Source organism: Actinomadura macra NBRC 14102 (assembly GCF_001552215.1).
Lineage (GTDB): Bacteria > Actinomycetota > Actinomycetes > Streptosporangiales > Streptosporangiaceae > Spirillospora > Spirillospora macra.
Genome location: NZ_BCQT01000005.1, coordinates 115144 through 229695, shown reverse-complemented (window position 1 = coordinate 229695; position 114552 = coordinate 115144). Strand labels below are relative to the sequence as shown.

Sequence of the window (114552 nt, the reverse complement as noted above, 5' to 3'; positions counted from 1 at the left end):
CCGCCGGGCTTGCCTTGATCGCCCGGATAACCCATGGCTTGGACCTTACCGTTCCTCATTCAGGGCTCTGGACCTTCGGAACACCCACCATGACATGGGGGCGAACCGGGCGTCCGCGGTTCGCTGAAGGTCAGAGGCCCGTGTCACTTCCAGCCGAAGTCCTGTGTCCACAACGGGCCGCCCGCCCCGGCGGCCATCCCGACGCCGATGGCGCGCAGGTCGCAGTTCAGGATGTTGGCGCGGTGACCTGGACTCTTCATCCAGCCCGCGACCACGGCCGCAGCGGTCGCGTAGCCCTTGGCGATGTTCTCCGCCCCAGGGCTCGGATACCCGGCGTCCTCCATCCGCTTCCACGGGCTGTCGCCGTTGCGCGAGGTGTGGTCGAAGTAACCGTTCGCCGCCATGTCGGCCGAATGCCTACCGGCGGCCGTCGCGAGCCGCTCGTCCACCCTCAGCGCCTTGCACCCCGCCTTGGCGCGCTCGGCGTTGGTCAGCTCAGTGACGGTCGCCTCGGGCCCCGAGCCCCCCACGCTCTCCCCGGGCGGCTTGTCCTTGGCCTTCGGCTTCTTCGTCTCGGACGGCCGCACCGAGGGACGCGCCCGCGGGGGCATCGACTTCAACGGCGGTGCCTGCTCGGTGTCCGTGGGCGCCGGCTTGCCGGCGGGATCCCTGCGCGGCTCGGTGCCGCTGTCCGGCACGTCAGACGACTCGGCCGCCTGGGGACTCGTGGTGAGCCCGGCCGCGGCGGTCTGCTCGGACCGCAACTCCGGCAGCACGAGCCGGTCGAGCGCGACCCCCGTCCCGATGGCGAGGGTGACGGCGGTGGCCGTCACCCCGACGGCGAGCACCGTCCTGGAGCCGGAGCGCCTGCGCTTCGGTGGAAGGCCGGGACGGGAGTGCCGGCCACCGCCAAGGGTGTCGGTGGCCTCGGGAAAAGCGGTGCCACGGCCGCCGGGTTGATGGCGTCCGGCCGGTGGGCCGGGTCTGCGGGGAGAAGACAGCGGGGGCTCCCGGGTGCGGGCCGGAACATGCCGGCGTGGACCGGACGGCCGCACCTTATCCATATATAAGCCCGAAATCCTGAACATTCCCCCAAAATGATCGTCCCCACCCACCCCCACCAGCCGAGGAGAGATCCAAGCCCCAGTCCGGCGGCCGTTGAACCCCGATCGCCGGTCACGGGAGCCGAGCGAGGAGACGGCGAGTCACGCAGCCGGGGGGTTCGGGGGGCGCCCCCACGGCAAAATTTGACCCCCTGCCAGGCGGCTGGGTATTCTGCGGGTTTGTTGTGTGTGCCGTCGCGTGCCTGCTTGGGCGGGGGCGGATCGCCATGACGAGCCGGTGTGCCTCCGTGTGTTCGCGCGGGTCCCGGCGTCCCGGAGCGCCAGGTCGGATGCAGACCTCTGATCGGCGCGAGCAGGATATCCGCTGAGAAGTCGACGAGAAACGAAGGTCTACGACCGTGCGCACGTACACCCCTAAGCCCGCTGACGTTCAGCGTCAGTGGTACGTCATCGACGCGACCGATGTCGTGCTGGGCCGTCTTGCCAGTCAGGTCGCGCAGCTGCTTCGGGGCAAGCACAAGCCGATCTATGCGCCGCACCTCGACACCGGTGACTTCGTCATCATCGTGAACGCCGGGAAGGTGGCTCTGTCCGGCAACAAGCTGGAGCAGAAGAAGGCCTACCGGCACTCCGGTTACCCGGGGGGTCTGCGCTCGGTGGCCTACGGCGACCTGCTGGCCAAGCACCCCGAGCGGGCCGTCGAGAAGGCGATCAAGGGCATGCTGCCCAAGAACACCCTCGGCCGGCAGATGTTCGGCAAGGTGAAGGTCTACGCCGGTCCGGAGCACCCGCACCAGGCGCAGAAGCCGGTGCCGTTCGAGATCACGCAGGTCAGCCAGATCGTCAAGTGACACCCGCGCACGCGAGTGCGCGACCCTGAGGCCGCCGGGGCACCCGATGATCGGGCCAGCCGCCCTGGCTAGAACACCGAGGAGAACAGTGGACGACACCACCGGCACGGAAGCGCCCGCGGAGGGCGCCGAGCTCGACTCGTACGAGGACGCGCCGTCCGAGTACAGCACCGAGACCCCCGAGACCGCGGGCGAGAATCTTCTCGGCCAGCCGGTCGCGACGGGCCCGGCGGCGGGCACCGGCCGCCGCAAGCAGGCCATCGCGCGGGTCCGCATCGTTCCCGGTTCGGGCCAGTGGAAGATCAACGGCCGGACCCTGGACCAGTACTTCCCCAACAAGGTCCACCAGCAGATCGTGAACGAGCCGTTCGTGCTGCTGGGCCTGGAGGGCCAGTTCGACGTGCTCGCGCGGGTGAACGGCGGCGGCACCACCGGCCAGGCCGGTGCGCTGCGCCTCGGGATCTCCCGCGCGCTGCAGTTCGCGAACATCGAGCACCGTCCGGCGCTGAAGAAGGCCGGGTTCCTCACCCGTGACGCGCGGGTGCCGGAGCGCAAGAAGGCCGGTCTCAAGAAGGCCCGCAAGGCGCCGCAGTACAGCAAGCGTTGATCGTCGGTACGAGCCGTCGCACCCGCTCCGGCGGGCGCGGCGGCTCGTACGCGTTTCCGGAGGCCAGGTGCGGCCTTTGCGTGCCGCTCCGGCCTGGCATGCCCGTTAGATTTGACCGCACGGCGCGTCCGCGCGGTCTTTCGTCTTTTCTGGGGAGAGTTGAACTGTGGGTCGTCTGTTCGGCACCGATGGCGTCCGCGGGCTCGCCAACCGCGATCTGACCGCTCCTCTCGCGATGGACCTGTCCGTGGCGGCGGCGCGGGTGCTGGGCGAGGAGGGCGCCTTCAAGGGACATCGGCCGCTCGCGGTGGTCGGACGTGACCCGCGGGCGTCGGGTGAGTTCTTGGAGGCCGCCGTCGTGGCGGGCCTGGCGAGTGCGGGTGTGGAGGTGCTGCGGCTCGGTGTTCTGCCGACGCCGGCGGTGGCGTACCTGACGCACGCGTTGGACGCGGACCTCGGCGTGATGCTGTCGGCGTCGCACAACCCGGCCCCCGACAACGGGATCAAGTTCTTCGACCGCAGCGGCTACAAGCTGGCGGACGCGATCGAGGACCGGATCGAGGCAAGTCTTGGCGCGGAGTGGGAGCCGCCGACGGGTGCCGGGGTCGGCCGGGTCCGGGAGGCGCACGGCGCCGTCGAGCAGTACGTGGCGCACCTGATGACGACGTTGCCGGTGTCGCTGGACGGGCTGCGCGTCGTGGTGGACTGTGCGAACGGCGCGTCCAGCGATGTGGCACCCGAGGCGATGCGCCGCGCGGGTGCCGAGGTGATCACGATCGGGACGGCGCCGGACGGGTTGAACATCAACTCCGGCTGCGGGTCCACGCATCTGGAGGCGTTGCAGCGGGCCGTCCGGGAGCACGGCGCGGACGCGGGGATCGCGAACGACGGTGACGCCGACCGCTGCCTGGCGGTGACGGCCTCGGGTGAGATCGTGGACGGCGATCAGATCATGGCGATCCTGGCGCTGGACCTGCGGGAGGCGGGTGCGCTGCCCGCCGACACGGTGGTCGCGACCGTGATGTCCAATCTCGGGTTCAAGCTGGCGATGCGGGAGGCCGGCATCACCGTGGTGGAGACCGCGGTCGGCGACCGTTACGTGCTGGAGGCGATGAAGGACGGCGGGTTCGGTTTCGGCGGCGAGCAGTCCGGCCACGTGATCATGCTGGACCATGCGACGACCGGGGACGGTGTGCTGACGGGCCTGCATCTGCTGGCGGCGATGGCGCGGCGGGGCCGTCCGCTGGACGAACTGGCGAAGGTGATGCACCGGCTGCCCCAGGTGCTGATCAACGTTCGGGACGTGGACCGTGCGCGTGCGAAGACCTCGCCGGAGCTGGCGGAGGCCGTCGCGGTGGCCGAGGCGGAGCTCGGTGACACCGGCCGGGTGTTGATCCGGCCGAGCGGTACCGAGCCGATGGTGCGGGTGATGGTGGAGGCGGCGTCGCACGACCGGGCCCGGTCGGTCGCCGAGCACCTGGTCGGCGTCGTCCGGACGACCCTGGGCTAGACCTGCGGCCCCGGCCGTCACGCGAGGTCGCTACCTGTGCGGTGGGGCGAGGCCGAGGGCGAGCATCCGGGCCGGGATGGGAATCAGCTCGCGTCGATGTCCAGGCGGCCGACCTTGAGGTGCTTGATCTCCACGGTGCCGGCCTGGAGATGTTCGATGACGGCGCGCTTGACCACGAGCTTGCCGATGGCGACGGCGCCGATGGCGAGGGCGCCGAGCGCCATGGATCCGAGGGCGAGGGAGCCGAGGCCGTTGCCGAGGCGCAGGGTGAGGCCGGTCGCGGACGCGCCGGTGACCTCGGCGCCCGTCGCTCGGGCGCCGACGCCGCGTTCGGTGCGGACGCGGGGACGCTCGGCCGCCGCGCCGGTGACTTCGCCGTTGGGTGACTGCTCGTGGGATTCCTTGCTCATGCGTCGAGCATATGGGGCGCGTGCGGCCGGAGAGGCTCAGCAGCGTGCGAGGAAGTCCTGGAGGGCGTTGTGGTCGGCGCGGGTCACGGGTAGTTCGTACTTCTTAGCTACAGCGACGTACTTGACCGCGTAGGTGCACTGGAAGCCTTTTTGCGGCTTCCACTCGCCGGGCCCGGAGTCGCTTTTCTGCCGGTTGGGGACGCCCCACACGGCGAGCAGGTTGATGTGGTCGTTGGCGAAGCGCTCGCGCCGGTCCTCGTCCCAGCGCGAGGCGCCCATGCGCCAGGCGAGGGCGAGCGGGTAGACGTGGTCGATCTGCACCTCGGCGGCGTCGGACTTGGCGAAGGTGATGTCCTTGCCGCTGTAGGGGTCGTGCAGGTGGCCGGACGTGACGACGCATCTGCCCTTCTTGTCCACGCGGGTGAGGTCGCGGGCGAGGACGTCGTTGCGCTGGTCGCAGCCGTTGTGGTCGGTGTCCTTCCACCGCGTCCCGAACTGGTCGCGCTTGTAGCCGCCACCGCTGCCCTCCGACGCGACGCGGAGTCCGGAGAGGTCTTTGCGCGCCCGTCCCGACTCGCCGGCGCCGGGACGGGAGCCGGACGCTCCCGGGGAGCCGGTGTCGGACAGGCCCACGCTGCCGTCGCAGCCGCCGGCCAGCGGTACTACCAGCGCGAGCCCCACCGCCACCACGCGATTGCGCCACGTCATCACGTCACCACCCGGAGTTTATGTGGGGTTTCGCCGACTTCGCCGGAGTTAAACGATCACACTGTACGACCTGCGGTGGCGCCCGGGCGGCCCCGCCACTCATGCGGCACGATGTACGGCGTGCTGCACCTCAGAGTGATCGTCCCAGCCGACCGCACCGAAGCCGTCTGCACGATGCTGACCGCAAGCCACGGCGCGACGAATCTCGTCGTCATCCCGGACGCGGCGCGCTCACCACGCGGTGATCTGGTGACCAGCGACATCGCCCGGGAGGCCGCCAACGAAGTGCTCGCAGACCTGCGGGCGCTCGGGCTGGAGCGCGACGGCTCCATCGCGATCGAGAAGATCGACCTCTCGCTGTCGGACGCCGCGGAGATCGCCGAGGAACGGGCCCCCGGACACGGCGACGACGCCGTGGTCTGGGCGGAGCTCGACCGGCAGGTCAGCGAGGGTACGGCGCTGACCTGGACGTTCGTGACGTTCCTGGTGCTGTCGACCCAGCTGGCGGCCATCGCCGCGCTGATCGACTCGCCGGTCCTGCTGGTCGGCGCGATGGTGCTCGGCCCGGAGTTCGCCGCCATCGCCGCCATCTGCTACGGGCTGACGCGCCGCCAGCCGTGGCGGATCGCCCAGGCGACGCGGACGCTGGTCATCGGATTCCTCATCGCCATCGCGATCACTTATGTGTGCGCTCTGGTCAGCCACTGGATCGGGGTGATCGAGATGTCACGGCTCCCCGACGAGCGTCCGCTGACCGCCTTCATCTACACCCCGGATCGCTGGTCGTTCATCGTCGCGCTGCTCGCGGGCGGCGCCGGGGTGCTCTCGCTGACCGCCGGGAAGTCGTCCGCGCTGGTGGGGGTCTTCATCTCCGTCACCACCCTGCCCGCCGCGGGCAACCTCGCGGTCGCGCTCGCCCTCCGGCACGTCAGCGAGATCAACGGCTCGCTGCTCCAGCTCGCCGTGAACTTCGCCGGGATGATCATCGCCGGGACGGCGACGCTGCTCGTCCAGCGCGCGATGTGGGGTGTCGTCATGGGCCGAAAGGGCCGGACGGCCTCTGGGCAGCGAACTTAGGTCGATCGGACATCGGCCATAAGGCTGTCCTCGCTTAGCACCTGAGGGGGACGCCGGAGGCCGGGCCAGGGACTAGGTTCGGAATATGCCGATCATCGCCACCCAGGGGCTGACGATGAGGTTCCCCCGGGTGACCGCCCTGGACGACCTCTCGGTGGCCGTCGAACCCGGGGTCGTCGGGCTCGTGGGCGCCAACGGCGCCGGCAAGTCGACGCTCATCAAGATCCTGCTGGGACTCCAGCCGCCGAGCGCCGGGACGGCGTCCGTGCTGGGCATGGACATCGCCCGCGAGGGCGTCCGGATCCGCGAGAGCGTCGGGTTCATGCCGGAGTACGAGTGCCTGCCGCCCGACGTGTCCGCGACCGAGTTCGTCGTCCACATGGCCCGCATGTGCGGACTGCCCCCCACGGCCGCCCGCGAGCGCGCGGCCGACACTCTCCGTCACGTCGGGTTGTACGAGGAGCGCTACCGTCCCATCGGCGGTTACTCCACCGGCATGCGGCAGCGCGTGAAGCTGGCCCAGGCGCTCGTCCACGACCCGAAGCTCGTGTTCCTGGACGAGCCCACCAACGGCCTCGACCCGGCCGGACGCGACGAGATGCTCGACCTCATCCGCCGTATCGGCGCCGAGTTCGGGATCAGCGTCCTCGTCACCTCCCACCTGCTGGGAGAGTTGGAGCGCGTCTGCGACCACGTCGTCATCATCGACGGCGGAAAGCTGCTGCGCTCCCAGGCGGTCGAGGCGTACACCACCGAGAGCGGCGTGCTCACCGTCGAGGTGGACGAGGGACGCGACGAGCTCGGCCGGCACCTCTACGACCAGGGCGTCACCGTCCACCCCGAGGGACGGTTCCTCATCGTCACCATCGCGGACGAGACGACCTACGACCGCGTCCGGGACGGCGTCGTCGACCTCGGACTGCGGCTGATCCGGATGGAGCAGCGCCGCCACCACATCGAAGAGGTCTTCCAGGAGGCGCCGGCCGCGCAGCAGGCGCCCACCGGGACCGTCCCGCAGGGAGCGCCCCGATGAGCACCAGCACGATCCACGACATCGGCTACCGGCACTATGACGGCCGCCGCAGTGGCCGCGCCTACGTGCTGCGGTCCCTGTTCGTGCACAACCTGCGCGCCGCGTACGGCCTCGGCCGCCCCGCCCGCGCCAAGGTGATGCCGTTCCTGCTGGCGGCGATCATGCTGCTGCCCGCCGCGGGTTCGGTCGCGGTCTTCGCCGTCACCAAGCAGGAGGACGCGCTGATGCGCTACTCCTCCTACGCGCCGCTCCTCCAGGTCATCATCGCGATCTTCCTGGCCACCCAGGCGCCCGTGCTGGCCTCGCGGGAACTGCGCTTCCACGTCGTCCCGCTGTACTTCTCGCGCCCGGTCGGCCACCTGGACTTCGTGCTGGCCAAGATCGCGGCCATGACCTCCGCCCTGTTCGCGCTCATGGCCGTGCCCGTCACCGTCCTGTACGTCGGCGGGCTGGTGACCAAGGCCCCCGACTCGGCGGACCAGCTCGGCCGCTACCTCGCCGCCATCGTCGGCTGCGCGCTGTTCGCGCTCGTCCTCGGCGCCATCGGGATGGTGGTCGCGGCGTTCACCCCCCGGCGCGGCTTCGGGGTCGCGGCGGTGATCGCGGTCTTCATGCTCAGCAGCACCTTCGTCCTGATCGTCCAGGGCATCGCCGAGGAGCAGACCAACTTCACCCTCTCCGGCTGGGCCGGGTTGTTCGCCCCGTTCAACCTGGTCGACATCGTGCAGGTCAGGCTGCTCGGCGCGGAGAAGTCCTCGGTGCAGGTGGCGCCCGGCGTCGCCGGCGGCGCGGTCGCGCTCGCCCTGTGCGCCGTGATCGTCCTCGGCTCGGTCGCGGTCCTGTACCGCCGGTTCAGGAAGGCGGGCCTGTCATGAGCGAGCTGAAGCTGGACGGGGTGTCCCGCTGGTACGGCAACGTCGTCGCCGTCAACGGGATCTCCATGACGGTCGGCCCCGGCGTCACCGGGCTGCTCGGCCCGAACGGCGCCGGCAAGTCCACACTGATCCACATGATGGGCGGCTTCCTCGCCCCCTCGGCCGGGTCGGTCACGCTGGACGGCGCGCCGATCTGGCAGAACCCCGAGATCTACCGCAGCCTCGGGCTCGTCCCCGAGCGCGAGTCGGCGTACGACTTCCTCACCGGCGAGCAGTTCATCCTGTCGATGGCCAGGCTCCACAAGCTGTCCGATCCGGGCGCCGCCGCCCGCCGCGCCATCGCGCAGGTCGAGATGGGGTACGCCGCCGACCGCACGATCGGCAACTACTCCAAGGGCATGAAGCAGCGCATCAAGATGGCGTCCGCGCTGGTGCACGATCCGCCCGTCCTCCTGCTGGACGAGCCGTTCAACGGCATGGACCCCCGGCAGCGGCTCCAGCTCATGGACCTGATCCGCCGCATGGCCGCCGAGGGCCGCACCATCCTGTTCAGCTCGCACATCCTGGAAGAGGTCGAGCGGCTCGCCAGCCACATCGAGGTCATCGTGGCCGGCCGGCACGCCGCGTCCGGCGACTTCCGCAAGATCCGCCGGCTGATGACCGACCGCCCGCACATCTTCCTCGTCCGCTCGTCCGACGACCGCCGCCTCGCCGCCTCGATCATCGCGGACGGCTCGGCCAGCAGCGTCCAGCTCACCGACAAGGGCCTGCAGGTCGAGGCGGTCGACTTCCAGCGCTTCACCTGGCTTCTCCCGAAGCTCGCCCGCGACGCGGACGTGCGGCTCTGGGAGGTCTCCCCGGCGGACGAGTCCCTGGAAAGCGTCTTCTCCTACCTGGTGGCCCGATGAACCCGACCATTGCCATGATCACGTTCCGGGCGATGCTCGGCCGCCGCCGCGCGCTGCTCCTGCTGGTGCTGCCGCTGGTCCTGCTCGTCCTGGCGGTCGTCCTGCGCTCCACCGGCAACAACGACCTCGACGTCTCCGCGGACGTCCTGCAGAAGTTCGGCCTCGCGACCCTGCTGCCGCTGCTGGCCCTGATCGCCGGCACCGGCGTGATCGGCCCGGAGATCGACGATGGCCAGATCATGTACGTGCTGACCAAGCCCATCCCGCGCCAGGTCATCGTGCTGACCAAGCTCGCGGTGGCGATCGTCCTGGTGACCGCGTTCGCGGTGGTGCCGACGCTGCTGGCGGGACTGATCCTGACCGGCACGACCGCCCAGATGGCACCGGCGTTCACGATCGGCGTCCTCGTGGGCGGCGTCACCTACAGCGCCGTGTTCGTCGCCCTCGCGGTGATGAGCCGCAACGCCGTCACGATCGGTCTCCTGTACGCCCTGGTCTGGGAGAGCCTCCTGGGCAACTTCGCCCCCGGCGCGAAGTCGGCGTCCATCCAGCAGTGGGCCCTCTCCGTCGCCGACGCCCTCACCTCGGCCAGTCCGGTCAAGGCGTCGGTCGACCTCCCGGTCGCGGTTCTGCTGCTGATAGCGGTGACGCTGGCCGGCACCCTCCTGTCCGCCTACCGGCTGCGCTCACTGGCCGTCGCCAGCGCCGACTGACCGTCCGTCGAAATGCGGTTGTCCGGTGTTCCGGTGCGGCGTTAGCTTGCCGGGGTGGACCTCTTCTCACACTCCTGGACGGCGTTGCGCACGGCGGTTGACGAGCTCTCCGACCAGGACTGGGAACGCCCGTCCGGCTGCACCGGCTGGCTCGTGCGAGACCTGGTGTGCCATCTGATCATCGACGCCCAGGACGTCCTGATCACGCTGGTCACACCCGCCGAGACCGAACCGACCGTGGACGCGGTCACCTACTGGGACCTCGTCGATCCGCCGACCGGCGAGGACCCGCTCGACGCGCTGATCCCCCGGCTGGCCGCCGCCTACGGCGAGCCGAGGTGGCTCAAGTTCCACTTCGACGACGTCGGCTCCGCCGCCGGGCGCGCCGCCGAACTCGCGGATCGGAGCGCCCGCGTCGCCACCCAGGACAAGGTGCTGACCGCCGGCGACTACCTGACCGCGTACCTCATGGAATGGACGTTGCATCACCTCGACCTGATCGCGCACCTGCCCTCCGCAGCCGGACCGCCCGCCGAGACCCTCGCGGCCGCCCGGGCGTCGCTGGAGAAGATCGCCGGGGCGCCGTTCCCGGCGGCGTTCTCCGACACGGACGCGCTGCTGATCGGCACCGGACGCCGCGCCCCGACGGACGCCGACAGGGACGCGCTGGGCGGGCTGGCCGCGAAGATCCCGCTCGTCCTCGGCTGAACGGGGCACCCGGACGGACGGTTCAGGACGAGACTGGGCCCCGCCTCCCGAGATCGGAGGGCGGGGCCCGGTGCATCGCATGGCTAGCCTAGACCGGCTCGGCCCCGTGTCCGGCCGCAATCGCGTCGATGTGGCCGGCGAGTTCGAAGTCCCTCACCGTCAACCTGTGGCCGGCGTCGTGTGTGGTGATCGCGAAGCGGATCCGCTGCCAGGTGATGTGAATGACGGGATGATGCCCGACCTCGCGGGCCTAGGCCGCGACGTACATCGCCAGGTGCACCGTCTCGTGATACGAAGTGCGTGAACGTCCGGGTGATCGAATTGCCGTCACGCTCCCAACCCGGCCGCGTGGCCAGCCGCTCGGTGACCTGGTCGTCCGTCAGGGGCTCAGGGATGGGCACGGCAACCGGCCGGTCTCTGGTCGTGGCCGGGTGTCAGGAGGTGGTGAGGGTGGTCAGGGTGGCCAAGAGCTCGGACACCGTCACCGGGTCCAGGTCGCTGAAGGGGCGTTCGCCGCGGCCGTAGGACGTGGTGGAGAGCGTGACGCGGCGCAGTTCCTGGGTGGCGAACTCGTCGGGGGAGATGACGCGGACGCCGGGGTCGAGGTCGATGACCAGGTGGCGTTCCTCGGCGAGTCGCAGGGAGATGTGGCGGTGGAAGCCGCCGGTCTCCTTGTCGCCCAGCTTCCAGCCGCGGTCGGCGAGCCCGAGGATCTTACCGAAGTGGACGGTGCCGCCCTCGAAGCGTTCCAGCCGCGCCGCGTCCCGCTCCTTGTCGGTGAGGGTGTGGACGGTCCGGCCGAGCTGGGGGAAGGGTTGCAGGATCTCGTAGTCGGCGAACAGCTCCGACCAGGTGTCCAGGGCGTCCAGGCGCAGGGGGTGCGGCAGTTCGACGGGGGCGGCGAGGGCGAGGGCGTCGTCGTGGACGTCGGCGAGGGTGCGGTCCTCGGCGACACGGAACTCGGTCGGGCCGGACTTCCAGACGAGCCGCCGGGCGATGTGCCAGAGGAGGGGATGGTCGAGGAAGACGGTCCGGAACTCCTCGGGCGTCCATCTGCGTCCGGCCACCATCGCCGATTCGAGGCGGCTGACCTGGTCGGCGGCGACCGTCCGGACCTCCTTCTTCAGGGCCGTGAAACGCTGGTGAGCCAGGGGCGCGAGGTCGGCGTCGTCCCTGACGCCGGGCTTGGGAAGGGACGTGCGGCGGTTGCCGTCCTCGTCCGCGACGTAGGGCTTGAGGTGCTCGTCGAAGCCGACGATGAAGCGGCGGGGGCCGTAGTCGAGGGTCAGGCTGCCGTCGGGGTCGAGCCCTAGATCGGGGACGAGGCGGTCGGCGAGCTGCGCGGCGCTCAGCCCCTGCTCGCGGGCGATGCGGTCGAGGGCGGACTGGGCGTAGGGGCGGATGCGCTTCTTGTCCTTCGCCTTCTGCGCCAGCCGGTGGAGCTGGCGCAGCGCGCCGTCGGTCCCGATCGAGGTGAGCACCCCCAAGGCGCTCGTGCCGCCGTTGTACCAGGACGTCGCCTTGTCCCAGCGGGCGATGATCGGGCCGAGGCGGGCGGCGGTCCCGTCGTCGCCGAGGCGGCGCAGCGCGTACTCGATGCCCGGCGGCGTCCAGCGCGGACGGGATTCGTCGGCCACGTACAGTGCCCAGGCGAATTCGGCCAGGGAGCCCGGGTCGCATGCGGCGACGACGGGCTCGACTCCGGCGTACGGCTCGGTGGGCGTCGAGATGAGCAGCATCGTGACCAGGTGGCGGACGGCGGGCTCGGGCAACCTGTGCGTCCGGTCCCGCAGCAGGACGGGCGGGAGCGAGGCGAGGTCGAAGTCGATCTCCGGGAGCGGGATGGGGTACCGGTCGAGGGGGTCGATGCCCAGGGCGGCGATGGCCTGTACCGCCTCTTCGCCGTAAGGACGGACGGCCTCCAGCACGGCCGCGCCGCCGTGCGCGTCCGCGACGGCGCGGATGTGGTCTTCGGCCCGCGCGCGCTTGGGGCCGGGGCGGCGCAGGGCGTCCGGGACGATCAGAGCGATGGCGGCGGGGCCGTGCTTGACGAACCAGTCCTTCGCGGGGTGGCTGAACGAGTTGTCCTTGTGTTTCAGGAGATACTGCGCCATCTGGGCGTCCAGGAAGGGGCTAACGGTCCACTGGTTGTCCTGGTGGAGGACCAGGGGCAGCGCGGCGAGTTCGTGGCGGGCCACCACACCGCGCAGGACGAACGTGCCGGAAAGGTCGTTGCGGTAGCGCTCGTCCGCGAGCAGGGCCCGGCCGTGCTCCTCCGGCCCGTACAGGAGGAGGTCGAAGGCCAGTTGCCTGCGGCGCCGGATCTCCTCGGCCTGGATCGTTCCGTTGGCGAACGCCTCGGCGCGGGCGTCCCAGTCGGTGTCGCCGAGTGGCGGATACTCCTCGCGCGCCTTCGCCGTCCACTCCTCCCGTTCGCCCGGTGCCCAGAAGACAGCCGTCGGGATCACGGGCGCCTTCAGGCCCTTGAGGACGACCGGCTCGGGATCGCGCGGCGCCTTGATCCACGGCGGAGCCGCCAGCAGGGGCGGCAGGGAGTCTTGGGGCGCTTCGGGGGGTGTGTGCGACATCGCTCCTGTTTCCTGGGTGCTCTCCGGCCGGATGATCGCGGATTCGACCTGCGGACGGCCGGGACGGTTCCCCGGAAAGCGTGTCAGATACGGCGCAACCGCACGCGCTGGACGGCGTGCTCCCGGTTCTTGTGCAGGACGAGCGTCGCGCGGGCCCGGGTCGGGAGGATGTTGGAGACGAGGTTGATCTCGTTGACGTCCCGCCAGACGCGCTGGGCGAACGCGGCGGTCTCGTCCTCGTCCAGCTCGTGGGCGTACTTGTGGAAATAGGAGCGCGGGTCGGTGAAGGCGGTGCGCCGCAGCGCGAACAGCCGGTCGACGTACCACTGCCGGATGTCCTCGACCCGCGCGTCCACGTAGATGGAGAAGTCAAAGAAGTCGGACACGCCGAGGGAGCCGGCGGGCGGGGCCTGGAGGACGTTCAGGCCCTCGACGATCAGGATGTCGGGCCGCCGGACGGTCTGCGCCGCGTCCGGGACGATGTCGTACTCCAGATGGGAGTAGACGGGGATCGCGTGCTCGTCTGCACCCGCCTTGATGGCGGAGACGAAACGGACGAGGGCGCGCCGGTCGTAGGACTCCGGGAACCCTTTTCGGTCCATGATCCCGCGCTCGGTCAGGACGGAGTTCGGGTGCAGGAAGCTGTCGGTGGTGACCAGTTCCACGCTCGGGTGCTCGGGCCAGCGGGCCAGCAGCGTGCGCAGCAGGCGGGACGTCGTGGACTTGCCGACCGCGACGCTGCCCGCGACCCCGATGATGAACGGGGTGGGCTGGACCTCGCCGCCGAGGAACCCGCTGACGGTGTCGCGCAGCCGTCCGTCCGACAGGAAGAAAAGGTTCAGCAACCGGGAAAGCGGCAGGTAGACCTCCTCGACCTCGGTGATGTCGATCGGGTCCCGCAGCCCGCGCAGGGCGTCGAGCTCGCCGGGCGTTAAGGGCAGCGGGGTGTTCTCGCGCAGTGCCCGCCAGGCGTCACGGGAGAGTTCCACGTAGGGGCTCGGCACGCTGTCCCATCCGCTAGTCATGGGTCGAACAGTAACCACCCGTTCAAGTGGGCTTCCCGGTTTTCACCGTGCGTACACGCTAGTGCCACCCTCGACCCGGCCCGTGGGTAGGCCTTACGGCATGCATTGAATAGGCTTGCCGTCATGTGCGGAATCGTGGGTTACGTCGGCGGCAGGCCGGCGCTCGACGTGGTGATCGAGGGTCTGGCGCGGCTGGAGTACCGCGGCTACGACTCGGCCGGGGTGGCCCTGCTCGCTGAGGGGCGACTCGCGACGGCCAAGCGCGCCGGCAAGCTCGTCAACCTGCGCGGCGCGCTGGAGGAGGAACCGCCGCCCGCGGGGACGCTCGGCATGGGCCACACGCGCTGGGCGACGCATGGCCCGCCGAACGACCGCAACGCGCACCCGCACGTGGACTGCACGGGCACCGTGGCGGTGATCCACAACGGGATCATCGAGAACTTCGCCGCGCTGCGCGGTGAGCTGGAGGAGGCCGGGCACAAGCTCGGGTCCGACACCGACACCGAGGCCGTCGCCCACCTGCTGGAGGACGAGCTGAAGTCCGGCGGCGACCTCGCCGCGGCGATGCGCCGCGTGTGCCGCCGCCTGGAGGGCGCGTTCACGCTGGTCGCCGTCCACACCGGCGACCCCGACCTGGTGGTGGGCGCACGCCGCAACTCCCCGCTGGTCGTGGGCGTCGGGGACGGGGAGAACTTCCTCGCCAGCGACGTCGCCGCGTTCATCGCCCACACCCGGGACGCGATCGAGCTGGGCCAGGACCAGATCGTCGAGCTGCGCGCCGGCGGGGTGACCGTCACCGACTTCGAGGGCCGTCCCGCCGAGGTGAAGGAGTACCACGTCGACTGGGACGTCTCCGCCGCCGAGAAGGGCGGTTACGACTACTTCATGCTCAAGGAGATCGCCGAGCAGCCGCGCGCCGTCGCCGACACGCTGCTCGGCCGGATCGGCACCGACGGGCGGCTCACGCTGGACGAGATGCGGATCTCCGACCAGGAGCTCCGCGAGGTCGACAAGATCATCATCGTGGCCTGTGGGACGTCGTTCCATGCCGGGCTGATCGCCAAGTACGCGATCGAGCACTGGGCCGGGCTGCCCTGCGAGGTGGAGCTGGCCAGCGAGTTCCGCTACCGGGACGCGATCCTGTCGCCGACGACGCTGGTCATCGCGATCTCCCAGTCCGGCGAGACGATGGACGCGCTGATGGCCGTCCGGCACGCCCGCGAGCAGAAGGCCAAGCTCCTCGGCATCTGTAACGTCAACGGCTCGACGCTGCCGCGCGAGTGCGACGGCGTCCTGTACACCCATGCCGGGCCCGAGATCGCCGTCGCGTCCACCAAGGCGTTCCTCACCCAGCTCGTCGCCGTCTACCTGATCGCGCTGTACATCGCGCAGGTGCGGGGCACCAAGTGGGGCGACGAGGTGTTCGCCATGGTGCAGCTCCTGGAGCGGATGCCGGAGAAGGTGGAGAAGGTCCTGGAGACGATGGAGCCCGTCCGGGAGCTGGCCCGGTCGCTGGCGGGGGAGCGGTGCGTGCTGTTCCTCGGACGGCATGTGGGCTTCCCCGTGGCGCTCGAAGGCGCGCTGAAGCTCAAGGAGCTGGCGTACATGCACGCCGAGGGTTTCGCGGCGGGCGAGCTGAAGCACGGGCCGATCGCGCTGATCGAGTCCGGGCTGCCGGTCGTGGTGGTCGTCCCGCCGCGCGCGCGGGACGTGCTGCACGACAAGATCGTCTCCAATATCCAGGAGATCCGTGCCCGCGGCGCCCGGACGATCGTGATCGCCGAGGAGGGGGACGCGTCGGTGGAGCCGTACGCCGACACGCTGATCGGCGTCCCGGCCGTCCCGACGCTGCTCCAGCCGCTGGTCACGACCGTCCCGCTCCAGGTGTTCGCGTGCGAGCTGGCCACCGCGAAGGGCCACGACGTCGACCAGCCGCGCAACCTCGCCAAGTCCGTCACCGTCGAGTAAGAAGGCCGTTTCGCCGGAATAGTCCGGAACCATCCGCCATCCGGGTGCGTCGCACGGGGAGACCCCGGCGTTGCGGGAGGTGGCGGGTGGGAGCCCCTGAAGGACTCGGGATCGAGGCGCGCGGCGTGACGCGGCGCTTCGGCACGGTACAAGCCCTGCGCGGGCTCGACCTGACCGTCCCGTACGGTCAGGTCACCGCGCTGGTCGGACCCAACGGCGCGGGGAAGACGACCCTGCTGCTCATCCTCGCGACCCTGCTCGGGGCGGACGAGGGCCTCGTCCGGATCGCCGGGCACGACGTCCGCACGCGTCCCGGCGAGGCCCGCGACGCGCTCGGCTGGATGCCCGACACCTTCGGCGTCTACGACCAGCTCACGGTCGACGAGTACCTCGCGTTCTTCGCCGACGCCTACGGGCTGCCCAAGGACGAGCGGTCGCGCCGCCTCCGCGCGCTGCTGACCCTCGTCCACCTGGAGGACCACCTCGGGCAGCCCGTCCACGCGCTGTCGCGCGGGCAGAAGCAGCGGCTCGGCGTCGCCCGCGCGCTGGTGCACCGGCCGCGCGTCCTGCTGCTGGACGAGCCGGCCTCCGGCCTCGACCCCCGCTCCCGCATCGAGCTGCGCGACCTGCTGCGCTCCCTCGCGGCGGACGGTGTGGCGGTGCTGGTGTCCAGTCACATCCTCAGCGAGCTGGAGGAGATCGCCGACCGGGTCGTCCTGGTCGATCACGGGCGGACGGTCGGCGAGCACTCCATGGCCGATCTCGCGGACGCCTCGGCCGCCCGGGTCCGGTGGCGGCTCCGGTCCCTCGACCCGGGCCTGCTGGCCGAGGCGCTGGCGACGGAGCTGTCGGGACGCTCCGGCCTCGATCCCGTCCGGGACCTGCCGGGCGGCGCCGAGGCCGGCCCGCTCACCGAGACCGAGGCCGCCGGGCTGCTGGCAGCGCTCGTCACCCGGGGCGTGCCGGTCACCGGGCTCGCCCCCGCGGGCAGCGCGCTGGAGACGGCGTACCTGGCGATGACCGAGAACCGGAGGTGACGCCGTGACGGCGCGCGGTGCCGCCCTCGTGGCGCGGCAGGAGATCAGGACCCGGTTGCGGACGGGCCGCTGGCGGGTGCTGCTGGCGGTCTGGTTCGTGCTCGTGAACGGCCTCGGGCTGGCGTTCCGGCTGGCGCTGGAGGCCGACTACGACCCGGGCGACGGGCATCCCGGCGTCCCCATGTTCGGTGGCGTGCTGCTCGGGGTGCTGGTGCTGACGCTGCTGGTGACCCCGGCGTTCGGCGCGCAGTCGATCAACGGCGACCGGGAGCGCGGGACGCTCGCGACCCTCCAGGTCACCCGGCTCACCCCCGGCGACATCGCGGTCGGCAAGCTCGCCGCCGCGTGGGGGGCGGGCCTGGTCGTGCTGCTGCTGACCGCACCGTGCCTGCTGTGGCCGGTCGCCGAGGGCGCGATCGGAGCCGGACGGGCCGCCGTCGTGCTGCTCGTCACCGCGCTGCTGATCGGCGTGGTCTGCGCCCTCTCACAGGGCTGGTCGGCGCTGCTGGCGCGCAGCATCACCTCCGTCCTGATGTCGTACCTGACGGTGTTCGGGCTGATCGTCGGGACCCTGCTGCTGTTCATGATCGCGATCCCGTTCACCGCCGAGCGCCACGTGGACGGCTACAACGAGCAGCACGAGGAACGGATCTGGTGGCTGCTCGCCCCGAACCCCGCCGTCGTGCTGGCCGACGCCGCGCCGAGCCTCCCCAAGCGTCGGGTCGTCGCCGGAGACCAGGTCCTGCTCGTGTCGCCGCCGGGAGACCCGCTCGGCGAGATCAGTCGCGACGTGCGCGGGCTGCGCATGGAGGACGACCACCTCTACGGTTCCCGCGAGAACCGGCCCCCCGTATGGCCGTACGGGCTGGCGTTCGACCTCGCCCTCGGAGCAGGCGCGGTCTGGGTCAGCGCGGCCCGGTTGCGGACGCCACTCCACCGTGTACCCAAAGGCGTCCGCATTGCCTGAGCGCGCGTTTCATCCCGTCCGGACGCGCTTTTCGACTTTCGCCTGCTCGGCTCTGGTCACGGACGATAACGGTGTGATGGCGTCCGCCGTCCGGGCCTCGGGCGGCGCGGCTCGTTCTCGGTTTTCGGGCTGGTTCAGATCTCAATTCTCGATGGAATTGAGATTCTCACTTCCAGTGTAATTCTCAAGGGCGGTCGAATCGACCGCCCTTGGCATCGTCTGCGAACCGGCGCCATTCTCCCACATCGAACACCAGCCAGGCCGCGGTGTTCTCCTCAGTGCACGTGCTGTCGCGTACGCAGATCATGCCGGTGGTCGGCCGTGCGATCTCAACACATCCATTGCTGGCGCCGCATCGGGCGCTCCTTCGCCATCGGGCGGGCGGTGTCACGTCGAAACTCATTCCGGCTCCTGCCTCGAAAGTAGCTGTGCCCGCGGCCGCGCTGCCGGTGCTCAAGCACAAGGTAACAAGATCGCCGAAAACGGGTGATCGAGGACGGCCGGATGGTGTCCGAGGGGCCGGAGGGACGAGGTAGGGCCACTGTTTCCGCTGGTACATCGACGAGCCGGGCTCGGCGGGACATTCCCCCACCGGACCCGGCCCGTCCGTCGCGGTGCCCTGCCCCGTGCCCTCACGGGGCAGGGCACCCGCCACCTGCCATCAGCCCAGGTCGAACTCGCCCTTCTTGGCTCGCTCGACAAAGCCCCGCCACTCTCCCTGAGAGAACGACAGGACCGGGCTCTGCGATCCGTGCTTCGCGTCCCGTGCCCCGATGAGAAGGGACGGACCGGCCAATGTGGCGACCTCGACGCACGTGTTGCTCGCCCCGCAGTGGGCGCTTCTCCGCCATTGCGGAGCAGGAGTGGCGAAAGGGGACACTAGGTGCCTTTCACATAGTGAAGGCCACTCCGCGGTGGCCCGTCACCAAGCATCCCTGGCCTCGATGAGGCGTCGTCGTGATTCGTCGGTGCCCCATGCCTGACCAGCAAGATTTGTATAGGCGAGCCTGTACATATAAGTAACGGTCTCATCCGCAAAGTGGCTGATTGTCAGCGATTCGGTGTGCACGATATCAGGAAAAACGATGTCGTGCACCGGCTTGAATTCCAGCAGGATAAATGTCTCCGCCAACACCGAGTGCGCGATGTCGAGAGGAAGTATGTGCACGGTCACGTTCGGAAGCTCGGTCATCCCACAGAGATGTTCGAGCTGCTCGCGCATGACCTTACGGTCGCCGATCCGGCGTTGCAGTACCGCCTCGTCCATGACCACCGAGAGCTCCAGCGGATTCGCCCGCCGCAGGAGTTCCTGCCGGCGCATCCGCACCTCGACCCTGCGCTCCAGTTCCTGGGGCGGCAGCGTGGCGAGGGCACTCCAGCCACCGATCACATGGCGTGCGTAGCTCTCGGTCTGTAGCAGCCCGGGGAAGACCGTGCTGCCCCACTCCCGGACGGCGGACGCCTCGGACTCCAGTGCGATGAAGTCCGCGAGCGGGCTTGGCAGGTCGCGGTAGTCCTCCCACCAGTCCCGCTCGGCGGCGTCGTGCGCCAGGGAGATGAGATCCCCGCGGCGTCCGTCGTCGATCTCGTACAGGTCGAGCAGGCGGTGCACGTCGCTGATCTTGGCGCCGGTGCGCGCGTTCTCGATCCGGCTGACCTTGGCTGTGGACCAGGTCAACCGTTCGGCGACCTCGTCTCCGGTAAGGCCCATGCGTTCGCGGAGCCTGCGGAGTTCGGCGGCCAGCCGACGTTGTCGGACGGAGGGACCTCGGGAAGTGCTCATTGCCGGAGCCTCTCCAGTCCTCAACGGACTGTTCAGGCCGCATTCTGCCGCACGGGGGCACGGCAGTGCGAACACATCGGACCGATGAACTTGATTCTACGACCCAAGATTCTTATGCGCACATCACGCCGCAACTTGCAGAGCAATTTCCTGGTGCCTGTCCGGGGGTTGCGAACGTCACCTCCGTGGCACCCTAAGTATGTGATCGGCGAGACGGCGCGGGTGGGGGGCTGCTGGTGAGGTACGCGCACGAGGTCGGCAAGGTGCGGACGGCCGAACAGGCCCTCATGGCGCGCCTGCCGGACGGCGTCCTGATGCAGCGCGCCGCCGCCGGGCTGGCGTCGGTGTGCGCCGGCCTGCTGCCTGCCGTGTACGGGTCACGCGTGGTCCTCCTCGTCGGCGGCGGCGACAACGGCGGCGACGCCCTCTACGCCGGAGCCCGGCTGGCCCGGCGCGGCGCCCGGGTCTCCGCCGTCCAGGCCGGCTCCACGATCCACCAGGAGGGCCTCGCCGCGCTGCGCACCGCCGGCGGCCGCCTCCTGGACGACGGCGCCGCGGCCATCGAGGCCGCCGACCTGATCATCGACGGGCTGACCGGCATCGGCGGTTCCGGTGGGCTGCGCGAGCCCCACGCCGCCCTGGCCGCCCTCGCGTCCGGCGCGACCGGCACGGTGGTCGCCTGCGACGTGCCGAGCGGCGTCGACGCGAGCACCGGACAGGTCGCCGGCACGGCCGTCCACGCCGACGTGACCGTCACCTTCGGCACCTACAAGCCGGGCCTGCTGATCGACCCCGGCGCGTCCCACTGCGGCGTGGTCGAACTGGTCGACATCGGCCTCGGCGCCGATCTCCCCGACCCGGACGTGGTGGCCGCCCGCATGGCGGACATCCAGCCGCCCGAGCCGCGCCCCGAGTCCGACAAGTACCGGCGCGGGGTCGTCGGCATCCTCGCGGGCGGCGACGAGTTCACCGGCGCCGCCGTGCTCAGCACCGGCGGCGCGGTGCGCGGCGGCGCCGGCATGGTCCGCTTCGCCTCGGTCGCCCACCCGGTCGAACTCGTCCGGCACCGCTGGCCCGAGGCCGTCACCACGGTGATCGAGCCGGGCCGGCACGGAGCCAAGGTCGTCGAACGCGTCGGCCGCGTTCAGGCCTGGGTCGTCGGCCCCGGCCTCGGCACCGGCGCCGCCGCCGAGTCACTGCTGGAGGCCGCCCTCGCCACCGACCTGCCCGTCCTCGTGGACGCCGACGGCCTCACCGTCCTCGCCCGCCGCCGCGACCTGCTCCGCCGCGCGGCCCCGACCGTCCTCACCCCCCACGCGGGCGAACTGTCCCGCCTGATCGACGCCGACCGCGACACCATCGAGGCGGCCCGCCTCCAACACGTCCGGCAAGCCGCCGCCGAACTGTCTGCCACAGTCCTGCTCAAGGGCTCCACGACCCTGATCGCCGAGCAGGACCGTCCCGTCCGCGTGAACCCCACCGGCACTCCGCGCCTCGCCACCGCCGGCACAGGCGACGTCCTCTCCGGCCTGATCGGCGCCCTCCTGGCAGGCGGAATGCCGGCGCTGGACGCGGCCACCGCGGGCGCCTACCTCCACGGCCTGGCCGCCCGCCTAGCCGCCACCGCCTCACAAACCCCAGAGACCCCCTGGCGCGCCGAAACCCCCATCTGCGCCGAAGACGTCATCAACGCGCTCCCCAAGGCCTTCGCCACCTGCACAGCCACCCACCCCACCCCCTCCCGATAACCCCACCTCGCAGGTAAGAACCTCAGCCACAGCCTGAACCGCACCCCGGCAGGGTTGACCCCAAACTGGCGGTTACGGGGAGGCACGCGGAGCGAGCGCCAGCGAGCGCAGCGGGTATCCGCGGCGCGCCGCGCCCTCGGAGCGAGCGCTGGCGAGTGAGGAGGTGGCGAGCCGCGCAGCCGGGGGTCTGGAGGTCGCCCCCCAGGTAAATACGGTCGCCCCCAATGGGTACCAACTCCCCAACAAATACGAGAGAGACAGCGTCATACAGGGGTAGAGAGGACGGGGTGCGGGGGCCGTGAGCAGGGGCAGGGTGCCCCGAGCAGGGGTTCCGGGACGGCACACTGGGTGACCATGAGGGTTCCAGCGGAGGCACGCGTCGATCTGGACGCGATCAGCGACAACGTCGCCCGGGTGCGTGAGCACGCGGGCGGCGCCGAGGTCATGGCCATGGTGAAGGCCGAAGCGTACGGGCACGGGCTGGTGGAGGCCGGTCGTGCCGCGGTGGCGGGTGGGGCGTCCTGGCTCGGCGTGGCGAAGCTGGATGAGGCGTTGCGGTTGCGTGAGGCCGGGGTCGAGGTCCGGACGCTGGTGGGTGTCGGGGTACCCGGCGAGCCTTACGAGGAGGCCGTGGCGCGGGACGTCGATCTGACGGTCGGGGCTCTGTGGATGGTGGAGGAGGTCGTCCAGGCGGCGGAGCGCGCCGGGCGTCCGGGGCGGGTGCACCTGAAGGCCGACACGGGCATGAGCCGGGGCGGCGCGGGGGAGCGGGACTGGCCGATGCTGGTGGACGCGGCGTTGAAGGCGGAGGCGTCCGGGCATCTGCGGGTGGCGGGGGTCATGTCGCATTTCGCCTGCGCGGACGAGCCGGGGCATCCTTCGATCGCGGCGCAGCTGGGCGCGTTCACCGCGATGGTGGAACACGCGGAGAGGGCCGGGGCGCGCTTCGAGGTGCGGCACCTGTCGAACTCGGCGGCGGCGCTGACGTTGCCGGAGGCCCGGTTCGATCTCGTCCGGCCGGGCATCGCCACCTACGGTTTGACGCCGGTCCCGCAGCTGGGGACGTTCGGCCTGCGCCCCGCGATGACGCTCGTCGCGGACGCGGCGCTGGTCAAGCGTGTCCCTGCGGGGAGCGGCGTGTCGTATGGGCACATCTACCACACCGAGCGTGCGACCACGCTGGCCCTGGTGCCCGCCGGGTACGCGGACGGGATCCCGCGGCACGGCTCCAATCTGCTGGAGGTCTTCGCGGCGGGACGGCGGCGGACGATCGCCGGGCGTGTTTGCATGGACCAGTTCGTTATCGACCTGGGGGACGACGAGATGTCCGCCGGGGACGAGATCGTCTTGTTCGGTCCGGGTGATCGAGGCGAGCCGACGGCTCAGGAGTGGGCGGACGTCCTTGGAACGATCTCGTATGAGATCGTCACCCGCATCGGATCCCGGGTGCCGAGGGTGTACTCGGGCGGGGCGCTGTAGGGGGCGCGCGTGGACAGCAGGAACAAGCGCAGGATCGGCATCGTCGGGGCCGTCGCGGGCGTCGGTGCGGCCGGGGTGGGCGCGGCCGTAGGGCTACGGCACCTGGCGGTCGGGCGGGTGCGGCTGCGCCCCGACCCCGACGCCGGGGAGCCGTTCGGCGGGTTGCGGGGACGCGAGCTGACCGTCGAGGCCGATGACGGCCTGTCGCTGCACGTCGAGGTGGACGGATCCGACGACGCGGGGCTGACGATCGTGTTCTGCCACGGCTACACCCTCACCCAGGACTCCTGGCACTATCAGCGCCGTGATCTGCGGGGGTTCCGGACGGTGTTCTGGGATCAGCGCAGCCACGGACGCAGCGAACGCAGCAAGCCCACGCACGCGACCATCGGCCAGACCGGTGAGGACCTGTATGCGGTGCTGCGGGCGACCGTCCGGCCGGGCGAGCGGGTGGTTCTCGTCGGCCACTCGATGGGCGGCATGTCGATCATGGCGCTGGCCGGCCGGCATCCCGAGCTGTTCGGTGACCAGGTGGTCGGGGTGGCGTTGATCAACACGTCCTGCGGGAATCTGGCGGAGATGACGCTGGGCCTGCCGCTGGTGCTGGCGAAGCTCGTCCGTCCGCTGGCGCCCCGGACGCTGCGGGGCCTGGGCCGCCGCGCCGACCTGGTGGACCGCGCCCGCGGGCTGAGCGCCGACCTGGCGTTCGTGGTCACCCGGAAGATGGCGTTCGCCGACAAGCACGTCAGTCCCTCGGTGGTCGACTTCCTGGAGCAGATGATCAGGGCGACGCCGATCGACGTGATCGCCGAGTTCTACCCGGCGCTGGTCGCGCATGAGGAGTCCGCGGCGCTGGACGTGATAGGCAAGGTGCCCGTGCTGGTGCTGGCGGGCGGCCAGGACCGGCTGACCCCGGCCGCGCACGGCCGCCGCATCGCCGAGGCGCTGCCGGACGCCGAGCTGGTCGAGGTGGACGAGGCCGGGCATGTCCTGCCGCTGGAGTATCCGGGCGTGGTCACCGGCGGGCTGCGGCGGCTCGTCGAGCGGGTCCGGCCCGGGTACGAGGAGGAGCGCAGCGCGTGAAGGAGATCACGGTCGTCGTCCCCACGGCCGAGGACATGCGGGAGCTCGGGCTACGGCTCGCGGGCCTGCTCCAGCCGGGAGACCTGCTCGTCCTGACGGGTGGCCTGGGCGCGGGCAAGACGACGCTCACGCAGGGCATCGGCGAGGGCTTGAAGGTGCGGGGGCCGATCACGTCCCCGACGTTCGTCATCGCGCGGGTGCACCCCTCGCTCGCGGGCGGACCCCCGCTGGTGCATGTGGACGCCTACCGGCTGGGCGGTTTCGCGGAACTGGACGATCTCGACCTGGACGCCTCCGTCGACGAATCGGTGACGGTCGTGGAATGGGGGGAAGGGCTCGCCGAGGGCCTTGCCGAGGACCGTCTAGAAATGATCATTTCCCGTGGGGACGGGCCCGGCGAGGAGCGGCGGGTAAGGATCGTCGGCGTCGGTGATCGCTGGGCCGACCTGGAGCTTGACCGCGGCTGAGAGTCGGAAGATCGTCCTGGTTTTAGTAAGTCTGGGATGAACTACTTCGCTGGTCCATGTCGTACTCTTTGCGCGAACGAACCTCACCTTCGCGACAAATGAGAATTTCTCCAGCAGGAGTGGGATCCGGTGAGTGGCAGCCATCGCAGCGGTGGGAACGACCGCGAATACGGGCCTTACTACGGTCGCGGCCCCTCGGGGCACGGCGGCCCTGAAGCAGGTAGCGGCGGCTATCGCCTGGCCGGCGGCTTCGAGGCGGGCAGCGGAGGCCATCGGGCCGGTAGTGGCCACCGCTCGGGATCTGGCAGCCACCGCGTCGTCCGGGACCGGCACACCGGACGCCGTGTAGCGATCATGCTGGCCGGTGTCGGGGTCGGCACCGTCGCCTGCGTGCTCGCCGCGGTCGCCATCCTGGGCGGCGCCGGCAAGAGCAGAGACGGGGGGTCCGGCCAGGTCGTCGGTTCCAGCGCGGCCGAGAGCACGCCGATGGCCAAGGCCGAGCGCTCCCTCGTCCCGGACTCCTGCACGACGCTGGGCGACGACGTCGCCGCCCGGCTCGCGCCCGGCGCCACCCGCACCCCGGCCGACAGCTACCAGGGCAACGACCGCCAGAACCAGTGCGTCTGGGGTGCCTACACGGGCGACCGTAAGCGTCAGCTCACCGTGGAGCTGCGCGCTGTCGGCGGTACCGGCGACCAGACCGCGACCGATGCCGCGCACTCCACCTTCGCGTCCGAGCGCAGGGACGACGAGTCCGGCAAGGCCCTTCTGGCCAACCAGGAGCTGACCGAGAAGCGCGGCCTGAACGACGTCGGCGACGAGGGTTACGCCGTCTACAGCGTCGATGAAGGCCAGGGGTCAGGCGAGGCGATCGCCAACATCCGCACCGCCAACGTCCTGGTGACCGTCCACTACTCCGGGTCCGACCGAGGCGACCCCCTGGCGAGCAGAACCGCCATAAACGGCGCCGTAGGAGCCGCCAAGGCCGTCCTCCAGTACCTGGACTGACAAGCCGACCCCAGCCGCTCCGGTCTGAGCCGCACTTCGCCGGGGGTGAATCCCGGGCGCCGTCCCCCCAATAAACTACTACCGTGCTGGTCTTGGCTTTCGACACCGCGACCGCCGCGATCACCGTGGCGCTGTACGAGTGGACGCCCGGCGAGGGCGCCGTGCCCCGGGGGGCGGCCGAGGCCGTCGACCGGCGCCGGCACACCGAGCTGCTGACCCCGTCCATCGCGCAGGTGATGGCGGACGCGGGGGCGGCGCCGGAGGATCTGAGCGCGATCGCCGTCGGGGTGGGGCCGGGCCCGTACACCGGGCTGCGGGTCGGCCTGGTCACTGCACGTGCCATGGGGGACGCCCTCAACGTGCCCGTGCACGGCGTCTGCACGCTGGACGTGATCGCCTGGGCCACCGGACGGGACCAGCCTTTCGCCGTGGCCACCGATGCCCGGCGCAAGGAGGTGTACTGGGCACGGTACGCCTCGCACCGCACGCGCCTCACCGGGCCTGCCGTGGGCCCGCCGCCCGACGTCCTGGAAGGGGCGCCGCAGGGCCTGCCCGTGGTCGGAGAGGGCGCGGCCCTCTATCCGGAGGTTCTCGGTGCTTTCGGGCATGAGCCGCAGCTGCCCACGGCCACCGCCCTCGCGGAGCTGGCCATCGCGCGTCTGGCCGGCCTCAAGGTCCCGGCGCTGCTGCCGCCCGAGCCGCTCTACCTGCGCAGGCCGGACGCGAAGGAGCCGGGCCCGCGCAAGAAGGTGACGCCGTCGTGAGCGAGGTCGTCCTGCGGGCCATGACCGGCGCGGACCTGCCCGCCGTCCATCGGCTGGAGTCGGTGCTGTTCCCCGAGGACGCCTGGAGCGAGGGGATGCTCCGGGACGAACTGGCCGAGCAACCCCGCACCCGGCACTACGTCGTGGCCGAGGAGCAGAAGGAGATCATCGGTTATGCCGGCCTCGCCGCCGCGGGCGGGCAGGCCGATGTGCAGACCATCGGGGTGCGGGCGGACCGGCGCGGGGCCGGCATCGGCGCCGCGCTGCTGACCGAGCTGATGGACGAGGCGGTCCGCCGCGAGAGCGAGGCGGTGTTCCTGGAGGTCCGTGCCGACAACACGGGGGCGCGCCGGCTCTACGAGCGGTTCGGATTCGGCCAGGTCGGCATTCGCAAACGCTACTACCAGCCCTCGAACGTGGACGCGATCGTGATGCGGCGCGTGCTGCGCCGCCGTCCCGTGGGCTTTTCCCGGGAGACGTGATGATTCGCGACGAGCCACTGGTGCTCGGCATCGAGACCTCGTGTGACGAGACGGGCATCGGCATCGTGCGGGGCCACACCCTGCTCGCCGACGCCATCGCCTCCAGCGTCGATCAGCACGCCCGGTTCGGCGGCGTCGTGCCCGAGGTCGCTTCGCGCGCCCATCTGGAGGCGATGACACCGACCGTGGAGCGGGCGCTGGCCGACGCGGGCGTGTCGTTCACCGACGTGGACGCGTTCGCGGTGACGGCGGGGCCGGGGCTGCCGGGCGCCCTGATGGTCGGCGTGGCCGCCGCGAAGGCGTACGCCCTGTCGCTCGGCAAGCCGCTGTACGGCGTCAACCACCTCGCCGCGCACGTGTGCGTCGATCAGCTCGAACATGGGCCGCTGCCCAAGCCGTGCGTGGCGATGCTCGTCTCGGGCGGGCATTCCTCGCTGCTGCTGGTGCCGGACGTGGCGAGCGACGTCCGCTCCCTGGGCAGCACGGTGGACGACGCGGCCGGAGAGGCGTTCGACAAGGTCGCGCGGGTCCTGGACCTCGGGTTCCCTGGCGGGCCGGTGATCGACCGGATGGCGCGCGACGGTGACCCGTCCGCCATCGCGTTCCCGCGGGGGAAGTACAACGACGGCACCTACGACTTCTCGTTCTCCGGCCTGAAGACGGCGGTGTCCCGCTGGGTGGAGGCGAAGGAGCGCGCCGGGGAGCCGGTGCCCGTCGCGGACGTCGCGGCGTCGTTCCAGGAGGCCGTGGTGGACGTCCTCACGCAGAAGGCGCTCAAGGTCTGCAAGGACAACGGCGTCGGTCACCTGCTGATCGGCGGCGGCGTCGCGGCGAACTCGCGGTTGCGGGCCCTCGCGGCGGAGCGCTGCGAGGCCGCCGGAGTCCGGCTGCGGGTGCCGCGCCCGAAGCTGTGCACCGACAACGGCGCGATGGTCGCCGCGCTCGGTTCGGAGCTGGTCGCCTCGGGGCTCGCCCCGTCCGACCTGGAACTGCCGGCCGACTCCAGCCTGCCGATCGAGTCGGTCACCGTGTGAGCTCGGCCAGCAGGCCGGCGAGGTAGTCCTCCAGGAGCGGGACCTTCGCCTCGTCGAGGAGGCGGTCGTCCTCTTCGGGCAGCAGGTCGAGGACGCTGCGCACGTCCCAGTACGGATGGTGCGGGTAGCCACCGGACACCTGGTCGAAGGACGACAGGAACCGGTCGGCGACGCCCCGCCCGTAGCGCAGCACCAGCCCGCGCCGCATCCGCGCGATGTCGACCGCGATGGGGCCGGACGAGGCGTCCGACCAGTCGACCACGCCGGTGAGCTTCCCGTACGACCACAGCGTGTTGTCGGGATGGTAGTCGCGGTGGATGAACCGGGCGGGCGCCTCGGGCGGCGGTCTCGCCGCGACCTCGAAAGCCCGCTCCCATATCGCCGGGCGCAGCGCGTGCTTGGGTGGCAGCCGCACGTCGAGCCGGTTGTAGGGGACGTACGGGGGCATCGTGGACGCGCCGTTGAGTGCGTGCACCGCCAGCAGCGCCGCGGCGAGCTGGATCAGGTACTCGGGCAGGTCGTCCGGTGCCGGTCGCGGTGGATGGCCGACCAGCCGCGTGATCAGCAGCGCGGGGACGTCGCAGTACGCGCCGGACGGGTCGGCGGCGACGAGCGATGGAGTCGGGATCTCGCAGCCCGCGAGCAGCGCGAGCGCGGCGATCTCTCTTTCGGGTGAGAACTCGGTATCGACGTAGCACCGGCGGGCGGCCGCCACCGGGTCGGTCGCGGGCGTGGTGTCGCGCGGCGTCCAGCGGCGCAGGACGAGCCGGTGGGCGCTGCCCGCCGGGGTCTCCACCAGCAGTGCGTGGTTGGCGTGGGCGGAGCCGCCCGCCAACGGCCGGATCATCCGCACCTCGGCGCCCTTGCCCAGACAGCCCTCCACCCAGCGCAGGGTGGTAGGGCTGAGCTGGGCGCCGACGGGAAGGGTGGGAGCCGGTGTGTGGGTCACGAGATCCATGAAAACGGATTCCGAAGGGTATTGGGAGTGATTTTGCGAAGACGGAACGTAACAAATTGCACGTCATCGACGTGTCTTGATGGAACCCCTTCGGTCGTCGCGTCGGTTTACCGGACAAACGCCGCGGATTCCGATGAGTATCCGAGGGGTCGAATCGGGCGGGGCCGGCGCGGCCCCACCCGATCGCGGCTCGGGAGCCTTTCCTTCTGGTAAGGACCTCTCGGGGCCCGATCAGAACAGTCCATTCCGGGGTAATCCCCAGGTCCTCGATCAAACCTTTCCTTTTGTGCGGTCCTTGGTGGCCTGCGGTTTCAGTCCTTGCCCTCGCGGCGCGGGCGCAGCAGCGCCTCGGCCAGCGCGAGCATCGTCTCCTCCAAGGTGGACAGCCGCTTCAGCACGTCCTCGTGCACCGCGTTCACCTGCTTGGAGACGTCGTCGTGGACGCCGTCGACCTTCTTGCCGACCTCGTCCTCGACATGGGAGAAGCGCTTGGCGAACTCGGCCTGCGCGGCGTCCGCGCGCCGTCCGGCCTCGTCCTGCATGCCCTCGACGCGCCGGGCGAACTCCTCCTGCACGCCGCCCACCTGCCGGGCGACGTCCTCCTGCATGTTGCCGACCTGCTTGGCGACGTTCTCGTGGATGCTGCCGACCTGCCGGGTGACGTCCTCGTGGATGTCGCCGATGCGCTTGCCGAAGTCGTCGTGCACCCCGTTGACCTGGCGGGCCACCTCGGTGTGCACCGATTCGACCTGCTTGGTCACGTCGATGTGCACCGACTCCACCCGGCGGGAGACGATGTCGACCTGCGCGGTGAACTCCTCCAGAGCGCCGTCGACCCTCTTGGTGACCTCCTCGTGGATCCCCTCGATGCGCTTGCGGATGTCCTCGTGCACGTCCGTGAACCGGCGGGAGAACTCGTCCATGCGCTTGGCGACGTCGCTGTAGGCCGTCTCGGCGATCTGGGACATGGTCGCCTTGACCTCGTCGCGGTCCGGCCGGGCGCGCAACTCCTCGATCAGCGGGTCGACCGCGTCGGCGAGGTGCTTCTCCAGCGCGTCGAACCGGTCGCTGTGGTCGGTCATCGGACGCTGCGCCAACTCGGTGAGCAGCCGGTGCAGCTCGGCGATCTCCAGCGTGGCCGGCAGGCGCCCGATCCGCTCGCCCACGCCGTCGATGCGCCCTTCGATGCTCTCGAACCGGCCGTCCAGCCCCTCCAGCTTCCCCGACAGGCCCTCCAGCCGCCCGTCGACGCCGTCGAGCCGCCCGTCCAGCCCGTCCAGCCGGCCGCCGACGCCCTCGACCCGGCCGTTGACCGCCTCAAGCCCCTGTTCCATCCGCTCGGCCATCTCGCCGAGCGCCTGGTCGACCCGCGCCGTGACGCCGTTGATCGAGTGTTCGAGCCGCTCGGACCGGTGGCCGAGCTCGGCGAGGGACTTGTCCAGCCGGTTGAAGCGGACGGACGCGGCCTCCATGCTGCCCTGGAGCTTGTCCAGCCGCTTGGTCATCTCCTCCATGCGCTGCGCGGCCAGCTGCGTGGCCTCGGTGATGTGCTGCGCGGAGTCGAGGACGGCCTGGATGCGGGTCAGGCCCTCGTCGACGTTCTCGGCGACGACGCCCACGTCGGCCCACAGCGCGGGCAGTTCGGCGACGGGCTTGACCCGCTCACCGAACGCCTCGATGTGCTCGGCAAGCCCCTCGGCCCACTCCGGGGGTTTGCTGGACAGGTCGTCGACCTGCCCGCGAACACTGTCGATCTGCCCCGTCAGCCCGCTGAGCTCGCGCTCGCGGACCTCGCGCAGCAGCCACTCCATACCCTCCAGCCGCTGGCGGATCTCGTCCAGGACCTGACCCTGTGAGCGCTGTTCATAGACGTGGTCCTGCGCTGCACGGGCGAGCAACTCCCGCATCCGATCCGAGACCGGTTGACCCCCTGTCTGCAGGAAGTTGTGATTCGTTTCCACCCGATGCCCCTTCGTGTGCCGACGCACGAAATGGCGCACGGCAATGAATCGTGAAGTGGCCACTGTAGTGCGTGTACAGCGTCGCTATAACGGGTAGCAGGGAACATTGCGAGTTCTGTGGAATGCGCCGGTTATCCCACTAGGGTGAGTTGCTGAAGATTGTGGGATGTAGGGGGAATTTCCGGTTCACCGGTCATCGGATTGTCGAGTGGCTGGTGTCCGGTACCGGGGAGGGCATGTGCGCGCTCTGGCGGCGTCGCGCGGCGGTGTTCTGTCCGTACATCTCGTCCAACATCGGGAGTTCGCGTCCGCGCTCGTGGACGGACGGCCGGACGCGCTTCAGACGGGCGGCCCGGAGGCCCGGCGGCCGGAGAGCCAATTCGGGGTCGTTTTCGGACGCACCGCAGACCCGGTTGCTGAACCTGCCTTGGTGTTTCTTCGCCTGAGGATCTCGATACGCCGATTCCCGTAACACGTCGCGGTCTTGCCGGTGACGAGCAATCCCTGGTCAACGCAATGCCGGAAAGCGTCGATGATTTGCGCTGCCGTGGCGCGTTCCCCGGAACGGCTTGGCGTTGCCTGTCCGGGCGGAAGATCTTTGGCCCGATTAGCGGCGCCACGCCGCGCCCGGGCGGGTCACCGCGGTACCGGCGCCGCCGGCGGGGCACCGGCGCGCCACCGGGATGGTCAGCGCGGCGCCGGTGAGGTCAGCAGGGCCACCGGGTCGCGTCCGACCCTGGTCACCACCAGCGTCAGCGCGGCGCCGCCCCCGCCGCCCCGTCCGCCGCCCCTTCTGCCGAAACCGAGGTCGCGCCGCAGCCGGTCCACATCGACCGCCGAACCGCGCTTCTTGACGGTCAGCACGCTCACCTCGCGGCGCCGCAGTTCGGCGCGCAGCCGCTTCACCGAGAACGGCAGCACGTCCTCGATCTCGTACGCGGACGCGAACGGGGTCGGGTGCAGCCGGTCGGAGGTGACATAGGCGATCCGTGGATCGGCCAGCCCGCCGCCGACCAGATCCGCGACCTCCGCGACGAGGTGCGCGCGGATCACCGCGCCGTCCGGCTCGTAGAGGTAGCGGCCCCACGGGCGCACGTCCGGGTCGTCCAGCCCGCGCGGCGTCAACGTCCAAGCCCCACGCCCCGCCCTGAACGGGTCCGTGCTGAACGGGTCTGTGCCGAGCGAGTCTGTGCCGAGCGAGTCTGTGCCGCATGGGTCTGTGCCGGCCGGAGCCGCGCCGTCCGACGGGAGGAGCGTGGCGCGGCGGCCCACGTCCCCCGCGAGGTCGCCCAGCCAGATCGCGGCCTCCTTCACGTCCCCGCCCACCGACACCCACTCCGCCTCGGCGGTGTCCGGGACGGCCTCGTGCGGGATGCCGGGCGCGACTTTGACGCAGGCGGCGCGAACCCGTCCGGCCAGATCCAGGACGGTGTCGAGCGGCGGTTCGTAGGAACGGGGATCGAAGACGCGCCCTCGCGTTGTACGGCGCCCTGGGTCGGCGAAGACAGCCGCATATCCGGTGGGATCATCTTCGGTCGCGTCACCCACACGAACGGATGCCAGACCCTCCAACCCGAGCGTCGCCAGGTTGGCCCGCGCCACCTCGGCGGTCACCGGGTCGATCTCTACGCCGACCCCTGGAAGCCCGGCGCGCGCGCGTGCGATCAAGTCCGCGCCGATCCCGCATCCCAGCTCCAGCGTTTCACCGGATAGCGAACACTCGGCGAACCGGCGGGCACGATGCGCCGCCACGCTCGCGCGCGTGGACTGTTCGAGCCCCGCCTGCGTGAAGTACATGCGGCGGGCGTCCGGTCCGAACTTGGCCACCGCGCGTTCGCGCAGGCGCACCTGGGTGAGCGCCGCCGCGACCAGCGCCGGATCGTGGCGTTCGCGCAGGCGGGACGCGGTGGCGAGCAGTCCGCCCTCGCTCACGTCCGCCGCGGACGCCTCGTCCAGGACGGCCCGACCGGCGGGGGTCAGCAGATCCCGGAACGACGCGATGTCCATACGCTGGAAGTTATCGGGCGGTGAACGGTGCGCGACCGAGTCGGGCCCCTGGTCCGCGAGGAAGACCTCCCAGACTCTCCGGCAAGGGAGGGGAGGTCGTGTCCGTGTTGACGGGCTTCCGGGCACGGCATAGTCTCCGACTGGCACTCTCCCCGCGAGAGTGCCAAACACAGCGACAAAGGTCGGTCTGGCACCCGCGACGACAGGCCGGTCCAGGGTCGCCTCTTCTGTCACATGTGCCGGTCGGCCAGCCATGGTCGGCCGAGGACCAATCGAAGGGGAGGTCAGATCGTGACGACCGCCACCAAGGTTGTTCTCAAGCCGCTCGAGGACCGCATCGTCGTCCAGCCGCTTGAGGCCGAGACCACCACCGCGTCGGGCCTTGTGATCCCGGACACGGCCAAGGAGAAGCCCCAGGAGGGCACCGTCCTTGCCGTTGGCCCGGGTCGCGTCGACGACAAGGGCGAGCGCGTCCCCGTCGACGTCAAGGTCGGCGAGGTCGTGCTCTACAGCAAGTACGGCGGCACCGAGGTCAAGTACAACAACGAGGACTACCTCGTTCTCTCGGCCCGCGACGTGCTCGCGGTCATCGAGAAGTAATCACCGAGACGTGATGCCCCCGCCCCGGCCGGCGCCGCCCTTCGGCGGGGCTGCCGGGGCGGATCGCGTGAAAGAGGAGTATCCGCATGGCGAAGATCCTGGAGTTCGAGGAGGACGCTCGCCGGGCTCTTGAGCGCGGCGTCAACGCTCTCGCGGACGCCGTCAAGGTGACGATCGGCCCGCGCGGCCGCAACGTCGTCATCGACAAGAAGTTCGGCGCGCCGACGATCACCAACGACGGCGTCACCATCGCCCGCGAGGTGGAGCTGGAGGACCCGTACGAGAATCTCGGGGCCCAGCTCGCCAAGGAAGTGGCGACCAAGACCAACGACATCGCGGGCGACGGCACCACCACGGCGACCGTCCTCGCGCAGGCGCTGGTCCGCGAGGGCACCCGCAACGTGGCCGCCGGCGCCTCGCCGCTCGGCCTCAAGCGCGGTATCGACGCGGCCGCCCAGTACGTGTCCGACCAGCTCCTCAAGTCGGCCCGTGAGGTCGAGGCGAAGGAGGACATCGCACACGTCGCGACCATCTCCGCACAGGACGCGCAGATCGGCGAGCTGATCGCCGAGGCGTTCGAGAAGGTCGGCAAGGACGGTGTCATCACCGTCGAGGAGGCCCACACGATGGGCCTGGAGCTGGAGTTCACCGAGGGGCTCCAGTTCGACAAGGGCTACCTGTCGCCGCACATGGTGACCGACGCCGAGCGCATGGAGGCCGTCCTGGAGGACGCCTACGTGCTGATCGTGGACGGCAAGATCTCCAACGTGCAGGAGTTCCTGCCGCTGGCGGAGAAGGTCGCCCAGACCAAGAAGCCGCTGCTCGTGGTGGCCGAGGACGTCGAGGGCGAGGCCCTGGCGCTGCTCGTCGCCAACAAGATCCGCGGCACGTTCACCTCCGTCGCCGTCAAGGCGCCGGGGTTCGGCGACCGCCGCAAGGCGATGCTGGGCGACATGGCCACCCTGACCGGCGGCCAGGTCGTCAGCGAGGCCATCGGCCTCAAGCTCGACTCCATCGGCCTGGAGGACCTCGGCCGCGCCCGCCGCATCACCGTCACCAAGGACGCCACCACCATCGTCGACGGTGAGGGCGCTGCGGACGACATCACGGCGCGGATCAACCAGATCAAGGTCGAGATCGAGAACTCCGACTCCGACTGGGACCGCGAGAAGCTGCAGGAACGGCTGGCCAAGCTGGCCGGCGGCGTCTGCGTGCTGCGCGTCGGCGCCGCCACCGAGGTGGAGCTGAAGGAGAAGAAGCACCGCCTGGAGGACGCCATCTCGGCGACCCGTGCGGCGATCGAGGAGGGCATCGTGTCCGGCGGCGGCAGCGCCCTGGTGCACGTGGCCAAGGAGGGCTTCGACACCCTCGGCCTGTCCGGCGACGAGGCCACCGGCGCGGAGGCCGTGCGCCGCGCGCTGGTGGAGCCGCTGCGCTGGATCTCCGAGAACGCCGGCCAGGAGGGCTACGTCGTCGTCTCCAAGGTGCAGGCGCTGCAGCCGGGTCACGGCTACAACGCCGCCACCGGCGAGTACGGCGACCTGATCGCCCAGGGCGTCACCGACCCGGTGAAGGTCACCCGCTCGGCGGTCACCAACGCCGCCTCCATCGCGGGCATGCTGCTCACCACGGAGGCGCTCGTGGTCGAGAAGCCGGAGGAGGCCGAGGAGGCCGCCGGCGGCGGGCACGGCCACGGCCACGGGCACGGCCACTGATCGACCCGGTCCGGACGAGCGGCTCGTCCGAACCGGAGATCATTGAGAGACCCCGTCCGGTTCGCCGGGCGGGGTTTCTTGTCCGTTCGGGGCCGTATGTTTTGGTGCAACTTACAGGAACGCGGGCCCTTTTTCGGCACTCAGGGCGCGTGCGTGACTGCGTTGCGTAGTATCCCCAGACTCGTCCCAGCACTGTGACCATTCCGTTGTCGAGGACAGTGGAGACACGCCCGTCGGCGCTGGGCATCATGCTTGACGTGACCGAGGGATGCTACGCCGGGACCGTGACCGCGCGCGCTACCGAACCCTCCCGGGGGCCGGCCCCCCCACCACCCCGCGAAACCGGCCGCGGGGTGCGGCAACTGCGCGCGGCGAAGGGCGACGACGGCGACCTCAGGGAGCTGACGACGCTCGCCGTCCAGGGCGACCCCGGGGCCATCGAGGTCCTCATCGGGGAGGTTCGCCCCATGGTCGTCCGCTACTGCCGTGCCCGGCTCGGCCGGGTTTCCGGGCAGTACCACATCGCCGACGACGTGGCCCAGGAGGTTTGCATCGCCGTGCTGTCGGCCCTGCCCCGCTACCGGGACATGGGCCGGCCCTTCGCGTCCTTCGTCTTCGGCATCGCCGCCCACAAGATCGCAGACGCGTTGCGCAGCGCGGTCCGTGCGGCCGTGCCCACAGAAGACCTCCCGGACGGTCCGGACGACCGTCCGGGGCCCGAGGAGACGGTGGTCCGCTACATCGAGGCCCAGCGCGCCCGTGACCTGCTGACGCGCCTGCCCGACCATCAGCGCGAACTGGTGCTGCTGCGGGTCGTGGCGGGGTTGTCGGCGGAGGAGACCGGTAATGTACTGGGCATGTCCGCGGGGGCCGTAAGGGTCGCGCAGCACCGGGCCCTGGCCCGGCTCCGCGCGATGGCCAGAGAGGAGTCGATCGCTTGACGGAGCGGAGCCCTGGTGCCCCGGATCCGGTCGAGTCTTCGCACTCCGGCGACGCCCCCGCGCCGGGGGCCCGGGCGCCGGCCGTGCCGACCGCCGACCTGAGCGCGGTGCGCCGTACCGACGCGATCATCGAGGCGCTCGCGGAGCGGCATGCCACCGGCTCCGAGGGGTCCGTGCCTCCTGAGAACCTCACCGGCTCCGAGAACCCCGAGAACCCCGCCGGCTCCGAGAGCCCGGCGGCTCTCGAGGGCGGTGACACGATCGTCCGCCTGCTCCGGGCGTTGGTCACCGACGTGGACGAGCCCGCCCGGGACACCCGTGACGCACCCGAGCCCGCGCCACCCTCCGGCCCAGGCCCTGGCACGGGGCCCCGCCGCCGCGGCCCGCGCACCATCGTCGCCTTGGGCGTGGCGGGGGCCATGCTGGCGAGCACGGGTGTCGCCGCCGCGGGCGACCGCATGGCCGAACACTCGTCCGCGGCCCCGGCGTCACGTACCGAGACGCAGGACGAGACGGACAGGTCCCGCACCGAGTCCAATGACACCGACGTCGCGAGCCATGAGCGTCCCGCGCCGGCGCCCGTGTCCCGGCCCGCGCCGGAGCCCGGCCGTCCTGGCCGCGGAGCCGACAACGGACGCGCGGACCACGAGCGCTTCAGGAACCGGCTCGAACGTCTCCTGTCGCAGCAGCCGCGGCACCGGCGGCCCGACTATCCGACCTTCGGCGGCCGTCCCGGTGACCAGAACTCGGGGCCCGCGGAACCGTCCGACGACCCCCGGCGCCGAGTGGACGATATCCGGCGCCGCACCCAGAAACGCCTGGACCGCTACCAGAACTACCCTTACGACCGCTGATGTCCGCTAGTCCTCGCGGCCCTCTTCGCTGTCGATGACGCCGTCGACATAGCCGCGGGCGTACTCCCAGCTGACGTAGTCGACGGGGTCGGGGGACATGGCGGGCTCGTGGACGCGCGGCAGCCCCTGGTCGAGCAGATGCCGCAGGTTGCCGTGCAGCAGGTCCCAGTCGATGTAGTGGAGCTTGCCGCAGTCGCCGCAGTCGACCGTGAGCCCGCGCACGCCGAGGGGCTCCAGCAGCGCCCGGAAGACCTCCAGGTCGGCGAGATCGGCCAGCACGTCCTCGCGCTCCGCCACGCTGAGCGGAGCGGCCTCCTCGCCGGGGTCGCCGAGCGACGCCGCCGGATCCTCCGGATCTCCGGCGAACGGGTCGAGCGGAGCATCGTCGTGCACGTACCCACGCTACTGCGCCACGCCCCGCCAGGTGCACCCCCGGCCGTCTCTGTACGCGAACAATCACCCAGCGTGCACATCTGAGGGAATGTGGGAACGCTCCGTGCTTGTTGAATGGTGTCATCAAGCCCACTGCCGCGCTCGCCCCAACGACCCGTCCCGTCGTGGGCCCACGCCCTACCATGGGGACAGGGTCGCCGTGACCTGGCCGGATACCGCCGCCTCCAAGGGAAGGTCCTCATGAACCCCGCAGCCGAGCCCGCCAACTTCCTTCCTCAGGGCCTGACCTTCGACGATGTGCTGTTGCTGCCGGGGTACTCCGACCTTCAGCCGGGGGAGGCCGACACGACGACGCGGCTGACCCGGGACATCTCGCTGCGGATCCCGCTGGTGTCGGCGGCGATGGACACGGTGACCGAGGCGCGCACGGCGGTCGCGATGGCCAGGCAGGGCGGCATCGGCGTGCTGCACCGCAACATGGCGATCGAGGAGCAGGCGCAGGAGGCCGACCGGGTCAAGCGGTCCGAGGCCGGGATGATCACCAAGCCGGTGACGTGCCTGCCGGACGCGACGCTCGCCGACGTCGAGGCGCTCTGCGCGCGGTACCGGATCTCGGGCGTGCCGGTCACGGACGTGCGGGGCGTGCTGGTCGGCATCGTGACGAACCGGGACATGCGCTTCGAGACGGAACCGTCCCGTCCGGTCCGCGAGGTCATGACCCCGATGCCGCTGATCACCGCGCCGGTGGACGTGGCCAAGGACGAGGCGTTCCGGCTGCTGGCGGGCAACAAGGTGGAGAAGCTCCCGCTGGTGGACGACGAGGGCCGGCTCCGGGGGCTGATCACCACCAAGGACTTCACCAAGAGCGAGCAGTATCCCGACTCCACCAAGGACGCCGACGGGCGGCTGCTCGTCGCGGCGGCGGTGGGGGTCGGCGAGGACGCGCTCCGCCGGGCCAGGGCCTTGATCGAGGCGGGCGCGGACGTCGTGATCGTCGACACCGCGCACGGCCACTCCAAGGGCGTCGCCGACACGATCGCCGCGATCAAGGCGAACTCGCGGGTGCAGGTCGTCGGCGGGAACATCGCGACGTACGCCGGGGCGAAGGTCCTGGTGGAGGCGGGCGCCGACGCGGTCAAGGTGGGCGTCGGCCCCGGCTCGATCTGCACGACCCGCGTGGTCGCCGGGGTGGGCGTGCCGCAGATCACCGCGATCTCCGAGGCCGCCCGCGCCGCCCGGGAGGCCGGGGTCCCGGTGATCGGGGACGGTGGCCTCCAGTACTCCGGGGACATCGCCAAGGCCCTCGTCGCCGGCGCCGACACGGTGATGCTCGGCAGCCTGCTGGCCGGGATCGAGGAGTCCCCCGGCGAGCTGATCTTCGTCCACGGCAAGCAGTACAAGTCGTACCGGGGGATGGGCTCGCTCGGCGCGATGCGCAACCGCGAGCGTGGCGGATCGTTCTCCAAGGACCGGTACGCGCAGGCGGACGTCACCAGCGAGGAGAAGCTGATCCCCGAGGGCGTCGAGGGCCAGGTGCCCTACCGGGGGCCGCTCGCCAACGTCGCGCACCAGCTCATCGGCGGTCTGCACCAGTCCATGTGGTACGCGGGCACGCGCACGATCCCCGAGCTCCAGGAGCGCGGCCAGCTCATGCGGATCAGCCCGGCGGGCCTGCGCGAAAGCCACCCGCACGACATCCAGATGACCGTCGAGGCCCCCAACTACCAGGGCCGCTGACCTCGCGTAAGCTCTTCCGGGGCTCGTCCCCCGCCGCCGGCGGGGGCACCGACCACGTGAAGGAAGGGCGCAGTGGCAGCTGAGGTGGAGATCGGCCGGGGCAAGAGCGGCCGGCGGGCATATGCCTTCGACGACATCGGCATCGTGCCGTCGCGCCGCACGCGCGACCCCGAGGAGGTCAGCGTCGCCTGGCAGATCGACGCCTACCGGTTCGAGATGCCGCTGGTCGTCGCGCCGATGGACAGCGTCGTCAGCCCGGCCACCGCCATCGCGGTCGGCCGGCTCGGCGGCCTCGCCGTCCTCGACCTCGAAGGGTTGTGGACGCGCTACGAGCGCCCCGAGCCGCTGCTCGCCGAGATCGCCTCGCTGGACGACGTCCGCGCCACCCACCGGCTCCAGGAGATCTACTCCGAGCCGATCAAGGAGGAGCTGATCGGGCGCCGGATCGAGGAGATCAGGGAGGCGGGCGTGACCGTGGCGGCGCGGCTGTCGCCGCAGCGCACCGCGCAGTTCCACAAGACCGTCATCGACGCCGGCGTGGACCTGTTCGTGATCCGCGGCACCACCGTGTCGGCCGAGCACGTCTCCGGGCGCGCCGAGCCGCTCAACCTCAAGCAGTTCATCTACGACCTGGACGTTCCGGTGATCGTCGGCGGCTGCTCCACCTACACCGCCGCCCTGCACCTGATGCGCACCGGCGCCGCCGGAGTGCTCGTCGGGTTCGGCGGCGGCTCCGGGCACACGACCCGCACGGTGCTGGGCGTGGCGGTGCCGATGGCGACCGCGGTCGCGGACGTCGCCGCCGCGCGCCGGGACTACATGGACGAGTCCGGCGGACGCTACGTCCACGTGATCGCCGACGGTGGCATGGTCAACAGCGGCGACATCGCCAAGGCGTTCGCCTGCGGGTCGGACGCGGTGATGGTCGGCTCCCCGTTCGCGCGCTCCACCGAGGCGCCCGGCCGCGGCTACCACTGGGGCAGCGAGGCCCACCACGGCGACGTCCCGCGCGGTACCCGCCTCGACCTCGGCACGATCGGGACGATGGAGGAGATCCTGCACGGCCCGTCGCACGTCGCGGACGGCTCGATGAACCTGATCGGGGCGCTGCGCCGCGCGATGGCGACGTCCGGCTACACCGAGCTGAAGGAGTTCCAGCGGGTGCAGGTGGTCGTCGCGCCGCGCCGCCTCGGCGACTGAGAGCGGGCTCACCGATAATCGCGCGCCACCTGGGTGGTGCCGTCCCTACCGTGGGGTAGGTACAGCCTGTCAACTTCACCGCACTGGGGGGAATCGCGATGACGGGATCACCGGTGACCGGCCTCGGCAGCTCACGGCTCGGACCGGCCGAACGGGCCGCGGCGCTGGACCGCATGGCCCGCGAGGAGTTCGACGTCGTGGTCGTCGGGGGCGGCATCGTCGGCGCGGGCGCCGCGCTCGACGCGGCCACCCGGGGCCTGTCCGTGGCGGTGGTCGAGGCACGCGACTTCGCGTCCGGGACGTCCTCGCGATCGTCGAAGCTGATCCACGGTGGGCTGCGCTACCTGGAGCAGTACAACTTCGACCTCGTGCGGGAGGCGCTGACCGAGCGAAGCCTGCTGCTCCAGCAGATCGCGCCGCACCTCGTCCGTCCCGTCCCCTTCCTGCTGCCGACCACGCACCACGTGTGGGAACGCGGCTACCTCGGCGCCGGTGTGGCGCTGTACGACGTGCTGGCGTTCCAGATGGGCAACACCCGCGGCGTTCCGCACCACCGCCATCTCACCCGACGGGGAGCGCTCCGGCTGGCGCCGTCGCTGCGCAAGGACGCCTTCACCGGCGCGATCCAGCTGTGGGACGCGCAGGTCGACGACGCCCGCTTCGTCATGATGGTGTTGCGCACGGCCGCGGAGTACGGCGCGCAGATCGCCTCCCGGACCCAATGCCTGGGCTTCCTCCGCGAAGGAGAGCGCGTCACGGGGCTGCGCGTCCGCGACCTGGAGGCCAACACCATGGCAGAGGTCCGCGCCAAGCAGGTCGTGAACGCCACCGGCGTGTGGACGGACGAGATCCAGGAACTCGTCGGCGGCCGTGGGCAGATCCACGTGAAGGCGTCGAAGGGCATTCACCTGGTCGTCCCGAAGGACCGGATCCACTCCTCGACGGGAATCCTCCTGCGCACCGAGAAGTCCGTCCTGTTCGTGATCCCTTGGGGACGGCACTGGATCATCGGCACCACCGACACCGAGTGGGATCTGGACAAGGCCCATCCCGCCGCGTCCAAGGCCGATATCGACTACGTCCTCGACCACGTCAACGCCGTCCTCAACACCCCCCTCACCCATGACGATGTGGAAGGCGTGTACGCGGGACTGCGCCCCCTCCTCACCGGTGAGACGGAGGAGACCTCAAAGCTGTCCCGCGAGCACGTGGTCGCCCACCCCGTCCCTGGTCTCGTCCTGGTCGCGGGCGGGAAGTACACCACCTACCGGGTCATGGGCAAGGACGCCATCGACGCGGTCGTCCACGGCCTGGACGGCAAGGTCGCCGAGTCGTGCACCGACCGCATTCCCCTCGTCGGCGGCGACGGCTTCCAGGCCATGTGGAACGCCCGGCACCGCCTCGCCGCCCGCTCCGGCCTCCACGTCGCCCGCATCGAGCACCTCCTGCGCCGCCACGGCACGCTCGTGGACGACCTTCTCAGCCTCATCGCCGAGAAGCCCGACCTGGCCAAGCCCCTGGCCGGCGCCGACGACTACCTCCGCGCCGAGATCGTCTACGCCGCGTCCCACGAGGGTGCCCGGCACCTCAACGACGTCCTCGCCCGCCGCACCCGCATCTCCATCGAGACCTGGGACCGGGGCGTCGGCGTCGCCCAGGAGGCCGCCGACCTGCTCGCCCCCGTCCTCGGCTGGTCCAAGAAACAGCGCGACCGCGAGATCGAGTACTACCGCAAGCGCGTGGAGGCGGAACGGGCGTCCCAGACTCAGGACGACGACCAGGAAGCCAACGCCCACCGCCGCGGCGCCCCCGACATCGTTCCGGTTTATTAGCGATCGCTGCATCGCTTCGGACTCGCCTAGAGACTGGCTGCGCGATCGGGTTCTCGCTTCGCTCGCACCTGCCTTCGGACGTGATCGCAACGTTGAGGTAGTTGCCGGCTGGGGTCACTGCGGGCTTGCGGCCAACTGAGCCGCTTCGCTTCGGCTGTGGGTTTCGGGCTTTGCCAAGGGCTGAGGTCTGGTTCTTTTTGCCAGAGTTGGGGTGCCTGACATGGCATAACAACTTGGGGGAAAGCCCTCCTAATGCGACTTTTATGCCCGAAATAGACCTCTGTGTCCGATGCTATGGACATGGCCCGTCCCTGCCTCTACTGTGCTCCGCGTCCGGGCAGGAGGAGGACTCCGAGAGGGGCGGTGTCGTGGGGGACGGCGGGGCTCGCAGGGGTGGGTTCGGATGAGTCGCCGGGGTGGTGACTCGGCGCGCCTCGCCATCTTGACTCTCATTCTGTCCCTCATCGTGGGAATCCTGTCGGGGCTGGCCTCGAAGCCGTTCGAGGACTGGGGGCAGCAGCACTGGCCCTGGACCGTGATCCTGCTGGGTGTCGTGGCGGTGATCTGGCTGATTCTGCAGGCCAGGGCCGATCGGGTGACGGTGGACGACCTCGACGCCGTGGCCGCGCAGCTCGCCGAACTCGTGAACGAGGACTGGCATCAGGAGGCGGCGGTCCGGCACCTTGACCTGCACGCGGGCCTGGTGCCGTTTCGGTGGTCGCTGACCGGTTTCGACGAGGGCACGGTCGTCGACATTCCGACGATGATGGACGCCTTCGAGGCGTCTGCGTCCAAACGGCTGGTGATCACCGGCGCGCCCGGCACCGGCAAGACGTCGCTCGCGGTGCTGCTCACTCTCGATTTGGTGAAACGCCGCACGGAGAACGGAACCGGTCCTGTTCCCGTCAAGCTGTCCTTGGCGAACTGGATGCCGTGCGAGCAGGGTCTGCTGAAATGGTTGGAGGAGGAACTGGGCACGCAGTTCCTCTTCCTGCGGAACAAAGGCAAGTACCCCCCGGACACGATCGAGCGGCTCCTGACCACGCGGAAGATATTGCCGGTCCTGGACGGATTGGACGAGCTGAGCTGGGACGCGGCAGGGCGGTCCGACAGTGAAGCAATTCGAACGAATCCCATCGAACAGATCAACCACGCCCTCGTGCGGCTGCCCGGGCTGATCATCACGTGCCGCGCCGGGCACTTCCAGGACGCCACGAGGGACAGGGCGCCGATCCGCGACGCGAAGCAGGTCGAGCTCCGGGATCTGGATCCCCGGAAGGTCGTCGACTACCTCACCGGGGTTATGGACGGCCTGGCGCGCTGGGAGCCGGTCTTCGAGGTGCTGCGCGACGAACCGGACGGGCGGCTCGCCGATGCCCTCTCCACCCCGCTCATGGTGGCGCTGGCCCGGGAGGTCTACAAGGACCCGCGCACTCGTCCGACGGAGTTACTGGACACGAGTTCCTTCCCCGAGGCCGAGGACATTCGGGGTCATCTCCTTCGGCGGCTGGTTCCGGCCGTGTTCCCCGAACTCCCGGCGCAGGATCGGCGCGACGGCTGGCATGGCGCGGACGTCGGGCGCTGGTTGCGCTTCCTGGCCGCCGGGATGAACGCGCGGGAGCTGCCCAACATCGCCTGGTGGACGCTGCCCCAGCTGGCGGGGCGTCGTCAGCGGGTCCTGGCGGGCCTGGTGGGCGGGTCCATCTCCGCCGTCACTGCCGGGCTCGCCTTCGGGACGGTGGGCTGGCTCAAATGGGGGTCGGTGACGGGGCTGCTGCTCGGCGTCGTGGCCGCGGCCATCGGCGGGGCGGGGATGGCCGTGCCGGCGGCGCGCAACCTGCCCATCCCGTCCGAGCTGCAGTTCGGCTGGCAGGACAAGTGGCAGACCATGATCCTGGGGAGCATGTTCACGGCGCTGGCCGGGGGAACGAGCGGGTTTCTCCTGGGCGGAGCGGGGGGCGCGATTCTCGTCGGGTCGGTCGTCGGCATACCCCTCGGGGTGGCCTATAGCGGGGCGCAACCGGATGCCACCGTGCGGATCGGGAGCCCACGCATCCTGTTACGCCGGGACAGACGGGTGGTGGTGTTCTTCGGCCTCGCCTACGGGCTGACCAGCGGCGGTGTCGCCTGGTTCCTCGTCCATCCGCTGTTCGGCGTCATCTTCGGCGTCTGTAGCGCGCTGTGCGGGGGATTGCTGTACGGGCTGCCCTGGGTGCTGGCGTTGAGGTCGGCGAAGGGAAAGGCGGGGGTCGTCGCCTCGGTGCACCTGTTCCTGTTCACCATCGTCCTGTGGCCCCGCGGCAAGACACCACCCCCTTGGAAGCTGATGGACTTCCTCGACGAGGCTCACCGGCGGGGCGTCCTACGGCGGGTGGGGCCCGTGTACCAGTTCCAGCACGTCTACCTTCAGGGCGAGCTGGGCCGTTCCGACACCTGAGCGGGCGGCCGCCCCATGAAGCGGAGGCCTACCCAGCAGGCGACGGAGCCGGCCGCCAGGCCGGCCGCCATATCGGGGATGTAGTGCTGGTGGACGAACAGCGTGGACGCCACGATGAGCACGCACCAGGCCGCGACGTACCTCCCCGCCCGCCTGCGGTGCCGGAGCCAGTACACCGCCAAGATCACCGAGAAGCCGGTGTGCAGGCTCGGGAAGCAGTTGTAGGCGTTGTCGCCGCCGTACACCAGGCGCAGGAGCTTGGAGAACACGTCCTCCCCCGTCACCTCGGGTCGGGCTACATGGGTCTGCGCGAAGATGTAGAACGGGTAGGCGACGATCAGTAGCACGATGCCCGCGACGAGCGCCGATCGCGCCAGCCGCGCCGAGGTGAGCAGGAAGAACACCAGCGTGAACGGTCCCAGTGCCAGCACCGAGATGTAGGGGATCACCATTTCCACGACCAGCGGGATGTGCTCGTCGAGCGGGGTCCTCGGCGACCAGCGCGCCGGGCCGTCGTTGAGCGGGCGGTAGAGCGCGAGAAGCCCTCCGAACACCGCGATCAGCACCGCGGTGGTCAGCACATCTCGTCGGCCCCGTCGCCTGATCCCGAACCTGAAAGCGCCCCCGCCGAACCGCCTCGCCATCGTCCCCCTACGGCGTGATCCGTTGGAGGCTCAGAATAGTGAGATGTGTCGGAGTTAGGGTGCTTTATGGAGGTCGTAGTTGGTTCGCTCCATGGTGGACCGAAAAGTCAGGGTGGACCGAAAAGAAGGTCCCGGCGCACGGTGTAGATGCGCGCGGGGACCCGCTCGGGGTCCAGGAGCTGCTGGAAGGGCAGGCCGATCTCCATGGCCAGGGCCAGGGTGGCGCGGTCGGCGACCGGGACGCCGTCGGTCTCGGTGAGGTCGCGGGCCAGTTGGGCGCGGCGCTCGGCGTACCAGTCGGCGATCCGCCAGCCCGCGGCGTAGTCGCGCATGCCGTAGAGCCAGAACTCGACGAGCAGCAGGGCGACACGGCGTGCGTGCTCCTGGGCGTCGGGGCACGGGTGGGTACGGCGGGAGGGGCCGCCGGCCTCAAGGAACTCGTCCGCGGCGGCGGCCTGGATCTCGTCGAGGACGCCCATGCCGGCGCGGTCGCGGGTGAAGCGGTCCATCAGGGCGAGCAGCAGGTCGGTCTTGCCCGCGAAGTTGGAGTAGACGGCTCCCTTGGTGAGCCCCGCCGCCGCGGCGATGTCGTCGAGTGAGGCGCCGTGGATGCCGTGCTCGGCCCAGAGCCGTTCGGCCGCGCCGAGCAGCGCGGTGCGGGTCTGCTCGCGCCGGTCCCGCCTCGCGGCCGGGAGGGCGGGGCGTGGTCTGCTGCCGCTCGTCCGGGACGGGGTGTCATCCCGGCTGCTCGCGTCACCCTCGGGCGGTCCGTGGGTGTCGTTCATGCGCACTTCCCTTCGGGGGTCGGGCGTTCGCCCCCGGGGCGCGCGGCAGCGGACGTCCGGGAGCGACGCCGGTTTTCTCCTCCTGCTTCCGGGATACACCGGCTGGACATGGTCATTCCCTGAGTTGCACAAGTCCGGCCAGGTTGGAACGGTCCGCTTCGGTGCCGCCGGGGGCGAACTGGGGCAGGTTGGGCATCTCCGTACAACTGGTGCGTTACTTGCGGGTAGCCATAAGTGGCCGGGGGGTCATACTCTGCAGACATGGCATCCCCGACGGTCCCCGCCACAGGTGCGGCAGAGCACACGCTCCCGCAGGCGCTCACCGACCGGCTGGCGTCCCACATCGTCTCGGACGGCGCCGGCAAGGCGACGATCCCGAGCCCGTTCACCGGCGAACCGCTCGCGACCGTCCCGCTCACCAGCACCGATGACGTCCGTGCGGCCTACGAGCGGGCCCACGAAGCGCAGCGCGCCTGGGCGGCGCTGCCCGTCCGCGAGCGGGTCAAGCCGTTCCTGCGGCTGGCGGACGCGCTGGTCGGCCGGCGCTCGGAGATCCTCGACATCATCCAGCTGGAGACGGGCAAGGCGCGCCGCCACGCGATGGAGGAGTTCCTGGACGTGGCGCTGTGCTCGCTCTACTACGCGCGGCGCGCGGAACGCCTGCTGAAGCCGCGCCGCAGGCAGGGCATGATGCCGGGGCTGACCCGCGTCCAGGAGTTGCGGCACCCGAAGGGCGTCGTCGCGCTGATCGCGCCGTGGAACTACCCGTTCGCGCTCGGCACCAGCGACATCGCGCCCGCGCTGATGGCGGGCAACGCGGTGATCCACAAGCCCGACACCCAGACCTGCCTGTCGAGCCTGTGGGTGCTGGACCTGCTGGTCGCGCTCGGGCTGCCCAAGGACCTGTGGCAGATCATCGTCGGCGATCCGTCCGAGATCGGCGATCCGCTGGTCGACGGCGCCGACTACGTGTCGTTCACCGGCTCGACGCGGGGCGGCAGAGCCATCGCCGAGAAGGTCGCGCCGCGGCTGGTCGCGTACTCGCTGGAACTCGGCGGCAAGAATCCGATGATCGTGATGGCGGACGCCGACGTGGAGCGCACCGCACGCGGCGCCGTCCGCGCCTGCTTCACCAACGCCGGGCAGCTCTGCATCTCGATCGAGCGGATGTACGTCCATGAGGACGTCTACGACCGTTTCGTCCCGCGCCTGGTGGAGCTGGTCAAGGGCATGAGGCTCGGTGCCGGCCTCGACTTCGAGGCCGAGATGGGATCGCTGACCCATCAGCGCCAACTGGAGGCGGTCACCCGGCACGTCGACCAGGCCGTCAAGGGAGGCGCGACCGTCCTCACCGGCGGTAAGGCACGACCGGACGTGGGCCCGCTCTTCTACGAGCCGACCATCCTCACCGGCGTGAACGGTGACATGGACTTGTGTGCGAACGAGACATTCGGCCCAGTCGTCGCGCTCTATAAGTACCGGGACGTAGACGAGGTCATCGCCCGCGCCAACGACAGCCCCTACGGCCTCAACGCCTCGGTGTGGACGCGGAACGTCGCCGCCGGGCGGCGCGTCGCGGCCAGGATCCAGGCGGGCACCGTCAATATCAACGACGGGTACGGCGCCGCGTACGCCTCCTACGACTCGCCCATGGGCGGCATGAAGCAGTCGGGCGTGGGGCGCCGCCACGGCGCCGAGGGCCTGCTGAGGTTCACCGAGTCCCAGACGGTCGCGAGCCAGCACCTCATGGACCTCGAACCGCCCGGTGCCATCGGCTACGAGAGGTTCGCCGATCTGATGGCCACCAGCGTCAAGCTCATGAAGAAGCTGCGGATCAAGTAGGGATCACCCGTGAAGCATGACTTCGACGTCCTCGTCGTCGGGTCGGGGTTCGGCGGCAGCGTCTCGGCGTTGCGGCTGACCGAGAAGGGCTACAAGGTCGGTGTGATCGAGGCGGGACGGCGTTTCGACACGAATCCGTCCGGGGCGCCGGGCTCCCGCTATCCGGCGCTGCCCAAGACGAACTGGCGTGTCGCGCGCTATCTGTGGGCGCCCGCGCTCGGCCTGACCGGCATGCAGCGGATGCACCTGATCCGTGGCGCCAGGTCCAGCCGCGTCCTGGTGCTGGCGGGCGCGGGTGTCGGCGGGGGGTCGCTCAACTACGCCAACACCCTGTACGTGCCTCCCGAGCCCTTCTTCCGGGACCGGCAGTGGGCGCACATCACCGACTGGCAGGACGAGCTCGCCCCCTACTACGGGCAGGCGAAACGGATGCTCGGCGTCGTCCGGAACCCCTCGACCACCGAGGCCGACAAGGTCATGAAGAAGGTCGCCGACCGGATGGGCGCGGGCGGCACGTTCGTCCGGACCCCGGTCGGCGTCTACTTCGGGCGCGGCCCCGGGGTCGAGAGCGCCGACCCGTACTTCGGCGGGACGGGCCCGCGTCGCCGCGGCTGCCTGGAATGCGGCGAGTGCATGGTCGGCTGCCGCCACGGCGCCAAGAACATGCTGACCGAGAACTATCTCTACCTGGCCGAGAAGGCGGGTGCCCGGGTGATGCCGCTGAGCCGCGTCACCCGCGTCGCGCCCCTCACCGGCGGCGGGTACGAGGTCGAGATCGTCCGGACGGGATCGTTCGGACGCAACCGCAAGACGCTGACCGCGCGGCAGGTCGTCCTCGCCGCCGGGACCTACGGGACGCAGAAGCTCCTGCACAAGCTCAAGTCGACCGGCGCCCTCCCGCGCCTGTCCGACCGGCTCGGCGCGCTGACCCGCACGAACTCCGAGGCGATCCTCGGCGCGGGGCGCCGGCGCGGTAGGCCGGGACCGGACTTCTCCGAGGGCGTCGCCATCACGTCGTCGTTCCACCCCACTCCCGACACGCACATCGAACCCGTCCGGTATGGGCGCGGCTCGAACCTGCTGGCCGGCCTCCAGACCCTGCTGGTGGACGGTGACCGTCCAGGCGAGCGGCACACCCCGCGCCTCGTGAAGTTCGCCCGTGAGGCGGTGCGGCGGCCCCGCGACCTGCTCCAACTGTTCGACGTCGGGCACTGGTCGGAGCGGACGGTCATCGCCCTCGTCATGCAGACCCGCGACAACTCGATCACCCTCCGGCCGAGGAAGGGCCCGTTCGGGTGGGACGTCCACGCGACCGCCGGGCACGGCGAGCCGAATCCCACCTGGCTCCCCGAGGGGCACGAGGCGACCCGGCTGATCGGCGAGGAGATCGGCGGCATCGCCGGGGGCGCCTGGGGCGATCTGTTCGACATCCCGATGACCGCGCACTTCCTCGGCGGCTGTGCGATCGGCGACTCCGCCGAGACCGGCGTCATCGACGCCTACCACCGGGTCTACGGCCACCCGGGACTGCACGTCGTGGACGGCTCGGCGGTCTCGGCCAACCTCGGCGTCAACCCGTCGCTGACGATCACCGCGCAGGCCGAGCGGGCGATGTCCTTCTGGCCCAACCGCGGCGAGCGGGATCCGCGTCCCGATCTGGGCGGCGGGTACCGGCGCGTCTCGCCCGTCGCGCCGAAGAACCCGGTCGTTCCGTCCGATGCCCCGGCAGCGCTGCGCCTGCCCATCGTGGACGGCACCTGACTCTCCCGAGCCCGGTAGGGAGCCTGATACGGGCTTCGTGCGGGCTATCAGGGCGAAAAGCGTCGAAAGTCGTGACACTCCGTAACCGTGCGCCGATGGCCAGGCGGTTTTACTCTTCGTGCATGCGCACGTCGTTGCCCCTCATTGCCGCGCTGGGCCTCCCCCTGGCCTTCGCGATCGCCGCCCCAGCCGGTCCCGCACGGGCGAGTGAACCGTCCCCGCAGGTCCTGCCGATGAGCGCGAAACTACGGGACGACCTTGCCCAGCTCTACAAGCGCGCGAACAACCCCGGGCGGTTCCGGGATCTCGTCGTGGAGAAGCGGGGCGCCCACTACGGACGGATCGGTGATCGGTACTACGCCGTCCTGTCCCTCTGGTACCGCGACAGCCCGACCAGGAACACCGACGCCGGAACCGGGTTCTCCAAGCCCGGTCCCAAGGGCCGCTGGGCGGTGACCATGGTGGACGGCGCGTACGACCCGTGCGCGCGTCCGGCGCCGGAGCGGCTCATGCGTGCCTGGGGCATGCGGGTGAGCCATTGCTCCAACGCCGGACGCTAGCTGCGCGTCCTCCGCGCTCTGTCTGCTGTGCGCTTGTCGCTTGCCCTGTTCGCTCTGTTTGCTCTGCTTGCTCTGTTCGCGCCGAGCGCCGAACGTGCCGGTCATCAGGGACAGGCGCCGGTCATGCGCTTCAGGTCGTTCAGTTGCGGTAGGCGGCCCATTGTTCGCTCATGCGCGTGTTCTGTCCGGTGGTGAATTCGGTCATGCACGCGTCGTAGCTGTAGTCCATGAAATTGTGGATCGGGTCAACGCCGGGTGCGGTGCAGGTGTCGCGACCGGTCGGGCAGCCCGAGGCGGGGCTCTGCTCGGCCGGAGTGTCGGCCACGGCGTCGCCCTGGCCACTGCACCCATCCTGGAACGTGTGGTACAGGCCCAGCCAGTGCCCGACCTCGTGGGTTCCGGTGTCGCCCTCGTTGTAGTTGGTGAGGGTGCCGCCCGGCAGGCTCTGGTAGTGGACGACCACACCGTCCAACTTGGGCTGTGAGCGGTAGCTGCTCGGGAACGTGGCCCATCCGAGCAGCCCACCGGCGAGGTTGCCGGTGTAGAAGTTGAGATCCTGCGCACCGCCGGCGCGCAGGGCGTTCTTCATCTTGGACTCGTTGGCCTGGGGGTCGGAGAACCACGTCGCGTTGTTCGTCCGCTTGGTCTCGGCGAGCGTGAACGATACGCCGCTTGAGGCGTACGCCTTGTTGAGCACGTCGAGTTGCTTGGCGAGCGTCGCGTCCGGGACGTTGCCGGCACTGCCGTACACGACCTGGAAGTGCACCCGAACGGTGATCGCGGCGGCCGGTTTCTTGCCGGCCACGGCGAGCCGTCCGAGCCGGTCGCGGAAGTCCTTCTCCATTTCGGTGACCTTGGCGGCGTTGGGCTGGTTGCGTTCGGTGACGTGCGAGCCGGCGCGAACACGGGCCTGCGCGAGGTGCCCGCTCTCCGGGGCGCACTCGGCGGCCTGGGCGGACACGATGGCAGGGGCGTTCGCGGGCACGTACGCGGAGAACGCGGCGAGCATGCCGACGGCGGTGGCGATTCCAGCGCGTTTCATAGAACTCCTTGGGGGCCGGCGCGGTGGGGACGCGCGTGGGAGCGGAGTCATCGCTGGAACAAGCCTGGTAGCCCATAATTGCCGCGTCTTTGGCAATCCTGGACGAATCCGTACAGATAATGCTGAATTCGGCGCCCTAGCGCGGTCCACCGAACGTCGGAGGCGGGGCGTAGCGTGGCGGCATGGACGTCGAGGCGGAGGCGGCGCGGGTTCTGGCGGAACTACGCGTGCAGGGGGATCCGGCGCGCGCCGAGAACGAGAAGCGCTACCTCAAGAGTGATTTCGCGCACGTGGGCGTCTCCGTCCCGGCTGTGCGCAAGGTGGCCTTGTCGACGGTGCGAAAGGCGCCCACGCGCGACGAGTTGCTCGCGCTTGTCCACAGCCTGTGGACGGTCACCGACGACGGTCGTCCGGTGCACGAGACCCGCGTGGCGGCGGTGGAGATCCTCGCCAAGCGGGCGGCCCTGCTGGAACCCGGAGACCTGGGTGTCGCGGAGCGGCTCGTCCGGGACTCGGTCAGCTGGGTGTACGTCGATCACCTGGCCGAGAAGGTGGCCGGTGCCCTGGTCATCCGCTACCCGTCCCTAGGCGCCGCACTGGACGTATGGGTCACCGACCCTTATATGTGGGTGCGGCGCACGGCCATGCTGGCGTTGCTCCCGGGCGTGCGCTCCGGCACCCCGGACCTGGACCGGCTCTCCCGCTTCGGCGACGCGCTGATCGGCGAGAAGGAGTTCTTCATACGCAAGGCTCTGGGCTGGGTCCTGCGTGAACTGTCCAGGAAAGACCCGGCGTGGGTGACCGCCTGGGTCGACGCCCGCACGGACGCCGTGTCCGGTGTGACGATCCGCGAAGCCGTCCGACATCTGCCCGACAACGACAAGGCACGCCTGATGAGTGCCTACCGGTCCCGCTGACCGCCGCCGGGTGCGGCGGCCCAGGCGCGAATGCGACGGCTTGGTGAAGCGTGAAGTATTGCCTGGCAGGAAGGAACGGCCGGCTGCCTGAGGCGCGTCCGGACGGGTCGTGTCACGCGCGGTAGGCGGCCCAGGCCTTGTGGATTCGGGCGCCCTGACCGGCGGTGAAGGAGTTCATACAGGTGTCGTAGCTGTAGTCCATGTAGTTGTGCACGGGGTCGACGCCCGGGGAGGGACAGGTGTCCTTGCCGGACGGGCAGCCGTTGGTCGGTTCCCGCTCAGGGGGCGTGTCGGCCACCCGGTCGCCCTTGCCGCCGCAGCCGTCCTGGAAGGTGTGGTACAGCCCGAGCCAGTGCCCGACTTCGTGGGTCGCGCTGAACCCTTTGTTGAAGTTCTCGATCGGCCCGCCCGGCATGCTGCCGTAGTGGATCGTCACGCCGTCCATCTTGGGCTCGGCCTTGTACTTCCAGGGGAAGGTCGACCAGCCGAGCAGGTCGCCGCCGATATAGGCGCTGTAAAGGTTGAGGGCGTTCTTGCCGCCCTTGTGGAGCCTCGGCTTGTACGTCCCCTCGTACCGTTCCGGATCGCGGTGCCAGTTGGCGTTGTTGGTGCGGCTGATCTGCTGGAGCCTGAAGGTGACGCTGGTATTGGCTCCGCCGTTGCGTCCGCCGTAGGAGGCGTTCAGCACGTCGATCTGCCGCCGGACCTCCGCGTCGGAGACATTCCCACTGGCGCCGTCGTGCAGGACGTGGAAGTAGACGGGCACTCCGATCGGCGCGGCCAGACGCCTGGCCGCCATGGGGGAGTGGGCGGTGCCGGGGCCGGCGAGGCCCTGACGAGAGAGGATCCGGTCGAGGCCGAGATCGGTCGCGGCGGCTTGCTCTGGCGTCAGGTCGTTGCGTTCGCGGACGTGGGCGCCGGGCCGGAGCCGGGCCTCGGGGGACGCGCAGTCATCGGCGTGCCGGTGCCCGGCGGCGTGCGGATGCCCGGCGTGCGGGTGCCCGGCGGGGTACTGGCGTCCGGCTGCTGTCCCCATGCCCGCCGGGCCGGTCGGGACGGCGGGGACGAGGGCGGCGATCAGGGCGGCGGCGAGCAGCTTCACGACACTCCTAGGGAGGGCGTACGAACGCGGATGGAAACCAAAGGAACACAGAGCGTTATCAAGAGGTATCAGAACGAAGTCCTGCTGAGTGTGTGATCAAGGTAAACGGTAGCTGACCGTTATCGGCCAGTTTCACTAAGTGATGGGCCGGTCAGGGGTGCGGGCATCGTTCCAGGCAGGTGCCCCTTAGACTGAAAGCCCTTCCGGCCGTGCGAAAGGCGTTGTTGGTGGCCGCAGACCAGTCCTTTGACACCGTGCTCGTCGTCGACTTCGGCGCGCAGTACGCGCAGCTCATCGCGCGGCGCGTCCGCGAGTGCCATGTGTTCAGCGAGATCGTGCCGTCCACCATGCCCGCCGCGGAGATGCTCGCAAAGCGACCGAAGGCGATCATCCTGTCGGGCGGTCCCGCCTCGGTGTATGAGGAGAACGCCCCGGCAGCGCCGGAGGGGCTCTTCGACCTCGGCGTCCCGACGTTCGGGATCTGCTACGGCCACCAGGTCATGGCGCAGGCGCTCGGCGGAAAGGTCGAGAACTCCGACGTCGCCGAATTCGGCGGCGCGAACATCGTCGTCACCTCGCCGGGCATGCTCTTCGCGGGGCTGCCACACGAGCAGGCCGTGTGGATGTCGCACCGCGACTTCGTCAGCGGCGCCCCGGCCGGCTTCACCGTCACCGCCAGCACGGACGTGACTCCCGTCGCCGGCATGGAGGACCGCGCACGCGGTTTCTTCGGCGTGCAGTTCCACCCGGAGGTGCTGCACACCGAGCACGGTATGGAGATCCTGCGGCGATTCCTGTACGAGGGCGCCGGCTGCCGTCCGAACTGGACGATGGTGAACATCGCCGACGAGTCCATCGAGGCCGTACGGGAGCAGGTCGGCGGCCGGCGCGCCATCTGCGCGCTGTCGGGCGGCGTGGACTCCGCCGTCGCCGCCGCGCTCGTCCAGCAGGCGGTCGGTGACCAGCTCACCTGCGTCTTCGTCGATCACGGCCTGCTGCGCAAGGGCGAGGCCGAGCAGGTCGAGAAGGACTTCGTCGCCGTGACCGGCGTGAACCTGCACGTCGTGGACGCACAGGACCGCTTCCTCGCCGCCCTCGACGGCGTCACCGACCCGGAGGACAAGCGCAAGATCATCGGGCGCGAGTTCATCCGGGTCTTCGAGGAGGCCGCCCGGGAGATCGTCGAGGGCGGTTCCGAGGACGGCGCGTCCGAGCCCGTCGAGTTCCTCGTCCAGGGCACGCTCTACCCGGATGTGGTCGAATCGGGCGGTGGTACCGGCGCGGCCAACATCAAGTCGCACCACAATGTCGGCGGGCTCCCCGACGACCTGCAGTTCAAGCTGATCGAGCCGCTCCGCACCCTGTTCAAGGACGAGGTGCGCGCGCTCGGCGAGCAGCTCGGCCTGCCGTCCGAGATCGTCTGGCGGCAGCCGTTCCCGGGGCCCGGCCTCGGCATCCGCATCATCGGCGCCGTCACCCGCGAGCGCCTCGACGTCCTCCGCGAAGCCGACGCCATCGCCCGCGAGGAACTGACCCGCGCGGGGCTCGACCGCGAGATCTGGCAGTTCCCGGTCGTGCTGCTGGCCGACGTCCGCTCGGTCGGAGTCCAGGGAGACGGCCGCACCTACGGCCACCCGATCGTCCTGCGCCCCGTGACCAGCGAGGACGCCATGACCGCCGACTGGGCGCGGCTTCCATACGACGTCCTCCAGCGGATCTCCACCCGCATCACCAACGAGGTCCGTGAGATCAACCGGGTCACCGTGGACATCACGTCCAAGCCCCCGGGCACCATCGAGTGGGAGTGACCTGACACGCGCCGAGCCGAGACGCGTCAAGCCGAGACGCGCCGACCTGCCACGCGAAGGCCCGCAAGGCCCGGACGATCACGTCCGGGCCTTCGGCGTACCGCGTGTCAGACGGTGGCGGGGGCCAGGGCCGCCTCCGCGTCCAGGGTCGCGGCGGTCGCGCTGACGACCGCGGCGAGGCGCAGTGCCTCCTGGATCAGCTCGCGCGACATCCCGCCGTCGCGCAGCACCTTCTCATGCGAGTCCAGGCACCGGCCGCAGCCGTTGATCGCCGACACGGCCAGGCACCACAGCTCGAAGTCGAGCTTGTCCACACCCGGCTTGCCGATGATGGACATCCGCAGCCTGGCGGGCAGCGTCGCGTACGTCTCGTCCCCGATCAGGTGGGTGGCGCGGTAGTACACGTTGTTCATCGCCATGATCGACGCGGCGCCCTTGGCCGCCTCGAACGCCTCCGCCGACAGGTTGTCGGCGGCCTCCTCGGCCAGTTCGCGGATGACGGTCGTGCTGCGCGTGGTGAGCGCGCACGCCAGCACCGTTCCCCACAACTGCTGGTCGGTGAGCTGTGAGGTGGAGGTCAGCGAGCCCAGGTTGAGCTTGGTGTCCTTGGCGTACCCGGGGAGGGCGCCCTTCAGCGCGTCAACGCTCATGATCATGCGTCCTTTCCGTGCGAACGGCCGGCCGCGACGACGCGCGACCGGCCGTGCCGTCCAGCAGGGGCCGTCCAGCAGGGGCCAGCAAGCCGGTGGTGAAGGTCAGACCCCGGCCAGCAGCTTGGTGGCGTCGAGGGTGTCCTCGCCCTTGCTCCAGTTGCAGGGGCACAGCTCGTCGCTCTGCAGGGCGTCGAGGACGCGCAGCACCTCGGTGACGTTCCGGCCCACGGAGCCGGCGGTCACCATGGAGAACTGGATCTCGTTGTTCGGGTCGACGATGAACGTCGCGCGCTGCGCCACGCCGTCGTTGGTGAGGATGCCGAGCGCCGCGGCGAGCTCCCGGTTGAGGTCCGACAGCATCGGGTACGGCAGGTCCCGCAGGTCAGGGTGGTCCTTGCGCCACGCGAAGTGGACGAACTCGTTGTCCACGGACGCGCCGAGCACCTGGGCGTCGCGGTCGGCGAAGTCCTCGTTCAGCCGGCCGAACTCGGCGATCTCGGTCGGGCAGATGAAGGTGAAGTCCTTCGGCCAGAAGAACACCACGCGCCACTGGCCCTCGTAGGTCTTGTGGTTGATCGTCTCGAACGCGTTGTCCGGGTCCAGCGAGACGCAGGCGGTCAGTTCGTACTCGGGGAACTGGTCACCGACAGTAAGCACGCAGGCTCCTTCGTCTACGGAAACAGCCGCCTCTGACGGGAGAGGCAGACGAGTGGTGGGAGGCCGCCGAAGCGCCGTTGGGCTCAGCGGCTGATGTCACTCAGCGTGCCGCACGCTCGGTGAAAAGAGAAATCGATCTATCGCAAGGGATCAATAGGGGCTGCCTATCAGAAGCCGTTGCAAGGCTGTGAGCAGCTAATATGTACTCCTGCCGTGGCGTCCGATGTGTGCCTGGTTGATGTAAATCACACCAGAATGCCCTGTTCATTCCTTACTCTGTGTAGTTGGCGTGCGGAGGTGACTCCGCTTCCGGACGAGGGGTGCGCATCGGTTCCAGCGCCCCGTTGTGGTCAAACACACGCGATCGTGAAGCCACATCCGGCCCTGTCCGGAGCGTCTCATCCGCACTCACGGTTGGGTAGTGTTCCGGGCGAGATGGCGATCAGCAGACCGACGGTGGCTCAGTTGCGGGCCTTCCTGGCGCTGGCGGAACACCTGCACTTCCGGGATGCCGCCGCCGCGCTGCGGATGAGCCAGCCCGCGTTGTCGGGGTCCGTGGCGGCCCTTGAGGAGAGCCTCGATACACGCCTCGTCGAACGGACGACTCGTAAGGTCCTGCTGACCCCTGCCGGAGAGCGGGTCGCGCGGCGAGCGGAACTCGTCCTAGCGGAACTCGACCGGCTCGTCGAAGAGGTCAGGGCCGTCCGGGGACCGCTCGTGGGGCCGCTCCGGGTAGGCGTCATCCCGACCGTCGCGCCCTACCTGCTTCCGGTGGTGCTGCCGCGCCTCTCGCAGGAGTTCCCCGAACTGGAACTGTCCGTGCACGAGGAGCAGACCGACCACATCGTCGCCGAGCTCCTTGCCGGACGGCTCGACGTGGTGCTGCTCGCCTTGCCCACGCCCGTCCAGGGGGTGACCGAGGTCGCCCTTTACGACGAGGACTTCGTGCTGGTCGCGCCCGCCTCGTCCGATCTCGTGGGGCCGGCGGAGGGGGTCCCACGCGAGGCGCTCAGCAACCTGGACGTGATCCTGCTCAATGAGGGGCACTGCCTTCGCGACCAGGCCCTGGACGTTTGCCGGGAGGTGGGGGCGCGCGCAGCGGCCGCCACCTATGCCACAAGCCTTGCGACCCTGGTGCAACTTGTTTCAGGGGGACTCGGGGTGACCCTCGTCCCGGAGACGGCTTTGCCTGTCGAGACGCGGCGGGCGCCCAACCTGGCCCTGCACCGCTTCAAGTCTCCCGCGCCGTTCCGCCGCATCGGTCTCGGCTACCGCTCGACGTCGCCGCGCTCGGACGAGTTCGCGACCCTCGCCGCCAGCATCCGCGCCGCCGTGACCGCTTTGCACGCGACCGCGACCCCCGGCGTCCGCCCCGTCTGAGCCCCGCCTGGCCCCGGTTTATCCACAGAATACCGTTCTACTGTTGCGCTCCGTTCCTGGCTCGGAACATTGAGTTGTCGGCCTCCGAGCGGGAGGGCGAGCCGGGAGCGGAGTGAGTGCCGCTCGCCGGGACCGAAGTCAGGGGGCGGTAAACGTGGGCCAGGGCAGGTCAAGTCTATGTCAGGTGACGGCCTCGCAATCGCGATGCGCGTTCGGATCATCGCATCACGTCACCATGCTCGGTGTGGCGAGGTCCCGTCCGTTGGGCCGCTCACCCTCCGGCGGCACCCCGCGCTACCGACCTGGAGGCCCCATGTCACCGAAGCTCAGTGTCGTCGTCCCGTTCCACAACACCGAGGAGTACCTCCGGGAGTGCCTGGAGTCGCTGGCCGGGCAGACCCTCCGCGACCTGGAAGTGGTCATCGTGGATGACGGGTCCACCGACAACGGCGCGGTGATCGCCAAGGACGTGTGCGACCGAGATCCCCGGTTCCGGCTGCTCATGCGCGACAACGAGGGGCCGGGCCCGGCCCGCAACGCCGGGGTGCGCGAGGCCAGGGGCACGTACCTGGCGTTCGCCGACGCCGACGATGTGGTCGAACGCGAGGCCTATGCGCGGCTGGTCGGATCCCTGGAGCGCACCGGCTCCGACTTCGCCTGCGGCAACGTCGAGCGGCTCGACGGTGACCGCAGCTGGCAATCGGTCTTGCATGACGGGCCGTTCACCGAGAATCGCCCGCGGACGCACGTCTCCTCCCACCCGCTCCTGATCCGTGATCGGACGTCCTGGAACAAGGTGTACCGGCGGACGTTCTGGGAGAAGGCCGAGTTGCGGTTCCCTGCGGGCTTCTACGAAGACCCGCCGGTCATGGCGCGGGCACACGCACTCGCCGGCTCCGTCGACGTCCTGAAGGAAACGGTCTACTTCTGGCGCAAGCGCCCCGGATCCATCACCGAGGACCGTTACGGCTGGGACAACATCTCCCAGCGCATGCGCTCGGTCGGCACCCTGCGGGCCGGGCTCGCCGACTACGCGCCGCACCTGCTGGCCGCGTTCGACGAGCACGCCCTGGTGGACGTCGATCTCCGAGTGCTCCTGGAAGCCCTGCCCAGGACGGACGACGAGCACCGCGAGGACCTGGTCGAGATAGGTGCCGCGCTGGTCGAGAAGATCAACCCCCGCGTCCTGAAGAGGTTCCCGGCACTGCTCCGCCTGCAACTGCACCTGCTGTGCCGGCGGATGACACCCGAACTGCTGGAGGTGCTGCGCTTCGTCCATCTGGGGTCGCCGGCGCAGACACCCCGGGTCCGGCGTGGGCTGCGGCCACGCTGGTACGCGGAGTACCCGTTCTTCGAGGACGAGGAGCGCGCCGTCCCGTCCCACGTCTACGACGTGACCGACGAGCTCACGCCGATGGCGGCGATCGACCGCGCGGTGTGGGTCGACGGGCGCCTGCGCATCGAGGGCCACGCCTACATCAAGCACCTGGACTCCTCCACCGAGGACGGCTCCCGAATCCGTGTGTGGCTGCTGGCCTCGAACCGCCGCGGCCTCCTGCGCGTCCCCGTTCAGCGGGTGCGGCGGCCGGACGTGACCGCCCGCTCCCGGCAGCCGGTGGTCTCCTACGACTGGTCCGGCTTCGTCGCAGAGATCGACCCGTCCAGCCTGAGGATCTTCGGCCGCTGGCGCGACGTCGACTGGATCCCCTGCGTCGAGATCATCAACCGCGGGCTCTGGCGTCGCCGGACGTTCGGGAACCCGAGCCTCACCAACCGGCAGTGGCCGCAGGAGCACGAGTGCGCGCCGGGCGTCCTGGTCCAGGCCGTCGCCGGCAAACGCCGGTTCGTCCTGCAGGTGCGGCGGACGGCGGCGGAGATCGTCGGCTGCCATCTGGAGGGTGATGAACTCTGGCTGGACGGCTGGAGTCGGGTCCCGCTGGGCGACGAGCCAAGGATCACCGTCACCCCCCGAACCGGCCGCGCAATGGTGATCGGCCCCATCGGCCGACCCACCGCGCCCATCCCCGCCCGCCCGGCCGCAGCCCTGTCCTCCGCGGTCCTGCCTGTCCCGCTCCCCGATGTGGCCTCCAACGCACCCGCGAATGCGACCGGCGACCCCTTCGCGAGTCCGCCCACTCGGGCGCGTGACACCACCGGGCCGCCCGGCACCACGACCGGTGAGGCCTTCGAGGACGCTCGCCGCATGCCGGTCGATGGCGATGCGAGGGCGGCGATCGGGCAGGGTGAAGGCGCCTTGAGCGGCGGACTGGCCCATCGAGAGGCCGGCCTTGGTCAGGATGCGGTGAGCGGTGACGCCGGCCGGGCGCCCGACGAGATCGGCGATGACGCGGTCCGGTCTGAGAAGGCACTCGGTGTGCTGCGCGCCCTGCCGGGGGCTCGGAGTGAGCGACGCATCGGGAGTGTGGCCTGGAGAGCCGGCCGGGGCAGGGCGGAGGAAGCGGAAGGCGGGTTCCGGGCCAGGCTGCCGCTGGCGGGATTGACCAGACAGCCCGGGGACTGGGAGGTCTCGCTGCCCGGTGGGATCAGGCCGCATCTGGACGAGGCCGCGGCGGGCGCGTCGTTCCCGTTCCCCGGCGGGGAACTGGAGATCGCGAGGACCCGCCGGAACACGCTGCGGATCGTCGTCCGCGGGCGCGTCCTGGTCGTCGACCAGGTGACCTGGTCGGCGGACGGAGCCCTGTGCCTGGCGGGGACGTGTTCCGACGCGGCGAGCCGTCCAGCCGTGCTGGTGTTGCGGCGGCGGCGGTCCAGCGAGGAGCACACCGTCGCGGTGCACTGGGACCGCGACCGTTTCACCGCTTCGTTCTCACCCGCCCGGATGCCCGTGCTCGGGCTTTCCCGCCCCCTCGTCGCCGGTCGCTGGGACGTGCTGGCGACGGCCGGTGGTCAGGAGCAGCCCGTGGTCATCCGCCGGCATAGCCTGCGCGACCTGCCGGAACCGCATGACGCCGGCCTGCACCGTGTCAGCGTGCTGGCCCGCAAGACCGACCAGTTGACGCTGAAGATCGAGACCTCGCTGGACGATGACGAGCGCGGACCCTACGCGCAGGCGCGGCTGCGCTCGGGCCACTACCGGCGGCACCTGAACCTGCCCGTCCGTGACCTGGCGGTGTTCGACGCCTACAAGGGCCGCCAGTACTCCTGCAACCCGCGCGGGATCTACGACGAGCTGCGCCGCCGTGAAACGGACATCGAATGTGTCTGGGTCACCGAGAACGGGCAGTTCGGCAGGCCGACCGGTGCGCGTACTGTCCTGGCGGGAACGCGCGAACACTATGAGGCACTCGCCCGCGCGCGCTATGTGTTCGGCAATTGGTCGCAGCAGCGGTGGTTCGCCAAACGCGACGACCAGACGTACGTCCAGTGCTGGCACGGCACCCCGCTGAAGAGACTCGGCTACGACGTCAAGACGATGCCGTTCAAACGGACCGAGGGCCTCAACTGGATGGAGCACGACGTCCCGCAATGGGACCTGCTCCTCTCCCAGAACGCCTTCTCGGTGCCGCTGTTCCGGCGGGCGTTCGCCTACGAGGGGGAGATCCTCGAGAGCGGCTATCCCCGCAACGACATCCTGAGCAGCCCGCACCGGGAGGAGATCGCCCACGCGGTGCGGCGGCGGCTCGGCATACCGCAGGACAAGAAGGTCGTCCTCTACGCGCCGACATGGCGGGACGACTTCCACTTCGCCATCGGCAAGCGCGCGTTCAGCCTCGAACTGGACGTCGACCAGTTCCGGACGGCACTGGGGCGCGACCACATGCTGCTCCTGCGCACGCACTACCTGGTCACCGACCGACCGAAATGGCGGCCCGGCGACTGCGTCCTCGACGTGTCGGTCTACCCGGACATCTCCGAGCTGTTCCTCATCAGCGACGTCCTCGTCACCGACTACTCCTCCGCCATGTTCGACTTCGCCGTCACCGGACGGCCGATGCTCTTCTTCACCTACGACCTGGAGCGTTACCGCGACCACGTCCGCGGCTTCTACTTCGACTTCGAGGCGGAGGCTCCCGGTCCGCTGCTCGGCACCTCGCGCGAGGTCGTCGAGGCACTGTCCGAACCGGCCGCACTGGACACCGGGTTCCGCGCGGCCCGCGCCGTGTTCGCCGCCCGCTACTGCCCGCACGATGACGGCCGCGCCGCCTCCCGTGTACTCGACCGCGTCCTGCACAACGCCACATCCGCCCACTGAGAACGGAACCGCCCGTGCCGCCCAAGATCAGCGTCGTCGTCCCGTTCCGTGACGTCGAGGAGTACCTCGCCGAGTGCCTGGAGTCGCTGGCCAGGCAAACCTTTCGCGACCTTGAAGTGATCATGGTGGACGACGGGTCGGCCGACGGGGGGCCCATCATCGCGAAGGAGTTCGCCGGCCGCGATGACCGGTTCACCCTGCTCCAGCGCGGCAAGGACGGCCTGGGGCCGGCGCGGAACGCCGCCGTCGAGCGCGCCACCGGCCACTACCTGGCCTTCGTCGACGGTGACGACGCCCTGCCGCCGTACGCGTACGAACTCCTGGTCCGCACACTCGAAACGACCGGATCCGACTTTGCCGGCGGCAACGTGCTCCGCCTGGACGAGGACCGCGTCCGGCAGTCCCCGCCGCACGCCGAGCCCTACGCGGCGACGGTGACCTCCACGCACATCACGCGCCATCCCGCCCTGCTTCAGGACAGAACCGTCGGGAACAAGGTGTTCCAGCGCTCGTTCTGGGACGCGCACCGGTTCGAGTTCCCCGCGATGTCCTTCGAGAACCCGCCGGTGAGCATGGAGGCCCATGTCCTGGCCTCGGCCGTGGACGTCCTCGACACGACCGTCTACTTCTGGCGGAGCCGCCCGGGCCTCCGGCACGACATCGCCGACCTGCTGGCCTCGCTGGAGATGGTCCGGGGAATCCTCGGCGACCGTGCCCCCGCCCTGCTGCCCGCCTACGACAGGTACGCGCTCGACCTGGACGTCCGCGCGCTGATCCACACTCTCCCCACCGCGTCGGGCGAGGACCGCGAACGCCTGCTGGACGCGGGCGCCGACATCGTCGCCGCCGCGTCCCCGTCCGCCGTCGGCGGCCTGGAGGCGATCAAGCGCCTGGAGTTGTACCTCCTCCGCGAGCGGATGCTGCCAGAACTGCTCACCGTGCTCCGCTTCGAGGAGAACGGTCTGCACGATGTACCGACCGTCGTCCGTGGCAGGCGCCGCCAGCGCTGGTATGCCCGCTACCCCTTCTTCGGCGACGCGGAACGCGCGATCCCGAACGACGTCTATGACGTCACCGGCGAGTTCCGCCTGTGGACGGAGGTGGACCGCGTCAGCTGGGACGCCGGCGCGCTCCTCGTCGAGGGCCACGCCCACTTCGACCGTCTCGCGGTGGCCTCCGCCAAGGATTCCCGGATCCGGATCTGGATGCACGACGCCACGACCGGCAAGGAGATCCGGCTCCCCGTGGAACGGACCCCGTGCCCGGAGGCGACGGTCCGGTCGGGGCAGTCGCTGGTCTCCTATGACTGGTCCGGGTTCTCCGTCCGGATCGAGCCGGAACTCCTCCAGGACGGCGACGAATGGCCGACGACCACATGGGAGCTGTTCGCCGAGGTCACCACGGCCGGTCGCAAGGCGGTCCAGCGGCTCACCTCCTCCGAGCCCTCGGTGAACTGGGCGGCCGCGCGCCAGGTGGACGAACACGTCGCCGTCCAGCCCGCCGCCGACCATGGCTTCGTCGTCCACGTCAAGCGCGCCAAGGCCGTGGTCACCGGTTACCGGCAGGTCGGCGGCCTGCTCGAAGTCACCGGCTGGACGAGGCGTGCCCTGGGCGCCGGCGCGGCGATCGTCGCCGCCCGCCGGCACGGCGGCACCGAGGTCCGCGGCGAGGTGACGGTCCGCCCGGCGTCGGGTATGCGCATGGAGCGGGGCACCGGTTTCGACTTCACCGCCACTCTGCTTCTCGACGACCTCCTGTCCGACCCGGATGCCGCCGAGCGCGGCCCCTGCGCCGCCCATCTGCGCGACGCGATCGACTGGGACATTCGCCTCACCGGCGCCGGTGGCCCTGTCCGGCTGACCGTGGCCCGCAACCTCCCCGGGGCCCGTTTCGCCTCCCGCGGCCGCGAGTTCGCCCTCACCCGCACCGCATACGGCAACCTCCGCGGCGTCGAACGCAGCTTCCGCCCCGTCGTCACGTCCGTCGAATGGACCGCCGACGACCACCTGACCGTGAGCGGCGACCTGGCCGACCCCGCCCACCGTCCAGACCACCTGATCCTCCGCCGCCATCGTTCCCACGATGAGCACCACCTCCCCCTTACCTGGGACGGCCCGAAGTTCACCACCACCTTCAAGCCGGGCGCGATGCCCCTTTTCGGAACGACGGCCCCGCTGGCCAGCGGCCCCTGGGAACTCCTGACCCCCATGAACACGGGAACGCAGAGCGCCTCGGTGCCCGGCGGGCCCGCAGGGCAGCCGATCAAGACGAGCGGCGTGGATGCGAGGCACAGGGTGGGGCCGCCGCCCACAGGCCGACCACAGGAACAGCCGGCCCCTGCACGCAGCGAATTGGCCACGCCCACGGCTGTCGCGAGGAGAATCGGCCGGGCGGTCGGAAGAACAGCTGGTGCGAGTGACCAGGAGCCGAGTCAGACACCTCACCCGGGAGGTACGGGCCGGCCCGCACAGCAGCGGCCGGGTACACGAGGTGAGACGGCTTCGCCGGCGTCCACTTTCCAGGGGGCCCGCCAGGCGTTCGGCCGGTCAGCCGGAGCGGGTGGTGTGGAGTCGCAGCAGGCGGCCGGCCCAGGGGGCACGGGTCGGGCTGTTCAACGGCCGCCGGGCACACGAGGTGAAACCCCTTTGTCCCCGGTCACGCCCGAGAGGACCGGAAGGGTGTTCGGCCAGCCTGCTGGCGCGGTGACTTCCTCGGCTGTCGCGTCCGAAGGGGCCGGTCGGGCGTTCGGCCGGTCGGCTGGTTCGCTGGGGGCCGACCGCGCGGCCGGCGAGGGGGCAGGGGAGCGCGCCGAGTCGGTGGCGGGCCCCGACGGGGCCTCGGCCTGGAGCGCCGCAGGGGAAGTCGCTGTCGTCGTCGAACGCGGAGTGATCTCGCGGCTCCCCGCATGGCGGGCCGTGGGAACGCACGAGATCGAGGTCGGCGTCCACCAGACGGATGCGCTGCAACTGCGGAGCCGCACCGTCCTGGCCGAAGATGAGCGTGGCGGATATGCGCAGCGGCTGCTCTGGGAACGTGACTACCCGGTCTATCTGCGGAGCCCGCTGACCGAGACGGCCGTGTTCGACAGCTATGGCGCGTCGCAGTACAGCTGCAACCCCAGGGCGATCTACGAGGAACTGGCGAGGAGCCACCCCGACCTGGAGTGTGTCTGGGTGTCCAACGACGCCCAGTTCGCGGTCGAAGGAGAGGCCAGGACGATCCTGGCGGGTAGCCGAGACCACTATCGGGTCCTCGCGCGCGCCCGGTACATCGTCACGAACTTCGGCCTGCCGGCGGGATTCGTCAAGCGTCCCGGACAGATCTACATGCAGACATGGCACGGCACCCCGCTGAAGCGGATGGGCCACGACCTCACCGACATGCCGTACCAGCGCACCGAAAAGCTCGACTGGATAGGTCAGGAGGTTCCGCGATGGGACGTCCTGCTCTCTCCCAACGCCCTCACGTCCGAGGTCATGCGCAGGGCCTTCCGATACGACGGTGAGATCCTGGAGTCCGGATACCCTCGCAACGACGTCCTGAGCAGCCCTGACTTCGGACGGATCGGGGCCCGCATCCGCGAACGCCTCAGGATTCCCCACGGCAAGAAGGCCGTCCTGTATGCGCCGACATGGCGTGACGACCTGCACCACGCCCCCGGCCGACGCGCCTTCTCCCTGGAGTTGGACGTCGAGGCCCTGCGGCGGACGCTCGGCGACGACCATGTGCTGCTCATCCGGTCCCACCACCTGATCACCGACCGGGACCGCCCCGTATCGGACGGCTTCGTGCTCGACGTCTCCCGCTATCCCGATATCGCCGACCTGTACCTGGTGGCCGACGTGCTCGTGACCGACTACTCGTCGGCCATGGTGGACTTCGCGTGCACCGGCCGCCCGATGCTCTTCTACACCTACGACCTGGAGCGTTACCGCGACCACGTGCGCGGCTTCACCATCGACTTCGAGGCCGAGGCCCCGGGACCGCTCCTTGCCACGTCCGCCGAGGTCGCCGAGGCCCTCCGCACGATCGATGAGGTCCAGGACGTCTACGTGGACGCCTACGACACCTTCTTCGACAAGTACTGCCCCCACGACGACGGCAAGGCGTCGGCCAGGGCCGTCGAATGCCTCCTCACCTGACTCCGGACGAGCAGGAACGAAGGGGCGTCCGAGGCGTGTCCGCAGACGAGCGCTTCGCGCGCAGCCACGAAGGGTTCAAGCTCGCGCTCTAAGGCCCTCGTCAGCGGTCACCTTGTGGGGCGGAGGCCGCGGGGCCAGATCACAGCCTGCGAGGGCGGAGAGCGGCGAGAAGGCTCTCGGGCGTCTTGCCGCGGCGGGCGGGCATCCAGCCCTGGCATGCCTGAATCTCGCTGGGTACAGCGTCCCACCGTGTTCCGCTGCCGGTGGAGGCCGCCGGTGTGGAATCGCCAGATGACCCGCGGACAGCTGCCGCGGCCCTTGGGGACGGACGGATGTTCGGTTGCCTGTCCGTCCAGGGAGTCGGGGTGCGGCGGGGACGGGCGGTGATGGGGGCGCCAGCGCTTTCGGATCGTCGCTGGTCGTCACTCTGGCGTGGCGGGTGCGGAGCGCGGGTCAGCCTGGCTTTTGGGCTCGGGCGAAGAGGGTGGTGCCGGGGCAGGAGTGGAGGGGGAGGCGCCGTTCCAGGGCGGCGGACAGGCGGAGGGCCTCGTTGGCCAGCGGGTGGAGCGGGGCGAGGTCCTCGTAGTGTGCGCTGCGGTGGCGGAGCAGGCGGAGGAAGGGACGGAAGAGGACGCCGCGGCTCCACACCCGGATGGGCAGGAGGCCGGCGTTCTCCAGCAGGTCGGTCAAGGTCCGTGGCGTGTAGCGGCGGACGCGGCCGAGGGAGACGTCGTGCGCCGACCACAGGGACATGTCGGACGGGACGGAGAGCAGCACCGTCCCGCCGGGACGGAGGACGCGGGTGATCTCCGCGGCGGCGCGGGCGTCGTCCTCGATGTGGTCGAGGACGTCCATCGCGAGGACCAGGTCGAAGTGGGACGGGGGGAGCGGGAGGTAGCGGGCGTCGCCCTCGTATGCCTCGACGCCCTGTGCGCGCGCCAGTGCCACGGCGGCGGGGCTGAGGTCGATCGCCGTGGCCTGCCAGCCGTGGGCGGCCAGCTCACGGGAGTTGCCGCCCGCTCCGGCGCCGATGTCGACGGCCTCGCCGGGCATGCTGAACCGCAGCAGTTCCTCGGACAGGATCGCCCGGCGTTCGCGGTACCACCAGTTGTCGTTCTCGATACGCGCGACCCGCTGGAGCTCGATGGTGTCCACAGGACAAGCCGACGGGATCGTGCCCGTCCCGGGCCATTGTCGGCGCCGTCTCCAGGGGGATCGTTGGCCGTGCCTTGACCCGTGCGAGGCGGTGTTCGAAGGGTCGGCCGTCCTCGATGTCAGCGGCGCTTGCGGCGGCGTGTCAGGTAGCGGACGGCCACCGCGAGGACGACCAGGCCGCCCATGGCGGGGACGGCCCGCTTGGCCAGGGACGGGCCGGCGAACTCCAGCAGGTCGATCGCATCGTCCGACTGGGTGTGCTTCTCCGCCGGCTGATCCGAGGTGGGGGTGACCGGTTCGGCGCTGTCGGCTTTGGCCTTCTGCGGGGCGGGGTCGGCCTTGGCGGGGTGCTCGGCCTCGGAGGCGCTGCTCGACGTGGGTTCGGCCTTGGACGCCTGCTCGGTTCCCGCGGTCGGTCCGGTCTGCGGGGCGGCTTCGGTGTCCGGGGTCGGTTCAGCCCTCGTGGTGGGTTTGGGCTTCGGGGCCTTCTCGGACGCGGCGTTCTTCTTGGCCGATCCGGCCTTGGGGGTGGTCTTCGGCTGGGGGCTGCCGTTGGTGCGGGTGGCGGGCTTGGTGGTCGCCTTCGCCTCCGTGGCCTTGGGGGCCTTCGCGGAGGCCGGCGATTCCAGTTCGGCGGCCAGCGCCTTGGCGAACCGGTCGATGATCTTGGAGCCGACCTCGGACAGGATGTTGCGGCCGAACTGTGCGGGGCGGCCGGTGACGTTGAGCTTGGTGTGGACGGTGACGCGGGTCGTGCCGTCCTCTTCCTCGTGGAGGCGGGCCTGGACGGTGGCCGAGGCGGTGCCGGGACCGCGGGCCTCCTTGGCGGCGGCCTCCAGTGTGACCGTGCGGGACGACTCGTCCGCGGAGACGATGCGGGCGGTGCCCCGGTAGGTGATGGTCATCGCGCCGACCTTCACCTTCAGGCGGCCCGTGTACTCCTCGCCGTCGATCGAGTCGAGGGTGGCGCCCGGCATGCAGGTGGCGACGCGTTCCACGTCCAGCAGGACCTGCCAGCCCTGGTCCACGGGCACGGGGACGGTGAAATCGTGGTCGAGTTCCATGATCGCAGTCCTTTTCGTCCGGAGACCTTGTTTGTGACCTTACGACCGTCGGACGGGCCGCCGCCAGTCGGAGATCATGCGGCCGGATCGAAGGGTACGCGGATCCGGCCGCACGATCGTGGTCAGAGCGTGGCGGCGGCCGTCAGGGCCCGGGCGGTGAGCACGGTGGCGAGGTGTGCCCGGTACTCGGACGATCCGTGCAGGTCACCGGGTGGTTCGGTGCCGGACGGGGCGTGCTCTGCGGCGGAGCGGAAGGTGTCCTCGGAGGCGGGGCGACCCTGGAGTGACCCTTCGACCTCGGTGGCGCGGACGGGTGCCGGGCCCATGTTGGTGAGGGCGATCCGGGCGTCCTCGATGGCGTCGCGTTCGCGGCGGACCGCGCAGGCGACCCCGACGATCGCCCATGCCTGGGCCGTCCGGTGGAACTTCTCGTAGTGCATGCCCCACCCTGTGCCCAGTTTCGGGACGCGGACACCGGTGAGGATCTCGTCGGCCTCCAGCGCGGACGTCATCCAGTCGACGAAGAAGTCGGCGGCGGGGATCTCCCGCTCGCCGCGGACGGAGCGGACGAGGAACACCGCGTCCAGCGCCAGCGCCACGGCGGGCAGGTCGCCCGCCGGGTCGGCGTGCGCGAGTGATCCGCCGAACGTGCCGCGGTGCCGGACGGCGGGGTCGGCGACCGTCTCGGTCGTCTGCGCGATCAGCGGGACGTGCTCGCGGACGAGCGGGTCGCGGATCACCTGGTGGTGCGTGGCCATCGCGCCGATGAGCAGGGTGTCGCCCTCGTCGCGGATCTCGCGCAGGGACTCGATCCGGTCGAGGTCGATCAGCGCGTCGGGGTAGGCGAGCCGTAGCCGCAGCAGCGGCATGAGGCTCTGCCCGCCGGCGAGGATCTTGGCGTCCTCACCGGCGTCCGACAGGGCCGAGACGGCGGCGTCGATGGTCGCGGGGCGCAGGTAGTCGAATGTCGCTGGGATCACTGGGCACCTCCGGTGGTGTCCTGCGCGGTGCCGCCGTCGGTGGCCTGCGCCGAGCCGAGGCCGCCGCCCGCGCCCGGCGTGGCGCCGCCGGGCGGTGGTTCCGCGCGCAGCGCGCGCCAGACGCGTTCGGGCGTGCACGGCATCGGGACGTCATGGACGCCGTACGGGCGGAGCGCGTCCACGATCGCGTTGACGACCGCCGGGGTCGAGGCGATGGTGCCCGCCTCGCCGACGCCCTTCACGCCGAGCGGGTTGGACGTGGCGGGGGTCTCGGTGCGGTCGGTGATGAATTCCGGCAGGTCGGCGGCGGACGGGATGAGGTAGTCGGCCATGGTGGTGGTCGTGAGGTTGCCTTCGGCGTCGTAGACGGCCTCCTCGTACAGCGCCTGGGCGATGCCCTGGGCGAGCCCGCCGTGCACCTGGCCTTCGACGATCAGCGGGTTGACGACCTTGCCGACGTCGTCCACGGCCACGTACTTGCGGAGCTTCACCATCCCGGTCTCGGTGTCGACCTCGGCGGCGCACAGGTGCGTGCCGTGCGGGAAGGAGAAGTTCTCCGGGTCGAAGGTGGCGTCGGAGTCGAGGGACGGTTCGACGCCGTCCGGCAGGTCGTGGGCGGCGAACGCGGCGCCCGCGACCTCCTGGAGCGTTCTGCCCTCGTCCTGGACGCCGCGGACGCTGAACCGTCCGCCGGTGAAGTCGAGGTCCTGTTCCGCGGCCTCCAGCAGGTGCGCGGCGACGCGGCGGGCCTTGTCGACGACCTTGTCGCAGGCGGAGTAGAGCGCGATCCCGCCGACGGCCAGTGACCGAGACCCGTAGGTGTCCATGCCTTTCGGTGACACGGCGGTGTCACCGTGCAGTACCTTGACGTCCTCGAACGGGACGCCGAGCCGGTCGGCGGTGATCTGTGCCCACGCCGTCGCGTGCCCCTGGCCGTGCGGGGACGAGCCGGTGACGACCTCGACCTTCCCGGACGGCAGGACGCGCACCGCGGCGTGCTCCCAGCCCCCGGCGCCGTAGGACAGCGACCCGAGCACCCGCGATGGGGCGATCCCACACATCTCGGTGAATGTGGACACGCCGATGCCGAGCTGTACCGGGTCGCGGCGCTCGCGCCGGTCGGCCTGCTCGGCTCGCAGCTTGTCGTACTCGAACAGGTGCAGGGCCTTCTCCGTCGCCGACTCGTAGTCACCGGAGTCGTAGGTGAGGCCCGCGATCGTCTCGTACGGGAACTCCGCGTGCTCGATCCAGTTGCGGCGCCGCACCTCGATCGGGTCGAGGTCCAGTTCGGCGGCCAGCTCGTCCATCAGCCGCTCGATCGCGTAGGTCGCCTCGGGCCGGCCCGCGCCGCGGTAGGCGTCCGTCGGGGTCTTGGTGGTGAAGACGCCCGAACAGGTGAAGGAGTAGGCGTCCATCTTGTAGATGCCGTTGAACATGAACGCGCCGAGCAGCGGGATTCCGGGCGTGACGAGCATCAGGTAGGCGCCCATGTCGGCGAGCAGATCGACCTTCAGCCCGCGGATGCGGCCGTCGCGCTCCGCCGCGAGGGTGAGCCGCTGGATCTGGTCGCGTCCGTGGTGGACGGTCATGTTGCCTTCGCTGCGCGACTCCGTCCACTTGACGGGCCGGCCGAGCCGCCGCGCGAGCAGCAGCGCGATGACCTCCTCGCCGTACACCTGGAGCTTGGACCCGAACCCGCCGCCGACGTCCGGGGCGACGACCCGGAGCCGGTGCTCGGCGATCCCGGTGACCGTGGCGAGCATCAGCCGCAGGATGTGTGGGATCTGCGTGGCCGAGTACAGCGTGAACTCGTCCCCCTCCGGGACGCACAGCACCGAGCGCGGCTCCATCGCGGTGGGGATCAGGCGTTGCTGGACGTATCGGCGCTCCAGGACGACCGGCGCGTTCCGTAGCGCCGCGTCGAGATCGCCGTTCTCGTACACCCACGTGTACGACTTGTTCGTGCCCAGGTCGGTGTGGACGAGGTCGGCGTCCTCGGCCAGCGCGTCCTCCATGTCGACGACGGCGGGCAGCGGCTCGTAGTCGACGTCGATCTCCTCCAGCGCGTCGACCGCCACGTACCGGTCGCGGGCGACGACACAGGCCACGGGCTCGCCGACGTAGCGGACCTCGTCCACCGCCATCGGCGGGTGGTCGGGATGCCGCATGTCCTCGGTGACGACCCACGCGCACGGGAGCGCGCCCTGTTCGTCGGCGAGGTCGGCGCCGCTGAGGACGGCCACCACACCGGGATGGCTCCGCGCCTGCTCGGTGTCGACCCCGGTGATCCGCGCGTGCGCGTGCGGGCTGCGCAGGAACGCCACGTGCAGCGTCCCGGCCGGCGTGATGTTGTCGGTCCAGCGGGTGCGCCCGGTGATGAGGCGGGCGTCCTCGGAGCGCTTGCGCGGTGTCCCGATCTCCTTCGCGGGTCCCTCGGCCGTCGCGGTCATGGCGTGACCTCCCGCTCAGCGGACCGGGGCCGTTCCCCGGATTCCGGTTCGGCGGGGCTGCGCATCTCGCCCGCCGCCCGCCGGACGGCCCGGACGATGTTCTGGTAGCCGGTGCAGCGGCACAGATTCCCTTCGAGGCCCTCGCGGATCTCCTCCTCGGACGGGTCGGCGTTCTCCCGCAGCAGGTCGATCGACGCCATGATCATCCCGGGGGTGCAGTAGCCGCACTGGAGCGCGTGCTCTTCGTGGAAGGCGCGCTGCATCGGATGCCCCGTGCCGTCGATCCCGAGCCCCTCGATGGTCGTGATGTCGCGGCCGTCGGCCTGGACGGCGAGCACGGAGCAGCTCTTCACGCTCATCCCGTCCATCAGGACGGTGCAGGCTCCGCAGTTGCTGGTGTCGCACCCGACGGGGGTGCCGACCTTGCCCAGCCGGTCGCGCAGGTAGTGGACGAGAAGGAGGCGGGGTTCGACGTCATCCTCATACGTCGCACCATCGACCTCGACACGGATACGTGGCATGCGTTCTCCCAGGGACGTCTCGGGGTTGGCTGGAGAGAGACGTCCCTGGGCGGAGCACGCTGGTCTGGCCACGTCATCGGGGCCACCTCCGTGGAAGCGACCTAACGAACGTATGCCGAGGTTGAAGCGTGTACTAGCCCCCGCTGAGATTTGTTTACCCCAGGGTGGCGGACTGATGGGCCCTGGTGCACGCGCACCAGACTTTCTAGTGGACGCGCAGCAGGACGGGCCAGGTCTTCGGCCCGACGATGCCGTCGGCGGTGACACCGCCCCACTTCTGTACCGCCTTCACGGCCGCCTCCGTCGCGTCGTCGAACCTGCCCGTCATGCGGATCTCGGGGTGGCTGCGCGCGACCAGCAGGCCCTGCACGCTCTCGACGTGCTCGCCCGTGTCGCCCTTCGCGAGCTGCGGAAGTTTCTTCACCATGCTCTCCATCCAGTCGGACCCGCCGTAGGCGGGCCGCCCGTACCCGGCGATGACGCCGGAGCCGCGCACGCGGCGCTTGCAGGCGTTGGCGGTGTTGGCCTCGATGGTCTGGAGCCGGCCGCCGCCGAGGACCTTCTCGACGACGCCGACGTGGTCGATCGCTCCGATCGAGTTGGTCTCGTCCCAGTCGAAGAACACGATGTCGCCGGGTTTGGCGCGGTTGACCTCGGCGGTGGTGCCCTTGTGCCAGCGCCCGGCCTTCTGGAAGTCCTCCGCGTGCCAGACGGTGTAGGCGCGGTCCCCGCCGGGCAGGACGGCGTCGGAGTTCCCGCTGTGCCGCGCCCAGTAGGTGACGGCCATGTCGCACCAGGACGCGCTGAGGAACTCGTCTCCGTGTCGGGACGCGTACTCTCGGCTGATCTTATTCGGACGACCCGACATGCCGAGGGACTTGCGGGCCTCGGCCAGCATTCCCGCCGCCGTGCCCATCAGACGTCCTCTCCCTGGTAGGTGCCTTCCGCGTCCGGTTCGCCGTACAGGTCGCTGAGGATCTTCTCTTCATCGGTTTCGGTGGGTCTATGGACATCAGGATGAACATCGACTTTGTCCATGTTGGACATTTCATTCGCGTCAGTTCTCATCTGGGGGGTCACTGCTCCTCCGGAGCGTCGACTTCGCGTCCGTCCCACTGAGTGGATGTCTGTTTACTGACCGTAACGGAGTCACCTCATACATCTCCGGACTTCGCCCTGAAATCACACGACCGAAAGGTAAGAAAACCCGTCACTCGTCGTCAGAGTCACCAGGCGCCAGATGGGTTGACGACCCGGTCAGTGAGCCGTTGGTCGACCCGGGTGACATGCCGCTGGAGGCGCCACCGACCTCGTTGATGATGTCGCTCCCCGGGCTGCCGTCGCCCTTCGCGAGGTTCAGTGATCGGTCGATCTCCAGGATGCTGTCGTTCCCCGCGTCCTCGCCGCTGTTGTGGACGTTGTAGATGTTGAGGTTGACGTCCCCAGGTGCCGCCGATGCCGGAACGGCGGTCCCGAGGGCGATGACGCCGACGAGGACGGCGCCCACGAGGGCCTTGATGATCATGCTGTCCCCTCACGTGCTGATGCCGGCGGGTCGCGGCACCGGCGCGGGACGTTTCGCGAAACGCTGCGCGAGCCATGAACACACCAGCAACTGGAGTTGGTGGTAGAGCATCAGCGGGAGCACCGCGGTGCTGACCGCCGCGCCGGCGAACAGGACGCTCGCCATGGGGAGGCCGCTCGCCAGGCTCTTCTGCGAGCCGCAGAACAGGACGGCGATGCGGTCGGCATCGGAGAAGCCGCCGAATCGCGAGATCAGCCCCGCGATGGTCAGCGCCACGGCCAGCAGCCCGACGACGACCAGCGCCAGGACGCCCAGCTCCGCCGCTTCGAGGCCGTCCCAGACGCCGGTGACGACGCCCTGGCTGAACGCCGTGTAGACGACCAGCAGGATTACGCCGCGGTCGTATCGCGCCAGCAGCTTGCGCCGGGCTCGCACGTGGTCACCGATCCAGCGCTGGACGAACTGCCCGAGCAGGAACGGCAGCAGCAGCCGCACCGTGATGTCGCCGATGGAGCCGAGTGAGAACCCGCCCTCCACCGAGATGAGGGCCGCCGCCATCAGGGGCGTCAGCACCACTCCGGCCAGGTTGGACAGCGAGGCGCTACAGATGGCGCCCGCCTCGTTGCCGCCCGCGATCGAGGTGAGAGTGATCGATGACTGCACGGTGGACGGCAGCACGCACAGGAAGACGACGCCCGCGTGGAGCGCGTCCTCCAGGAAGAGCGCGCACGTGATCCCGAGCACCGGGAAGACCACGAAGGTCACGGCCGAGATCGCCGTGTGCAGCCGCCAATGCCGCAATCCGCGCAACGCCTCGGCGGTGGAGAGCCGGGCACCGTAGAAGAAGAACAACAGGGTGATCGCGACCGTGCCCGTCCAGTCGAGGGCCTCGGCGACACGTCCCCTGGCCGGGACCATCGCGGCGATTCCCACCGAACAGAGAATCGCCGCGATGTAGGGATCGATATGCAGCCGCGTCATCACCGCGGAGACAGCACGCATGTGTTTCCTCGTTCGTCGGCCGACGTGCCTGCCATCGGACGGATCACACCAGGGCGTCCGCCAGTTCCCTTTCCAGCTTCGGATGGTTCCGGCTGATGTTGCGTTCCAGCAGCGCGAGCGACTCCTTGACCCCGATGCTCCCGGCCGTGACCTCGGGCAGCCGGCCCTCGTTCCCCTTGAGCCGCTGGAGCGCCTCGTCCATGGCGCTCTGGGCCGCGAACAGGCAGGGGGTGCTGTAGATGGCGACGTTCACCCCCAGATCGGCCAGCTCCGGCAGCGAGACGCGCGGCGACTTGCCGCCCGCGATCTGGTTGAACAGCAGCGGCTTGTCGCCGATCACCGCGCGGACCCGGTGGATCCAGTCGATGCTGCGGACGCCGTCCACCAGGACGACGTCCGCCTCGGTCTCCGCCAGCGCCTTGGCGCGGGCCAGGATCTCCTCTTCGTCGCTGGCGTCCGTGCGGGCGACGACGACGAGGTCCTTGCGGGTGCTGAGCACCATGTCGAGCTTTTCCAGGTACTCCGGCAGCGGCAGGATCCGCTTGCCGTCCACATGCCCGCAGCGCCGCGGACGCTGCTGGTCCTCCAGGATCACGCCGGACGCGCCGATCAGTTCCAGCTGCTCGATGACATGGCACGCGACCTCGGGGTCGACGTAGCCGTCGTCGATGTCGACCAGCAGGTGCTTGCCGGGGAAGGCGAGCCGCAGCCGCTGCACGAAGGCCACCATGTCCGGCCAGGCGATGAAGCCGATGTCGGGCAACCCGTAGTAGGACGCGGCGAACCCGAAGCCGGATACGAACAGGCCGTTGTAGTGCTGCGCGGCGACGGAGGCGGAGAACATGTCGAACACCCCGATGAGCGGGGTGACTCCATTCGACAGGATCTCGCGTCGTAGCTCGTCTCCGTAATTCACGTATCACTCCTCTGATCTTGTGTACCGGGGGAGGTGACCCGCCGGGCCGCCGTACCAAGAACTGATCACGGAATTATCGACATTCCGTGTGGTGAATAGTTACGCATCCAAGCTGTATAGAACAGGTAAGCCTTGGGTATGCGGTGAGTAAAATTGGACAGAAAAAGTCCGGTTTACACACCAATCTTCCGATTTATGATTCGGATAGTTGCGCCCGATCCGGTCCGATCGCCGACAGACACCCGTTATCCGCCGCCTCGCGTATGAAAGGCTGCATCGGATTCGGGGCCGCGCGGACACCGCGTTCGCCGCCGGAACCCGAGTAACCGGCCGCGTGCGCCCTGAGTTCCAGTTCTCGATAGGACGGCCTGACCGTTCTTTCGGCTGCCTAATGCTCCTGCCCAATTCCGACTGGGCATCGGGCGCGGGCCCGTCGCCGACGCGCTACGCCGCTCGCTGGTGCTTCGCGCGGCGAGTCTGGAGCGGCCCGGCTCCCGGGACGATGAGACGTGGCGGGGCCCGCACCTCGTCGGCGGCGGGGATCAGGTTTTCGCGGGGGTGACGGTGTCCGGTGGGTTCCAGAAAGGGCTGCTATCTTGCGGGATTCTGGCAGACTGTCGTCTGCTCTTATCGGATCGGAGTAAGAGCCTGGGTGTGAAGCGCCGTCCCATCAAGACTCCTCAGCCGGACGGTGAGGACCTGGGAACGGGCGTTGATGTCGACTTCGCCGAAGAATTGGAAACCCTCGGCGGGTGAGGTGTTGGCGTGCGGCGGAGCCTGGACGAACTTCAGCTGTGGTCCGAATGTGCCGTCAAGGGTGTTGGGACCGAAGGCGCCGGCGTTCAGCGGGCCCGAGACGAATTCCCAGAAGGGGTCGAAGTCGGAGAAGGCGGCCTTGGACGGGTCGTAGTAGTGGGCCGCCGTGTAGTGGACGTCAGCGGTGAGCCAGACCATGTTCCGGACGCGGTGCCTCTTGGCGTAGGAGAGGAGGTCGGCGATCTCGCGTTCGCGTCCGAGAGGGGCGCCGTTGTCGCCCTGCGCGGCGGCCTCCTGGGCGGTTCCGTCCGGGACGACCAGGCCGAGGGGGAGGTCGTTCGCGATGACCTTCCAGGTCGCCGTGGAGTGGCGGAGTTCGCGCTTGAGCCAGGCGGTCTGCTCGGCGCCCAGCAGCCCGTCCTTCTGGGTGGGGGAGTTGTTCGCGTCGTTCGGGGACTTGTAGGTGCGCATGTCCAGGACGAAGACGTCCAGCAGGGGGCCGTAGGAGATCTTGCGGTAGAGCCGGCCTGACCGGGCGGTCCTGACCGGGGTGTACTCGAACATCGCCCGGCGGGCGTGGGAGGCGAGGACGTCGACGCGCTTCTCGGTGTACTGCGGGAGGTCGAGGATCTCGCCGGGGTACCAGTTGTTGACGGTCTCGTGGTCGTCCCACTGGTAGATCGTCGGGACGCGGGCGTTGAACGCCTGGAGGTTGGCGTCCTGGAGGTTGTAGCGGAACTGGCCGCGGTACTCGGGGAGCGTCTCGGCGACCTTGGCCTTCTCCGCGGTGACGATGTTGCGCCAGATGCGGCCGTCCGGGAGCTTCACCGTCTCGGCGAGGGGGCCGTCGGAGTAGACGAGGTCACCGCTGCACAGGAAGAAGTCGGGGTCCAGCGCGCCCATCGCCTTGAAGATGCGGTAGCCGCCGAACTCGGGGGCGATGCCCCAGCCCTGCCCCGCGAGGTCGCCCGACCAGACGAAGCGGATGTCCTGGGGGCGGCGGGGCGCGGTGCGCAGGCGGCCGGGGACGGGCGCGGACGTGAGCCGGCCGTCCAGGTCGGCGAGGCGCACGCGATAGTGCAACTCCTCGCCGGGCGGCAGGCCGCGCAGCAGTGTCTTGCCGGTGAGGTCCGTGTCGGGGGTGAGGACGGGACCCTTGATCGTGCGGGCGTTCCGGAAGTCCGGGCGGCCGCTCAACTCGACCAGCATCCGGGACGGACGGTCCGCGCGGGCCCACACCACCGCCTCACGGGCGGTCACGTCGCCGCTCTGCACCCCGTGGGTCAGACGGGGGCGGTCCGCCCTGACGAGGGCCGCGGCCGGGCCGCCGGCGAGCAGGGCGACGGCGGTCCCGCCGGTCGCGATCAGGCCACCGCGCAGAACGCTCCGACGGTCCACGTCTCGTCGGTCCGTGTCTTGAACCACTGTTTCGTGAAGGACCGTGCTCTGCGGAAGCGTGCTTCGAGGGGGCATGGCGACTCCGTTCCGTTGATCTCAAGGCCGCATGCTCGCGGTTTCCGGCGGCCCGATGGTGGACGGACGGTGAACACGCGCGATCGACTTGACAACGCTCGGTGACTGAGTGTCTCCTGGACCCATGTCTGCGCGTCTGTCTCTCGGCCCTGTGGCTCTCCGCCGTGTGGCCAGCGCGCTGTGTCCTTCGTGTTGCCGCTGAATCTTTCGCACCGGCCCCACCACCGAAGGACATCTGGACATGGTTCCCGATCTCACCATGCGTGGTCAGGACGACCCGCACGGACGCACCATCACCGCCCGTCCGCCCACCGTCGGGCAGCTCGCGGCCCGCATCCATGACCTCGCCGCACGGCCCGGCGGCTGGTGGCGGCTCGTCGGCTTCGACGCCGTCCCCGTCACGATCTCGCTGGACGAGGTGGACGGCGTCCCCGCGTGGCTGGCGACCTGGCCGCCCGGCTACCGCACGACCGTGCACGTCCACGGCAAGACCCGGGTCAGCACACTGATCGCCGGTGAGCTGGCCGAGGTCGTCATCGCGCCGGACGGGGTGACCGAGCGGCCCCTGAAGGCGAACCGGGTGCGGGTCCACGGCAGCCGGACCCACGCGTTCACCAACCCGGGCCCCGCCTACGCGGTGACGTTGCACGCGTGAGCAACACATGACAGGACGAGGCGCCCCCCGGAAGGGACGCCTCGTTCCAGGATCGTGACGATCGTCAGGCCGGGGAGGGCTCGGGAGGGTGGGGCTTCCCGCGCCGCCCCTCCTCGCGCCGCTCTTCGGCGTGCCGCTCCGTACGGGTCTCGTCGGCCTCGGTGGAGGTCAACTCGATGGGCTTGCTGTTGAACACGTCGTCGTCCAGCAGGCCCTCCGACCGGGCCACGAGGATGGGCACCGTGAGCTGGCCGGCGACGTTCAGGGTCGTCCGGGCCATGTCGATGACCTTGTCGATCGCGATCAGGTAGCCGACCGCCTGGAGCGGCAGGCCGACCGTGGTGAGGGTCAGGGTCAGCGCGACCAGCGCCGGTCCCGGGGTGCCGCCGGTGCCGAGCTGGCCGATCACCGCGGCGAGCGCGATCAGGGCGTAGTCGGCGATGCCGAGGCTGACGCCGGTGTACTGGGCGACGAAGACCGCCGCGACCGCCGGGTAGATCGCGCCGCAGCCATCGAATTTGATCGTCGCGCCGAGCGGCTGGGCGAAGCTGGCGTAGTCGCGCTGCACGCCGTTGCGCTCGATCGACACCCGCTGGGCGATCGGCAGCGTGGCGATCGAGGACGAGGAGACGAATGCGAACTCCAGCGCCGGCCAGGAGTTGCGCAGGAACTTCAGCGGGTTCACGCGGCCGAACACCCGGAGCAGGGCCGGGTAGCCGAGCAGCAGCATGATGGCGACGGCCAGGTAGATCGCGCCGGTGAACTTGGCGAGGGGCTCCAGCGAGCTCGGGCCGTAGGTCGCCACCACCGAGCCGATCAGGAAGAACGAGCCGATCGGGGTGAGGCGGACGACCCACCACACGGCCTTCTGCATGACCAGGTAGAGGTCGTCGACGATGCCGGTGATGCGCTCGCCGCGCTCCCCGATCGCCACCAGGGCGGCGCCGAACAGCACCGCGAACGTGACGACGCCGAGGACATTGCCGTCCGCCATCGCCTTGACGATGTTGGACGGGAACAGGTTGTGCAGGACCTGCGTCCAGGTGACCGGGTCGGTCTCGGCGCTCTCGCTGGCCAGCTTGCCGAGGCCCTCGCCCGGCTTGACGATCAGGGCGACGGCCAGCCCGATGGCGGTGGCGATGGCCGAGGTGACGACGAACCAGCCGAGGGTCTTGCCGGTCAGCCGGGCGACGCTGCCGACGTTGCGCAGCCGTCCGACGCTCACCACGATCGCGGCGAACACCAGCGGGACGACGACGATCTTGAGAAGGCTGATGTAGACGTCGCCGAACGGGTCGAGCCAGTCCTCGGCGGTCTTCTGGCCGTCGGCGAAGTTGTAGATCAGGACGCCGGTGGCGGCGCCGAGCACGAGCGACAGCACGATCTGCTGCCAGAAATGCCATTTCCAGACGCGGAGGTTCACTGAAGGTTCTCCAGGCGCGGTCGCCGCGCGGACCCAGGGGTGGCGGGCGCGGCGGCGAGTGGGTGGAAGGGAGAAGAGGGGGCGGGAGGCTGGTCGGGGGAGCGACGGCCACCCAGTGGGTCGGGCCGGTCCGGCCCGGGACGGCCGTCAGTGGGGACGGCTGCTCAGGCGTGACACAGCACGCTGGCGAGGCGGCACAGGTCCACGTGCAGCCGGGCCACGAGCAGAACGCTCTTCTCGGAGAACTTCACGGCTTGCCTCAACGACGGGTATGGACCGGACGTTCCCGATCCCTCGCATGATCTATACCACAATGATCGGAAACCGGCGATAACCCGCCGTGTCTGTTCACGGTCACCGCGGGAGGGTGTCGCGTGGGTCAGCGGAGGGTACGGCGGCGTCCCCGGGTCAGCACCCGGACGGTCCCGACCAGGCCGAGGCCGATCAGCACGACCGGGACCAGCGCCGTGGTCGGCAGGATCGGCTCCCCGGCGAGCCCCTCGGCGAGGAAGAGCCCCGCCAGGGTGAGGAAGAACAGCCCGGTGACGGGCCCGGCGGGGTCGAACCGGCGGCGCACGCGCGCCGGACGGCCGTCCCTGGTGTCTTCGGGCATGGTGTCCTCAGCCACGGTTCACCTCCACGTCTCCGACCTTCCCGCGGATGCGCAGGACGATCTCCGGCGGGTTCTTCACGGTGGGCACCTCCGGCTCCAGCACCCGCTGCACCTTGGCGTTGGGTCCGCTGGTCGTGCGCAGGTCCACGCGCACGTCGCCGAGGCCGATCCGCGCGTCCAGCCGGATGCGCGCCGATCGCGGCACCCTGACCCGCAGCTCGCCGACCATGATCCTCGCCTCGATGGTGACCCGCTGTCCCGGAGCGAGCGGCAGCGCGGTGAGGTCGAGCGTGCCCTGACCGACCCCGATCTTGTACTCCTGGTTCGTGCGGCTCGCGTCGGTGGGCCGCCACTCCACGTCCCCGTACTGGGCGTTGCGCGGCAGTTCTCCGGCGACGGACGTGGTGAGCAGCGCCAGTGTGAGCACGGTGCCCGCGGTGGCGAGACCGCGGGTGCGCAGCCAGCCGCCGGTGACCAGGCCGAGGCCGATCACCGCGAGCGCGGGCGCCATGACGATCAACCACGAGTCCGGTGCCGGGTAGCCGCTCGCGACCGGGATCATCGCCGCCCCCACGGCCATGGCGGCCAGGAGCGTGATGGACGCGGCGGGCGAGTTGCCGCGCTCTCGCCGCGCCTGGGGCACGTCCGAGTAGCGGAGGGCGGTGGCGCCGGTCTCCGTGGCCGCGTGCGATGCCCGCCCGTACGCGCCCAGGTCGATCATTCCCTCGGGCAGCCCGCCCCCGGTGCCCGGCGTCGGCTCCTTGCCCAGCGAGACCTCGGACGGGGCGGACGGTTCCCGGGGCGCGGACGGCTCCGGCGGATGCCCCGCGAGCCGTTCCGGTACGGTCCGGGCGACCGAGACCAGGTCGACGCCGCGCGCGTGCGAGACGAGCAGGACCAGCCCGAACACGACCATGATCGCGATGGCGTCGCTGGACACGCCGCCGAACAGGCTGCCCGCGACGCCCACGCACAGCAGCGCACCGAGGATCGTCAGCACCGCCGGGGCGTCGAACCAGCGCCGGACGACCTGCTCCACCGGCGACGACCCGCCCGGTCTCGCGGGCATCAGCAGCGCCGCCGCGATGTAGAGGATGATCCCTTGCCCGTGCGCGAGGACGAGGATCGCGAACCCCACCCGGTACACGACGGGATCGATGCCGGTGTAGCGGCCCAGCCCGGTGCACACCCCGGCCAGCACGCGCCTTTCGGGGTCGCGGGCGAGCCGCCGGTACTCCGGCTCCGCCGGCTCCCGTGTCGCGCCGGTCGGCTGCTCCTCGTCGGTGATCGGCCTGTGCTCGTCGCCCATGGTCACCATGGTGCTGCCACGCGCCCGTGCGCGGTATCCGGGAGGTCCCTGACACGACCCTGGGAAATGGGCCAGGGACGGCCCCTGATGCGTGCGGCTCTCCGGCGTGTGACGATCGTTGACGTGGGGGATTGCGAGGAGCGATGGAATCGGTGACCGGCCCGTCCGATGAGACGGGTCGCCCCGGCGCGACGGCGGGCCCTGGCGGCCAGCCGCCGCGGCTGGAGCGCGCGGCGCGCGGCCGGCTCGTGGCCGGGGTGGCCCGCGGTCTGGCCCTCCACCTCGGCGTGGACGTCCTGATCGTCCGCGCCGCGTTCGTCCTGCTCGCGGTGGCGAGCGGCCTCGGGGTCGCCGCCTACGCCGCGTTCTGGGTCCTCCTCCCGCGCGGGGACGAGGACAACGCCGCGCTGCCGGCAGCCGCTTCCGGGCGGCGGCGGGACTGGGGCCAACTCCTGGCCTACACGGCGGTGGGGGTGGGCCTGGCGGTCCTGCCGCTCGGCGCCGGGATCGTGCAGTGGGCGCTGTGGCCGTTCGTGGTCGGCGGCGTCGGCGCGGCGATCCTGTGGCAGCAGGCCGACCGCGACCAGCGGCAGCGGTGGGTGCTGCCGCTGCGCCAGCGGTGGCTGCGCAGCCTGCTCGGCCTGCTGCTGGTCGTCGGTGGCATCGGCGGGTTCGTCGCGCAGAAGGTGGACGCCGGGCAGGCCCGCTCCGTCGTCATCGCCATGCTGATCATCCTCACCGGTGTCGCGGTGATCGTCACGCCGTGGGTGGTGCGGCTCTGGCAGGACCTGGACGCCGAGCGGCATGAGCGCATCCGCTCCCAGGAGCGCGCCGAACTCGCCGCGCACATCCACGACTCGGTGCTGCACACGCTGACGCTCATCCAGCGGAACGCCGCCGACACCCGCGAGGTGCAGCGTCTCGCCCGTTCCCAGGAGCGGACGCTGCGCACCTGGCTCTACCAGCCGCGCGCCGATCCCGACCAGACGTTCGCCGCGGCGATCCGGGAGATCGCCGGGGAGGTCGAGGACGACCACGGCGTGCCGATCGAGATCGTCTGCGTGGGCGACACCGTCCTGGACGAGCGGATCGGCGCGGCGCTCCAGGCCGCGCGGGAGGCGATGGTGAACGCGGCCAAGTACGCCGAGGCGCCGTCGGTGTCGGTGTACGCCGAGGTGGAGGGCGAGGAGATCGCCATCTTCGTCCGCGACCGGGGCAAGGGATTCGACCTCGACCAGGTCCCGGACGACCGGATGGGCGTCCGGGGGTCCATCATCGGACGTATGGAGCGCAACGGCGGCAAGGCCACCGTCCGTACCGCGCCGGGCGAGGGCACCGAAGTGCGTTTGGAGATGAAGAAGACGTGAGCGAGGCGTTGAAGAGGGTCGTGCTGGTCGATGACCACCAGATGTTCCGGACGGGCGTCAAGGCCGAGTTGGGCGGCGGCGTGGAGATCGTCGGGGAGGCGGGCGACGTCGACGAGGCCGTCACCGTGATCAAGGCCGTCCAGCCGGACGTGGTGCTGCTGGACGTGCACCTGCCGGGCGGCGGCGGGATCGAGGTGCTGCGCCGGCTGCACGGCAACGTCGCGTCGAAGTTCCTCGCACTGTCGGTGTCGGACGCGGCGGAGGACGTGATCGGTGTCGTCCGCGGCGGGGCGCGCGGCTATGTGACCAAGACCATCTCGGGGCCCGAACTGACCGACGCGATCGGACGGGTCGCGGAGGGTGACGCGGTGTTCTCGCCGCGGCTCGCGGGCTTCGTGCTGGACGCGTTCGCCGCGACCGACGTGCCGGCCGTCGACCCGGAATTGGACCAGATCACCCAGCGGGAGCGGGACGTGCTGCGGCTCATCGCCCGGGGCTACGCCTACAAGGAGATCGCCAAGGAGTTGTTCATCTCCGTCAAGACGGTGGAGACGCACGTCAGCAGTGTGCTGCGCAAACTCCAGTTGTCCAACCGGCACGAGCTGTCGCGCTGGGCGGCGGCCCGCCGGCTCGTCTGAACGGCGCGTGGTGGCGGGTGAACGGTGAGTGAGTCCGTGGATCTTTACGCAATGGTTCAGGGATGACTGAGAGCAAATTGTAATGTCGGTTTTTGCCGCATGGTGATCAGGCGTGGGCCGCGATATGCAAAAGTCGCTCCTCATGACCTATCCCCCTGGACCCCCTGGACCCGGACAGCCGGGTATGGATCCGCCGCCACCGCCCGTACCGCCCTCGCCTTATCCCATGCCCGGTGAACCGTCCTCGTACGGCTCCGGGCCTCCGACCAGCAACAAGACCAACGGTCTGGCCATCGCGGCCTTCATCACCGGGCTTCTCGGCTGCCTCGGTGTGCTCGGCCTGATCCTCGGTGTGATCTCGCTCCGGCAGATCGGGAGGAACGGTGGCAAGGGCCGCGGTCTGGCGATGGCCGGCATCATCCTGTCGTGCCTGTGGGTCGTGGGCGGCATCGGCGGCTACCTGCTGCTCGGCGACGACTCCTCCGGCACTGGCAAGATCGCCAAGCCGAAGATCAGTTCGACCAAGCCCAAGAGCGTCGACGCCAAGAAGATGAAGGTCGGCGACTGCATCAACGACAACTCCGGCGCGTCCACGTCGACCTCGACGGACGGCCCGGTGGAGGTCGAGAGCGTCAAGGTCGTGCCGTGCACCGGGCCGCACGACGGCGAGGTGCTCGCCGCTTTCAAGCTCGGCGGGCTCTTCCCGAGCGAGAACGAGATGAGCCAGAAGGCATCGGCCGGCTGCAAGCGGCTGATGGCTCCCAGGCTGCGCCGCGACCCCGCCGCCGCCAGCCTCGCGACGTCCTACTACTACCCGACGGCGGAGTCGTGGACCCGAGGCGACCGCGACGTGACCTGCGTCGCCGTGCACGCCACGGAGGGCAAGAAGCTCACCCGCCCGATCCGCCGCTGACGGACGTCCCGCACGCTGGGCGGCCGGCCCGCCGCCCGGTCCTGGACAGTCCTCCGCCGGCGACCCGCCGCGGTCACGACGAGACGCGGGCATCTCCACGATGCCGGCCCCGATACCCCGCTGACCGGTGCCTCGGCGGGGCTACCGGCGCATGGTGGATACCACGAGGTCGGCCATGTGCTCGACGGTCGTGATCCCGGATTCCATCGTGGGGTTCTCACCGCTGCAGACCGCCACGAGGAAGTCGTGGTCCGGTCCGGTGATCCGGCCGATGCTGTTGATCGCCCAGCCGCTTCCCTGCTCGTGGACGGGCGTCCAGCCGTTCTTCAGCGCCACCCGCTCGCCCGGCCGCGCCGCCGCGCTGACACCCCACGCCTGCTCGCGCAGCACCGAGCCCATGAGGCCGAGGATGTACTGGCGCCCGGACGCGTCGAGGGGGCCGCCGGCGGCCAGGGCGCCGAGCAGCCGGACCTGGTCGGCCGGGCTCGTCAGGGACGAGCCCCACGAGGTCTGGAAGGGCGTGGTCTGGGTCAGGCCGAGCCGCTGGTTGGCCTTCCGGATGCCGGAACCGTAGCCGGACTGGGCGTACAGGGCGTCGGCCGCGGAGTTGTCGCTCTCCCGGATCATCTGCTTGGCCAGGTCCTTCTCGTTCTCGGACAGGCCCCGGCGGTCGTTCTGCCGCTGGAGCAGCAGCCCGGTCAGGATGTCGACCTTCATGATGCTCGCGGAGACGAAACGAGCCTTCTCGTTCTCCCCGAAGGACCATCCGGTGCGCAGGTCGAGCGCCATCACGCCCGCCCTGCCCGGCCGCTGCGCGTTGTAGGCGCGGACGGTCCGCCGCAGTTGCACCGTGTCGAGCGGACGCCGCTCCGCCACCGCCCCGGCGGCCCGGTCGCCGCTGATCGGTTCGGCGGCGCCCGCCTGGACGCCCTTCTTGCGAGCGGGCTCGTCCGACATGATCCAGTGGGCCGTCAGCCCCGCCCCGGCGGTCGCCGCGGCGCTCGCCGCCAGGGCGAGCACGATGAGTTGGCGTCGCATCGATCCCCCGATTCGCGCGACGGCGGCCGCCCCCGGAGCCGCCATGATCACTGGCGGCCCTACCCGGGTCCGTCCATATGCTCACCTGGCGGCGTTACGCCCGTACGGACTCTTTGTCGTCCATTACCGGCTTGCGGGAATGCAGACCCCTCCGGAAGGTGCTCCGCTGGTCACCCGCTCAGAGCGCGCCGGGGAGCCGCGCCGGGCAGCCGGGTTCGCAGCGCTCGGAATGCCAGGCGATCCGGCGGGCGTACGCGTCGAAGCGGCGCCGCAGCCTGCGGCGGGTGAGCGGCCCGGCGCCGAGGAGCCGCGGCTCGAACGCGCCGTGCCAGCGGATGAGGGTGTCGGTGCCGTGCGGCTCCAGGGTGATGTCGGCGCGGAACCCGCGCGGCGCCGGCCCGGCGATCGTGATGTAGGCGTAGTGCCGCGGCGGGTCCCACTCCACGACCTCCTCGCGGCTGCGGGCCACGCGCCGGACGGCACCGATCCCGTTCGGGTGCCCGTCGCCCGCGCGCTCCCGCCGGGGCCTGATCCAGAACGTGCCCCACTCGTCCCATGCCTCCGCGACGCACAGATGCTTGAAGATCACTTCGGGTGCGGCGAAGGACGTTGCGGTGGCCTCGATCTCCAGTGACATGTCGACCCCCCGAGTTCGGCCCGCGCCCGCTCTCCGGCCGCCTCCGGGCGGTCGCGCACGCGCGTGGCCCGGGTTTCATGCCCGATTTCGGGGAGATTACGGCTTGTGAGGGTAGGGATTGGAACGTGACAACAGGGCGATCGAGGGGGTCGCTCCGGCTCAGGCCGTGTTGACGACCTGGAACGACTCGGCGAGCCGTCCGTCGGGCAGGCCGGCCATCGTCGCGTTCCCCGACATCCAGCCGCGCAGCATCTGCGGCAGCCCGTCCCCCATCTGACCCGTCTGGCTGGCGTGCGCCCGCAACGCGCTCACCTTGCGCTCGAACCGGTCGGTGACGTCCACGAAGTGGTTCAGGTTCGCGGCCGGGCCGCCGCTGATCCACACCTCCCGGACTGTCCAGGCGCCGAGGCCCTCCTCGGCGAGCAACTCGGGGAACGCGTACGGATTGCGAGCGTCGGGGTAGACGGCGTCCAACGCGGCCGAGCCGACCGCCCGGTGGTCGGGGTGGCTCGGATAGATCCGCTCGTAGTTGCGCTCCGGGCTCGGCATCACCACCCGGTCGGGCCGCACCTGCCGGATCACCCGGGAGATGTCGCGGCGCAGGTCCAGCGTCGCCTCGACCCGCCCGTCGGGACGGCCGAGGAAGCGAACGTCCTCCACCCCCACGCACTTGGCCGCGGCGCGCTGCTCGTCCCGCCGTAGCGCCGCCATCTCGGGCCGGGTGATCCCGTCGTCGAACCCGCCCGCGTCGCCGTCGGTGACCATCAGGTACACCACCTCGATGCCCCGGTCGGTCCAGCCCGCCACCGTCCCCGCCGCGCCGAAGTCGACATCGTCCGGGTGCGCCATCACGGCGAGGATCCGCTGCATCTCGCCGTCGTCCAGAACATTGGTCACGAAATCCACCCTATGCGGCGATCCAAGACCCCGGTGCGGAGCTGATCGCGATTGGGCCTGGGACGGGACGCCCCACCGGGGTAGAGCTGAGACATGCGCAAACTCATCAACGCCCCGGCGGACGTCGTCCCGGACGCGCTGCGCGGCCTCGCCGCGGCCCATCCCTCGCTGCGGGTCGACGCGGCGAGCGGGACGGTCGTGCGGGCGGACGCCCCGCGCGCCCGGAAGGTCGGCCTGGTGTCGGGCGGCGGCTCCGGCCACGAGCCGCTGCACGTCGGGTTCGTCGGGCACGGGATGCTGGACGCCGCGTGCCCCGGCGAGGTGTTCACCTCGCCGGTCCCGGACCAGATCATCGCCGCGACCATGGCGGTGAACGGTGGCGCGGGCGTCCTGCACGTCGTGAAGAACTACACCGGTGACGTCCTGAACTTCCGGATGGCCGCCGAACTGGCCGAGGACGAGGACATCGAGGTCGCGGCCGTCGTGGTCGACGACGACGTCGCCGTCGAGGACAGCACCTACACCGCCGGACGGCGCGGCACCGGCGCGACGCTGTTCGTCGAGAAGATCGCCGGTGCGCTCGCCGAGGAGGGCGCCGACCTCGCCGCCGTCGCGGCCGTCGCGCGGGAGGTGAACGAGCGCAGCCGCTCGTTCGGTGTCGCGCTGTCGCCGTGCACGGTGCCCGCCGCCGGGGCGCCCACCTTCGAGCTGGCCGAGGACGAGATGGAGCTCGGCATCGGCATTCACGGCGAGCCGGGCCGCGAGCGCGTCAAGGCCGGCACGGCCGCCGAGATCGTGGACGCCGCGCTCAGCGCGATCGACGCGGACCTGCCCGTCTCCGGGACCGAGCTGCTGGTGCTGGTGAACGGGATGGGCGGCACACCGCTGATCGAGCAGTACGTGGCCTACGCGGCGGCGGCCGAGTGGCTGGCGGCGCACGGCGCGACGGTCGTCCGCCCGCTGGTCGGCCCGTTCGTCACCAGCCTGGAGATGGCCGGGTGCATGATCAGCGTGTGCCGGCTGACACCGGAACTGACCCGGCTGTGGGACGCGCCCGTCCAGACCCCGGCGCTGCGGTGGGGACGGTGAGCGCCGCGGTCCTGACATCCCGCCTCGCGGCCGGCTGGATCCGGCACGCCGCAGGGCTCGTCTCCGCCGACGCCGAGCACCTCACCCGGCTGGACGCGGCCATCGGCGACGGCGACCACGGCCTCAACCTCGACCGCGGATTCACCGCGGCCGTCGAGGCGATCGGCGCGCTGCCCGGGGACGCGCCGCCCTCCAAGGTCCTCATCACCGCGGGCCGCGCGATCGTGTCCAAGACCGGCGGCGCGTCCGGCCCCCTGTACGGGACGGCGCTGCGCCGCGCGGGCAAGGCCGTCGCCGACCTGCCCGAACTCGACGCCGTCACGCTCGGGACCGCGCTCACCGCCGCGCTGGAGGGCGTCCAGGAACTCGGCGAGGCCACCGAGGGCGACAAGACGATGGTCGACGCGCTGATCCCGGCCGTCGCCGCCTACCAGGCCGCCGTCGCTGGCGGCGCGGACCTCGCGTCCTGCGCGCGCGCCGCTAGCGACGGTGCCGCCCAAGGGGCTGACGCGACCGTTCCATTGCAGGCGCGTAAGGGACGCGCCAGCTACCTGGGCGCGCGCAGCGTCGGCCACATGGACCCGGGCGCCTCGTCCACGGCCCTCATCCTGCGTGGCCTGGCTGACGTGATCATGGAGGGATGACGTCCATGGTCGGAATCGTCCTGATCTCGCACAGCCGTACCCTCGCCGAGGGCGTCGCCGAACTGGCCCGCGCGATGGGCGTCGGCAAGGCCGTCGTCGAGCCCGCCGGGGGAGACGCGAGCGGCGGGCTCGGCACCAGCATCGACCTGGTAGAACGTGCCGTCACCGCCGCGGACGGCGGGGACGGCGTCCTGCTGCTCGCCGACCTGGGCAGCTCCGTCCTCACCGCCAGGACCTTCATCGAGGACGCCGAGGACGAGGAGACCGTGACCGCCGTCGTCCGCCTCGCGGACGCGCCGCTGGTGGAGGGCGCCGTCGCCGCCGCGTCCATGGCCGCCACCGGAGCCGACCTCGACACCGTGCACGCCGCCGCCGAGTCCGCCCGCGACCTCCGCAAGCTGGGATCAGGTGGCCGTTAGCAGAGCGATCAGAGGATCCGACGTGGGATCGCCGCGCACCTCGAACACGCGCCGCGCGACGGCTGCGCCCCGCTCCGCTTCGCTGTGCACCCCACCCTCGGTGCCCGCCTCGGTGCCCGGCTCGGTGCCCGCCTCCGCGCCCGGCTCGGTGTCGGTCACGGTGACACGGTAGGACGGGAGGTCGGCGCCGATCTCCGCCACGTCGTCGCGCGTGCCCGCCGCCAGCGCCTCCACGGCGTCCTGGACACGCTCAGCCTGGCCTGGGGGCAGGTCGGCGGTGTCGTAGTGCGCGATCACCACGTCCCGCCCCGCGAAACCCCCGGTGCTCTCCACCGTCACGCGCATGACTCGTCCACCTTCCGGGCCGGACGGCGCCGGCCCACCTCCCCGGTCGTCATGCCCGCCAACGGACATCACGACCGGGGACGGGCCCGCCGATCACGATCATCTCGTCCCGCCGGGCCGGGATCTACGTGCTGAAGGCCCGGCGGAGCTCGTCGAGCTCGTTCCGGAGGATGTCGTCGTCCTCCAGCGGGTCGCGCTTGGCGAGCCGCTCGGAGTCGATGACGCGGTACTCGGGCATCTGCATCGTGCCGCAGCAGAGGGACCTGTCCTGCTCGGCCAGCAGGCTCGCCGAACGCTCGTCGAACGGTTCGACCTCGGTGATGTCCTGGCCGTCACCGGTGTAGTCCGCCTCGGTCATCCTCATCTCGCCGCTTAGCAGATCGCGCAGCGGGGTCGCCGCCGTCGTGATCTCGCGGACCGCGAACCGGTTGCGGATGAACGTCCGGTAGATCGCGGGGTCGCCGCGGCTCGCCGAGATCTGCAGCATCTTGTTCGCCACGTCCACGTACCCGGCCCCCACCGCCGGGGCCGCGACGATCGCGTCGAACAGCAGCTTGCACAGGGCGGCCGCGACCTCGATCAGCACGACCGCCGGGTCCTTGGTGCGGCGCTGCCGGGCCAGCTCGAACGCGTAGATGTCGGCGAGCACGTCGTAGATCGCGCCGGTGAACACCTGCGAGATCGCATGCACCTCGTTGCCGACCTGGCTGAGCTTGAGGTCGTTGTCGGCGTTGCGCAGTCCCGTCGGCTTGCCGAGCGCCGCGCCGAACTCCTCCGCGACCGCCGACAGGAACGACTTGTCGTGCAGGTTGGCCTTGGTGAGCGCCACCAGCGCGTCCGCCTGGTCGGGCTGCGCCAGCGCGAGGAACACCGCCGACAGGTCGCCGAACGACTCGTGCAGGCCACCGGTCTGCGGCGGGTTGCCCGTCCCGAGCCAGCCGGGCTTCAGCCCGTCCAGCACCGCGTGGCCGGTCTCGTGCGAGACGATGTCGAGCGACCGGCACGTGAACACCGTCGTGGACGCGGGCTGCCCCTGCGGGGTGAAGAACAGGAACTTCAGCGCCTTCGCGGTCCGGCTGTAGAACGCGTTCGCCCCCTGGCCCGCGCGGGGGAACACCGAGATCCGGTCGGTGCTGCCTCCGACGTTCCAGGCGAACGGGATCGGGTCGCCGCCGTTGTGCCGCTCGTACATCGTCAGGGTCTCCCGGACGACGGCGAACGTGTGCGCGCAGTCGAACTGCGGCGAGTTCGGGGTAAAGATGAAGTCGCCGTTGATATTGCGCGCGACCGGGGTCACATTCGGCAGCACGGTCGTGATGCGCGCGTCCGTCGGGCCGTTCAGAACGACCGTCGGGACGAACACCGGCCGGACCCCGAGGACGGTGACCGACGGGTCCTGTTTGTAGACGAGGAAACGGTGACCGGTCACCGCGGGTGCCGGCACCGGCACCGCACGCTCGACCGGACGGCGGGCGGTCTGCACCGCCCCCTCGACACGGAGCCGCGGCGCCAGTTCCTCGGCGCGCGTTTCGGGGACCTCCGTGCCCCATGGGACGCGGTCCTGCTCGTGAACCTGGAGCTCCTGGTGGATCGTCATCGGCGCCACCTTCCGTCACCGTGCGTGGGCCCCTGGTGGCCCAACGCGTCTGCGGGTGGACGTGCGGGAGCCGCGGCAGGGATGCAGATCCCCCCGGTGGCTGGTCCGATGTCGGGCCGGGGGCCCCCGCGCGCCGCCCTGCGCGATTTACGCTCCGCCCGTCACAGAGCAGAGTCAAGCCAACGAGAGGCCACACTGAACCGGTTGACCTCATCCGGACTGGTGACCTTGGACGAACGGCCCGGTGACCTTGAGTGAACGACCCGGTGCGCTCGGGCGACGGGTGAGCAACCCGCTGGTACCGGCGAGCGCGCCGAAAACGTCCGTGGCGCGCCGTAGAATCGCACGTGATGTCGAAGACCGAAGCTCACCCCTTGCTCGATGGCCTCAACCCGCAGCAGCGTGCCGCCGTCGTGCACTCCGGCGGCCCCCTGCTGATCGTCGCGGGCGCCGGTTCGGGCAAGACCCGCGTGCTCACGCACCGCATCGCCCATCTGCTCGGCGAACGGGACGTGCACCCCGGCCAGATCCTGGCGATCACGTTCACCAACAAGGCCGCGGCCGAGATGAAGGAGCGCGTCGACGCCCTCGTCGGCCCGCGCTCGCGCGCCATGTGGGTGATGACGTTCCACTCCGCCTGCGTCCGCATCCTGCGCCGCGAGGCCAAGCGCCTGGGCTTCCCCACGAGCTTCTCGATCTACGACCAGGCCGACGCGAACCGCCTCATGGCCCTCGTCTGCCGCGAACTGGACCTCGACCCCAAGCGGTACCCGCCGAAGTCGTTCAGCGCCCAGGTCTCCAACCTGAAGAACGAGCTGATCGACTACGAGACGTTCAAGAACCGCGCCTCCACGCACATGGAGCAGACGCTCGCCGAGGCGTACGAGATGTACCAGGCGCGCCTCCAGCAGGCCGGCGCGATGGACTTCGATGACCTGATCATGATGACGGTCAACCTGCTCCAGGTGTTCCCGGAGGCCGCCGAGCACTACCGCCGCCGTTTCCGCCACGTCCTCGTGGACGAATACCAGGACACCAACCACGCGCAGTACGAACTCGTCCGCGAGCTGACGGCCCCTGTGACCGAGGTGGGTGCGGCCGAACTCTGCGTGGTCGGCGACGCCGACCAGTCGATCTACGCGTTCCGCGGCGCCACGATCCGCAACATCCTGGAGTTCGAGCGCGACTACCCCGAGGCCACCACCATCCTGCTGGAGCAGAACTACCGCTCCACGCAGACGATCCTCTCCGCCGCCAACGCGGTCATCGAGCGCAACGCCGACCGCAAGCCCAAGAGACTCTGGTCCGACCAGGGCGAAGGCCACAAGATCACCGGCTATGTGGCCGACAACGAGCACGACGAGGCCGCATTCGTCGCACACGAGGTCGACAAGCTCACCGACGCCGGCGACGCCCGCCCCGGCGACGTCGCGGTGTTCTACCGCACCAACGCCCAGTCCCGTGTCTTCGAAGAAGTGTTCATCCGCGTCGGCATGCCGTACAAGGTCGTCGGCGGCGTCCGCTTCTACGAGCGCAAGGAGATCCGCGACCTCCTCGCCTACCTGCGCGTCCTCGCCAACCCCGAGGACACCGTCTCCCTGCGCCGCATCCTGAACGTCCCCAAGCGCGGCATCGGTGACCGCGCCGAAGCCTGCGTCGAGGCCCACGCCTCCCGCGAGCGGATCTCGTTCTGGCAGGCCCTCCGCCGTCCCGAGGACGTCCCGGGCATGGCGACCCGCTCGATCAATTCCGTCCGCGAATTCGTCGCCCTGCTGGACGAACTACGCGCCGCCGCCGCGTCCGCGACCCCGGCCCAGCTGGTCGACCAGATCCTCACCAAGAGCGGCTATCTCGCCGAACTCCAGAACTCCAAGGACCCGCAGGACGAGACCCGCATCGAGAACCTGCAGGAGCTCGAAGCCGTCGCCCGCGAGTTCGAGGAGAGACTCGACGGCGAAAGCGCCGAGGGCCGCCTCCCCGACTTCCTCGAACAGGTCGCCCTGGTCGCCGACGCCGACTCCATTCCCGGCGGCGCCAAGGGCGGCCCTGTCCCTCCGGGCGAGCAGCCTGAGGAGACCGACCAGGGTGTCGTCACCCTCATGACCCTGCACACCGCCAAGGGCCTGGAGTTCCCCGTCGTCTTCCTCACCGGAATGGAGGACGGCGTCTTCCCCCATTTGCGCGCCATGAGCAATCCCAAGGAACTGGAAGAGGAACGCCGCCTCGCCTACGTCGGCATCACCCGCGCCCGCCAGCGCCTCTACCTCTCCCGCGCGGCGATGCGCAGTTCCTGGGGGGCACCGCAGGTCAACCCGCCGTCCCGCTTCCTCGGCGAGGTCCCGAAGGTCCTGATCGCCTGGGAGCGCGAGGCCTCGTCCACCTCGTCCCCGGCGATGTCCCGGATGGCGGCTCGTCCCGGCGTCCGCTCCCCGGGAAACCGTGAGGTTCCCGCCCTGTCCGCGGGCGACAAGGTCACCCACGACTCGTTCGGCCTGGGCACCGTCGTCTCCGTGGACGGCGCCGGCGACAAGGCCGCCGCCAGCGTTGACTTCGGCGGCGAGTACGGCGTCAAGCGCCTCGTCCTGCGCTACGCCCCCGTGGAAAAGCTCTAGCGACGCACGGAACCCCCGGCCCGGGCCGGGGGTTCCGAGATCTTGAGGTCAGCAGCGCTTCCACGCGAAGTGGTACGTGACACTGCCGCGCGTCGTGTCCGTCGCCAGGAAGCTGACCTTGGACTCGTCGTCGCCCGGAGTCACACGCAGTTCCGTGTTGACGTTGAGGTTCCGCTCCTCGCCGCAGGGCTTGTAGAGCAGCTCGTCCTTGTTGAGCCTCTCGTTGACCCGCCACTCGCCGAAGTAGCGGCCCTTGATGGTCCGCTGGATGGTCCGGCTCTCCTGGCTGCCCTGGAAGTAGTAGTTCGTCCTCTGCACGCCGACGGCGTCGGGCTGCAGACCGGCGAAGCCGCGGTGGTCGAGTCCTCGGACCGCGTAGGTGTAGCCGGGGCTCTTGACCTGGAGGCTCAGCTGGCAGTTCTTGCGGGAGTTCGTCGGCGAGGCGTCGCCGCCCGCGTAGACAAGGTAGTCACTGTAGGTCACCGTAAAAGAGGACTTGTCCTCGGAAGACGTCACCGTGGCCGTTCCGGCTGGACAGCCGGAACCGTTGACGGTCGCGACCTCGACGGTCGCGTTGTCGGGCGCCGCGGTGTCGTCGTCGGCGGTAGCCGCGGGAGCGGGGGAGGCGATCATGACGGACAGGCCGAGGGCGCCCACCGCCGTGATCATCGTGTGTTTCACATTCATCATCGGGGTCTTCCATGTCAATTGGCGGAAGTCCAGCACGGCCCGGCTGGCCGTCCCGGCCGGAATTTCCGAACTATCGACGATCGCGACTTCGGGGCTGGTCACGTCGCATCCGGTAATTCCTCCGTGACGGTAATCCCGCCATGTGAAGGGGGTCAATGCCGTCTTTTTCGATCCACATTCAACCTTAACTTTTTTAACTCACCCCATCCGAGCACACCAGATACCCGCGGGTACTGTTGTCGACTCTCGTCCGTCTGGGCAGGTCAGGGCCGTAAACTAGTCACCTGATACCACATCGATCCCGGAAAAAACTTCTATGAGATCACGATTTCCGCACAGCCTCTACAAGAGCTCATAACAGGAGTCAGGTGAAGAACGAGGAGAATCGGCGGTATCTCCCGTGAGGACTGTCATGGAATGTCAAAATCCAGGAGCTCCGCAATCGCCTCAGCGGACCCCGCCGACCACGGCATCTAATAGTCAGTAGTCGAACGGTTACCCGAACCGCGGTCAGTTGCGGCGGCCAGACAGGCGGAACAGCCCCGCAAGTCGGCAGCGAACCACGCACCGCACGAGCCCCCACCGACCCACCACCCGCATCCGGCCTCGGCCGCACAGCTGGCTGCCTCCGCCCCCACTGCCCTACAGGGTTCTTCGGGAGGGAGGCGCGTCACGTTCGAGGCCCGGGGCTCACGGGGCGTAGCCAGGCGGGTGCTCTGGTCTCTTTGACGGTGATCTCCGCCCGCCCGTACAGGCCCGGGGAGCTTGCCGGGTCATGGCGGATGACTTCTTCGAAGAACCAGTCAGAGGCGATCACCGCGAGGACATGGGGGGAGGCGTCGAGTGCTTCCTTGATGGCGGGGGCGTCCAGCAGGCGAAAGGCATGGGTGAGCGCATTGCCGGTCGCTCCCTGCGCGTCGTGCCGGACCTCGCCCGCGTGCAAGGCCAGGCGGAGCCGGATTCTCGACTCCTCTGCGTGGATCTGGTTGTGCTCGTCCAATGCCGCGGTGAGCGCGGGTGGCAGCCCGGCGGACAGCCGGGCCTTGGGAACCTCGGACGGCACCAGCACCAGGGCGCCGTCTCCGCGGTCCTCGTGATAGCAGTCTCCCCAGTCCGCTCCGGACCGGTCGAAGGCGGTGTGGAGCGCGCGGTACAAGCCGTCCCGGACGGCGACCTGGTGCGGAGTCGTCCTGCGATCGTCACCGAACTTCGCGACATCCACACAGACGATCGTGTGGTGGACGGACGGGCCCGAGGTCGCACGATGCGGTTCGCCGCGCAGGTCATGCGCGGCGCCGTCCGAGCCGCTGATCACTTGGTTGTGGTCGCCGACGACGAGTTGCCCGGCGAAGTCGCCGCCGATCCGGATTCCGGGGTTCCGGGGCGTCATGGCACGCAACCTCTCTGATGTCGGTCGACGCTGATGTCGGTCGACGCTGTTCTCAGTCGACCTTCACGGTCATCGATACATCGCCTGTGACGACGAACTCGCAGGGGCGGTCGCCCGGAGCGCCCGCGGGGCACGGTGACGGCCACGTCGGCTGCCCCGTGGACGGATTGGACGCGGTGCCGATGGGCGTCAGGGTGATCCGGTCGCCCTGCTTCGTCCCGCTGAGGTTGGTGCACGAGTTCTGTGAGCAGCGGCCGAGCGTCCCGCCGTTCCGGCTGATCTCGACCTCGCCGGGACCGGTGACCGTGACCGAGAGCGAGGCGGGCGCCGGGTCGGCGTCGCCGGTGGCGCCGAACAGCTTGATCTCCTGGGGCGCGGCCGAGCCGCCCGACAGTCCCAGGCCGGGCAGGACCACGGTCGCCTCGTATTTCATGTTGGCGACCGGTCCGGGGTCGAATGTCAGCCCGAGGAGGCAGCGGGAGCCCGGCAGGATGATCCCGAAGCCGCAGGTGTCGTCGATGGCCTTGCGGAAGTGCCCCTCACCGCCCCTGATCGACCAGTTCGGCCCGTCGAGCCGCCGGTCGCACACCGGGAACGTCCAGACGGAGTGCCATTCGGGGTTGTAGCGGTCGTCGCGCGGTTTGAACGTGCCGAAGTCGTGGGGCTTGGGCTGCTCCGCGACGCAGTTGGATCCGCCCCTGCCGCCGTTGCCCTGCCTCTGGCCCTGGCTCTTGTCTTCCTCGTTCTTCCCGTTCGAGCCGTTTCCGTTGCCGCCGTTTCCGTTCCCGTTGTCGTGCGGCGCCGATGACAGCGACGTCTGCGGGAGTCCGGCGCGGGTCGTGGGGCTGGTCAGACCCCCGTTGGACGACGCGGGCGTCCAGCCGAGACCCATCGCCGCGATCGTGCCGCCGACCACCACCGTGGCGCACGCTCCGAGGACGGACGGCTTCGCCAGCAGGCTCTTGGAGGCCGTGGCCGCGCCTCCTTTGGCGGAGCTCGCACCCGCCAGATGCTTGCCCGTGAGCAGCGCCGTCCCGACCGCCGCACCGACGAGGGCGCCCTTGGTGAGAGCCTTGCGGCGCAGGTGTTCCTGCTGCTCGAAGTACGCCTCGTCGTCCGCGGCGCGTAAGGCGCGCGATGCCTGGCGGCCCAGGGCGAGGACGCGGCGCCACGCCCCCCACCGCAGAGTCAGGCACAAGGCCGGAGCCGTGGCCTTGGCCAGGTCTCGGGCAGCGGCGTAGTGGCCCTCCTCGTAGGCCGTCTCCAGGACCGTGACCACAAGGGTGCCGGTGGCCGCGACCTCGTCCGCGCCCGCCGACCGTGCCCAGGCCGCGAGGACCGCGGCGCGGCGCCCCGGTTCCGTCGGCGGGTCGTCGCGTGTGACGCTGCGGGCGAGGGGCCCGCACAGGCTGTACCCGCTGCCTTCCCGGACGACGAGACCGGCGTCGGCCAGGCGCCCGAGCACATCCTCCGCGTCGTCCTCGCCGAGTTCCTCGGTCAGGTCGGCCACGAGCGGGGCCGGCACCGCGACGCCCTCGGCGGCGCGCACGGTGGTCAGGACGGCCCGCGCCGTGTCGCCGAGGCCCGTGGCCAGCGCGTCGGCCAGCATCTCCCGGTCGGCGGGAACGTCGGTGACGGTGGCCGACCGAAGGGCGGACGCGGCCTGGACGAGCGCGGCGGGATGCCCGTCCACCGACCTGGCGAAACGCTCGGCGAGCCGTCGCTCGTCCGCCGAGCAGTCCCTGCGGATCTCCCGCACGAGCAACTCGGCGGCGCGGTCCTCTGGTAACCCGGCGAGTGCGATCGTCTCGCCGTCCCACGGCACCCGGTTCGCGGTGGAGACCACGAGTCCGCAGCCGGGCAGCGCATCCAGGAGCTTCGCGAGGTCGGCGGCGTCCCCACCGGCGTCGTCGACGACGACGAGCGCGTTGATCGTTCCCATCAGGCGCCGGAGTTGGGGCTGGGCGGGCCGGTAGTCGCGGGTGTCGTAGCAGGCTTGGAAGAGTTCCTGGAGGACGTCGTCCATGTCCATACCGGCGGCCGACAGGAACACCACGTCCGTGCCGGCGGCCTCGCGTCGAGCGGCCACGGTACGCAGCAGCGCGGACCTGCCGACGCCCGACGGCCCCGTCACCTGGACGGGCATCCGCTCGTCGAGGAGCCCTCGGATGCGGTCGAGGTCGTCGTCGCGGCCGAGGAGATCGGGCTCGCCGAACGGCAGCGGCGTCCCGGCCGGGCGGCTGCGAGGCCGGGGCGCGGGCATGGACTCATGCCGGACCACCACCTCGGTGACCCCGTCCGAGTGGACGACGACGTTGTTGTCCCCTACGACGAGCTGACCTTGGAACGCGCCGCCAACGCTGATCTGGTTATCCCCGTCACCGGCCATACCGGCCTCCCGCCAGGCCCTAGAGCGGAGCTCTCAGCAAGGAAATTACAAGCCGGACCTGATCAGGTGGGCCATTGACCCTAAGTGGCCAATGTATCGCTCTGTGGCAGGTGACGCGGCGAGACGCCTTTCGCTCAGGTCCGCGGCGGAGGTGGAGGAGGTTCACGTGACGTGTGTCCAGGACGATCCCGGTCGTCCTGGTCGAGAAGTTGAAGCTCGATGCGGGCCGGTAAGGTCATCTGCAACACGCATGTGACTCCTTACGTGCTTGCGGGCGCCATCCACACACCTCCCAAACGCGCTCCTTTGCGCACGCACCATCGCAGTCCCTCACGCCTACTTCATCACTCCGATCCGACCACTCTCATGACGCTCAATACCTGGCCACTCCCGTCACTTCCCCCGAGCGCTCCAGCCACTCCAGAGCACGGTTTCCAGTCGTTTTCTCAGGAGCCCTTCCCGAGCATTCTTCAGCGTCTCCCTGAGTGCTCCCGAAACAACGTCCCGGGCGTTCCCAAGGTCCTCCAGGGTGCTTCTCAAGGCCCTCCCAGACACTCCCGACGTTTCCCGGAAACGCCTCGACGTCCTCCCGCAAACGTCTCCACACCCAGTGCGGGCGCTCCCTAACCCTCTCCCCGACCTCTCCTCGCCTTCTCCCTGACACTCCCCAGCCCCCTCCCAGGCCCTCCAACCCCCTCCCAGGCACCCCTAAGCGCCGTCCTCATGCGCTTCTCACACACTCTGGAGCCGTCTTGCACGCGGAGCACGTGCTGTTGCTGTTGCTGGCCGCCGCGGCGGCGGGCTGGGTCGATGCCGTGGTCGGTGGAGGCGGCCTGATCCAACTGCCTGCGCTGCTACTGCTCAACCCAGGGCAGCCGGTGGCGACGGCGCTCGCCACGAACAAGCTCGGGTCGCTCGCGGGCACCTCGTCCGCCGCCGTCGCGTACCTGCGCAGGACCAAGCCCGATCTGCATGTCGCCGTCCCCGCGGCGGGGACGGCGGTCTGCTTCGCGGCCGTCGGGGCGCTGTGTGCGGCGGCGGTCTCCTCGAACGTGCTGAAGCCGGTCATCATGGTCGTCCTGCTGGCGGTCGCCGCGGTCGTGGTGCTCAAGCCGGATCTCGGACGGGCCCCCGCGCTGGTGCTGCGGACCCGGCGCAGGGTCGCCGCCGCGGTGCTGGTCCCCGGTGTGGTGATCGCCTTCTATGACGGCCTCGTCGGGCCCGGCACCGGGACGTTTCTGGTGATCGCCTTCACCACGCTGCTCGGCATGGACTTCGTCGTCGCCTCGGCGACCTCGAAGATCATCAACACCGGCACGAATCTCGGGGCGCTGCTGGTGTTCGCGGTGCAGGGGCATGTGCTGTGGGCGCTCGGGCTGGCCATGGCCGCGTGCAACATCATCGGCGCGCAGGCCGGGGCGCGGATGGCGATCAGCCGGGGGACCGGGTTCGTCCGGGCCGTGCTGCTGTGCGTGGTCACCGCTCTCGTCGTCAAGCTCGGCTACGAGCAGTTCAGCTGATCGGCGGGACGGGGAGCGGGTGCTTCAGCGCGGACAGGGTGAGGACCACCAGCGACGCCGTCCAGCCGAGGGGGGCGACCCCGGCGGGGCGGCCGGTCTCGCCGATCTTCTCGGGCAGGGCGCCGAGGGACGTGCGATGGACGGTGAGCCAGTCGAGGCGGCCCAGCGCCTCGTTGATCCGGCCCGAGGCGGCGGCGTTGAGGCCGAACAGTGCCGTCTCGGGCGTCCAGGCGACCAGTTTGTTACCCGCCCAGCGCTCGCCCGGCAGGACGCCGCCGTTCGGCAGCGACTGCTTGCCCGCGGCGTCGGCGACCGCGGCCGTCACGCTCGGATCGGGCGGTGCGAACGGGGGCGCGATGAAGGTGACGGAGGTGTCCATCAGGCCGCCGCGGATCGGCGAGCGCGGATAGCCGTACGGGGCGAACTGCCTGGCCACGGCGGCGGAGACACGGTGCGCGGCGGTCCGCCAGCGGGCGGCCTTGGCGTCGCCGCCGTAGTCGTCGGCGAGGGCCGCGGCGGCACGCAGGCCCGCGAGGACCGGGCCGACGACGCCGAGCGTGGGCCGTCGCGGGTCCTGCTCGCGCCCGCGGTCGCGTTCCCAGTAGTCGGACGAGGGGGGCGGCAGCCCTTCGGTGTCCAACGAGCCCGCGAGGTGGTCGGCGGCGCGCTGCACCATGGGCCACAGCTCTGGCAGATCCTCCGCGGCCGGGGTCTGGGCCCGGTAGAGCCAGCCCGCCCACAGCACCCAACCGAGCGAGTCGAGTTGTGGGTCGCGGCCGTCGGCGACGGCCGTCCCGTCGGGCCGGTAGCGGGCGGCCCACACGCCGTCCTCGTGCTGGACGCGGGCCAGGAACCGCAGGACACGCCGCGCTTCGGGCAGGTGGCCCGTCACGGTGAACGCGGCGGCGGCGAAGGCGGAGTCACGCGGCCAGCAGTACCGCCACGCCCCGTACCAGGACGCGAGGGACGCGCCGTTCGGGCGGGTGAGGAGCCGCAGGTCCAGCAGCGCCCGCGCCGCCATGTCGCGGTAGCGGTCCCCGTACCGGCCCCGCTCGACGAACCCGTCGCCCGGGACCGTGCCGTCCGCGAGCCAGGTGCTGTCGGCCCGCACCGCCGCGGCCACCTGCGGGTCATCGGCCGGGACGAGGGCGGACGTCTCGGCCCCGGAGGGGACGAGCCTGATCCGTCCGTCCGCGAGCCGGACGACCGAACTGTCCGGCAGGTAGCCGGCCCCTGGCGCCTCGACGGGGGACAGCGGGACACCGGTGATCGGCCAGCCGCCACCGCCGACGAGCCCCGGGCTGGCCCAGCCGGGACCCGAGGCGTTCGGGATGGTGGAACCGGTGGTCGCGACGAGCGTGGCGGCGACGAGCAGCGCGGCGGCACGCCGGAAGCGGCGCATGCCGCCCGGCACCGGGTGCTCGCCCGCCATAGCCGTCCGTTCCCCCTTCCGGCAGCCTCCGTACAGGATTGAGCGAAAATAAGTACATCAAACTACGCCATTCTGTTCATCCTCCTCAGGAGCCACTCGTGCCCTCCTCCTCGGGGCCGACACCCTTCGGTTTCCTGCACGCTGACCGACCAGGGGACCGGTCCCGGAACCGACCCTCGGAACCGGCCTGACAAACGGGCGGAAACCGGCTCCGGAACCGGCTGGAGAACCGACCCGGGACCGAGCCGGAACCGGCTTCGGAACCGGCCTGAGCGAAGCGGAACGGACCCGGGCGCATGACCATGGACCCGGGTTGACTAGGCTGCATCGACGGAGCGGACCGCAGAGTGCCGGCCGCACGGAGAACCGTGTACCCCCACTCGTGTGGTCATCAGGCTGTCGATCCGTTAAAAAGGACGCCTCGTGGACCTGTTCGAACATCAGGCGAAGGAGCTCTTCGCCGAGTACGGGGTACCGGTGCCCACCGGCAAGGTCGCCCATACTCCCCAGGAAGCCCGGGCCATCGCGGCGGAGCTGTTCGCCGCGGGAAGCTCGAAGGTCGTCGTCAAGGCCCAGGTGAAGACCGGTGGCCGCGGCAAGGCCGGCGGCGTGAAGCTGGCCGACACGGCCGACGAGGCGCAAGCACTCGCCGGCCAGATCCTCGGCATGGACATCAAGGGCCACACGGTCCACAAGGTCCTGATCGAGGAAGGGAGCGCCATCGCGCAGGAGTACTACTTCTCGTTCCTGCTCGACCGCGCGAACCGCACTTTCCTGTCCATCTGCTCCGTCGAGGGCGGCGTGGAGATCGAGGAGGTGCCGCACGACCGGCTCGGCCTCGTCCCGATCTCGCCGCTGACCGGCGTCGACCGGGCCAAGGCACGCGAGATCGCCGAGGCGGGCCGGCTGCCCGAGGAGGCCCTGGACGGCGCCGCCGAGCTCATCGAGCGGCTCTGGGCCGTGTTCACCGACGAGGACGCGACGCTCGTCGAGGTGAACCCCCTGATCCTTACCGCAGACGGCCAGGTCAAGGCCCTCGACGGCAAGGTCTCCCTCGACGACAACGCCGCGTTCCGCCAGGAGCACGACAAGCTGGAGGACAAGGCCGCGGCCGACCCGCTGGAGGCGGCGGCCAAGGCCAGGGACCTCAACTACGTGAAGCTGGACGGCAGCGTCGGCATCATCGGCAACGGCGCCGGCCTGGTCATGTCCACCCTGGACGTGGTCTCCTACGCCGGCGAGGGCCTCGGCGACGGCCAGCGGCCCGCGAACTTCCTCGACATCGGCGGCGGCGCGTCCGCCGAGGTCATGGCGGACAGCCTGGAGATCGTCCTGTCCGACCGGGACGTCACGTCGGTCTTCGTCAACGTGTTCGGCGGCATCACGGCCTGCGACGCCGTCGCCAACGGCATCGTCGCCGCCTACAAGCTGCTCGCCGACCGCGGCGAGAGCGTCAACCGCCCGCTCGTCGTCCGGCTGGACGGCAACAACGCCGAGCTCGGCCGCAAGATCCTGAGCGACGCGGGGCTGGCCGGCGTGCAGCAGGTCGACACCATGGACGACGCGGCGAGGCGCGCCGCCGAACTCGCAGCGGCAGGTGCATGAGCATGGCCATCTGGCTCACCGAGAACAGCAAGATCATCGTCCAGGGCATCACCGGGTCCGAGGGCTCCAAGCACGGTCGCCGGATGCTGGCCTCCGGCGCGAACGTCGTCGGTGGCGTCAACGCCCGCAAGGCCGGGCAGACGGTCGACTTCGACGGCACCACCCTCCCGGTGTTCGGCACCGTCGCCGAGGCGATGGCCGAGACCGGCGCCGACGTGTCGGTCGTCTTCGTCCCGCCGAAGTTCACCAAGGACGCCGTCGTCGAGGCCGTCGACGCGGGCATCCCGCTCTGCGTCGTCATCACCGAGGGCATCCCGGTACACGACACCGCCTACTTCTGGGCGTACGCCGAGTCCAAGGGCAACCAGACCCGCGTCATCGGTCCGAACTGTCCCGGAATCGCGTCCCCCGGCAAGTCCAACGCGGGCATCATCCCGGCGGACATCACCTCGCCCGGCCGCATCGGCCTGGTGTCGAAGTCCGGCACGCTGACCTACCAGATGATGTACGAGCTGCGTGACGTCGGCTTCTCGACCTGCGTCGGCATCGGCGGCGACCCGGTCATCGGCACCACCCACATCGATGCCCTCAAGGCGTTCCAGGAGGACCCGGACACCGACGCCATCGTCATGATCGGTGAGATCGGGGGCGACGCCGAGGAGCGCGCCGCCGCCTACATCGAGCAGAACGTGACCAAGCCGGTCGTCGGCTACGTCGCCGGGTTCACCGCCCCCGAGGGCAAGACGATGGGCCACGCGGGCGCGATCGTGTCCGGTTCCGCCGGCACCGCGCAGGCGAAGAAGGAGGCCCTGGAGAAGGTCGGCGTCCGCGTCGGCAAGACCCCGAGCGAGGCGGCCGTCCTGATGCGGGAGATCATGAAGAACCTCTGATCTCCGTTCGGCCACCGAAAGACGCCCGAGCCCCCTGAGGGCCCGGGCGTCTTTCGTCGTGGGCCGCCATCGGCTCGCCGAGTCGCCCGCCGGATATGACCGGGGCGCGTGCCGGTCCGCGCGGCGGCCGCATGCTGACGACAAAGACGACACGCCGGGCGAGGGTGCCGGTGGGGCCCGGACGTGATGCCAGCATGGAGCGCGTGAGCGACGTGAGCCCCGGAAAACGTGGCACCTCCGACAGGGCGGAGCCGCCCGGCGCGGAGCCGGCCGGTGCCGTGCGCGCTCCGCGCGCTCAGCGGCGCCCCGGCCCCGCGCAGGACAAGCTCCCGCCCCAGCCGCCCGGAGCACCGCCGCAGCCACCCGGGGTGGCGCGCCCGCTCTACGTGACCGGGCTGGTGGCGGCACTGTGGTGCATCGGCATCGGGCTCGCCGTCCTCACCACGGTCACGCTGATCGGCTGGATCGCCGCGCCGAAGACCGCGCTCGGCCACGGCATGTCCGGGGTGTTCCGGACGGCCGTCAACTTCTGGCTCGTGTCCCATCACGCGGGCTTCTCCACCAGCCACGGGCGGGTGGGGCTGCTGCCGCTCGGCCTGCTCGTCCTGCCCGGCGCGCTGCTGTACCGGGGCGGCGGGTGGATGATCCGCGGGCTCGGCCTGCCGGCCCGGCCACGCGTCGCGGTCATGCACGTCGCCGCCGCGCTGTCCGTCCCGTACGCGGCGCTGAACGGGATGCTCGCACTCGCCGCGTCGTCTTCGGCGGTGCGGCCGTCGGCCTGGCAGGCGCTGATCGCCTGCTTCCTCGTCGCGGTCATCGCCGGCGGTCTCGGCGCCGCGCGGGCCGTCGTCGCGGCGCAGGTCGCCGCGGAGGCCAAGGGGGAGCGGCTCCGGTCCGGGCTCGGGGCGCTGCTGCGGCTGCTGCCCGACCGGCCGCGCTCGCTCGTCATCGGCGTCGCCGGTTCGCTCGCCGTGCTGCTGGCCTCCGGCGCGCTGCTGGTCGGCGGCTCCCTCGCGATGAACATGCCGGACGCGGACGGCCTGTACGACATCCTCGCCCCCGGCATCGTCGGCGGTGTCCTGCTGCTGGTGGTCGAGCTGGCGTTCCTGCCGAACGCGGTGATCTGGGGCATGGCGTACGCGATCGGCCCCGGCTTCTCGGTCGGCGGCGGGACGAGCGTCTCGGCGACCGGGGTGTTCCTGGACACCGTCCCCGCGTTCCCGCCGCTGGCGGCCCTGCCCGAGCCGGGCCCCGCCCCGGCGATCTCGCTGCTGGCGCTGGCAGCGCCGTTCGTCGCCGGGGGCGTGGGCGGCGTCCTGACGATCCGTTCACTGCCCAGCCCGGCGTATGAGGGGGCTCCGCTGTGGGGGTTCCTGTCCGGGGCGCTGACCGGCGCCGTCGTGGCGCTGCTGGCCGCGCTGTCGGGCGGCCCGCTCGGCGGCGGCCGGATGGCGACCGTGGGCCCCTCGGCGTGGCAGATCGGGCTGATGGCGGCCCTGGAGGTCGGCATCTCCGCGGCCATCGCGGCGTGGGCGGCGAACTGGATGATCCTGCGCCGCCCGCCGGACGAGCCGTCCCGTCCGGCGAAGGAGCGCAAGGTGAGGCGCAGGGCCAAGTCCGAAACGGCGGGCAGGGCTGCGAAACGGACGGCGGGCAGGGCCGCGCGCAAGGCCAGGCCCGAGGCGCCCGCGGCACCGGCCGCGATGATGCCGATGGCGGCGCCCGTCCCGGACGAGACGTCCAATCCACGGGACGAGGCGTCCGCAAGCCCCGCGCCGAGGCCCTCCCCGTACGCGCCGAACCCACTGGAGTTCGAGGAGGCCGAGCCCGTCCTGGCGCCCCGCCGTCCCGCTCGCGCGAGGGTCCGCGGCCCGCTGCCCGACCTCGCCGAAGAGACGCCCGCCCCGCCCCCGCCCGCTCCGCCTCCGCCTCCGCCGAGCGACGGCACGGTCGTCCTGGAAGGCCACATCATGGACGAGCCCGACACCCCGGAGTACCCCGAACCCGCGGCCGCCGACCCCGTCCCGCCACCACGTGAGGACCCGGAGCGCACCGAGAACAGGGGCGGCGCCATCTACGTCCTGCGCGAGGAACCCAAGGCCGACTGACGTCCCACGTGTGGCCGGCGCCCTTGGGGCGGTCGTTGTTGCGCGGGCGGTCGTTGGTCAGAAGCGGACGCCTACGTCGTCCATCGTCCCGGACGGGAGGTGCAGCTTCTCCTCCATCTTCGGGTAGTAGTGCTCGCGGCACGCCTTCTGGTCGGCGTTGGTGTTGGAGCCGCTGATGCACTTCTGGTAGCCGTTCACCTCGGGCGCCAGGTACGCGGTCCCGGCGATGGCGATCAGCGAGATCGCCAGGCCGATCGCGCCCAGCACGATCCCCGCGGTGGCGCCGGGCGCGACGCCCCGGGCCTGCTTCGCCAGCCGCTGCGCCCTGATCCCCACCACCAGCGACGCGATGCCCAGCACAAATCCCAGGGGGTAGAAGAACAGGGCGGTCAGGAGGGCGAGGCCGCCGAGCCACAGGGCCCGCATGCCGGTCCGCTCGACGGGGGGCTGCCCGAGCGGTGCCGCCCCGCCGCCGCCCTGCCCGTGCGGCTCACTCACGTTCGCTTCCTCCCGACCTGTGGATCCTTGGGCGCCGAGCAGGGCCGATAGGCTTCGTGTCGATCCGAACAGCCCCACGTCCACCAGGGAGTCATGGTGTCCGCCCGGCTCGTCGTCCTCGTCTCCGGCGCGGGGACCAACCTACAAGCGCTGCTCGACGCGTGCGCGGATCCAGACTACGGGGCTCAGGTGGTGGCCGTGGGCGCCGACCGTCCCGGGACCGGGGGCGTTGAGCGCGCCGAACGCGCCGGGCTGCCGACCTTCGTCCTGCGCATCCCCGACTTCCCGTCCCGCGACCACTGGGACGCCGCCCTCGCCGCCGAGGTCGCCGCGCATGAGCCCGACCTCGTCGTGTCCGCCGGCTTCATGAAGATCTTCGGGCCGCGCTTCCTCACCTCGTTCGGTGGGCGGACGGTCAACACCCATCCGGCGCTGCTGCCGTCCTTCCCCGGCGCCCACGCCGTCCGGGAGGCCCTGGCGTACGGGGTGAAGGTGACGGGCTGTACCGTGCACTTCGTCGACGAAGGCGTGGACACCGGACCCGTCATCGCCCAGGAGACCGTCCAGGTGGGCTGGCATGACGACGAGGACTCCCTGCACGAGCGCATCAAGCAGGTGGAGCGCCGGCTCCTGGTCGACGTCGTCGGACGGCTGGCCCGTGACGGCTGGACGGCGCGGGGCAGACGGGTCTCAATGAAATGCAGGACCTGCGGAGATCCGTCCGTCAGTGATTCATCCGTTTGTGATTCATCCGACAGTGGTTCGTCTGACAGTTCAGCCCACACAGAGGGGAGCTCGGCCGGTGAGTCGGGTGGCGATTAGGCGCGCGCTGATCAGCGTGTACGACAAGACCGGGCTGGAGGATCTGGCCCGGGGCCTGCACGAGGCCGGAGTGGAGATCGTCTCCACGGGTTCCACGGCGGGGCGGATCGCCGCCGCCGGGGTGCCGGTCATGAAGGTGGAGAAACTCACCGGGTTCCCCGAGTGCCTGGACGGCCGGGTCAAGACCCTGCACCCCAAGGTGCACGCGGGCCTGCTCGCCGACCGGCGCAAGGACGACCATCTCCAGCAGCTCGACGACCTGGACGTGGAGCCGTTCGACCTCGCGGTGGTGAACCTGTACCCGTTCGCCGAGACTGTCGATTCCGGCGCGACGCCCGACGAGTGCGTCGAGCAGATCGACATCGGCGGCCCGACGATGGTCCGCGCCGCCGCGAAGAACCACGCGTCCGTCGCGGTCGTCGTCGACCCGTCCTCCTACGGGACGGTCCTGGACGCGGTCCAGTCGGGCGGTTTCACGCTGGAGGAGCGGCGCCGCCTGGCCGCCCTGGCGTTCTCCCACACCGCGTCCTACGACGTGGCCGTGGCGTCGTGGTATGCCAGCGCCTACGCCCCCGACCAGACCGCGGCCGAGGCCGGCTGGCCCGACTTCCTCGGCGCCACCTGGCAGCGCGCGAACGTCCTGCGATACGGCGAGAATCCGCACCAGCGCGCGGCCCTGTTCACCGAGGGCGGCGGCGGTGGCCTCGCCGGAGCGGAGCAGCTCCACGGCAAGGAGATGTCCTACAACAACTACGTGGACGCCGACGCCGCCCGCCGCGCCGCCTACGACTTCGACGCCCCCGCCGTCGCGATCATCAAGCACGCCAACCCCTGCGGCATCGCGATCGGCGCCGACCTCGCCGAAGCACACCGCAAGGCGCACGCCTGCGACCCGCTGTCGGCCTTCGGCGGCGTCATCGCCGTCAACGGGACGGTCACCGCCGACCTGGCCGGCCAGATCGCCGAGATCTTCACCGAGGTCCTGGTCGCCCCCGCCTTCGCGGACGACGCGATCGACATCCTCACCCGCAAGAAGAACATCCGACTGCTGCGCTGCCCGCAGGCGCCCGCAGGCGTCACCGAGTACCGGCGGATCGACGGCGGCGTCCTGCTGCAGACGGTCGACCGCGTCGACGCCCCCGGCGACGACCCGTCCGGCTGGACCCTCAAGGTCGGCGCCGCCGCCGACGAGGCCACCCTGCGCGACCTGGCGTTCGCGTGGCGAGCCATCCGGTCGGTGAAGTCCAACGCGATCCTCCTGGCCGCGGACGGTGCCACGGTCGGCGTCGGCATGGGGCAGGTCAACCGGGTCGACTCCGCCAAACTCGCGGTCGCCCGCGCCGGAACCGAGCGCGCCGCGTCCGCCGTGGGCGCCTCCGACGCCTTCTTCCCGTTCCCGGACGGCCTGGAGGTGCTCACCGCCGCCGGCGTCCGCGCGATCGTCGAACCCGGCGGCTCCGTCAACGACGACAAGGTCATTGAAGCCGCCGAGAAGGCCGGCATCACCCTCTACTTCACCGGCACCAGGCACTTTTTTCATTGAGTTTTCCTCGGCGTCAGGCGCTGGCGCGCCTTCCTGCAACGGAAAACTCGGCGATCGCTGTGTTGATCGCAGTGCCCTCGGCGGTCGGGCCTTGAAGGCCCTCCCTTCAACGGGCACTGCGGCGATCGCTGCATCGCTTTCGACTCGCCGCAGAGGGCTCGCTTCGCGATCAGGTTTTTGCTTCGCTCGAACCTGGCTTCTTACGCGATCGCAACGTTGAGGTCGTTGGTGGTTTCAGTTCGGGCTCTGACGTCGGCTGAGGCTCGGTCAGGTGGGGCGGCGACGTCGCTGTGACGGCTGCTGAGCTCTGACGGGATCGGTGTGGGCGGACGGCGGGGGTGGGCCCCGCCGTCAGGCTTTACCTTGTGGGCTGGCGGTTTCGCGGAATCTGGTTGGTAGCCTCGGCCTGGCCGCGCCCCTGACTCTCCCCTGTGCCCCCGCGCGGCGTCCGTAGTTGTGGAGGCCCGATGGACGTGGTGCTGACCTTCCTCGTGGGTTCGGTCGCCCAGACCGACGCGCTGCTCCTGTCGTCTCGGCAGGTGATCGGCCTGATCGCCGCCGCGATCCTGGCGATGCTCGCCGCTCAGCTCGGCTGGCACGGTACCGATCGTCTGATCAACTGGCGCCAGCGGCCCGACGAGGACTGACCGGCGCCTTCCCGCCTTCAGCGCCGGCCAGTCCCGCCTCTTACTGGGAGTTCCTGGGGTCGGTCTCCAGCATGGCACCGCCCCCTCTCCAGTCAGTGGCGGCGATATGTTGCTTTGGCGACCACCAACACAACAACTCGTCACGAGCCGAAGGTCAGCGGAGCCGCGCGCGGAGAGCGGTCTGCGGCCGCCGGCAGGGCCACTCGGCGGCGATTCCGTGAGCCGGTCGGCGGCTACGATGGCGTTCTACGCGACTGGCGCGGTCAAGGTGGATCACCACCGGGGAGCGAACGACAGTCCGGACACCGCGCGCCTGGGTGGACGGGCCCCCTAGCCGGGCCCGGTCCCCGGCGAACAGCGCGGAGGAACGCATGACGGCACAGATTCTGGATGGCAAGGCCACCGCCGCCAAGATCCGTTCGAACCTCAAGGAGCGCGTGGAGGCGCTGCGAGACCGCGGCGTGTCCGTGGGCCTCGGGACGATCCTCGTCGGCGACGACCCGGGCAGCCATTCCTACGTCAACATGAAGCATCGTGACTGCGCCGAGGTCGGCATCACGAGCATCCGCCGTGACCTGCCCGCCTCCGCGACGCAGGACGAGGTGGAGCGCGCCGTCGCCGAGCTGAACGCCGACCCGTCCTGCACGGGTTACATCGTTCAGCTGCCGCTCCCCAAAGGCCTGGACGAGCAGCGCGTACTGGAGCGCATCGACCCCGCCAAGGACGCCGACGGCCTGCACCCCATGAGCCTCGGACGGCTCGTCCTGATGCAGCCCGGGCCACTGCCGTGCACCCCGAAGGGCATCATCGAGCTGCTGCGCCGCTTCGACGTTCCGATCAGGGGCGCGGAGGTCACCGTCGTCGGCCGCGGCATCACCGTCGGGCGCTCGCTCGGCCTGCTGCTGACCCGCCGCACCGAGAACGCGACCGTGACGCTCTGCCACACCTCCACCCGCGACCTGGCCGCGCACACCCGCGCGGCCGACATCGTGGTCGCCGCCGCGGGCGTCCCCGGGCTGATCACGGCGGACATGGTCAAGCCGGGCGCCGCCGTCCTGGACGTCGGTGTCTCCCGGGTGGACGGCAAGCTCGCCGGAGACGTGGCCGCCGACGTCGGTGAGGTCGCCGGGTGGGTGGCTCCCAACCCCGGCGGTGTGGGCCCGATGACCCGGGCGATGCTCCTGGCCAACGTGGTGGAGGCCGCCGAGACCGCCTCCTGACCCGCTGTGACGCCACGCCGAGACCGCCGCCCCCCTGCACCCTGGGCGGCGGCCCCGGCGTGGTTCCTGCTCAGCGGTCACCCTCGCTTGCGCTGCCAGAGGGTGACCGCAGGTTCACCTCAACTGGCCCGCCGTCCGGCGGCGCTGTGCGCCGGCCGTCCCGGGCCCGTGACATGCCCCGGCCCATGTCCCGGGGTGCCCGGTCTGCGCGGTTCGGCGCCCCGGACCCCGGTGGTCCGCCCGTCCATCGGGCGGCCCTGCTGGGGAACGTGCACCGGCGGCAGCGGACGGACGAGGCCCATGGCGATGACCTCGTTGGCGAGCCGCGTACGCCGGTTGGCCCCCTCGGGGATGCGGAATTTCTGATACAGCCGTAGCAGGTGCTGTTTGACGGCCGCCTCGGTCACCACCAGCTCGCCCGCGATGTCCCGTGCGGTGGCGGGTGCCACGAACGCCTCGTCCGAGAGGGCGGGGCGGCAAAGTGCGGTCAGTACGTCGACCTCACGGCGGGTGAGCTCGGGTGCGACGGCACGTCGCAGCTCGACGTCCGGATCGACCTCCTCACGGGGGATGCCCCCCATCCGGCAGCGCGCCGTGCCGAAGCTCACGACGTCGCCGTCCTCCAGGACACGGCGGGCGATCGGCCTGCCGTTGACTCGGGTTCCGTTGCGGGACAGGCCCATGTCGACGACATATACGTATGGACCGCGTCGAACGATCTCGGCGTGCAAACGGGACACACTCGGATCATCGAGGCGTATGTCGACTCCTCTCCCTCTCCCGACCGTCGTAACGTCGGGGCGCAGCGGCACCACCAGCCCGCTGTCCTCGATCCGCATGAACGGCCCCTCCACGGCAGTCCTCCCAGCTAGTTAGCGACCCCTGTCCGACGGGTTACCCGGGCGCGTCACCGTCACACCCTCCTACTGGTGAGTAGGACCGATGGTGCAGGGCATCCAGGTCCCCGGGTGCCCCCTGCGTCCCATCCGTTTCCCTCGCCTGGTGGCGACCCCGGCCGCTCCCGGAATCCCGGACGGTCGCGGGCTCGTCCGGAAGAGCGCGGATGATGTCGTAACGCGACCCGAATGGCACTACCGTGAAGTGCCACCGAACCGCCCAAGTCGGCTTCCGATTCGGAGGATTCATGAGCACGGAAGTGCATCGGCGGAGACGTCGCGCGCCGCGCCGCAGGGGCGCCGCGCCGCACTGGCTCGGCCGGCTGCCCTATCTGCTCGTCCTCAGCGGCGTGGGGGCCGGGCTCACGCTGTGCGCGCTCAACTACTTCCGCAAGGGCTCCGGCCTGATGGCCGCCGCACTGCTCCTCGGGGCGCTCGCGCGGCTGCTGCTGCCGGAGTCGCAACTCGGTCTGCTCGCTGTGCGTAGCCGCTCGGTCGACTGCTGGACGCTCGTGATCCTCGGTGAGATGGTGGCGTTCGTCGCGCTGAGCATCCCCCCGATGAACAAGACCGGGCTCGTCCTCGCCGGGGCGTTCGGCGTGCTGATCGCGCTCGCGATGGCGGTGCGCGGCCTGCGGCTGCTGATCTCCGGCCGCCGGGACGGCCCGTCCGGCTGACGGGCGTCCGCCCGGGTGGGAAGCCCCCAGCCCAGGCCAGGTCTCGAGCTCGTCACGGCCTCGGCTAGCCTAGCCAGTTGAGCCTTACAAGGACTGCTGGCCGGTGTAGGAAAGGGACAGCAACGGCATGCCCAAGATCAAAGTAGCGGCCCCCGTCGTCGAGCTCGACGGCGACGAAATGACGCGGATCATCTGGAAATTCATCAAGGACCAGTTGATCCTGCCTTACCTGGACGTGGACCTGAAGTACTACGACCTGGGGATCGAGCACCGTGACGCCACGGACGACCAGGTCACGATCGACGCCGCCAACGCCATCAAGCAGTACGGCGTCGGGGTGAAGTGCGCCACGATCACCCCGGACGAGGCGCGCGTCGAGGAGTTCGGCCTGAAGAAGATGTGGCGCTCGCCCAACGGGACGATCCGTAACATCCTCGGCGGCGTGATCTTCCGTGAGCCCATCGTGGCCTCCAACATCCCCCGGCTGGTGCCGGGCTGGACGAAGCCGATCATCATCGGCCGCCACGCCCACGGTGACCAGTACAAGGCCACCGACTTCGTGGTTCCGGGCCCGGGCAAGGTGACGATCACCTACACGCCGCGGGACGGGTCGGAGCCGATGGAGTTCGACATCGCCGACTTCCCCGGCGGCGGCGTCGCCATGGGCATGTACAACTATGACTCCTCGATCCGCGACTTCGCCCGGACGAGCATGCGGTACGCGCTGAACCGCGAGATGCCCCTGTACATGTCGACGAAGAACACGATCCTCAAGGCCTACGACGGCCGGTTCAAGGACCTCTTCCAGGAGATCTACGAGGCCGAGTTCAAGGCCGAGTTCGAGGCCAAGGGCCTCACCTACGAGCACCGGCTCATCGACGACATGGTCGCCGCCGCGCTCAAGTGGGAGGGCGGTTTCGTCTGGGCGGCCAAGAACTACGACGGCGACGTCCAGTCCGACACCCTCGCGCAGGGCTTCGGCTCCCTCGGGCTCATGACGTCCGTCCTCATGACCCCCGACGGCAAGACCGTCGAGGCCGAGGCCGCGCACGGCACGGTGACCCGGCACTACCGCCAGCACCAGCAGGGCAAGCCGACGTCGACCAACCCGATCGCGTCGATCTTCGCTTGGACGCGGGGCCTGGAGCACCGCGGCAAGCTGGACGACAACCCCCAGCTCATCGGCTTCGCGAAGGCCCTCGAAGAGGTCTGCGTCGGGACCGTCGAGGCCGGTCAGATGACCAAGGACCTGGCGCTGCTCGTCGGCGCGGACACCCCGTTCCTGACGACACAGGAATTCCTTGAGGCGCTCGACACCAACCTCCAGAAGAAGATCAACGGCTGACGCCGTGCCCTCGAAGGGCCGTCCCGGAGGGTTCCGGGGCGGCCTTCCGTGTCCCCGGGGGACGGTCATCATGCCGGTCTGGGCACCTGGAGGATGGCGGGCGGGGCGCGCGCGATAGCCTGAACCCCGGTATATCTCGACGGCGAGAGATTCGGCGCGGCGGCGCGGCTCTCGGGCGGTCGGGTTCGAAGGATGGCCGCCTGAGCCCCGTCAGGTCAGCAGCAGGAGAAGAAGGTAATGACGCGCACCCCAGTCACCGTCACCGTCACCGGCGCCGCGGGCCAGATCGGCTACGCATTGCTGTTCCGCATAGCTTCCGGTCAGCTGCTCGGTGCGGACGTACCCGTGCGGCTGCGGCTGCTGGAGATCCCGCAGGCGGTGAAGGCCGCCGAGGGCACCGCCATGGAACTGGACGACTGCGCGTTCCCGCTGGTGTCCGGCATCGACATCTTCGACGACGCGGTGCGGGCGTTCGAGGGCGCGAACGTGGCGCTGCTCGTCGGCGCCCGCCCGCGGACGAAGGGCATGGAGCGCGGTGACCTGCTGGAGGCCAACGGCGGGATCTTCAAGCCGCAGGGCGAGGCGATCAACGCGGGCGCCGCGGACGACATCAAGGTGCTGGTGGTCGGCAACCCGGCGAACACCAACGCGCTGATCGCGCAGTCGCACGCGCCGGACGTCCCGGCCGCGCGGTTCACCGCGATGACCCGCCTGGACCACAACCGGGCGCTGGCGCAGCTGTCGAAGAAGGCGGGCGTGTCGGTCGCCGACATCCGCAGGATGACGATCTGGGGCAACCACTCG

General features: G+C 70.4%; 101 protein-coding genes and 1 riboswitch (2 of these 102 cut by a window edge). Of the genes, 55 read left to right on the top strand and 46 right to left on the bottom strand.

Annotation, left to right across the window (positions count from 1 at the left end):
• Together AMA02S_RS08970 and AMA02S_RS08965 are read right to left on the bottom strand one after the other, a co-directional pair.
• A protein-coding gene (locus AMA02S_RS08970; RefSeq protein WP_067454590.1) for a hypothetical protein crosses the window boundary here: on the bottom strand, positions 1-35 show its 5' end (the start). Its footprint begins 988 nt before the window's first position; 35 of the gene's 1023 nt are visible here — the first part of the coding sequence; the start codon lies at positions 33-35; its stop codon lies beyond the left edge, outside the window.
• A 108-nt stretch (positions 36-143) separates the two neighbouring features.
• Complete coding sequence (locus tag AMA02S_RS08965; RefSeq protein ID WP_169806801.1) at positions 144-833, bottom strand: CAP domain-containing protein; 690 nt, start codon at positions 831-833, stop codon at positions 144-146.
• A gap of 629 nt (positions 834-1462) precedes the next feature.
• Between AMA02S_RS08965 and rplM the strand changes: the two genes are divergently transcribed.
• The 3 genes from rplM (at position 1463) to glmM (ending at position 4032) form a co-directional block, all read left to right on the top strand.
• Entirely contained in the window at positions 1463-1915 is a 453-nt protein-coding gene (rplM, locus tag AMA02S_RS08960; RefSeq protein WP_067454584.1) for a 50S ribosomal protein L13, read from the top strand.
• A gap of 88 nt (positions 1916-2003) precedes the next feature.
• On the top strand, positions 2004-2522 hold the full coding sequence (rpsI, locus tag AMA02S_RS08955) for a 30S ribosomal protein S9 (RefSeq protein ID WP_067454581.1): 519 nt from the start codon (positions 2004-2006) through the stop codon (positions 2520-2522).
• Positions 2523-2688: 166 nt separating this feature from the next.
• A complete protein-coding gene (gene glmM, locus AMA02S_RS08950) occupies positions 2689-4032 on the top strand; it encodes a phosphoglucosamine mutase (RefSeq protein WP_067454577.1) in 1344 nt (447 codons plus the stop codon).
• 83 nt (positions 4033-4115) lie between these two features.
• On the opposite strand, the gene AMA02S_RS08945 is transcribed toward glmM, so the two are convergent.
• Positions 4116-4442, bottom strand: coding sequence for a hypothetical protein (locus AMA02S_RS08945; protein WP_067454574.1), 327 nt, complete (start codon positions 4440-4442; stop codon positions 4116-4118).
• Positions 4443-4478: 36 nt separating this feature from the next.
• Complete coding sequence (locus AMA02S_RS08940; protein ID WP_067454571.1) at positions 4479-5150, bottom strand: HNH endonuclease family protein; 672 nt, start codon at positions 5148-5150, stop codon at positions 4479-4481.
• A 120-nt stretch (positions 5151-5270) separates the two neighbouring features.
• On the opposite strand from AMA02S_RS08940, the gene AMA02S_RS08935 reads away from it, so the two are divergent.
• The 6 genes from AMA02S_RS08935 to AMA02S_RS08910 all read left to right on the top strand — a co-directional run bounded on the left by AMA02S_RS08935 (position 5271) and on the right by AMA02S_RS08910 (position 10464).
• Positions 5271-6227: a DUF389 domain-containing protein gene (locus AMA02S_RS08935; protein WP_067454813.1), complete on the top strand. Its 957-nt coding sequence runs from the start codon at positions 5271-5273 to the stop codon at positions 6225-6227.
• 85 nt (positions 6228-6312) lie between these two features.
• Positions 6313-7260 carry an ABC transporter ATP-binding protein gene (locus tag AMA02S_RS08930; protein ID WP_084264910.1) on the top strand — a complete coding sequence of 316 codons (948 nt, stop codon included), beginning with the start codon at positions 6313-6315 and terminating at the stop codon, positions 7258-7260.
• Entirely contained in the window at positions 7257-8135 is an 879-nt protein-coding gene (locus AMA02S_RS08925) for an ABC transporter permease (RefSeq protein WP_067454569.1), read from the top strand. The genes AMA02S_RS08930 and AMA02S_RS08925 overlap by 4 nt, the downstream gene beginning before the upstream one ends.
• Positions 8132-9043, top strand: a complete 912-nt coding sequence (locus AMA02S_RS08920; RefSeq protein ID WP_067454566.1) for an ABC transporter ATP-binding protein — start codon at positions 8132-8134, stop codon at positions 9041-9043. Before AMA02S_RS08925 ends, AMA02S_RS08920 begins: the two co-directional genes overlap by 4 nt.
• Positions 9040-9756 carry an ABC transporter permease gene (locus AMA02S_RS08915; RefSeq protein ID WP_067454564.1) on the top strand — a complete coding sequence of 239 codons (717 nt, stop codon included), beginning with the start codon at positions 9040-9042 and terminating at the stop codon, positions 9754-9756. The genes AMA02S_RS08920 and AMA02S_RS08915 overlap by 4 nt, the downstream gene beginning before the upstream one ends.
• A gap of 54 nt (positions 9757-9810) precedes the next feature.
• Complete coding sequence (locus AMA02S_RS08910) at positions 9811-10464, top strand: maleylpyruvate isomerase N-terminal domain-containing protein (RefSeq protein ID WP_067454561.1); 654 nt, start codon at positions 9811-9813, stop codon at positions 10462-10464.
• Between the two features lie 88 nt (positions 10465-10552).
• Here AMA02S_RS08910 and AMA02S_RS44020 read toward each other — a convergent pair whose 3' ends face one another.
• The 3 genes from AMA02S_RS44020 to coaA all read right to left on the bottom strand — a co-directional run bounded on the left by AMA02S_RS44020 (position 10553) and on the right by coaA (position 14077).
• On the bottom strand, positions 10553-10654 hold the full coding sequence (locus tag AMA02S_RS44020; RefSeq protein ID WP_245667420.1) for a hypothetical protein: 102 nt from the start codon (positions 10652-10654) through the stop codon (positions 10553-10555).
• A 244-nt stretch (positions 10655-10898) separates the two neighbouring features.
• Positions 10899-13052, bottom strand: coding sequence for a DUF4132 domain-containing protein (locus tag AMA02S_RS08905; protein ID WP_067454558.1), 2154 nt, complete (start codon positions 13050-13052; stop codon positions 10899-10901).
• A gap of 83 nt (positions 13053-13135) precedes the next feature.
• On the bottom strand, positions 13136-14077 hold the full coding sequence (gene coaA, locus AMA02S_RS08900) for a type I pantothenate kinase (RefSeq protein ID WP_084264908.1): 942 nt from the start codon (positions 14075-14077) through the stop codon (positions 13136-13138).
• A 123-nt stretch (positions 14078-14200) separates the two neighbouring features.
• Here coaA and glmS point away from each other — a divergent pair, with 123 nt between their 5' ends.
• The 3 genes from glmS (at position 14201) to AMA02S_RS08885 (ending at position 18049) form a co-directional block, all read left to right on the top strand.
• The gene (glmS, locus tag AMA02S_RS08895; protein WP_067454551.1) at positions 14201-16045 is read left to right on the top strand and encodes a glutamine--fructose-6-phosphate transaminase (isomerizing); all 1845 of its coding nucleotides are present in this window, start codon (positions 14201-14203) and stop codon (positions 16043-16045) included.
• Positions 16046-16131: 86 nt separating this feature from the next.
• A complete protein-coding gene (locus AMA02S_RS08890) occupies positions 16132-17082 on the top strand; it encodes an ABC transporter ATP-binding protein (protein ID WP_067454549.1) in 951 nt (316 codons plus the stop codon).
• Positions 17083-17086: 4 nt separating this feature from the next.
• Entirely contained in the window at positions 17087-18049 is a 963-nt protein-coding gene (locus tag AMA02S_RS08885; RefSeq protein ID WP_067454546.1) for an ABC transporter permease, read from the top strand.
• Between the two features lie 184 nt (positions 18050-18233).
• On the opposite strand, the gene AMA02S_RS44935 is transcribed toward AMA02S_RS08885, so the two are convergent.
• The 3 genes from AMA02S_RS44935 to AMA02S_RS08880 form a co-directional block, all read right to left on the bottom strand.
• Positions 18234-18452, bottom strand: coding sequence for a DUF397 domain-containing protein (locus AMA02S_RS44935; protein WP_169806799.1), 219 nt, complete (start codon positions 18450-18452; stop codon positions 18234-18236).
• 258 nt (positions 18453-18710) lie between these two features.
• A complete protein-coding gene (locus tag AMA02S_RS40050) occupies positions 18711-18929 on the bottom strand; it encodes a DUF397 domain-containing protein (RefSeq protein ID WP_084264904.1) in 219 nt (72 codons plus the stop codon).
• A gap of 42 nt (positions 18930-18971) precedes the next feature.
• Positions 18972-19832 (bottom strand): helix-turn-helix domain-containing protein, encoded by an 861-nt coding sequence (locus AMA02S_RS08880; RefSeq protein ID WP_067454543.1) that lies wholly within the window; start codon positions 19830-19832, stop codon positions 18972-18974.
• Positions 19833-20068: 236 nt separating this feature from the next.
• On the opposite strand from AMA02S_RS08880, the gene AMA02S_RS08875 reads away from it, so the two are divergent.
• The 8 genes from AMA02S_RS08875 (at position 20069) to tsaD (ending at position 27897) form a co-directional block, all read left to right on the top strand.
• Entirely contained in the window at positions 20069-21580 is a 1512-nt protein-coding gene (locus AMA02S_RS08875; protein ID WP_067454540.1) for a bifunctional ADP-dependent NAD(P)H-hydrate dehydratase/NAD(P)H-hydrate epimerase, read from the top strand.
• A gap of 354 nt (positions 21581-21934) precedes the next feature.
• Positions 21935-23059 carry an alanine racemase gene (gene alr, locus AMA02S_RS08870; RefSeq protein ID WP_067454807.1) on the top strand — a complete coding sequence of 375 codons (1125 nt, stop codon included), beginning with the start codon at positions 21935-21937 and terminating at the stop codon, positions 23057-23059.
• A 9-nt stretch (positions 23060-23068) separates the two neighbouring features.
• Positions 23069-24142: an alpha/beta fold hydrolase gene (locus AMA02S_RS08865; RefSeq protein ID WP_067454537.1), complete on the top strand. Its 1074-nt coding sequence runs from the start codon at positions 23069-23071 to the stop codon at positions 24140-24142.
• 5 nt (positions 24143-24147) lie between these two features.
• Positions 24148-24609 carry a tRNA (adenosine(37)-N6)-threonylcarbamoyltransferase complex ATPase subunit type 1 TsaE gene (gene tsaE, locus AMA02S_RS08860; protein WP_067454804.1) on the top strand — a complete coding sequence of 154 codons (462 nt, stop codon included), beginning with the start codon at positions 24148-24150 and terminating at the stop codon, positions 24607-24609.
• A gap of 129 nt (positions 24610-24738) precedes the next feature.
• Positions 24739-25617 carry a hypothetical protein gene (locus AMA02S_RS08855; RefSeq protein ID WP_157430476.1) on the top strand — a complete coding sequence of 293 codons (879 nt, stop codon included), beginning with the start codon at positions 24739-24741 and terminating at the stop codon, positions 25615-25617.
• A gap of 83 nt (positions 25618-25700) precedes the next feature.
• Positions 25701-26381 carry a tRNA (adenosine(37)-N6)-threonylcarbamoyltransferase complex dimerization subunit type 1 TsaB gene (gene tsaB / locus AMA02S_RS08850; RefSeq protein WP_067454533.1) on the top strand — a complete coding sequence of 227 codons (681 nt, stop codon included), beginning with the start codon at positions 25701-25703 and terminating at the stop codon, positions 26379-26381.
• The gene (rimI, locus tag AMA02S_RS08845; RefSeq protein ID WP_281181855.1) at positions 26378-26863 is read left to right on the top strand and encodes a ribosomal protein S18-alanine N-acetyltransferase; all 486 of its coding nucleotides are present in this window, start codon (positions 26378-26380) and stop codon (positions 26861-26863) included. The genes tsaB and rimI overlap by 4 nt, the downstream gene beginning before the upstream one ends.
• Complete coding sequence (gene tsaD, locus AMA02S_RS08840) at positions 26863-27897, top strand: tRNA (adenosine(37)-N6)-threonylcarbamoyltransferase complex transferase subunit TsaD (protein WP_174550945.1); 1035 nt, start codon at positions 26863-26865, stop codon at positions 27895-27897. Before rimI ends, tsaD begins: the two co-directional genes overlap by 1 nt.
• Here the strand turns inward: tsaD and AMA02S_RS08835 are convergent.
• The 3 genes from AMA02S_RS08835 to AMA02S_RS08825 all read right to left on the bottom strand — a co-directional run bounded on the left by AMA02S_RS08835 (position 27887) and on the right by AMA02S_RS08825 (position 32823).
• The gene (locus AMA02S_RS08835; protein ID WP_067454530.1) at positions 27887-28855 is read right to left on the bottom strand and encodes a phosphotransferase family protein; all 969 of its coding nucleotides are present in this window, start codon (positions 28853-28855) and stop codon (positions 27887-27889) included. The two genes, tsaD and AMA02S_RS08835, sit on opposite strands and share 11 nt — an antisense overlap.
• Positions 28856-29166: 311 nt before the next feature.
• Positions 29167-30762, bottom strand: coding sequence for a hypothetical protein (locus AMA02S_RS08830; protein ID WP_067454527.1), 1596 nt, complete (start codon positions 30760-30762; stop codon positions 29167-29169).
• Positions 30763-31503: 741 nt separating this feature from the next.
• Positions 31504-32823 (bottom strand): DUF8688 domain-containing protein, encoded by a 1320-nt coding sequence (locus AMA02S_RS08825; RefSeq protein ID WP_067454524.1) that lies wholly within the window; start codon positions 32821-32823, stop codon positions 31504-31506.
• Between the two features lie 291 nt (positions 32824-33114).
• Between AMA02S_RS08825 and groES the strand changes: the two genes are divergently transcribed.
• The 4 genes from groES (at position 33115) to AMA02S_RS08805 (ending at position 36933) form a co-directional block, all read left to right on the top strand.
• Complete coding sequence (gene groES, locus AMA02S_RS08820) at positions 33115-33423, top strand: co-chaperone GroES (RefSeq protein ID WP_067454521.1); 309 nt, start codon at positions 33115-33117, stop codon at positions 33421-33423.
• An 86-nt stretch (positions 33424-33509) separates the two neighbouring features.
• A complete protein-coding gene (groL, locus tag AMA02S_RS08815) occupies positions 33510-35138 on the top strand; it encodes a chaperonin GroEL (RefSeq protein ID WP_067454518.1) in 1629 nt (542 codons plus the stop codon).
• 353 nt (positions 35139-35491) lie between these two features.
• A complete protein-coding gene (locus tag AMA02S_RS08810) occupies positions 35492-36079 on the top strand; it encodes a sigma-70 family RNA polymerase sigma factor (protein WP_067454795.1) in 588 nt (195 codons plus the stop codon).
• The gene (locus AMA02S_RS08805; RefSeq protein ID WP_067454515.1) at positions 36076-36933 is read left to right on the top strand and encodes a hypothetical protein; all 858 of its coding nucleotides are present in this window, start codon (positions 36076-36078) and stop codon (positions 36931-36933) included. The genes AMA02S_RS08810 and AMA02S_RS08805 overlap by 4 nt, the downstream gene beginning before the upstream one ends.
• A gap of 6 nt (positions 36934-36939) precedes the next feature.
• On the opposite strand, the gene AMA02S_RS08800 is transcribed toward AMA02S_RS08805, so the two are convergent.
• Complete coding sequence (locus tag AMA02S_RS08800; RefSeq protein WP_067454512.1) at positions 36940-37326, bottom strand: DUF5319 domain-containing protein; 387 nt, start codon at positions 37324-37326, stop codon at positions 36940-36942.
• A gap of 240 nt (positions 37327-37566) precedes the next feature.
• On the opposite strand from AMA02S_RS08800, the gene guaB reads away from it, so the two are divergent.
• The 4 genes from guaB (at position 37567) to AMA02S_RS08780 (ending at position 44532) form a co-directional block, all read left to right on the top strand.
• A complete protein-coding gene (guaB, locus tag AMA02S_RS08795) occupies positions 37567-39063 on the top strand; it encodes an IMP dehydrogenase (RefSeq protein ID WP_067454509.1) in 1497 nt (498 codons plus the stop codon).
• Positions 39064-39147: 84 nt separating this feature from the next.
• A complete protein-coding gene (locus AMA02S_RS08790; RefSeq protein ID WP_067454506.1) occupies positions 39148-40263 on the top strand; it encodes a GuaB3 family IMP dehydrogenase-related protein in 1116 nt (371 codons plus the stop codon).
• 98 nt (positions 40264-40361) lie between these two features.
• Positions 40362-42095, top strand: coding sequence for a glycerol-3-phosphate dehydrogenase/oxidase (locus tag AMA02S_RS08785; RefSeq protein WP_067454503.1), 1734 nt, complete (start codon positions 40362-40364; stop codon positions 42093-42095).
• A 442-nt stretch (positions 42096-42537) separates the two neighbouring features.
• Positions 42538-44532, top strand: coding sequence for an NACHT domain-containing protein (locus tag AMA02S_RS08780; RefSeq protein WP_067454501.1), 1995 nt, complete (start codon positions 42538-42540; stop codon positions 44530-44532).
• Here the strand turns inward: AMA02S_RS08780 and AMA02S_RS08775 are convergent.
• Positions 44502-45113, bottom strand: coding sequence for a phosphatase PAP2 family protein (locus tag AMA02S_RS08775; protein WP_067454498.1), 612 nt, complete (start codon positions 45111-45113; stop codon positions 44502-44504). The two genes, AMA02S_RS08780 and AMA02S_RS08775, sit on opposite strands and share 31 nt — an antisense overlap.
• A 170-nt stretch (positions 45114-45283) precedes the next feature.
• Entirely contained in the window at positions 45284-45961 is a 678-nt protein-coding gene (locus AMA02S_RS08770) for a TetR/AcrR family transcriptional regulator (protein WP_084264900.1), read from the bottom strand.
• 261 nt (positions 45962-46222) lie between these two features.
• Here AMA02S_RS08770 and AMA02S_RS41525 point away from each other — a divergent pair, with 261 nt between their 5' ends.
• The 3 genes from AMA02S_RS41525 (at position 46223) to AMA02S_RS08755 (ending at position 50124) form a co-directional block, all read left to right on the top strand.
• Positions 46223-47803: a succinic semialdehyde dehydrogenase gene (locus tag AMA02S_RS41525; RefSeq protein WP_067454495.1), complete on the top strand. Its 1581-nt coding sequence runs from the start codon at positions 46223-46225 to the stop codon at positions 47801-47803.
• Positions 47804-47812: 9 nt separating this feature from the next.
• Entirely contained in the window at positions 47813-49564 is a 1752-nt protein-coding gene (locus AMA02S_RS41520) for a GMC oxidoreductase (RefSeq protein ID WP_067454492.1), read from the top strand.
• Positions 49565-49686: 122 nt separating this feature from the next.
• Entirely contained in the window at positions 49687-50124 is a 438-nt protein-coding gene (locus AMA02S_RS08755; RefSeq protein ID WP_067454489.1) for a hypothetical protein, read from the top strand.
• A gap of 139 nt (positions 50125-50263) precedes the next feature.
• Here the strand turns inward: AMA02S_RS08755 and AMA02S_RS08750 are convergent, their stop codons facing one another.
• Positions 50264-51166 carry a zinc metalloprotease gene (locus tag AMA02S_RS08750; protein WP_084264898.1) on the bottom strand — a complete coding sequence of 301 codons (903 nt, stop codon included), beginning with the start codon at positions 51164-51166 and terminating at the stop codon, positions 50264-50266.
• Between the two features lie 182 nt (positions 51167-51348).
• Between AMA02S_RS08750 and AMA02S_RS08745 the strand changes: the two genes are divergently transcribed.
• Positions 51349-52083, top strand: coding sequence for a DNA alkylation repair protein (locus AMA02S_RS08745; protein WP_067454483.1), 735 nt, complete (start codon positions 51349-51351; stop codon positions 52081-52083).
• A gap of 112 nt (positions 52084-52195) precedes the next feature.
• Here the strand turns inward: AMA02S_RS08745 and AMA02S_RS08740 are convergent, their stop codons facing one another.
• The gene (locus AMA02S_RS08740) at positions 52196-53185 is read right to left on the bottom strand and encodes a zinc metalloprotease (RefSeq protein ID WP_245667416.1); all 990 of its coding nucleotides are present in this window, start codon (positions 53183-53185) and stop codon (positions 52196-52198) included.
• A 221-nt stretch (positions 53186-53406) separates the two neighbouring features.
• On the opposite strand from AMA02S_RS08740, the gene guaA reads away from it, so the two are divergent.
• Entirely contained in the window at positions 53407-54993 is a 1587-nt protein-coding gene (gene guaA, locus AMA02S_RS08735) for a glutamine-hydrolyzing GMP synthase (RefSeq protein ID WP_067454789.1), read from the top strand.
• A gap of 107 nt (positions 54994-55100) precedes the next feature.
• Here guaA and ahpD read toward each other — a convergent pair whose 3' ends face one another.
• Complete coding sequence (ahpD, locus tag AMA02S_RS08730) at positions 55101-55643, bottom strand: alkylhydroperoxidase, AhpD family (protein WP_067454786.1); 543 nt, start codon at positions 55641-55643, stop codon at positions 55101-55103.
• A 105-nt stretch (positions 55644-55748) separates the two neighbouring features.
• Positions 55749-56303, bottom strand: a complete 555-nt coding sequence (locus AMA02S_RS08725; protein ID WP_067454470.1) for a peroxiredoxin — start codon at positions 56301-56303, stop codon at positions 55749-55751.
• Between the two features lie 435 nt (positions 56304-56738).
• On the opposite strand from AMA02S_RS08725, the gene AMA02S_RS08720 reads away from it, so the two are divergent.
• The 3 genes from AMA02S_RS08720 to AMA02S_RS08710 all read left to right on the top strand — a co-directional run bounded on the left by AMA02S_RS08720 (position 56739) and on the right by AMA02S_RS08710 (position 66038).
• Positions 56739-57683: a LysR substrate-binding domain-containing protein gene (locus tag AMA02S_RS08720; RefSeq protein WP_067454467.1), complete on the top strand. Its 945-nt coding sequence runs from the start codon at positions 56739-56741 to the stop codon at positions 57681-57683.
• Between the two features lie 313 nt (positions 57684-57996).
• A complete protein-coding gene (locus AMA02S_RS08715; protein ID WP_067454462.1) occupies positions 57997-61896 on the top strand; it encodes a bifunctional glycosyltransferase/CDP-glycerol:glycerophosphate glycerophosphotransferase in 3900 nt (1299 codons plus the stop codon).
• Between the two features lie 14 nt (positions 61897-61910).
• The gene (locus AMA02S_RS08710) at positions 61911-66038 is read left to right on the top strand and encodes a bifunctional glycosyltransferase family 2 protein/CDP-glycerol:glycerophosphate glycerophosphotransferase (protein ID WP_067454460.1); all 4128 of its coding nucleotides are present in this window, start codon (positions 61911-61913) and stop codon (positions 66036-66038) included.
• Positions 66039-66491: 453 nt separating this feature from the next.
• Here AMA02S_RS08710 and AMA02S_RS08705 read toward each other — a convergent pair whose 3' ends face one another.
• The 11 genes from AMA02S_RS08705 to AMA02S_RS08660 all read right to left on the bottom strand — a co-directional run bounded on the left by AMA02S_RS08705 (position 66492) and on the right by AMA02S_RS08660 (position 77805).
• Positions 66492-67193: a class I SAM-dependent methyltransferase gene (locus tag AMA02S_RS08705; RefSeq protein WP_067454457.1), complete on the bottom strand. Its 702-nt coding sequence runs from the start codon at positions 67191-67193 to the stop codon at positions 66492-66494.
• A 119-nt stretch (positions 67194-67312) separates the two neighbouring features.
• Complete coding sequence (locus tag AMA02S_RS08700; protein ID WP_067454453.1) at positions 67313-68257, bottom strand: SRPBCC family protein; 945 nt, start codon at positions 68255-68257, stop codon at positions 67313-67315.
• A 122-nt stretch (positions 68258-68379) separates the two neighbouring features.
• Positions 68380-69237, bottom strand: coding sequence for an FAD binding domain-containing protein (locus AMA02S_RS08695; RefSeq protein ID WP_067454450.1), 858 nt, complete (start codon positions 69235-69237; stop codon positions 68380-68382).
• Positions 69234-71687 (bottom strand): xanthine dehydrogenase family protein molybdopterin-binding subunit, encoded by a 2454-nt coding sequence (locus AMA02S_RS08690; RefSeq protein ID WP_067454447.1) that lies wholly within the window; start codon positions 71685-71687, stop codon positions 69234-69236. The genes AMA02S_RS08695 and AMA02S_RS08690 overlap by 4 nt, the downstream gene beginning before the upstream one ends.
• Positions 71684-72208: a (2Fe-2S)-binding protein gene (locus AMA02S_RS08685; protein WP_067454445.1), complete on the bottom strand. Its 525-nt coding sequence runs from the start codon at positions 72206-72208 to the stop codon at positions 71684-71686. Before AMA02S_RS08685 ends, AMA02S_RS08690 begins: the two co-directional genes overlap by 4 nt.
• A gap of 205 nt (positions 72209-72413) precedes the next feature.
• Positions 72414-73124 carry a peptidoglycan-binding protein gene (locus AMA02S_RS08680; protein WP_067454442.1) on the bottom strand — a complete coding sequence of 237 codons (711 nt, stop codon included), beginning with the start codon at positions 73122-73124 and terminating at the stop codon, positions 72414-72416.
• Positions 73124-73246 carry a hypothetical protein gene (locus AMA02S_RS44635; protein ID WP_281181854.1) on the bottom strand — a complete coding sequence of 41 codons (123 nt, stop codon included), beginning with the start codon at positions 73244-73246 and terminating at the stop codon, positions 73124-73126. The genes AMA02S_RS08680 and AMA02S_RS44635 overlap by 1 nt, the downstream gene beginning before the upstream one ends.
• A 172-nt stretch (positions 73247-73418) precedes the next feature.
• Positions 73419-73733 (bottom strand): hypothetical protein, encoded by a 315-nt coding sequence (locus AMA02S_RS08675; protein ID WP_067454438.1) that lies wholly within the window; start codon positions 73731-73733, stop codon positions 73419-73421.
• Between the two features lie 9 nt (positions 73734-73742).
• Positions 73743-74735, bottom strand: coding sequence for a bile acid:sodium symporter family protein (locus AMA02S_RS08670; RefSeq protein WP_067454435.1), 993 nt, complete (start codon positions 74733-74735; stop codon positions 73743-73745).
• A 43-nt stretch (positions 74736-74778) separates the two neighbouring features.
• Entirely contained in the window at positions 74779-75651 is an 873-nt protein-coding gene (locus AMA02S_RS08665; protein ID WP_067454431.1) for an isocitrate lyase/PEP mutase family protein, read from the bottom strand.
• Between the two features lie 627 nt (positions 75652-76278).
• Positions 76279-77805 (bottom strand): alkaline phosphatase D family protein, encoded by a 1527-nt coding sequence (locus AMA02S_RS08660; RefSeq protein WP_245667415.1) that lies wholly within the window; start codon positions 77803-77805, stop codon positions 76279-76281.
• Positions 77806-78121: 316 nt separating this feature from the next.
• Between AMA02S_RS08660 and AMA02S_RS08655 the strand changes: the two genes are divergently transcribed.
• Positions 78122-78535, top strand: a complete 414-nt coding sequence (locus AMA02S_RS08655) for a cupin domain-containing protein (RefSeq protein ID WP_067454425.1) — start codon at positions 78122-78124, stop codon at positions 78533-78535.
• A gap of 64 nt (positions 78536-78599) precedes the next feature.
• Here the strand turns inward: AMA02S_RS08655 and AMA02S_RS08650 are convergent, their stop codons facing one another.
• The 4 genes from AMA02S_RS08650 to AMA02S_RS08640 form a co-directional block, all read right to left on the bottom strand.
• Positions 78600-79958, bottom strand: a complete 1359-nt coding sequence (locus AMA02S_RS08650) for a dicarboxylate/amino acid:cation symporter (protein WP_067454421.1) — start codon at positions 79956-79958, stop codon at positions 78600-78602.
• 164 nt (positions 79959-80122) lie between these two features.
• Positions 80123-80221 (bottom strand): putative leader peptide, encoded by a 99-nt coding sequence (locus AMA02S_RS44930; RefSeq protein ID WP_369688381.1) that lies wholly within the window; start codon positions 80219-80221, stop codon positions 80123-80125.
• A 116-nt stretch (positions 80222-80337) separates the two neighbouring features.
• Positions 80338-80586: a hypothetical protein gene (locus AMA02S_RS08645; RefSeq protein WP_067454418.1), complete on the bottom strand. Its 249-nt coding sequence runs from the start codon at positions 80584-80586 to the stop codon at positions 80338-80340.
• Complete coding sequence (locus tag AMA02S_RS08640) at positions 80579-81880, bottom strand: PspC domain-containing protein (protein WP_169806798.1); 1302 nt, start codon at positions 81878-81880, stop codon at positions 80579-80581. Before AMA02S_RS08640 ends, AMA02S_RS08645 begins: the two co-directional genes overlap by 8 nt.
• 143 nt (positions 81881-82023) lie before the next feature.
• Between AMA02S_RS08640 and AMA02S_RS08635 the strand changes: the two genes are divergently transcribed.
• The 3 genes from AMA02S_RS08635 (at position 82024) to AMA02S_RS08625 (ending at position 84798) form a co-directional block, all read left to right on the top strand.
• Positions 82024-83247 (top strand): ATP-binding protein, encoded by a 1224-nt coding sequence (locus AMA02S_RS08635; protein WP_084264892.1) that lies wholly within the window; start codon positions 82024-82026, stop codon positions 83245-83247.
• Positions 83244-83885, top strand: a complete 642-nt coding sequence (locus tag AMA02S_RS08630) for a LuxR C-terminal-related transcriptional regulator (RefSeq protein ID WP_067454411.1) — start codon at positions 83244-83246, stop codon at positions 83883-83885. Before AMA02S_RS08635 ends, AMA02S_RS08630 begins: the two co-directional genes overlap by 4 nt.
• Before the next feature lie 226 nt (positions 83886-84111).
• A complete protein-coding gene (locus AMA02S_RS08625) occupies positions 84112-84798 on the top strand; it encodes a DUF4190 domain-containing protein (RefSeq protein WP_067454406.1) in 687 nt (228 codons plus the stop codon).
• A gap of 141 nt (positions 84799-84939) precedes the next feature.
• Here the strand turns inward: AMA02S_RS08625 and AMA02S_RS08620 are convergent, their stop codons facing one another.
• The 3 genes from AMA02S_RS08620 to AMA02S_RS08610 form a co-directional block, all read right to left on the bottom strand.
• Complete coding sequence (locus AMA02S_RS08620) at positions 84940-85836, bottom strand: serine hydrolase (protein ID WP_169806797.1); 897 nt, start codon at positions 85834-85836, stop codon at positions 84940-84942.
• A 178-nt stretch (positions 85837-86014) separates the two neighbouring features.
• Positions 86015-86473, bottom strand: a complete 459-nt coding sequence (locus AMA02S_RS08615; RefSeq protein ID WP_067454399.1) for an SRPBCC family protein — start codon at positions 86471-86473, stop codon at positions 86015-86017.
• 159 nt (positions 86474-86632) lie between these two features.
• Complete coding sequence (locus AMA02S_RS08610; protein WP_067454780.1) at positions 86633-87343, bottom strand: PIG-L deacetylase family protein; 711 nt, start codon at positions 87341-87343, stop codon at positions 86633-86635.
• A 120-nt stretch (positions 87344-87463) separates the two neighbouring features.
• Here AMA02S_RS08610 and dhaK point away from each other — a divergent pair, with 120 nt between their 5' ends.
• The 3 genes from dhaK to dhaM are packed head-to-tail and all read left to right on the top strand — an operon-like array spanning position 87464 to position 89522.
• Entirely contained in the window at positions 87464-88459 is a 996-nt protein-coding gene (gene dhaK, locus AMA02S_RS08605; protein WP_067454396.1) for a dihydroxyacetone kinase subunit DhaK, read from the top strand.
• Positions 88456-89103: a dihydroxyacetone kinase subunit DhaL gene (gene dhaL / locus AMA02S_RS08600; protein WP_245667414.1), complete on the top strand. Its 648-nt coding sequence runs from the start codon at positions 88456-88458 to the stop codon at positions 89101-89103. Before dhaK ends, dhaL begins: the two co-directional genes overlap by 4 nt.
• On the top strand, positions 89100-89522 hold the full coding sequence (dhaM, locus tag AMA02S_RS08595; RefSeq protein WP_067454391.1) for a dihydroxyacetone kinase phosphoryl donor subunit DhaM: 423 nt from the start codon (positions 89100-89102) through the stop codon (positions 89520-89522). The genes dhaL and dhaM overlap by 4 nt, the downstream gene beginning before the upstream one ends.
• On the opposite strand, the gene AMA02S_RS08590 is transcribed toward dhaM, so the two are convergent.
• A complete protein-coding gene (locus AMA02S_RS08590) occupies positions 89508-89867 on the bottom strand; it encodes a protealysin inhibitor emfourin (RefSeq protein ID WP_067454387.1) in 360 nt (119 codons plus the stop codon). The two genes, dhaM and AMA02S_RS08590, sit on opposite strands and share 15 nt — an antisense overlap.
• Before the next feature lie 124 nt (positions 89868-89991).
• On the bottom strand, positions 89992-91464 hold the full coding sequence (locus AMA02S_RS08585; RefSeq protein WP_067454383.1) for a gluzincin family metallopeptidase: 1473 nt from the start codon (positions 91462-91464) through the stop codon (positions 89992-89994).
• Positions 91465-91814: 350 nt separating this feature from the next.
• Between AMA02S_RS08585 and pcrA the strand changes: the two genes are divergently transcribed.
• A complete protein-coding gene (gene pcrA / locus AMA02S_RS08580; RefSeq protein ID WP_218004891.1) occupies positions 91815-94076 on the top strand; it encodes a DNA helicase PcrA in 2262 nt (753 codons plus the stop codon).
• A gap of 48 nt (positions 94077-94124) precedes the next feature.
• Here the strand turns inward: pcrA and AMA02S_RS08575 are convergent, their stop codons facing one another.
• From AMA02S_RS08575 to AMA02S_RS08565, 3 genes are all read right to left on the bottom strand, one after another.
• Positions 94125-94766 (bottom strand): DUF4360 domain-containing protein, encoded by a 642-nt coding sequence (locus AMA02S_RS08575; protein ID WP_157430479.1) that lies wholly within the window; start codon positions 94764-94766, stop codon positions 94125-94127.
• A 670-nt stretch (positions 94767-95436) separates the two neighbouring features.
• Positions 95437-96156: a hypothetical protein gene (locus tag AMA02S_RS08570; protein WP_067454381.1), complete on the bottom strand. Its 720-nt coding sequence runs from the start codon at positions 96154-96156 to the stop codon at positions 95437-95439.
• A gap of 52 nt (positions 96157-96208) precedes the next feature.
• Positions 96209-98545, bottom strand: a complete 2337-nt coding sequence (locus AMA02S_RS08565) for an ATP-binding protein (RefSeq protein ID WP_067454378.1) — start codon at positions 98543-98545, stop codon at positions 96209-96211.
• A 752-nt stretch (positions 98546-99297) separates the two neighbouring features.
• On the opposite strand from AMA02S_RS08565, the gene AMA02S_RS08560 reads away from it, so the two are divergent.
• On the top strand, positions 99298-100065 hold the full coding sequence (locus AMA02S_RS08560) for a sulfite exporter TauE/SafE family protein (RefSeq protein ID WP_067454372.1): 768 nt from the start codon (positions 99298-99300) through the stop codon (positions 100063-100065).
• Here the strand turns inward: AMA02S_RS08560 and AMA02S_RS08555 are convergent.
• Positions 100058-101497, bottom strand: coding sequence for a glycoside hydrolase family 15 protein (locus AMA02S_RS08555; protein ID WP_067454365.1), 1440 nt, complete (start codon positions 101495-101497; stop codon positions 100058-100060). The genes AMA02S_RS08560 and AMA02S_RS08555 overlap by 8 nt on opposite strands.
• A 423-nt stretch (positions 101498-101920) precedes the next feature.
• Between AMA02S_RS08555 and sucC the strand changes: the two genes are divergently transcribed.
• From sucC to AMA02S_RS08540, 3 genes are all read left to right on the top strand, one after another.
• On the top strand, positions 101921-103102 hold the full coding sequence (gene sucC / locus AMA02S_RS08550; protein ID WP_067454362.1) for an ADP-forming succinate--CoA ligase subunit beta: 1182 nt from the start codon (positions 101921-101923) through the stop codon (positions 103100-103102).
• Positions 103103-103104: 2 nt separating this feature from the next.
• Positions 103105-103992, top strand: a complete 888-nt coding sequence (sucD, locus tag AMA02S_RS08545) for a succinate--CoA ligase subunit alpha (RefSeq protein ID WP_067454359.1) — start codon at positions 103105-103107, stop codon at positions 103990-103992.
• Positions 103993-104195: 203 nt separating this feature from the next.
• Entirely contained in the window at positions 104196-106100 is a 1905-nt protein-coding gene (locus tag AMA02S_RS08540; protein WP_245667413.1) for a cell division protein PerM, read from the top strand.
• 57 nt (positions 106101-106157) lie between these two features.
• On the opposite strand, the gene AMA02S_RS08535 is transcribed toward AMA02S_RS08540, so the two are convergent.
• The gene (locus AMA02S_RS08535) at positions 106158-106598 is read right to left on the bottom strand and encodes a hypothetical protein (RefSeq protein ID WP_067454356.1); all 441 of its coding nucleotides are present in this window, start codon (positions 106596-106598) and stop codon (positions 106158-106160) included.
• Between the two features lie 93 nt (positions 106599-106691).
• Here AMA02S_RS08535 and purN point away from each other — a divergent pair, with 93 nt between their 5' ends.
• The 4 genes from purN (at position 106692) to AMA02S_RS08515 (ending at position 110830) form a co-directional block, all read left to right on the top strand.
• Positions 106692-107420, top strand: coding sequence for a phosphoribosylglycinamide formyltransferase (gene purN, locus AMA02S_RS08530; protein ID WP_084264888.1), 729 nt, complete (start codon positions 106692-106694; stop codon positions 107418-107420).
• Complete coding sequence (purH, locus tag AMA02S_RS08525; RefSeq protein ID WP_067454352.1) at positions 107401-108963, top strand: bifunctional phosphoribosylaminoimidazolecarboxamide formyltransferase/IMP cyclohydrolase; 1563 nt, start codon at positions 107401-107403, stop codon at positions 108961-108963. Before purN ends, purH begins: the two co-directional genes overlap by 20 nt.
• A gap of 467 nt (positions 108964-109430) precedes the next feature.
• On the top strand, positions 109431-109610 hold the full coding sequence (locus tag AMA02S_RS08520; RefSeq protein ID WP_067454350.1) for a hypothetical protein: 180 nt from the start codon (positions 109431-109433) through the stop codon (positions 109608-109610).
• Positions 109611-109850: 240 nt separating this feature from the next.
• Positions 109851-109936, top strand: a riboswitch (ZMP/ZTP riboswitch).
• 45 nt (positions 109937-109981) lie between these two features.
• The gene (locus AMA02S_RS08515) at positions 109982-110830 is read left to right on the top strand and encodes a bifunctional methylenetetrahydrofolate dehydrogenase/methenyltetrahydrofolate cyclohydrolase (RefSeq protein WP_067454347.1); all 849 of its coding nucleotides are present in this window, start codon (positions 109982-109984) and stop codon (positions 110828-110830) included.
• Between the two features lie 119 nt (positions 110831-110949).
• Here AMA02S_RS08515 and AMA02S_RS08510 read toward each other — a convergent pair whose 3' ends face one another.
• Positions 110950-111684: an FHA domain-containing protein gene (locus AMA02S_RS08510; RefSeq protein ID WP_067454344.1), complete on the bottom strand. Its 735-nt coding sequence runs from the start codon at positions 111682-111684 to the stop codon at positions 110950-110952.
• Positions 111685-111974: 290 nt separating this feature from the next.
• Here AMA02S_RS08510 and AMA02S_RS08505 point away from each other — a divergent pair, with 290 nt between their 5' ends.
• The 3 genes from AMA02S_RS08505 to AMA02S_RS08495 all read left to right on the top strand — a co-directional run.
• Positions 111975-112403 (top strand): DUF3017 domain-containing protein, encoded by a 429-nt coding sequence (locus tag AMA02S_RS08505; RefSeq protein WP_067454340.1) that lies wholly within the window; start codon positions 111975-111977, stop codon positions 112401-112403.
• Positions 112404-112530: 127 nt separating this feature from the next.
• Positions 112531-113748 (top strand): NADP-dependent isocitrate dehydrogenase, encoded by a 1218-nt coding sequence (locus tag AMA02S_RS08500; RefSeq protein WP_067454337.1) that lies wholly within the window; start codon positions 112531-112533, stop codon positions 113746-113748.
• Between the two features lie 237 nt (positions 113749-113985).
• Positions 113986-114552, top strand: the 5' portion of a protein-coding gene (locus tag AMA02S_RS08495) for a malate dehydrogenase (protein ID WP_067454334.1). The gene runs 423 nt beyond the window's last position; the window shows 567 of its 990 coding nt (coding positions 1-567); it begins with the start codon at positions 113986-113988; the stop codon falls past the right edge of the window.

What these genes read in the sequence shown, in the direction of transcription:
- AMA02S_RS08615 (WP_067454399.1), bottom strand. Translation starts at nt 86,473, where the DNA reads ATGTCACTGGAGATCGAGGCCACCGCAACGTCCTTCGCCGCACCCGAA.
- coaA (WP_084264908.1), bottom strand. Translation starts at nt 14,077, where the DNA reads ATGACTAGCGGATGGGACAGCGTGCCGAGCCCCTACGTGGAACTCTCC.
- dhaK (WP_067454396.1), top strand. Translation starts at nt 87,464, where the DNA reads ATGCGCAAACTCATCAACGCCCCGGCGGACGTCGTCCCGGACGCGCTG.
- AMA02S_RS08880 (WP_067454543.1), bottom strand. Translation starts at nt 19,832, where the DNA reads ATGAGCACTTCCCGAGGTCCCTCCGTCCGACAACGTCGGCTGGCCGCC.
- AMA02S_RS08685 (WP_067454445.1), bottom strand. Translation starts at nt 72,208, where the DNA reads ATGCCACGTATCCGTGTCGAGGTCGATGGTGCGACGTATGAGGATGAC.
- groL (WP_067454518.1), top strand. Translation starts at nt 33,510, where the DNA reads ATGGCGAAGATCCTGGAGTTCGAGGAGGACGCTCGCCGGGCTCTTGAG.
- AMA02S_RS08830 (WP_067454527.1), bottom strand. Translation starts at nt 30,762, where the DNA reads ATGCGGGAGTTGCTCGCCCGTGCAGCGCAGGACCACGTCTATGAACAG.
- AMA02S_RS08520 (WP_067454350.1), top strand. Translation starts at nt 109,431, where the DNA reads ATGGACGTGGTGCTGACCTTCCTCGTGGGTTCGGTCGCCCAGACCGAC.
- AMA02S_RS08575 (WP_157430479.1), bottom strand. Translation starts at nt 94,766, where the DNA reads ATGATGAATGTGAAACACACGATGATCACGGCGGTGGGCGCCCTCGGC.
- AMA02S_RS08515 (WP_067454347.1), top strand. Translation starts at nt 109,982, where the DNA reads ATGACGGCACAGATTCTGGATGGCAAGGCCACCGCCGCCAAGATCCGT.
- alr (WP_067454807.1), top strand. Translation starts at nt 21,935, where the DNA reads ATGAGGGTTCCAGCGGAGGCACGCGTCGATCTGGACGCGATCAGCGAC.
- AMA02S_RS08655 (WP_067454425.1), top strand. Translation starts at nt 78,122, where the DNA reads ATGGTTCCCGATCTCACCATGCGTGGTCAGGACGACCCGCACGGACGC.
- AMA02S_RS08610 (WP_067454780.1), bottom strand. Translation starts at nt 87,343, where the DNA reads ATGCAGCGGATCCTCGCCGTGATGGCGCACCCGGACGATGTCGACTTC.
- AMA02S_RS08670 (WP_067454435.1), bottom strand. Translation starts at nt 74,735, where the DNA reads ATGCGTGCTGTCTCCGCGGTGATGACGCGGCTGCATATCGATCCCTAC.
- AMA02S_RS08905 (WP_067454558.1), bottom strand. Translation starts at nt 13,052, where the DNA reads ATGTCGCACACACCCCCCGAAGCGCCCCAAGACTCCCTGCCGCCCCTG.
- AMA02S_RS08505 (WP_067454340.1), top strand. Translation starts at nt 111,975, where the DNA reads ATGAGCACGGAAGTGCATCGGCGGAGACGTCGCGCGCCGCGCCGCAGG.
- glmS (WP_067454551.1), top strand. Translation starts at nt 14,201, where the DNA reads ATGTGCGGAATCGTGGGTTACGTCGGCGGCAGGCCGGCGCTCGACGTG.
- guaB (WP_067454509.1), top strand. Translation starts at nt 37,567, where the DNA reads ATGAACCCCGCAGCCGAGCCCGCCAACTTCCTTCCTCAGGGCCTGACC.
- AMA02S_RS44635 (WP_281181854.1), bottom strand. Translation starts at nt 73,246, where the DNA reads ATGGACAAAGTCGATGTTCATCCTGATGTCCATAGACCCACCGAAACC.
- AMA02S_RS08745 (WP_067454483.1), top strand. Translation starts at nt 51,349, where the DNA reads ATGGACGTCGAGGCGGAGGCGGCGCGGGTTCTGGCGGAACTACGCGTG.
- AMA02S_RS08590 (WP_067454387.1), bottom strand. Translation starts at nt 89,867, where the DNA reads ATGCGCGTGACGGTGGAGAGCACCGGGGGTTTCGCGGGGCGGGACGTG.
- AMA02S_RS08940 (WP_067454571.1), bottom strand. Translation starts at nt 5,150, where the DNA reads ATGACGTGGCGCAATCGCGTGGTGGCGGTGGGGCTCGCGCTGGTAGTA.
- AMA02S_RS08620 (WP_169806797.1), bottom strand. Translation starts at nt 85,836, where the DNA reads ATGCGACGCCAACTCATCGTGCTCGCCCTGGCGGCGAGCGCCGCGGCG.
- AMA02S_RS08625 (WP_067454406.1), top strand. Translation starts at nt 84,112, where the DNA reads ATGCCCGGTGAACCGTCCTCGTACGGCTCCGGGCCTCCGACCAGCAAC.
- AMA02S_RS08720 (WP_067454467.1), top strand. Translation starts at nt 56,739, where the DNA reads ATGGCGATCAGCAGACCGACGGTGGCTCAGTTGCGGGCCTTCCTGGCG.
- AMA02S_RS08770 (WP_084264900.1), bottom strand. Translation starts at nt 45,961, where the DNA reads ATGAACGACACCCACGGACCGCCCGAGGGTGACGCGAGCAGCCGGGAT.
- AMA02S_RS08920 (WP_067454566.1), top strand. Translation starts at nt 8,132, where the DNA reads ATGAGCGAGCTGAAGCTGGACGGGGTGTCCCGCTGGTACGGCAACGTC.
- AMA02S_RS41525 (WP_067454495.1), top strand. Translation starts at nt 46,223, where the DNA reads ATGGCATCCCCGACGGTCCCCGCCACAGGTGCGGCAGAGCACACGCTC.
- sucD (WP_067454359.1), top strand. Translation starts at nt 103,105, where the DNA reads ATGGCCATCTGGCTCACCGAGAACAGCAAGATCATCGTCCAGGGCATC.
- AMA02S_RS08835 (WP_067454530.1), bottom strand. Translation starts at nt 28,855, where the DNA reads ATGGATCTCGTGACCCACACACCGGCTCCCACCCTTCCCGTCGGCGCC.
- dhaM (WP_067454391.1), top strand. Translation starts at nt 89,100, where the DNA reads ATGACGTCCATGGTCGGAATCGTCCTGATCTCGCACAGCCGTACCCTC.
- AMA02S_RS44935 (WP_169806799.1), bottom strand. Translation starts at nt 18,452, where the DNA reads ATGAGTTTCGACGTGACACCGCCCGCCCGATGGCGAAGGAGCGCCCGA.
- AMA02S_RS08785 (WP_067454503.1), top strand. Translation starts at nt 40,362, where the DNA reads ATGACGGGATCACCGGTGACCGGCCTCGGCAGCTCACGGCTCGGACCG.
- AMA02S_RS08915 (WP_067454564.1), top strand. Translation starts at nt 9,040, where the DNA reads ATGAACCCGACCATTGCCATGATCACGTTCCGGGCGATGCTCGGCCGC.
- AMA02S_RS08635 (WP_084264892.1), top strand. Translation starts at nt 82,024, where the DNA reads ATGGAATCGGTGACCGGCCCGTCCGATGAGACGGGTCGCCCCGGCGCG.
- AMA02S_RS08755 (WP_067454489.1), top strand. Translation starts at nt 49,687, where the DNA reads ATGCGCACGTCGTTGCCCCTCATTGCCGCGCTGGGCCTCCCCCTGGCC.
- AMA02S_RS08690 (WP_067454447.1), bottom strand. Translation starts at nt 71,687, where the DNA reads ATGACCGCGACGGCCGAGGGACCCGCGAAGGAGATCGGGACACCGCGC.
- AMA02S_RS08585 (WP_067454383.1), bottom strand. Translation starts at nt 91,464, where the DNA reads ATGACGATCCACCAGGAGCTCCAGGTTCACGAGCAGGACCGCGTCCCA.
- ahpD (WP_067454786.1), bottom strand. Translation starts at nt 55,643, where the DNA reads ATGAGCGTTGACGCGCTGAAGGGCGCCCTCCCCGGGTACGCCAAGGAC.
- AMA02S_RS08825 (WP_067454524.1), bottom strand. Translation starts at nt 32,823, where the DNA reads ATGGACATCGCGTCGTTCCGGGATCTGCTGACCCCCGCCGGTCGGGCC.
- AMA02S_RS08675 (WP_067454438.1), bottom strand. Translation starts at nt 73,733, where the DNA reads ATGATCATCAAGGCCCTCGTGGGCGCCGTCCTCGTCGGCGTCATCGCC.
- AMA02S_RS08565 (WP_067454378.1), bottom strand. Translation starts at nt 98,545, where the DNA reads ATGGCCGGTGACGGGGATAACCAGATCAGCGTTGGCGGCGCGTTCCAA.
- AMA02S_RS08945 (WP_067454574.1), bottom strand. Translation starts at nt 4,442, where the DNA reads ATGAGCAAGGAATCCCACGAGCAGTCACCCAACGGCGAAGTCACCGGC.
- AMA02S_RS08570 (WP_067454381.1), bottom strand. Translation starts at nt 96,156, where the DNA reads ATGACGCCCCGGAACCCCGGAATCCGGATCGGCGGCGACTTCGCCGGG.
- pcrA (WP_218004891.1), top strand. Translation starts at nt 91,815, where the DNA reads ATGTCGAAGACCGAAGCTCACCCCTTGCTCGATGGCCTCAACCCGCAG.
- tsaD (WP_174550945.1), top strand. Translation starts at nt 26,863, where the DNA reads ATGATTCGCGACGAGCCACTGGTGCTCGGCATCGAGACCTCGTGTGAC.
- AMA02S_RS08680 (WP_067454442.1), bottom strand. Translation starts at nt 73,124, where the DNA reads ATGGGCACGGCGGCGGGAATGCTGGCCGAGGCCCGCAAGTCCCTCGGC.
- AMA02S_RS08925 (WP_067454569.1), top strand. Translation starts at nt 7,257, where the DNA reads ATGAGCACCAGCACGATCCACGACATCGGCTACCGGCACTATGACGGC.
- AMA02S_RS08555 (WP_067454365.1), bottom strand. Translation starts at nt 101,497, where the DNA reads ATGGCGGGCGAGCACCCGGTGCCGGGCGGCATGCGCCGCTTCCGGCGT.
- AMA02S_RS08930 (WP_084264910.1), top strand. Translation starts at nt 6,313, where the DNA reads ATGCCGATCATCGCCACCCAGGGGCTGACGATGAGGTTCCCCCGGGTG.
- AMA02S_RS08715 (WP_067454462.1), top strand. Translation starts at nt 57,997, where the DNA reads ATGTCACCGAAGCTCAGTGTCGTCGTCCCGTTCCACAACACCGAGGAG.
- AMA02S_RS08750 (WP_084264898.1), bottom strand. Translation starts at nt 51,166, where the DNA reads ATGAAACGCGCTGGAATCGCCACCGCCGTCGGCATGCTCGCCGCGTTC.
- AMA02S_RS08700 (WP_067454453.1), bottom strand. Translation starts at nt 68,257, where the DNA reads ATGGAACTCGACCACGATTTCACCGTCCCCGTGCCCGTGGACCAGGGC.
- purN (WP_084264888.1), top strand. Translation starts at nt 106,692, where the DNA reads ATGGTGTCCGCCCGGCTCGTCGTCCTCGTCTCCGGCGCGGGGACCAAC.
- AMA02S_RS08640 (WP_169806798.1), bottom strand. Translation starts at nt 81,880, where the DNA reads ATGGGCGACGAGCACAGGCCGATCACCGACGAGGAGCAGCCGACCGGC.
- AMA02S_RS08500 (WP_067454337.1), top strand. Translation starts at nt 112,531, where the DNA reads ATGCCCAAGATCAAAGTAGCGGCCCCCGTCGTCGAGCTCGACGGCGAC.